Origin of the sequence: Burkholderia sp. Bp9142, assembly GCF_003853415.1 — a bacterium.
GTDB lineage: Bacteria > Pseudomonadota > Gammaproteobacteria > Burkholderiales > Burkholderiaceae > Burkholderia.
The window spans coordinates 1-111,983 of the sequence record NZ_QTPP01000027.1; the positions used below are offsets into that span (position 1 = coordinate 1).

95 protein-coding genes and 3 pseudogenes are annotated in these 111,983 nt (G+C 66.3%); 72 read left to right on the forward strand and 26 right to left on the reverse strand.

From position 1 onward, the window contains the following. Positions 1 to 82: 82 nt before the first annotated feature. Positions 83 to 868 (forward strand): annotated as a pseudogene (locus tag DIE22_RS25635) (ATP-binding cassette domain-containing protein); the annotation flags it as partial. Here the strand turns inward: DIE22_RS25635 and DIE22_RS25640 are convergent. After that, positions 865 to 2,718, reverse strand: coding sequence for an ABC transporter ATP-binding protein (locus tag DIE22_RS25640; RefSeq protein ID WP_124606372.1), 1,854 nt, complete (start codon positions 2,716 to 2,718; stop codon positions 865 to 867). The pseudogene DIE22_RS25635 and the gene DIE22_RS25640 overlap by 4 nt on opposite strands. A 265-nt stretch (positions 2,719 to 2,983) precedes the next feature. On the opposite strand from DIE22_RS25640, the gene DIE22_RS38520 reads away from it, so the two are divergent. The 3 genes from DIE22_RS38520 to DIE22_RS25655 all read left to right on the forward strand — a co-directional run bounded on the left by DIE22_RS38520 (position 2,984) and on the right by DIE22_RS25655 (position 6,269). Continuing rightward, positions 2,984 to 3,172, forward strand: coding sequence for a hypothetical protein (locus DIE22_RS38520; protein ID WP_221623901.1), 189 nt, complete (start codon positions 2,984 to 2,986; stop codon positions 3,170 to 3,172). Positions 3,173 to 3,290: 118 nt separating this feature from the next. Further along, positions 3,291 to 4,529 (forward strand): MalY/PatB family protein, encoded by a 1,239-nt coding sequence (locus tag DIE22_RS25650; protein ID WP_124606423.1) that lies wholly within the window; start codon positions 3,291 to 3,293, stop codon positions 4,527 to 4,529. 306 nt (positions 4,530 to 4,835) lie between these two features. Beyond that, the gene (locus DIE22_RS25655) at positions 4,836 to 6,269 is read left to right on the forward strand and encodes an amino acid permease (protein ID WP_124606373.1); all 1,434 of its coding nucleotides are present in this window, start codon (positions 4,836 to 4,838) and stop codon (positions 6,267 to 6,269) included. 188 nt (positions 6,270 to 6,457) lie between these two features. On the opposite strand, the gene DIE22_RS25660 is transcribed toward DIE22_RS25655, so the two are convergent. Beyond that, positions 6,458 to 7,231: an SDR family NAD(P)-dependent oxidoreductase gene (locus DIE22_RS25660; RefSeq protein ID WP_124606374.1), complete on the reverse strand. Its 774-nt coding sequence runs from the start codon at positions 7,229 to 7,231 to the stop codon at positions 6,458 to 6,460. A gap of 266 nt (positions 7,232 to 7,497) precedes the next feature. Here DIE22_RS25660 and gcvA point away from each other — a divergent pair, with 266 nt between their 5' ends. Then, positions 7,498 to 8,409: a transcriptional regulator GcvA gene (gene gcvA / locus DIE22_RS25665; RefSeq protein WP_124606375.1), complete on the forward strand. Its 912-nt coding sequence runs from the start codon at positions 7,498 to 7,500 to the stop codon at positions 8,407 to 8,409. 24 nt (positions 8,410 to 8,433) lie between these two features. On the opposite strand, the gene DIE22_RS25670 is transcribed toward gcvA, so the two are convergent. After that, positions 8,434 to 9,279 carry a helix-turn-helix domain-containing protein gene (locus DIE22_RS25670; RefSeq protein WP_124606376.1) on the reverse strand — a complete coding sequence of 282 codons (846 nt, stop codon included), beginning with the start codon at positions 9,277 to 9,279 and terminating at the stop codon, positions 8,434 to 8,436. A 167-nt stretch (positions 9,280 to 9,446) separates the two neighbouring features. On the opposite strand from DIE22_RS25670, the gene DIE22_RS25675 reads away from it, so the two are divergent. From DIE22_RS25675 to DIE22_RS25685, 3 genes are all read left to right on the forward strand, one after another. Then, entirely contained in the window at positions 9,447 to 10,769 is a 1,323-nt protein-coding gene (locus DIE22_RS25675; RefSeq protein ID WP_124606377.1) for a tetratricopeptide repeat protein, read from the forward strand. Between the two features lie 201 nt (positions 10,770 to 10,970). Continuing rightward, positions 10,971 to 12,236: an MFS transporter gene (locus DIE22_RS25680; protein ID WP_260426766.1), complete on the forward strand. Its 1,266-nt coding sequence runs from the start codon at positions 10,971 to 10,973 to the stop codon at positions 12,234 to 12,236. Positions 12,237 to 12,267: 31 nt separating this feature from the next. Then, positions 12,268 to 13,176, forward strand: coding sequence for a LysR family transcriptional regulator (locus DIE22_RS25685; RefSeq protein ID WP_124606378.1), 909 nt, complete (start codon positions 12,268 to 12,270; stop codon positions 13,174 to 13,176). A 19-nt stretch (positions 13,177 to 13,195) separates the two neighbouring features. On the opposite strand, the gene DIE22_RS25690 is transcribed toward DIE22_RS25685, so the two are convergent. From DIE22_RS25690 to DIE22_RS25705, 4 genes are all read right to left on the reverse strand, one after another. Beyond that, positions 13,196 to 14,239 (reverse strand): zinc-binding dehydrogenase, encoded by a 1,044-nt coding sequence (locus DIE22_RS25690; protein ID WP_124606379.1) that lies wholly within the window; start codon positions 14,237 to 14,239, stop codon positions 13,196 to 13,198. Continuing rightward, on the reverse strand, positions 14,236 to 15,447 hold the full coding sequence (locus tag DIE22_RS25695) for an FAD-dependent oxidoreductase (protein ID WP_185640684.1): 1,212 nt from the start codon (positions 15,445 to 15,447) through the stop codon (positions 14,236 to 14,238). Before DIE22_RS25695 ends, DIE22_RS25690 begins: the two co-directional genes overlap by 4 nt. A 2-nt stretch (positions 15,448 to 15,449) precedes the next feature. Beyond that, positions 15,450 to 16,121, reverse strand: a complete 672-nt coding sequence (locus DIE22_RS25700; protein ID WP_124606380.1) for a cupin domain-containing protein — start codon at positions 16,119 to 16,121, stop codon at positions 15,450 to 15,452. 78 nt (positions 16,122 to 16,199) lie between these two features. After that, positions 16,200 to 16,481 carry a hypothetical protein gene (locus DIE22_RS25705; RefSeq protein ID WP_124606381.1) on the reverse strand — a complete coding sequence of 94 codons (282 nt, stop codon included), beginning with the start codon at positions 16,479 to 16,481 and terminating at the stop codon, positions 16,200 to 16,202. 390 nt (positions 16,482 to 16,871) lie between these two features. On the opposite strand from DIE22_RS25705, the gene DIE22_RS25710 reads away from it, so the two are divergent. From DIE22_RS25710 to DIE22_RS25720, 3 genes are all read left to right on the forward strand, one after another. Beyond that, positions 16,872 to 17,240, forward strand: a complete 369-nt coding sequence (locus tag DIE22_RS25710; RefSeq protein WP_124497046.1) for a CidA/LrgA family protein — start codon at positions 16,872 to 16,874, stop codon at positions 17,238 to 17,240. Beyond that, positions 17,237 to 17,971 (forward strand): LrgB family protein, encoded by a 735-nt coding sequence (locus DIE22_RS25715; RefSeq protein ID WP_124497045.1) that lies wholly within the window; start codon positions 17,237 to 17,239, stop codon positions 17,969 to 17,971. The genes DIE22_RS25710 and DIE22_RS25715 overlap by 4 nt, the downstream gene beginning before the upstream one ends. A gap of 231 nt (positions 17,972 to 18,202) precedes the next feature. Further along, positions 18,203 to 18,538, forward strand: a complete 336-nt coding sequence (locus DIE22_RS25720) for a hypothetical protein (RefSeq protein ID WP_124606382.1) — start codon at positions 18,203 to 18,205, stop codon at positions 18,536 to 18,538. A gap of 132 nt (positions 18,539 to 18,670) precedes the next feature. Here the strand turns inward: DIE22_RS25720 and wrbA are convergent, their stop codons facing one another. Together wrbA and DIE22_RS25730 are read right to left on the reverse strand one after the other, a co-directional pair. After that, positions 18,671 to 19,273, reverse strand: coding sequence for an NAD(P)H:quinone oxidoreductase (gene wrbA / locus DIE22_RS25725; protein WP_124497043.1), 603 nt, complete (start codon positions 19,271 to 19,273; stop codon positions 18,671 to 18,673). A gap of 61 nt (positions 19,274 to 19,334) precedes the next feature. After that, positions 19,335 to 20,060 (reverse strand): pirin family protein, encoded by a 726-nt coding sequence (locus tag DIE22_RS25730; protein ID WP_124497042.1) that lies wholly within the window; start codon positions 20,058 to 20,060, stop codon positions 19,335 to 19,337. Positions 20,061 to 20,188: 128 nt separating this feature from the next. On the opposite strand from DIE22_RS25730, the gene DIE22_RS25735 reads away from it, so the two are divergent. From DIE22_RS25735 to DIE22_RS25770, 8 genes and pseudogenes are all read left to right on the forward strand, one after another. Then, the gene (locus tag DIE22_RS25735; RefSeq protein ID WP_124606383.1) at positions 20,189 to 21,073 is read left to right on the forward strand and encodes a LysR family transcriptional regulator; all 885 of its coding nucleotides are present in this window, start codon (positions 20,189 to 20,191) and stop codon (positions 21,071 to 21,073) included. A 79-nt stretch (positions 21,074 to 21,152) separates the two neighbouring features. Beyond that, the gene (locus DIE22_RS25740) at positions 21,153 to 21,422 is read left to right on the forward strand and encodes a hypothetical protein (RefSeq protein ID WP_124497040.1); all 270 of its coding nucleotides are present in this window, start codon (positions 21,153 to 21,155) and stop codon (positions 21,420 to 21,422) included. A gap of 36 nt (positions 21,423 to 21,458) precedes the next feature. Then, entirely contained in the window at positions 21,459 to 22,532 is a 1,074-nt protein-coding gene (locus tag DIE22_RS25745; RefSeq protein ID WP_124606384.1) for a lysozyme inhibitor LprI family protein, read from the forward strand. Positions 22,533 to 23,273: 741 nt separating this feature from the next. Then, a complete protein-coding gene (locus DIE22_RS25750) occupies positions 23,274 to 25,418 on the forward strand; it encodes a hydantoinase/oxoprolinase family protein (RefSeq protein WP_124497038.1) in 2,145 nt (714 codons plus the stop codon). 11 nt (positions 25,419 to 25,429) lie between these two features. After that, complete coding sequence (locus tag DIE22_RS25755) at positions 25,430 to 27,754, forward strand: hydantoinase B/oxoprolinase family protein (RefSeq protein WP_124497037.1); 2,325 nt, start codon at positions 25,430 to 25,432, stop codon at positions 27,752 to 27,754. Positions 27,755 to 27,792: 38 nt separating this feature from the next. After that, positions 27,793 to 28,299: an acetone carboxylase subunit gamma gene (locus DIE22_RS25760; RefSeq protein WP_124497036.1), complete on the forward strand. Its 507-nt coding sequence runs from the start codon at positions 27,793 to 27,795 to the stop codon at positions 28,297 to 28,299. A gap of 383 nt (positions 28,300 to 28,682) precedes the next feature. Beyond that, positions 28,683 to 30,701 carry a sigma-54-dependent Fis family transcriptional regulator gene (locus DIE22_RS25765; protein ID WP_260426767.1) on the forward strand — a complete coding sequence of 673 codons (2,019 nt, stop codon included), beginning with the start codon at positions 28,683 to 28,685 and terminating at the stop codon, positions 30,699 to 30,701. Beyond that, positions 30,698 to 30,859: pseudogene (locus DIE22_RS25770) on the forward strand (TetR/AcrR family transcriptional regulator); the annotation flags it as partial. The gene DIE22_RS25765 and the pseudogene DIE22_RS25770, both read left to right, overlap by 4 nt. Before the next feature lie 367 nt (positions 30,860 to 31,226). On the opposite strand, the gene DIE22_RS25780 reads toward DIE22_RS25770, so the two are convergent. Beyond that, positions 31,227 to 32,030, reverse strand: a complete 804-nt coding sequence (locus tag DIE22_RS25780; RefSeq protein WP_124606385.1) for an IclR family transcriptional regulator C-terminal domain-containing protein — start codon at positions 32,028 to 32,030, stop codon at positions 31,227 to 31,229. 293 nt (positions 32,031 to 32,323) lie between these two features. Between DIE22_RS25780 and hisD the strand changes: the two genes are divergently transcribed. The 20 genes from hisD to DIE22_RS25885 all read left to right on the forward strand — a co-directional run bounded on the left by hisD (position 32,324) and on the right by DIE22_RS25885 (position 55,377). Continuing rightward, complete coding sequence (gene hisD, locus DIE22_RS25785; RefSeq protein ID WP_124497034.1) at positions 32,324 to 33,655, forward strand: histidinol dehydrogenase; 1,332 nt, start codon at positions 32,324 to 32,326, stop codon at positions 33,653 to 33,655. A gap of 10 nt (positions 33,656 to 33,665) precedes the next feature. After that, positions 33,666 to 34,433 (forward strand): SDR family NAD(P)-dependent oxidoreductase, encoded by a 768-nt coding sequence (locus DIE22_RS25790; RefSeq protein WP_124497033.1) that lies wholly within the window; start codon positions 33,666 to 33,668, stop codon positions 34,431 to 34,433. A gap of 38 nt (positions 34,434 to 34,471) precedes the next feature. Beyond that, positions 34,472 to 36,319, forward strand: coding sequence for a 3D-(3,5/4)-trihydroxycyclohexane-1,2-dione acylhydrolase (decyclizing) (gene iolD / locus DIE22_RS25795; protein ID WP_124606386.1), 1,848 nt, complete (start codon positions 34,472 to 34,474; stop codon positions 36,317 to 36,319). 8 nt (positions 36,320 to 36,327) lie between these two features. Continuing rightward, entirely contained in the window at positions 36,328 to 37,155 is an 828-nt protein-coding gene (locus DIE22_RS25800; RefSeq protein ID WP_185640686.1) for an NAD(P)-dependent oxidoreductase, read from the forward strand. 26 nt (positions 37,156 to 37,181) lie between these two features. Then, positions 37,182 to 38,165 carry a hydroxyacid dehydrogenase gene (locus tag DIE22_RS25805; protein WP_124497030.1) on the forward strand — a complete coding sequence of 328 codons (984 nt, stop codon included), beginning with the start codon at positions 37,182 to 37,184 and terminating at the stop codon, positions 38,163 to 38,165. Then, positions 38,152 to 38,922 carry an HpcH/HpaI aldolase/citrate lyase family protein gene (locus tag DIE22_RS25810; RefSeq protein WP_124497029.1) on the forward strand — a complete coding sequence of 257 codons (771 nt, stop codon included), beginning with the start codon at positions 38,152 to 38,154 and terminating at the stop codon, positions 38,920 to 38,922. The genes DIE22_RS25805 and DIE22_RS25810 overlap by 14 nt, the downstream gene beginning before the upstream one ends. A 145-nt stretch (positions 38,923 to 39,067) precedes the next feature. Next, positions 39,068 to 40,348: an MFS transporter gene (locus DIE22_RS25815; RefSeq protein ID WP_124606427.1), complete on the forward strand. Its 1,281-nt coding sequence runs from the start codon at positions 39,068 to 39,070 to the stop codon at positions 40,346 to 40,348. Between the two features lie 52 nt (positions 40,349 to 40,400). After that, entirely contained in the window at positions 40,401 to 41,348 is a 948-nt protein-coding gene (locus DIE22_RS25820; RefSeq protein WP_124606387.1) for a substrate-binding domain-containing protein, read from the forward strand. Between the two features lie 12 nt (positions 41,349 to 41,360). Then, the gene (locus DIE22_RS25825; RefSeq protein WP_124606388.1) at positions 41,361 to 42,479 is read left to right on the forward strand and encodes an ABC transporter permease; all 1,119 of its coding nucleotides are present in this window, start codon (positions 41,361 to 41,363) and stop codon (positions 42,477 to 42,479) included. Beyond that, positions 42,480 to 43,292 (forward strand): ATP-binding cassette domain-containing protein, encoded by an 813-nt coding sequence (locus DIE22_RS25830; RefSeq protein WP_124497026.1) that lies wholly within the window; start codon positions 42,480 to 42,482, stop codon positions 43,290 to 43,292. An 80-nt stretch (positions 43,293 to 43,372) separates the two neighbouring features. Next, a complete protein-coding gene (locus DIE22_RS25835) occupies positions 43,373 to 44,506 on the forward strand; it encodes a Gfo/Idh/MocA family protein (RefSeq protein WP_124606389.1) in 1,134 nt (377 codons plus the stop codon). After that, positions 44,506 to 45,426: a TIM barrel protein gene (locus DIE22_RS25840; protein WP_124606390.1), complete on the forward strand. Its 921-nt coding sequence runs from the start codon at positions 44,506 to 44,508 to the stop codon at positions 45,424 to 45,426. The genes DIE22_RS25835 and DIE22_RS25840 overlap by 1 nt, the downstream gene beginning before the upstream one ends. Beyond that, complete coding sequence (locus tag DIE22_RS25845; protein ID WP_185640687.1) at positions 45,423 to 46,289, forward strand: SMP-30/gluconolactonase/LRE family protein; 867 nt, start codon at positions 45,423 to 45,425, stop codon at positions 46,287 to 46,289. The genes DIE22_RS25840 and DIE22_RS25845 overlap by 4 nt, the downstream gene beginning before the upstream one ends. Positions 46,290 to 46,302: 13 nt before the next feature. After that, entirely contained in the window at positions 46,303 to 47,331 is a 1,029-nt protein-coding gene (iolG, locus tag DIE22_RS25850; RefSeq protein WP_124606428.1) for an inositol 2-dehydrogenase, read from the forward strand. 443 nt (positions 47,332 to 47,774) lie between these two features. Then, entirely contained in the window at positions 47,775 to 48,842 is a 1,068-nt protein-coding gene (locus DIE22_RS25855; protein ID WP_124606392.1) for a porin, read from the forward strand. A 1,004-nt stretch (positions 48,843 to 49,846) separates the two neighbouring features. Continuing rightward, entirely contained in the window at positions 49,847 to 50,260 is a 414-nt protein-coding gene (locus DIE22_RS25865; protein ID WP_124606393.1) for a DoxX family protein, read from the forward strand. A 166-nt stretch (positions 50,261 to 50,426) separates the two neighbouring features. After that, positions 50,427 to 51,371 carry a dTDP-4-dehydrorhamnose reductase family protein gene (locus tag DIE22_RS25870; protein ID WP_124606394.1) on the forward strand — a complete coding sequence of 315 codons (945 nt, stop codon included), beginning with the start codon at positions 50,427 to 50,429 and terminating at the stop codon, positions 51,369 to 51,371. A gap of 469 nt (positions 51,372 to 51,840) precedes the next feature. Then, positions 51,841 to 53,190, forward strand: coding sequence for a reverse transcriptase family protein (locus DIE22_RS25875; protein ID WP_124606395.1), 1,350 nt, complete (start codon positions 51,841 to 51,843; stop codon positions 53,188 to 53,190). A gap of 343 nt (positions 53,191 to 53,533) precedes the next feature. Next, the gene (locus DIE22_RS25880; protein WP_124497019.1) at positions 53,534 to 53,863 is read left to right on the forward strand and encodes an H-NS family nucleoid-associated regulatory protein; all 330 of its coding nucleotides are present in this window, start codon (positions 53,534 to 53,536) and stop codon (positions 53,861 to 53,863) included. Positions 53,864 to 54,129: 266 nt separating this feature from the next. Next, positions 54,130 to 55,377: an MFS transporter gene (locus tag DIE22_RS25885; protein ID WP_124606396.1), complete on the forward strand. Its 1,248-nt coding sequence runs from the start codon at positions 54,130 to 54,132 to the stop codon at positions 55,375 to 55,377. A 148-nt stretch (positions 55,378 to 55,525) separates the two neighbouring features. On the opposite strand, the gene DIE22_RS25890 is transcribed toward DIE22_RS25885, so the two are convergent. Next, entirely contained in the window at positions 55,526 to 56,443 is a 918-nt protein-coding gene (locus tag DIE22_RS25890) for an NAD(P)-dependent oxidoreductase (protein ID WP_124606397.1), read from the reverse strand. Between the two features lie 166 nt (positions 56,444 to 56,609). Further along, a complete protein-coding gene (locus DIE22_RS25895) occupies positions 56,610 to 57,863 on the reverse strand; it encodes a LysR family transcriptional regulator (RefSeq protein ID WP_124606398.1) in 1,254 nt (417 codons plus the stop codon). Positions 57,864 to 58,338: 475 nt separating this feature from the next. Between DIE22_RS25895 and DIE22_RS25900 the strand changes: the two genes are divergently transcribed. The 8 genes from DIE22_RS25900 to DIE22_RS25935 all read left to right on the forward strand — a co-directional run bounded on the left by DIE22_RS25900 (position 58,339) and on the right by DIE22_RS25935 (position 67,566). Beyond that, positions 58,339 to 58,881 (forward strand): hypothetical protein, encoded by a 543-nt coding sequence (locus tag DIE22_RS25900; RefSeq protein ID WP_124606399.1) that lies wholly within the window; start codon positions 58,339 to 58,341, stop codon positions 58,879 to 58,881. Positions 58,882 to 58,956: 75 nt separating this feature from the next. Beyond that, positions 58,957 to 60,261: a gallate dioxygenase gene (locus DIE22_RS25905; RefSeq protein ID WP_124606400.1), complete on the forward strand. Its 1,305-nt coding sequence runs from the start codon at positions 58,957 to 58,959 to the stop codon at positions 60,259 to 60,261. 134 nt (positions 60,262 to 60,395) lie between these two features. Then, positions 60,396 to 61,745: an aromatic acid/H+ symport family MFS transporter gene (locus DIE22_RS25910; RefSeq protein ID WP_124497134.1), complete on the forward strand. Its 1,350-nt coding sequence runs from the start codon at positions 60,396 to 60,398 to the stop codon at positions 61,743 to 61,745. 73 nt (positions 61,746 to 61,818) lie between these two features. Further along, positions 61,819 to 62,844: an amidohydrolase family protein gene (locus DIE22_RS25915; protein ID WP_124606401.1), complete on the forward strand. Its 1,026-nt coding sequence runs from the start codon at positions 61,819 to 61,821 to the stop codon at positions 62,842 to 62,844. 2 nt (positions 62,845 to 62,846) lie between these two features. Next, positions 62,847 to 63,530 (forward strand): 4-carboxy-4-hydroxy-2-oxoadipate aldolase/oxaloacetate decarboxylase, encoded by a 684-nt coding sequence (ligK, locus tag DIE22_RS25920; RefSeq protein ID WP_124497012.1) that lies wholly within the window; start codon positions 62,847 to 62,849, stop codon positions 63,528 to 63,530. A gap of 14 nt (positions 63,531 to 63,544) precedes the next feature. Beyond that, positions 63,545 to 64,252 carry a substrate-binding domain-containing protein gene (locus DIE22_RS25925; protein WP_124606402.1) on the forward strand — a complete coding sequence of 236 codons (708 nt, stop codon included), beginning with the start codon at positions 63,545 to 63,547 and terminating at the stop codon, positions 64,250 to 64,252. A 208-nt stretch (positions 64,253 to 64,460) separates the two neighbouring features. Continuing rightward, positions 64,461 to 66,278 (forward strand): tannase/feruloyl esterase family alpha/beta hydrolase, encoded by a 1,818-nt coding sequence (locus DIE22_RS25930; protein ID WP_124606403.1) that lies wholly within the window; start codon positions 64,461 to 64,463, stop codon positions 66,276 to 66,278. A 70-nt stretch (positions 66,279 to 66,348) separates the two neighbouring features. Continuing rightward, on the forward strand, positions 66,349 to 67,566 hold the full coding sequence (locus DIE22_RS25935; protein ID WP_124606404.1) for a porin: 1,218 nt from the start codon (positions 66,349 to 66,351) through the stop codon (positions 67,564 to 67,566). Here DIE22_RS25935 and DIE22_RS25940 read toward each other — a convergent pair. Both DIE22_RS25940 and DIE22_RS25945 read right to left on the reverse strand, forming a co-directional pair. Then, positions 67,554 to 67,766: a pentapeptide repeat-containing protein gene (locus DIE22_RS25940; protein ID WP_409364618.1), complete on the reverse strand. Its 213-nt coding sequence runs from the start codon at positions 67,764 to 67,766 to the stop codon at positions 67,554 to 67,556. The two genes, DIE22_RS25935 and DIE22_RS25940, sit on opposite strands and share 13 nt — an antisense overlap. Positions 67,767 to 68,086: 320 nt before the next feature. Then, positions 68,087 to 69,040 carry an AraC family transcriptional regulator gene (locus DIE22_RS25945; RefSeq protein ID WP_124606405.1) on the reverse strand — a complete coding sequence of 318 codons (954 nt, stop codon included), beginning with the start codon at positions 69,038 to 69,040 and terminating at the stop codon, positions 68,087 to 68,089. A gap of 109 nt (positions 69,041 to 69,149) precedes the next feature. Here DIE22_RS25945 and DIE22_RS25950 point away from each other — a divergent pair, with 109 nt between their 5' ends. The 3 genes and pseudogenes from DIE22_RS25950 to DIE22_RS25960 form a co-directional block, all read left to right on the forward strand. Further along, on the forward strand, positions 69,150 to 69,980 hold the full coding sequence (locus tag DIE22_RS25950; RefSeq protein WP_185640688.1) for an SDR family oxidoreductase: 831 nt from the start codon (positions 69,150 to 69,152) through the stop codon (positions 69,978 to 69,980). Positions 69,981 to 70,260: 280 nt separating this feature from the next. Further along, complete coding sequence (locus tag DIE22_RS25955) at positions 70,261 to 71,517, forward strand: trans-acting enoyl reductase family protein (protein ID WP_124606406.1); 1,257 nt, start codon at positions 70,261 to 70,263, stop codon at positions 71,515 to 71,517. Between the two features lie 171 nt (positions 71,518 to 71,688). Continuing rightward, a pseudogene (locus DIE22_RS25960) lies at positions 71,689 to 71,868 on the forward strand (YncE family protein); the annotation flags it as partial. A gap of 44 nt (positions 71,869 to 71,912) precedes the next feature. On the opposite strand, the gene DIE22_RS38315 reads toward DIE22_RS25960, so the two are convergent. Continuing rightward, complete coding sequence (locus tag DIE22_RS38315; protein ID WP_185640694.1) at positions 71,913 to 72,149, reverse strand: hypothetical protein; 237 nt, start codon at positions 72,147 to 72,149, stop codon at positions 71,913 to 71,915. A gap of 301 nt (positions 72,150 to 72,450) precedes the next feature. Between DIE22_RS38315 and DIE22_RS25970 the strand changes: the two genes are divergently transcribed. The 3 genes from DIE22_RS25970 to ampC all read left to right on the forward strand — a co-directional run bounded on the left by DIE22_RS25970 (position 72,451) and on the right by ampC (position 75,129). Then, positions 72,451 to 72,882 (forward strand): hypothetical protein, encoded by a 432-nt coding sequence (locus tag DIE22_RS25970; protein WP_124606407.1) that lies wholly within the window; start codon positions 72,451 to 72,453, stop codon positions 72,880 to 72,882. A 79-nt stretch (positions 72,883 to 72,961) separates the two neighbouring features. Further along, positions 72,962 to 73,774: an alpha/beta fold hydrolase gene (locus tag DIE22_RS25975; RefSeq protein WP_124606408.1), complete on the forward strand. Its 813-nt coding sequence runs from the start codon at positions 72,962 to 72,964 to the stop codon at positions 73,772 to 73,774. Between the two features lie 185 nt (positions 73,775 to 73,959). After that, positions 73,960 to 75,129, forward strand: coding sequence for a class C beta-lactamase (gene ampC, locus DIE22_RS25980; RefSeq protein WP_124606409.1), 1,170 nt, complete (start codon positions 73,960 to 73,962; stop codon positions 75,127 to 75,129). Positions 75,130 to 75,299: 170 nt separating this feature from the next. Here ampC and shc read toward each other — a convergent pair whose 3' ends face one another. After that, positions 75,300 to 77,348: a squalene--hopene cyclase gene (shc, locus tag DIE22_RS25985; protein WP_124606410.1), complete on the reverse strand. Its 2,049-nt coding sequence runs from the start codon at positions 77,346 to 77,348 to the stop codon at positions 75,300 to 75,302. Between the two features lie 52 nt (positions 77,349 to 77,400). On the opposite strand from shc, the gene DIE22_RS25990 reads away from it, so the two are divergent. Continuing rightward, the gene (locus DIE22_RS25990; RefSeq protein WP_124606411.1) at positions 77,401 to 78,111 is read left to right on the forward strand and encodes a TetR/AcrR family transcriptional regulator; all 711 of its coding nucleotides are present in this window, start codon (positions 77,401 to 77,403) and stop codon (positions 78,109 to 78,111) included. 6 nt (positions 78,112 to 78,117) lie between these two features. Here DIE22_RS25990 and DIE22_RS25995 read toward each other — a convergent pair whose 3' ends face one another. Then, positions 78,118 to 78,273: a helix-turn-helix transcriptional regulator gene (locus tag DIE22_RS25995; protein WP_260426768.1), complete on the reverse strand. Its 156-nt coding sequence runs from the start codon at positions 78,271 to 78,273 to the stop codon at positions 78,118 to 78,120. Positions 78,274 to 78,663: 390 nt separating this feature from the next. Here DIE22_RS25995 and DIE22_RS26000 point away from each other — a divergent pair, with 390 nt between their 5' ends. Next, positions 78,664 to 78,918 carry a hypothetical protein gene (locus DIE22_RS26000; RefSeq protein WP_124496994.1) on the forward strand — a complete coding sequence of 85 codons (255 nt, stop codon included), beginning with the start codon at positions 78,664 to 78,666 and terminating at the stop codon, positions 78,916 to 78,918. 146 nt (positions 78,919 to 79,064) lie between these two features. Beyond that, positions 79,065 to 80,237: a 4-hydroxybenzoate 3-monooxygenase gene (locus DIE22_RS26005; RefSeq protein WP_124496993.1), complete on the forward strand. Its 1,173-nt coding sequence runs from the start codon at positions 79,065 to 79,067 to the stop codon at positions 80,235 to 80,237. Between the two features lie 79 nt (positions 80,238 to 80,316). On the opposite strand, the gene DIE22_RS26010 is transcribed toward DIE22_RS26005, so the two are convergent. Next, positions 80,317 to 81,216, reverse strand: a complete 900-nt coding sequence (locus DIE22_RS26010) for a helix-turn-helix domain-containing protein (RefSeq protein ID WP_124496992.1) — start codon at positions 81,214 to 81,216, stop codon at positions 80,317 to 80,319. 183 nt (positions 81,217 to 81,399) lie between these two features. On the opposite strand from DIE22_RS26010, the gene DIE22_RS26015 reads away from it, so the two are divergent. From DIE22_RS26015 to DIE22_RS26030, 5 genes are all read left to right on the forward strand, one after another. After that, on the forward strand, positions 81,400 to 82,236 hold the full coding sequence (locus DIE22_RS26015; protein WP_185640689.1) for an SDR family oxidoreductase: 837 nt from the start codon (positions 81,400 to 81,402) through the stop codon (positions 82,234 to 82,236). 87 nt (positions 82,237 to 82,323) lie between these two features. After that, entirely contained in the window at positions 82,324 to 84,105 is a 1,782-nt protein-coding gene (locus tag DIE22_RS26020) for an FAD-dependent oxidoreductase (protein ID WP_260426770.1), read from the forward strand. A gap of 14 nt (positions 84,106 to 84,119) precedes the next feature. Then, complete coding sequence (locus DIE22_RS26025) at positions 84,120 to 84,461, forward strand: NIPSNAP family protein (protein ID WP_124496990.1); 342 nt, start codon at positions 84,120 to 84,122, stop codon at positions 84,459 to 84,461. Between the two features lie 37 nt (positions 84,462 to 84,498). Beyond that, positions 84,499 to 84,645, forward strand: coding sequence for a hypothetical protein (locus DIE22_RS38320; RefSeq protein WP_185640690.1), 147 nt, complete (start codon positions 84,499 to 84,501; stop codon positions 84,643 to 84,645). A gap of 108 nt (positions 84,646 to 84,753) precedes the next feature. After that, the gene (locus tag DIE22_RS26030; RefSeq protein ID WP_124496989.1) at positions 84,754 to 86,127 is read left to right on the forward strand and encodes an MFS transporter; all 1,374 of its coding nucleotides are present in this window, start codon (positions 84,754 to 84,756) and stop codon (positions 86,125 to 86,127) included. Between the two features lie 133 nt (positions 86,128 to 86,260). Here DIE22_RS26030 and DIE22_RS26035 read toward each other — a convergent pair whose 3' ends face one another. Beyond that, a complete protein-coding gene (locus DIE22_RS26035) occupies positions 86,261 to 87,202 on the reverse strand; it encodes a dihydrodipicolinate synthase family protein (RefSeq protein WP_012372215.1) in 942 nt (313 codons plus the stop codon). Positions 87,203 to 87,790: 588 nt separating this feature from the next. Here DIE22_RS26035 and abaF point away from each other — a divergent pair. After that, positions 87,791 to 89,170, forward strand: a complete 1,380-nt coding sequence (abaF, locus tag DIE22_RS26040; protein WP_124606413.1) for a fosfomycin efflux MFS transporter AbaF — start codon at positions 87,791 to 87,793, stop codon at positions 89,168 to 89,170. A gap of 351 nt (positions 89,171 to 89,521) precedes the next feature. On the opposite strand, the gene DIE22_RS26045 is transcribed toward abaF, so the two are convergent. Continuing rightward, positions 89,522 to 90,484 carry an amidohydrolase gene (locus DIE22_RS26045; RefSeq protein ID WP_124606414.1) on the reverse strand — a complete coding sequence of 321 codons (963 nt, stop codon included), beginning with the start codon at positions 90,482 to 90,484 and terminating at the stop codon, positions 89,522 to 89,524. Between the two features lie 189 nt (positions 90,485 to 90,673). Between DIE22_RS26045 and DIE22_RS26050 the strand changes: the two genes are divergently transcribed. After that, the gene (locus DIE22_RS26050) at positions 90,674 to 91,570 is read left to right on the forward strand and encodes a LysR family transcriptional regulator (RefSeq protein WP_124496986.1); all 897 of its coding nucleotides are present in this window, start codon (positions 90,674 to 90,676) and stop codon (positions 91,568 to 91,570) included. Positions 91,571 to 91,690: 120 nt separating this feature from the next. On the opposite strand, the gene DIE22_RS26055 is transcribed toward DIE22_RS26050, so the two are convergent. Together DIE22_RS26055 and DIE22_RS26060 are read right to left on the reverse strand one after the other, a co-directional pair. Further along, positions 91,691 to 93,448, reverse strand: coding sequence for an IlvD/Edd family dehydratase (locus DIE22_RS26055; protein WP_124606415.1), 1,758 nt, complete (start codon positions 93,446 to 93,448; stop codon positions 91,691 to 91,693). Between the two features lie 96 nt (positions 93,449 to 93,544). Further along, positions 93,545 to 94,852 carry an MFS transporter gene (locus DIE22_RS26060; RefSeq protein WP_185640691.1) on the reverse strand — a complete coding sequence of 436 codons (1,308 nt, stop codon included), beginning with the start codon at positions 94,850 to 94,852 and terminating at the stop codon, positions 93,545 to 93,547. Positions 94,853 to 95,569: 717 nt separating this feature from the next. Here DIE22_RS26060 and DIE22_RS26065 point away from each other — a divergent pair. The 3 genes from DIE22_RS26065 (at position 95,570) to DIE22_RS26075 (ending at position 98,500) form a co-directional block, all read left to right on the forward strand. Continuing rightward, positions 95,570 to 96,250, forward strand: a complete 681-nt coding sequence (locus DIE22_RS26065) for a GntR family transcriptional regulator (RefSeq protein WP_124496984.1) — start codon at positions 95,570 to 95,572, stop codon at positions 96,248 to 96,250. 683 nt (positions 96,251 to 96,933) lie between these two features. After that, complete coding sequence (locus DIE22_RS26070) at positions 96,934 to 97,248, forward strand: helix-turn-helix domain-containing protein (RefSeq protein WP_409364619.1); 315 nt, start codon at positions 96,934 to 96,936, stop codon at positions 97,246 to 97,248. Next, positions 97,241 to 98,500 (forward strand): type II toxin-antitoxin system HipA family toxin, encoded by a 1,260-nt coding sequence (locus tag DIE22_RS26075; RefSeq protein WP_124606416.1) that lies wholly within the window; start codon positions 97,241 to 97,243, stop codon positions 98,498 to 98,500. Before DIE22_RS26070 ends, DIE22_RS26075 begins: the two co-directional genes overlap by 8 nt. A 34-nt stretch (positions 98,501 to 98,534) precedes the next feature. On the opposite strand, the gene DIE22_RS26080 is transcribed toward DIE22_RS26075, so the two are convergent. After that, a complete protein-coding gene (locus tag DIE22_RS26080) occupies positions 98,535 to 98,729 on the reverse strand; it encodes a hypothetical protein (RefSeq protein WP_124606417.1) in 195 nt (64 codons plus the stop codon). A 175-nt stretch (positions 98,730 to 98,904) separates the two neighbouring features. Then, on the reverse strand, positions 98,905 to 101,064 hold the full coding sequence (locus tag DIE22_RS26085) for a glycoside hydrolase family 28 protein (protein WP_124606418.1): 2,160 nt from the start codon (positions 101,062 to 101,064) through the stop codon (positions 98,905 to 98,907). A 579-nt stretch (positions 101,065 to 101,643) separates the two neighbouring features. On the opposite strand from DIE22_RS26085, the gene DIE22_RS26090 reads away from it, so the two are divergent. The 6 genes from DIE22_RS26090 (at position 101,644) to DIE22_RS26115 (ending at position 108,540) form a co-directional block, all read left to right on the forward strand. After that, positions 101,644 to 102,630: a TRAP transporter substrate-binding protein gene (locus tag DIE22_RS26090; protein WP_124496979.1), complete on the forward strand. Its 987-nt coding sequence runs from the start codon at positions 101,644 to 101,646 to the stop codon at positions 102,628 to 102,630. After that, positions 102,627 to 103,205 carry a TRAP transporter small permease gene (locus DIE22_RS26095; protein ID WP_124606419.1) on the forward strand — a complete coding sequence of 193 codons (579 nt, stop codon included), beginning with the start codon at positions 102,627 to 102,629 and terminating at the stop codon, positions 103,203 to 103,205. The genes DIE22_RS26090 and DIE22_RS26095 overlap by 4 nt, the downstream gene beginning before the upstream one ends. A gap of 4 nt (positions 103,206 to 103,209) precedes the next feature. Next, positions 103,210 to 104,562: a TRAP transporter large permease gene (locus DIE22_RS26100; protein WP_124606420.1), complete on the forward strand. Its 1,353-nt coding sequence runs from the start codon at positions 103,210 to 103,212 to the stop codon at positions 104,560 to 104,562. Between the two features lie 87 nt (positions 104,563 to 104,649). Further along, complete coding sequence (locus tag DIE22_RS26105) at positions 104,650 to 105,741, forward strand: lactonase family protein (RefSeq protein ID WP_124606421.1); 1,092 nt, start codon at positions 104,650 to 104,652, stop codon at positions 105,739 to 105,741. A 173-nt stretch (positions 105,742 to 105,914) separates the two neighbouring features. Beyond that, positions 105,915 to 107,486: a methyl-accepting chemotaxis protein gene (locus DIE22_RS26110; RefSeq protein ID WP_124606422.1), complete on the forward strand. Its 1,572-nt coding sequence runs from the start codon at positions 105,915 to 105,917 to the stop codon at positions 107,484 to 107,486. Between the two features lie 229 nt (positions 107,487 to 107,715). After that, complete coding sequence (locus DIE22_RS26115; protein ID WP_124496974.1) at positions 107,716 to 108,540, forward strand: alpha/beta fold hydrolase; 825 nt, start codon at positions 107,716 to 107,718, stop codon at positions 108,538 to 108,540. A 75-nt stretch (positions 108,541 to 108,615) separates the two neighbouring features. On the opposite strand, the gene proP is transcribed toward DIE22_RS26115, so the two are convergent. Then, positions 108,616 to 110,085: a glycine betaine/L-proline transporter ProP gene (proP, locus tag DIE22_RS26120; protein ID WP_124496973.1), complete on the reverse strand. Its 1,470-nt coding sequence runs from the start codon at positions 110,083 to 110,085 to the stop codon at positions 108,616 to 108,618. Positions 110,086 to 110,597: 512 nt separating this feature from the next. Next, positions 110,598 to 111,665, reverse strand: a complete 1,068-nt coding sequence (locus tag DIE22_RS26125) for a porin (RefSeq protein ID WP_124497131.1) — start codon at positions 111,663 to 111,665, stop codon at positions 110,598 to 110,600. Positions 111,666 to 111,983 lie beyond the last annotated feature (318 nt).

Below are 111,983 nucleotides of genomic sequence, written 5' to 3' on the forward strand. Positions count from 1 at the left end.
GCCGGATATAGAGACGCAGCCCATCCTGTCTGTCAGAAACGCAAGAAAGCTGTTGCAAACGGGACGCGTTCATATAGACGCAATGGCAATGCCTCGCAATCTGCCCGGTCAGGCCGCACAGGACGATGCGGACCGGGAGATCCTGCGCCTGGAGGGGATTCGCAAGCGCTTCCCGGGCGTGCTCGCGCTCGACGGGATTCGTCTCGACCTGCGCCGCGGCGAGGTGCATGCGGTCTGCGGCGAAAACGGCGCCGGCAAATCCACGCTGATGAAGATCATCAGTGATCAGTACCTGCCCGACGAGGGTGTCGTTCATTATCGCGGCGTGCCGGTGCGGTTTCGTTCGGCATCCGAAGCGCAGGCAGCCGGCATCGCGATCATCCACCAGGAACTCAACCTCGTGCCGCATCTGAGCGTGGCGGAGAACCAGTATCTCGCGCGCGAGCCGCGACGCGGGCCGTTCGTCGACACGAAGCGGCTCAATGCGGACGCCGCGCGCTGCGTCGCGCGGATCGGCCTGAACGTCGCGCCGACGACCAAGGTCGGCGTGCTGTCCATCGCGCAGCAGCAGATGATCGAAATCGCGAAGGCGCTGTCGTACGACGCGCGCGTGCTGATCATGGACGAGCCCACGTCGTCGCTGACGGAGTCGGAAACCGTGCAGCTCTTTCGCCTCATCGAGGAGCTGCGCGCCGACGGCGTCGCGATTCTGTACATCTCGCACCGGCTCGATGAAATGGCGCAGATCGTCGATCGCGTGACCGTGCTGCGCGACGGGCGCCACATCTCGACGGATGAGTTCGCCGACGTGAGCATCGACGACATCGTCGCGCGCATGGCTAATGCCCGAAGCCTCGGCGGCCGTTACTGCGCCGTGTCCTCGGCATCCGCCGTCTCGCCGAGGAACCCGCCACTCTGGTGCGCCCACAGCGCCGCATAGATGCCGCCGGCCTGCAGCAGCTGCAGATGCGTGCCTTCCTCGACGATGCGCCCTTCGTCGAGCACGATCAGCCGGTCCATCGCCGCGATCGTCGACAGCCGGTGTGCGATCGCGATCACCGTCTTGCCGCGCATCAGGCCGTCGAGGCTGCGCTGGATTGCGACCTCGACTTCGGAGTCGAGCGCGCTGGTCGCTTCGTCGAGCACGAGGATCGGCGCGTCCTTGAGCATCACGCGCGCGATCGCGACGCGCTGCCGCTGGCCGCCCGACAGCTTCACGCCGCGCTCGCCGACCTCGACGTCGTAGCCGTTGCGCCCGTGCCGGTCGCGCAGCCGGTCGATGAAGTCGGACGCTTCCGCGCGCACGGCCGCATCGTGCATCTCGCGCTCGGTCGCGTCGGGGCGGCCGTACAGGATGTTCTCGCGCATCGTCCGGTGCAGCAGCGACGTGTCCTGCGTGACCATCCCGATCGCCGCGCGCAGGCTGTCCTGCGTGACGTGCGCGATGTCCTGCCCGTCGATCCGGATCGCGCCGCCGTCCACGTCGTAGAAGCGCAGCAGCAGGTTCACGAGCGTCGACTTGCCGGCGCCCGAGCGGCCGATCAGGCCGATCCGCTCGCCCGGCCGGATCGTCAGGTTCAGCCCGTCGAACACCGGCGTGTCGTTGTCGTCGTGCGCGAAGCGCACGTTGTCGAACACGATGCCGCCGCGCTGCACGGTGAGCGCCTTCGCGTCGGGCGCGTCGATCACGCTGCGCACCTTCGTCAGCGTGTTGATGCCGTCCTGGATCGTGCCGACGTTCTCGAACAGCTCGGTCATCTCCCACATGATCCAGTGCGAATAGCTCGACAGGCGCAGCGCCATCGCGATCACGGCCGCAACCACGCCCGCGCTCGCCTCGCCGTGCATCCACAGGTAGAGCGCGAGGCCGGCCGAGCCGACCAGCAGCAGCGTCGACAGCAGGTGGTTGACGATCTCGAACGCGCTGACGAGCCGCATCTGCGCGTCGCCGGTCGCCTTGAACGCCTCCATCGCGCGCCGCGCGTGATCGGCTTCCCGGCGCGTGTGCGAAAACAGCTTCACGGTCGTGATGTTCGAATAGGCGTCGGTGATGCGGCCTGTCATCAGCGCGCGCGCGTCCGCCTGCTGGCTGCCGACGCGCCCGAGGCGCGGCACGAAGAACGCACAGGCGGCGCCATAGCCGAGCGCCCACAGCACGAGCGGAATCATCAGCCGCCAGTCGAAGCTGGCCGCCAGCGCGAGAATGCCGATCAGGTACGCGGCGACGCCGATCACGACGTCGACCGACATGAACAGCGCGTCGCGCACCGCCAGCGCGGTCTGCATGATCTTGGTCGTCACGCGGCCGGCGAACTCGTTCGCGTAGAACGACAGGCTCTGGTCGAGCATCAGCCGGTGAAACAGCCAGCGCAGCCGCATCGGGAAGTTGATCGCGAGCACCTGGTGCTTGACCATCGTATGCAGCGCGATCAGCGGCGCGCTGCCCGCGAGGATCGCCGCGAAGCCGGCGAGCGTGCCGAAATGGCGGCCGCCGAAGTCGGCCGGCGTCGCCGACGACAGCCAGTCGACCACGCGCCCCATCATCGCGAATAGCGCAGCCTCGTAGGCGGCGAGCGCGGCCGATGTCAGCGCGATCAGCAGGATCCAGCTGCGCGCGCCCTTCGTGCAGGCCCAGACGAACGTGAAGAACCCCTTCGGCGGCGTGACGGGATCCTCGAGCGGGAATGTCGGCAAACGCCGTTCAAACCACGAAAACATTGAACCTTCTCCTTGATGCGGCCCGGGCCGTCGGCCCGGCCGGCCAGGCGTGCCCGGTGAACGGCGCGATAGTGCCGGCATGGCTCGTCGATCTCGCGCGGTTCGGCTGCGAGTGTCGCATCGATTCGAATCGGCTGCAGGCCGGTTGTCTGACGCCGGCGGTACGTCGGGCCGCCGCGTTGCCGGCATCGGCTCGCGACGCCTGCGACGCTCGGCGGGAGCGCAGGTGGCACGGCATTGACCTCACGCGTCGGCGCGGTTCTGCATGGCCGAGAAAGGTTTTCTTTGCCCTCGTCAAAGCACCGGCATCGTCGACGCCCTGAAGGCGCTGTTCGGCGAGCAGCAAACCGTGGAGGCGGTGGCGACGGTGGCCGCTACAACATGGTTTCCCGTTTCCTGGTGGCGCTGGCGATCTGAAAGGCATGGCCCGGCGAGGCCGCGCGGCCATCCATGAGCAGCGCTCACTGCACCATGAAAAGATACCATTGTTGCCCGGAAAATCGCGCTGCTACTCTAGTCGCCATACGAAGCCACGCCGTCGGCGTGCCGTCCTATCGCGAGTGAAATTGAGCATGCAGGCACATCTGGAACGGCCCGGTCGTGGTGCAGCGACTGGCAACGCGGCGTCGATCTTCGACGAGGTCGTCGACCGCAGGCACGCCAATTCCCTGAAATGGGCGTTCGGCGAGCGGCTCCTCGCCGCTGACGAACACGCGGCCGATCCGTTGCCGATGTGGGTTGCGGACATGGATTTCCGCGCGCCGCAGCCCGTCATCGATGCGCTGCACGATGCGGTCGAGTACGGCATTTTCGGTTATTCGTGCGGGGCGACCGACAGCTACGTGCGCGCCGTCGTCGACTGGCAGGCAAAGCGCTTCGGATGGCACGTGGACCCGGAATGGGTGCTGCAGTCGAGCGGCGTCATCACGGCGCTGAAGACGGCCATCCAGGCGTTCTCCGCCCCGGGTGAAAGCGTTCTGATCCAGCCGCCCGTCTATGCGCATTTTCACGACGACGTGCTGCTGAACGGGCGCCGGCTGGCGCTCGCGCCGCTCGAGCGTGCCGGGACGGCTTACCGTTTCAACGAGAAGACGTTCGAGGCCGCGATCCGCGACGACACGCGGCTGTTCATCCTGAGCAATCCGCACAACCCGACCGGCAACGTGTGGAGCGAGGGCGAACTGCGCGCGATGGGCGAAATCTGCGCGCGGCGCGGCGTGCTGGTGATCTCGGACGAGATCCACCAGGACTTGATCATCAATCCGTCGAAGCGGCATGTGCCATTCGCATCGCTCGGCGACGCGTTCGCGCGCAACAGCATCACGTGCACGGCGCCGAGCAAGACGTTCAACCTGCCGGGCCTGCAGAGCGCGAACCTGTTCGTGCCGGACCGCCGCGTGCGCGACGCGTTGCGCCGGCAGTTCGACCGCAACATGTATCAGTCGGTGAACACGCTCGGCATGATCGCGGCGGAGGCCGCCTATACGCACGGCGGGCCCTGGCTCGATGCGCTGTTGCCGTACCTTCGCGACAACCATGCCCATTTCCGCAATGCGATCCACGGGATGACGTCGCGGATCGAAGTCCTGCCCGCCGACTCGCTCTACCTGTCCTGGATGGACTGCCGCGGGCTCGGCCTGGACGCCGACGTGCTCAACCGCTTCATGCTGACCAAGGCCCGGATCTGGCTGGACAAGGGACAGAAGTTCGGGCTCGAGGGGCACGGCTACATGCGTGCGAACCTCGGATGCCCGCGCGCCGTGGTCGACGACGCGATCGATCGTCTCGCCAACGCGCTGGCCGCGCTTTGAACCGCGCCGCGCTCGGCGGCACCGACGGGAACATCCCGAGCGGCGGTTGACGGGAAACGATCGGCCCGGCGCGACGTCGCCGGGCATCGGCCCGTGATGACGGCCGGCCGGCGCGGCACACGGGACGATGAACGGGGCGGCTCGCGAGCGAAGCGTTCATTTATATCAGTACTGCGAATGGTCTGGCTGATGGATGCCGCGGCGGCCGGCATGCGCGCCGCGAAACCGGCGCGCCGGCGGCCTGGTCGTGAAGACCATCGGCCAGACCTGAATACACGAATACACGACAACCCCCATGGAGGCGACATGAAGCAAGACGACCAGACCCCGGCATACGAACGGGAGGACCTGAAACGCGATCTGTCGAACCGGCACATCCAGATGATCGCGATCGGCGGCGCCATCGGCACCGGGCTGTTCTACGGTTCGTCGTGGGCGATCCGCACGGCCGGACCGGCCATCCTGCTGGTCTACGCGATCGCGGCGATCGCGATCTACTTCGTGATGCGGGCGCTTGGCGAGATGGCCGTCGAAGAGCCCGTGTCGGGCTCGTACGTGTCGTATTCGAACCGCTACATTCACCGGTTCGCCGGTTTCCTGAACGGCTGGAACGCGTTCATCTTCCTGCTCGCGACGAGTGCGGCGGACCTGAACGCATTGGGGAACTACGTGCACTTCTGGTTCCCGGCGATTCCGATCTGGGTGACGGCCGGTGCGGCGGTCTCGCTGATGTTCTTCGTCAACATCATCGGCGTGAAGATATACGGCGAGGCGGAGTTCTGGTTCGCGCTGGTGAAGGTGGTGGCGATCGTCGCGATGATCCTGTTCGGCGCCGGCATGATCGTGTTCGGCATCGGCAACAACGGGGTGCCGATCGGTTATCACAACCTCGTCGCGCACGGCGGCTTCTTCGCGAAGGGATTGGGCGGCACGTTCCTGGCGATCGTGATGGTCGCGTTCTCGTTCGGCGGTGTCGAGAATCTCGGGCTGGCGGCCGGCGAAGCGAAGGATGTGAAGACGACGATGCCGAAGGCCGTCAATTCGACGTTCTGGCGCCTGCTGATCTTCTATGTCGGCGCGATCGCGGTGCTGCTGACGGTGTTTCCGTGGACGTCGCTGACGACCAGGGGCAGCCCGTTCGTCGACGTGTTCACGAAGATCGGCATTCCGGCGGCGGCGAGCATCATGAACCTGGTCGTGATCATGGCCGTGCTGTCCGCCGTGAACGCGAGCGTGTTCACGAACAGCCGCACGTTCTACAACCTGTCGCTGCAGAAGAATGCGCCTGCGTTCCTCGGCGTGGTCAACCACCGCAAGGTGCCGCATCGCGCGATCCTGATGGTGTTCGCGACGATGTTCGCGGGCGTGCTGCTGAACTACATCATGCCGGAGCAGGCGTTCGAGCTGTTCTCGTCGGTGACGGTGTTCGCGCTGGTGTGTGCGTGGGGCTCCATCGTGATCAGCCATCTGAAGTTCCGCAAGATCCGGATGCTGAACGGCGACGCGGACCAGATCGCGTACCCGATGCCGTTCTATCCGTACAGCAACTACCTGGCGCTGCTGTTCGTCGCGGCGGTCATGATCTGCATCGCGATCCTGCCGGACATGCGGATGTCGCTGATCGTGTCGGCGGCATGGGTCGGCGTGGTGTTCGTCGCATACAAGATCCACACGCGGCGCGAGACCGCACGCGACGGGGCGCACGATGCGGCGCGCGATCCGAAGGACGTGCCGGCCTGACGGATGTCCGGCTGCCCCGTTCGCTGCATGCGCGCGGCCCCGAACCGGATCGGGGCCGCGCGTTTCATCGCGACGGAGCGCGACTCATGCAGTCGGCAGTCGCGCGTGCGCGTCGGGCACGCGCGCCGAGTTGGAATGCCCGGCGGCGTGAACGGCTGCGCGCCCGATTGGGCCGCGCCAGCCGCAGGTCAGTTGCGGCCGGCCATCACGCCGCCGTCCACGTCCCAGATCGCGCCCGTGACCCAGCCCGCCTTGTCCGACAGCAGGAACGCGACGACCTCGGCGACGTCCTCCGGCGTGCCGACGCGGCCGATCGGATGGAAGCCGTTGAAGCCCTGCAGCGCCGCATGCACGTCTGCCTTCGGAATGAAGCCTTCGTAGATCGGCGTCTGCACCACTGCCGGCGACACCGCGTTGACGCGAATGCCCTTCGGCGCCAGCTCCATCGCGAGGTGCTGCGTCAGCGAATGAAGGCCGGCCTTGGCCATCGAATACGCGGACGATGGCGTCGCGGCGATCGCCTGCTTCGCCCACATCGAACCGATATTGACGATCGCGCCGGGGCGGCCCTTCGCCACCAGGTTGGCCGCGACCTTTTGCGTGATGAAGAAGGTCGCCTTGTTCAGCTTCATGTACTGGTCGTAGTCGGCTTCCTGGTGCTCGAGGAACGGCTTCGGGAAGAACACGCCGGCCGCGTTGACCAGCAGGTCGACGTCGGCATGCTCCGCGTCGATGCGTTCGAGCAGTGTGGCCACGCCGGCGTCGTCCGACAGGTCCGCAGTCAGCGCACGGACGTCGCCGAGCGACGCGAGTGCGTGGCGTGCTTCCTCGGTCTTCGCCGGGCGATTGCCGACGATCACCGCGCTGCCGCCCGCGGCGAGAATCGTCCGCGCCGTCTGCAGCCCCATGCCGCTGGTGCCGCCGACGACCAGAAGCTTCCTGCCGTTGAATGCGTTGCTCATGTTGGAAATCTCCGTGTCCGCCCGTCGATCGACAGGCATTGATTGAAGAACGGCAGCGCGCGACGGTGGCGTGCGTCGCGGGTGCCATGCTTGGCGACCGGAGGCAGTCGGCTGACAGAAAAACCATCCATCCCGATGTCACGTTGTCCGTGTGATCCGTGTGCGGAAATCGCGCTGACCTTCGATCCGATGCGGATTTTTCGCTGATTCCGTTCCCGGGACAAACGAGATAAAGTGTTCGACACCGAAAGAAAATCTTTACTTCGATGAAATCGCCGGTTCATCTGAACGCGCTGCGCGCATTCGAGGCGAGTGCGCGCCACCAGAGCTTTTCCGCGGCGGCCGCCGAACTGCACGTGACGCCGGCGGCGGTCGGCCAGCTCGTGCGTACGCTGGAGGAGTGGCTCGGCACGCCGCTGTTCCATCGCGGCACCAGCGGACGGATCCGGCTCGTGCCGACCGAAGCCGCCGAGCGCGCGCTGCCGCACGTCCGGACCGGCTTCGACACCCTCGCGCTGGGGCTGGCGGTGCTCAAGGAGGGTTCGGCGAGCGGCGTGCTGACGGTGGCCGTCAGTCCGGCCTTTGCCGCGAAATGGCTGTTGCCGCGCATCGAAAGCTTCCAGGCCGCGTGGCCCGACACCGACGTGCGGCTCGACACCAATCTGAAGCCGGTGGATTTCGTCGCGCAGCGGATCGACATCGGCGTGCGCTACGGCACCGGGCATTGGCCGGGGCTCGCGGCCGACAAGCTGATGGACGAGGAAGTCTATCCGGTGTGCTCGCCGAAGCTGGCGGGCGAGCGTCGCCGCTTGCGGCGGCCGGCCGACCTCGCGCGGGAAACGCTGATCCACGACCTGTCGATGGACAGCCAGACCGGCTTTCCCGCGTGGGATACGTGGCTGCAGCGCTCGGGCGTCCAGGATGTCGACGTGTCGCGCGGCATGCAGATCAACAATTCGGCGGCCGTGCTGCAGGCGGCGATCGACGGCCACGGCGTCGCGCTCGCGCGCAGCGTGATGGCGCGCGATGACCTCGCGGCGGGGCGCCTCGTGCGGCTGTTTCCGGACATCGGTTTCGCGTCGCCGCTCGCGTACTACGTCGTGTACCGCCCCGAGTGCGCGGGCATGGCGAAGCTCGCGGCGTTTCGAGACTGGCTGCTGGCGCAGGCCGCGGCGTAGCCGCGCGAGCGGGCGGCGAACGTGTCAGCCGTGGCGTGGCGCGTCGGCGTGCTCCGTCGAGAGCAGCGACCCGTGCGCCACTGCTTCGTCCGCGCGGCCGCGCATGTAGGCCTGCGGGCTGCTGCCGAGTTCGCTGCGGAATGCGTAGACGAATGCGGACGTCGAGCCATAGCCAAGCTCCATCGCGGTGCGCGTGACACCGAGGCCGCCGCCCAGCAGCTCGATCGCGCGGAACAGCCGCATGCGCCGGCGCCAGCTGCGCAGGCTCATGCCCGTCTCGGCCACGAAGCGGCGCGCCAGCGTGCGCGCCGACATGCCAAGCATCCGGCCCCATTCCTCGGGCCCGCGCGGGTCGGCAGGATCGGTGTAGAGCGCCTCGCACAGCGTGGCGAGCGCGCCGGCCTGCGGCCACGGCAACGCCGCCGGCAGCGTGCGTGCGCGGCGCAGCTGGTCGAGGATCAGGTGGGTGATGCGGCCCGCATAGCCGTCGCGATCGGGCTGGCCGTCGATCGCGGTTGCCTCGATGACGAGCGCCTTCAGTAGCGGGGAAACCGCGAACACGGCCGGGTGCCCGGTCGGCAGCGCCTGTCCGACCGCCTCCGCGATCCACAGGCTGCGGAATTCGGCGCCGAGCAGCGAGCCGACGCGATGGCGCAGTCCGCTGGGCAGCCACACCGCCTGCTCCGGCGAAATGACGAACGACTTGCCTTCGACGATGACCGTGAGCGCGCCGGAAATCGCATAGACCATCTGGTGCCAGCGATGCGCATGCTCGGGAAAGCGGTGCCGCGGCGGGATGGCCTGCGCACGCACCTTCAGCGGCGCAGGGGGCGCCACGCCTGCCGGCGGCTCGATTGTCTCCCACGTCATGGTCGTCCTCCGATTGGCAGATATTCTATATACGTTGGCAATCAATCGAAATACCGACACCGGGAAAATTGGTCTAATGACCGGGGTGCCTGTCCCGTCGCACGGGATCGGCGACCCCGCACCGCCGCCGCCCGGCGCCCTCGAATTCCACCGGAGTAATCTGCTTCATGGCCCGTCACGACCGCTACAGCCTGCCTCTTTCGACGACTTCCGACCTTGCGGCCGAGCGCTATCGTGCGGGCATCGATCTGCTGCTGTCGCTGTGGCCGGGCGCTGCGCAAACGCTGGACGAGGCGATCGCGGCCGATCCCGACTTCGCGCTCGCGCATGCCGCGCGGGCGCGTCTGCACGCGATTCGTGCGGAAGTCACGGACGCCCGCGCGAAGATCGCCACGGCGCTCGAACTCGTGAACCGCAACGGCACCGAGCGCGAGCGCAGCCATGTCGCGGTGCTGTCGCATGCGATCAACGGCCGGTCGGCGAAGGCGCTCGCCGATGCGCTCGCGCATGCCGACACGTGGCCGCGCGACATCGTGATCCTGTCGCTGCCGCTCGGCGCGTTCGGCCTGTTCGCGTTCTCCGGGATGGCCGACCATGACCAGGCGCGTGTGGATCTGTGCGAACGCCATGCGCGCCACTTCGACGCGGACGACTGGTGGTTTCTCACCTACCGCGGCTGGGCGCATGGCGAGAACGGCGACGTCCGGCTCGGCCGCGCGCTGACCGAACGCGCGCTCGAACTGCGGCGCCACAACGTGAACGCCGCGCATGCGGTCGCGCACGTGCTGTACGAATCCGGCGCGAACGACGACGCGCAGGCGCTGATTGCCGGCTGGCTGCCCGAATACGACCGCAGCGGCGTGCTCCACAGCCACATCGCGTGGCATGCCGCGCTGATTGCGCTGGAGCGCGGCGACACGGAACGCGCGCTCGCGATCTACGACGCGCATGTCGCGCCGTCGGCGTCGCTCGGCGTGCCGATCAACGTGGTCAGCGATACGGCGTCGTTCCTGTGGCGCATGCAGGCATACGGCCACACCGTGCCGGAAGGCATGTGGGACGACGCGGCGCGGTATGCGTCGGGCTATTTCACGCAGGCCGGCTTTGCGTTCGCGGACGTGCACATGGCGCTCATTGCCGCCGCCGTCGGCGACAAGGCGGCGCTCGAGCGGCGCGTGGACGCACTGACGACGCTCATCGATGCCGCGACGCTCCCGGCCGGTTCCGTCGTTCCGGCGATCTGCCGGGCCGCGCTCGCGTTCGCGGAGGACCAGCCCGCGCGCTGCGCGGACCTGCTCGAGCCCGTCGCGCACGACATCGTGCGGATCGGCGGCAGCGGCGCGCAGCGCGAGATCGTTCAGGATACGCTGCTGGTCGCCTGGATGCGAAGCGGCAACGTGGAGAAGGCCCGTGCGCTGCTCGCCGAGCGGCTGCAGCGCCGCCCGTCGCCGCGCGATACACGTTGGCTCGGCCAGCTGGGCGGCGCCTGACGCGACCGCCGGCGATGGCGAGCGCTGCCGGACAGGCCGCGCGCGCCGGCTGACGCCACAACGCGAACGCGGGGTGCCAGGCCGATCGAATTAAATAGTTTTACTTATCAATTTTACGGCGATGCATTCATGCTGAAAGGTACGGCGGGACGGCGAACCCATGCCGCCGTACCTGGCCCGGTGCGCGGTTGAGGAAGTGCAATGAATTCTGATGACGTGATGAAGCGCGCCGCGCTGCGCAGACGGCTCGTCGGCGGGATCGGGCCGGTCGCGGCGATCTCGATCGCGCAGCTGTTCGGCACGGCGCTCTGGTTCAGCGCGAACAGCGCGGCCGCGGACCTGATGCGCGTGTGGCATGCGAGCGCGGCCGATATCGGCTGGCTGACCAACGCGGTGCAGCTCGGTTTCATTCTCGGCACGCTGACGCTCGCGCTGAGCGGGGCGGCCGACCGCTTTCCGGCGAGCCGGATCTTCGTGTGCAGCGCGATCGTGGGCGCGGTGTTCAACGTGTGTTTCGCCTGGCTGTCCGGCGGGCTGGTGTCGGGCGCCGTGTTCAGGTTCGGCGTCGGCGTATGCCTGGCGGGCATCTACCCGATGGGCATGAAGCTGATCGTCGGCTGGGTGCCCGATCGGGCCGGTCCGGCGCTCGCCCAGCTGGTCGCGATGCTCACGCTCGGCACCGCGCTGCCGCACGCGATGCGCGTCGTCGGTACCGGGCTGTCGTGGCAATGGGTGATCACCGCGTCGTCGGTCCTCGCGCTGCTCGGCGCGGGCGTGATCGCCACGCTCGGCGACGGGCCGCATGCGCGCATGCGCCGCCGCATCCCGTCCGGCAACGGACGCGCGGCACCGGATCCGCGGCCATCGGTCGCGCAGGCATTCCGGGTCCGCGCCTTTCGCGCGGCGACGTTCGGGTACTTCGGCCACATGTGGGAGCTCTACACGTTCTGGACCATCGTGCCGCTGCTCGTCGCGCGCACGTCGATCGCGTCGCATGTCGCGCACGCCGGCGTTTCCGGCATCGCGTTCGGCGTGATCGGTGTCGGTGCCCTCGGCTCGCTGATCGGCGGCAGCCTGTCCGCGCGGGTCGGCAGCGCGAAGGTCGCCATCGGCGCGCTGGCCGTGTCCGGCCTCTGCGCGCTCACGTTCGCGACGACGTGGCGTTTTCTTCCGCCCGCGGCCATGGCGATCCTGCTGATCGTGTGGGGCGCGTCGGTCGTCGCGGATTCGCCGCAATTCTCGGCGCTCGCGGCGAATGCGTGCCCGCCGGCGCTGGTCGGCAGCGCACTCGCGATCCAGAACTCGATCGGGTTCGCGGTCACGGTCGTGTCGATCGCCGCGACGACGGCGCTGCTCGAGCACGTCGGGCTCGATGCGACGTGGCTGCTGGTGCCGGGGCCGCTGTTCGGGCTGGCGTCGTTCGCGTGGATGTCGCCCGCCGCGCGCGACACCCGGCGCGCGGCATGACGCCGCCGCGCGCAACGAACGGAGGCCGCGCATGCTAGACCTTCAGTACCTGTCGATCCTGATGGAAGTCGAGCGTCTGGGCAGCGTCACGGCCGCGGCGGAGCGGCTGAACGTGACGCAATCGGCGCTGTCGCACATGGTCCGCAAGTTCGAGGAGCGGCATGGCGTCAAGCTCTGGACGAAGAACGGGCGCGGCCTGCGGTTCACGCAGGCCGGCGAGTACCTGCTGTCGCTGGCCGAACGCGTGCTGCCGCAGATCGAGCATGCCGAACGCACGCTCGTCGATTTCGCGGAAGGGCGCCGCGGCGCGCTGCGCGTCGGGATGGAATGCCATCCGTGCCAGAAATGGCTGACGCGACTGACGTCGCAATATCTCGCTGCTTGGCCGGATGTCGACTACGACGTCCGCACGGCATTCCGCTTCGACGGCGTGGCCGCGCTGCTCGGCTTCGAGGTCGACCTGCTGATCACGCCCGACCCGGTCGACCTGCCGGAGCTCGCGTTCGTGCCGATCATCGACTATGAACTGGTGCTGGTCGTCCACGACGCGCACCCGCTGGCGGCGCGCGAGTTCGCGCTGCCGCGCGACCTGCTCGACGAAGAGCTGATCACGGTGCCGGTCGGCAAGGAGCGGCTCGACATCTATACGCGCTTTCTCGTGCCCGGGCACTGCCGGCCGAAGTTTCACCGGACCGCCGAGCAGACCGACCTGATGCTGCAACTCGTCGCCGCGCGGCGCGGCGTGGCCGTGCTGCCGGACTGGCTGGTGGTCGAGGAGGGCGCGCCATTCCCGGTGCGCACGGTGCGGCTCGGGCCCGACGGCATCCGCAAGCAGATCAATCTCGGGGTCCGGCGTGGCGACGAGGAGATCGCCTACATCGCGGGATTTCTCGCACTGGCCCGCGATGCGGGCATCGGGGCCGGTCAGGACGCCGGATGACGCGGCCCGCGCGAGCCGTTCAACCGGCCGGACGTGCCGTACGCGCCATCGACAGAACCATGCGGAACTTGACGTCGCCCGATCGCATCCGCTGGTAGGCGGCGTTCGCCTGCTCGAGCGGCATCACTTCGATCAGCGGGCGCGCGCCGGACAACACGCTGAACCCGAGCACCTTCTCGCTTTCGTACGGCGTTCCGGTGAGCGAACCCGCGATGCCGCGTTCGCCGCCGACCAGATGCCCCGTCGACACCGAAAGCGGATCCTTGCCCGCGCCCAGCAGCACGAGACGGCCCTGAGGCGCCAGTCCGGCCAGCAGGCCGGAGACGGTGTCGCCATGGGCGACGGTCGACACGATCGCGCGGGCGCCGCCGAGGTGGCGCAGCCGCGCCGCGGCGTCCTCCGCCTGGCTGTCGATATAGACGTGCGCGCCGAGCGCCACCGCATCCACGGCGATGTCGCTGCCGCGACCGATCGCGACGACCTTGAAGCCCATGCGGCGCGCGTACTGGACGGCCATGTGTCCGAGTCCGCCGATACCGAGGATCGCGACGACGTCGCCGGGTTCGGCGCCGCATTTCCGGAGCGCATTGAACGTGGCGATGCCGGCGCAGAGGATCGGCGCCGCTTCCTCGGCGCCCAGTTCGTCGGGAATCGATACGAGGCCGGTGCTGCGCGCGAGCATCATTTCCGCGTAGCCGCCGTCGCAGGTCGAGCCGACGACCGGCTGGTTCTCGCATAGCTGGAAGTTGCCTTGCCGGCATGGGGCGCACGCGTTGCAGTGACCGCCGAGGCGGCCCACGCCGACGCGTTGACCGACCGACCACAGCGGCGGCACGTCCGGGCCGATCGCGGCGATGCGCCCGACCACTTCGTGGCCCGGTACGCGCGACCCGCAAGCAGCGGGGTCGACGTGCTCGATATCGCGTGCATCAGCACCGCAGATGCCGCATGCGTCGACGGCAATCAGCACGTGTCCGGGGCCCGGGATCGGGACGGCCCGTTCGACCCGTTCGAGTACGCCCGGCCGGGCGATCTGCATCGCGCGATAGCTTGTCTGATTCATGATCTTTCGTCCAGGCGGAGTGTGGTGCGCGGAGAAGGTTCGTGGTCCGTATCGATGGCCTGAATGCCGAACGATTCGAGCAACCGGATACCGTGCGCGGCGGCATCGACGGCGCCGGCGACGTAGCCCGGAAACGCGCGCGACCATTCGCTGGCGATGCCGATCAGGCGCCGGTGCCACGGACCGGACGGCGCACCGGGCGATGCGGGCGCCGGGTGGCCCGCGTGGCCGTCGCGATCGTCGGGCGTCGCGGTATGGGCGTCGCGCGACCAGTCCTTGATGAAGTCGGCTTCCGGGAGTGCGGCCGGCGAACCGAACAGGCGCGCCAGTTGCGTGCGGCACTGCGCGCGCAGCACGTCGTCCGGCACACGGGCCCGCACGCCGGCCGGCATGCCGAAGAAACCGAACAGCGCGGCGCCGCCGCCTTCCATCGACGCATCGTGGATCTCGCCGAGCGGGCCGCATGCGCTGCGGGCTTCGCCGGACAGGCCGTGCTCGCGCCAGAACGGCGTGCGATAGCGCGCGACGTACTTCGCGTGCGGCGCCATCCACGTCGCGGTGTGCCGCCACTGCCGCGCGAGCGGCGCGGGCAGCGCCGGCGCGAACCCGATGCGTTCCTCGGCCAGGCGCGGCGGCACGGCCAGCAGCACATGCGCGACGGGCGTCGTCATCGCGTGGCCGGTGGCATCTTCGCTGTCCACGTCGATGCCGGTCTCCGTGCAACGCAGCCGCCGTACCGTTTCGCCGGTGACGAGGCACGCCGGATCGAGCTGGCCGGCCAGCGCATCGACCAGCGCGGACATGCCGCCGACCAGCCGCATCGATGGGGGGTAGGTCGCGTAGCCGCGCGTCCGGACGGGCGGATCGTTGCGCGATCGCTCGACGATCATGTCTCCCGCGGCCGGCTGTGCGAACGTTGCAAGGCCGAGTGCGCGCACGAGCGCGTCGAGCTGCGGCTGAACCTCGGGCCAGAACCAGGTCGCGCCGAGGTCGAATCGGTCGGCGCGGCCGTTCCGGTCTGCCGTGCCGCCAATCGACGGCGCTGGCGCCGGCGCCAGTGCGGGCGATGGGGCGGACGCAATGCGTCCACCCAGCGTCTCCCGTGCCTCGAACAGCACGTAGTCCCGGATGCCGCGCTGCTCGAGCAGGCAGGCGGCATGCAGTCCGCTCAGTCCGCCGCCGACGATGGCAATGCGTGGTGCCGGCATGGTCAGGCTCCTGTTTCGAGGTGGGTCAGATGGCCCGTCTTCAGGTAGACGGTCGCACCGGACTCGCCGGCGACGATGTCCGGTGTCGTGCCGGCCGGGAAGCGCATCCACGCGCCGCGCACATGCGTGCGCCGGTGCGTCGCGAGTGCGCCAGCCAGGACGAACAGCTCGGCGCCGTGCGTGGCGGCGCCGCGGAGCAGCGGTTCGCCGGGCGCGAGGCGGTGCAGCGCGACCGTTTCCACGCCGCTTTCGTGCAGCGGGCAGACCAGTCGATGGTTCGTGCGGTGCCACGACGACGGCGCGCGCGTGTCCACGCGAGTCGGCTCGCTTTCGTCCGGCGCCATCTGGCGCAGCTTGACGAAGATGACGGCGCCGCCGGCGCTCGACGGCTGATGGGACGAGCCGGGCGGATTGCGCAGGTACCAGCCGGCCGGGTAGTGCCGGTCGCCTTCCGAAAAGACGCCGGACAGGACCAGGATCTCCTCGCCGCCCGGATGCGCGTGACGCGGGAAGGACGCGCCGCGCGCATAGCGCACGACGCTCGTCGCGCGCGCCTGCTCTCCGCCGGTGCGGTCCAGCATCACGCGTTCGATACCCGTCTGCGGGGACGCGATCCACCGGTATTCGTCTGCGCGAACGGCGACGCGGCGTGAAAAATCTGCGTTGATCATCATGCTTCGGTCGCACGCCGCGATGGCGGGTCCGGCTGACCGGAACCGGTCACGGCGGCGCGTCGGATGTGCGGCGTCACGTTATGCGACCTGATAGACGCGCACGTCGGGCGCGGCGTCGAGCAGCGGCTTGAGCGCGCCGACCACGTCCGTTTCGAACAGGTCGCTCGACAGGTAGCCGAGCGCGTTGGCCTCGCTGTCGAACCCGTGCAGGACCTGCACGTCCGCGTCGCGCACCAGCAGTTCCTTCGACTGCGCGCCCGCGATCGTGTTGAGGAACGGCGCCTTGTATTCCTGGTAGACGCGGGCGGCCGCCGCGCGGTTTGCCGCTGCGATCCTGAGCGTGATCTGCAGATAGAACATCCGAATCTCCTTGTTCAGTGCACCGGGCCAGCGCTTGCCGGGGTGGCAAGGGGAACGGGTCCGGCGCCGGTTCGTCACGTGCGGCGACGCCGCAACGTGAGTGCCATTTTTGGCACGGCGCTGCGGTCCGACAAGCGAGATAAAGTGTGTGTGAGGTAAAGAAAATGTTTGTCGCGGCGAGCCGGCGCGCGCGGCGGCTCGCGGCCCGGGACCGGCGACGGGATCAATGGATCGCGTACACCTTGCGCACCGGCTCGATGACGTCCCACCGCCCGCCCCGCATCCGTTGTTGGTACGATCGCGCGTATCGTCCACGCCGGCGTCGCACGCCGCCGGCCCATCGGCCGTGCGGCTGCACGGAAGCGCGGCCACGTTCGGGAGAAGCGGTTCATGCTGCAGGCGTTCGCGGTCTTGCTCACCTTCCAGTGTCTCGGGGAAGGGGTGTCCCAGCTGTTCGGCCTGCCGGTGCCGGGCCCCGTGATCGGCATGCTGCTGCTGTTCGGCTTCGTGATGCTGCGCCCGCAGGTGGCCGACGCGATCGAGCCGACCGCGTTCGAGCTGCTGCGCCATCTGTCGCTGCTGTTCGTGCCGGCCGGCGTCGGCATCATGGTGTCGGCCGACCGCGTGCGCGGCGATGCGCTCGCGGTGGTCGTCGCGCTGGCGGTGAGCACGTCGCTCGCGATCGCCGTGACCGCGCTCGTCACGCGCGCATTGCTGCGGCGCCAGCGGCGCGCCGACGGCGCGGAGGGCACGCAATGACGGCCTTCCCGAAACTCGGCGCGATCTGGGTCTATCTCGCCGCGAGCCCGCTGCTCGGCCTGACGATCACGCTGATCGCCTACCTGATTGCACAGGCCGTCTATGCACGCGCGCGCTTCAATCCGCTCGCGAACCCGGTGCTGATCGCGGTCGCGCTGATCGTCGTGCTGCTGACGATCACGCACACGCCGTATCCGACGTATTTCGAGGGCGCGCAGTTCGTCCACTTCCTGCTCGGGCCGGCGACCGTCGCGCTGGCGCTGCCGCTGTACCGCCAGTGGTCGAAGCTGCGGCGCGCGGCGGTGCCGCTGCTCGTCGGGCTGCTGGCGGGCTCGCTGACCGCGATCGTGTCGGCGGTCGGCATCGCCGCGTTGTTCGGCGCGTCGCACCAGACGATCGCGTCGCTCGCGCCGAAATCCGCGACCACGCCGATCGCGATGGCCGTCGCGCAGGCGATCGGCGGGATTCCGTCGCTGACGGCCGTGCTGGTGATCTCGACGGGAATCTTCGGCGCCGTGTGCGCGCGCGGGATCCTGAACGCGCTGCGCATCGAGGAGCCGGCCGTGCGCGGGTTCGCGCTCGGCGTCGCGTCGCACGGGATCGGCACCGCGCGCGCGTTCCAGGTCGGCGAGGAGGCCGGCGCGTTCGCGGGCCTCGGGATGGGGCTGAACGGCGTGCTGACCGCATTCGTCGTGCCGATCCTGCTGCCGGTGCTGTCGCGCTGGATCTGAGCGGTGCCGCGCGCGAGGCTATCGGTTTCCCTGATGGCCGCATGTGCCGCCCGGCCGGCCGGGCGTCCGCCGCGCATGTATCGCCGCCGTTATCGGGAGAATTCAGGAACCGGCACGGACATTTGTGCAGCGATCGGCTAACGTTGCATCGGCGCCGTCGTCGCACGCCGACGTCCGTCGCGTGCGTGCCGGCGTTCGACCCACAACCAACAATCGACAAGGAGATCCGCCATGACGAAGTCTCGCGTGGTTTCGGTGGCAGTGGCAGTGACGGCGTCGTTCGGTCTGCTGTTGACCGCCGCGCCGGCGGCATACGCGCAGGATCCGGCGTCCGCACCGATGCAGAATCCGGCATCGGCACCGACGCAGAAGCAGCTCGACAAGGCGCAGAAGAAGGCCACCCGCAAGGCGGCACGCGCGCGCCATGCGAAGGACCTGAAGGCGATCGGCACGGGCACCGGCTACCGGCTGACCAACGACCAGAGCAACTATCCGCAGAACGCTGTGGAAAAGGCGCCGGCGACGAAGGCGACGCCGGCGCCGGCCGCGCCGGCATCGGGCCAGTAGCGGGCCAGTAGCGGCCGGCGTTCGGGCGATGAAAAACGGCGCCGGGTCGACCGGCGCCGTTCGTTCGTGTGCGTCCCGCGCACGCGGCACGCACCGCGGTCCCGGGCTTCCCGGGACGGGCGGCAACCCGCGTTACGACGCGAGCTTCGCGGCGAGTTCCGCGACGTGCCTGCCCTGGTAGCGCGCGATGTCGAGTTCGTTCGCGCTCGGCTGACGGCTGCCGTCCGCGCCCGCGAGCGTGGTCGCGCCATACGGCGTGCCGCCCGTGATCTCGTTCATGTTGACGAGCCCGCTGCACGCGTAGGGCACGCCCACGATCACCATCCCGTGGTGCAGCAGCGTCGTGTGGAACGACGTGATGGTCGTTTCCTGGCCGCCGTGCTGCGTGCCGGTCGAGGCGAACACGCTGCCGATCTTGCCGACGAGCGCGCCTTTCATCCACAGTCCGCCGGTCTGGTCGAGGAACGTGCGCATCTGGCCGGCCATGTTGCCGAAGCGGGTCGGCGTGCCGAAGATGATCGCGTCGTAGTTCGCGAGCTCGTCCACGGTGGCGACCGGCGCGGCCTGGTCGACCTTGACGCCGATGGCCTTCGCCTGGTCGACGGGGATGGTTTCCGGCACGCGCTTGAGCGTGACCTCGACGCCGGGCACCGATGTCGCGCCTTCCGCGATGTGCTGCGCCATCGTTTCGACGTGCCCGTAGGACGAGTAATAAAGAACGAGTACCTTGGCCATGTTGCGAATCTCCGAATAAGAAGGCCCCGCCTTCAGCGGGGCCCGATGTTCCGAACGGGCGTCATGCCCACTCGGCCGTCACTTCGACCGGGCGCAGGTCGAATACCAGCACCTCGGCATCCTTGCCGTCGGTGAACGTCAGCGCCTGTTCGCCGCGGATACGCGCGCCGTCGCCTTCGCCGAACGTCACGCCGTTGACCGTCACGCTGCCGCGTGCGACGTGCACGTAGGCGAAGCGGTCCGGTGCCAGTTCGAGCGTGGCGCGCTCGTCGCCGTCGAACAGGCCTGCGTAGATCCGCGTGTCCTGCCGGATCTTCAGCGAGCCGCCGTGGCCGTCAGGCGACACGATCGGCGTGAGCTTGCCGCGCTTGTCGGCCGCCGCGACATTCGTCTGCTGATAGCGCGGCTCCGCACCCTTCTCGGCCGGCCCGACCCAGATCTGCAGGAAGTGGACGGGCGTTTCCTGCGAGTGGTTGAACTCGCTGTGACGCACGCCGGTACCCGCGCTCATCAACTGGACGTCGCCCGGCACGATCACCGACCCGGTGCCCATCGAATCCTTGTGCTCCAGCGCGCCTTCGAGCACGTACGACAGGATTTCCATGTCGCGGTGCGGGTGCGTGCCGAAGCCGCGGCCCGGTGCGACGCGGTCGTCGTTGATCACCAGCAGGTCGGAGAAGCCGACTTGCTTCGGATCGTAGTAATTCGCGAAAGAAAACGTGTGACGGGAGCTGAGCCAGCCATGCTCGGCACGGCCACGTTGGTTTGCTGCACGAGTCTCGATCATGATGTTGTCCTGGATGTCCGCCGGACCTCGGAAGTGGGCCCGGCCGTTCGTTGAGATGCATCTTAGGTCAATCGATTTGACAAATAAATGGCTGTAGAGATAATGACTGTCACTTCGGAGTGGACAATATGGAACTCAACGACCTGAAGATCTTCGTCGCGACCGTCGATGCGGGCAGCTTCACGGCGGCGGCCGACCAGCTGATGCTGTCCAAGCAGTTCGTCAGCCGGCGCACGATGGCGCTCGAGGCGTCGCTCGGCGTGCGCCTCCTGCTTCGCAACACCCGCAATCTCGCGGTCACGGAATCGGGGCAGGAGTTCTATGCACGCGCGCAGCGGATCCTCGCCGAGGTCGCCGACGCGGAGCAGGCGATGTCGGTGCGCAGCACCGAGCTGCACGGCTCGCTGAAGATCAGTGCGCCGCTGTCGTTCGGGATCACGCACGTGTCGCCGCTGATCGCGGAATTCCTGTCCGCGCATCCGGCCGTGCGGCTGAACCTCGACCTGACCGACCGGCGCGTCGACCTGATCGGCGAGGGCTTCGACCTCGTGCTGCGGATCGGCGCGCTCGAGGATTCGACGCTGATCGCGCGCCCGCTCGGCGCGTGGAAGATGATCGCGTGCGCGAGCCCCGCTTACCTGAAACGGCAGGGCACGCCCGCGACGCCGGCCGACCTCGCCGCGCATACGTGCCTGCTATACGGGCGCGAGCGGCGCGTCGGCTGGGAATTCCGGATCGACGGCGCGGCGCGCACGTTCGACGTGCAGGGGCCGCTCGTCGCGAACAACGGCGAAGTCGTGCGCGACGCGGCGATCGCGGGGCTCGGCATCGCGCTGCTGCCGCATTTCATCGTCGGCGCGGCGCTTGACCGCGGCGCGCTCGTGCCGGTGCTCGATGCGTACGCGCCGTCGCCGATCACGCTGAACGCGGTGTTTCCGCAGCATCGGGAAGGGTTCGTCACGCTGCGCACGTTCATTGGGTTTCTGGCGGAGCGGCTGGGTGCGCGGGGGTAGAGGCGGGCACGGTATGCGTGTCGCGCGCGGCGGCTTTTTCCAAGGGAACGAAGTGCATGCTTCACGCGCGGCGAAAGTCATGACGGTGTTCACCGGGCCGGACGTCGAGCGGCGCAGTGCGCGTAGCAGCCGAGTTCGCGATGGCCGCCGGCAAGCGGCCGCGCACGGCGGACACGGTGCCGGCTTCGGCACGGGCATGTCGATCCCGCATGGCAGCCGATCCGTTCGCGCGCATCGTCAGGCACCGATTGATCGGCGGCGCGTATTCGCGTTAGGCTTCGGCGGGGCCGACGGTCCGCAGCGCATGCAGGGCCGGGTGTTTTTACCTCAAATCGAATCGCGCACGTAGCTTTTACTCGCTGCGATCCACGACGAGTCCAATGCAATGAAGAACCGATCGAATGCTCGCGCCGGCGAGCGAGGGCAAGCCACGCGTCGCGGCCGGCATGCGCGGCGCGCGAACCTGCGATCCGCGATGATATTGGCAGTACTGATGATATCGCCGTTGGCCGCGCACGCGGCCGGCTTCGACTGCACGAAAGCCGCTTCGCCGACCGAGAAGGCGATCTGCGCGGACGCCGGGCTGTCGTCACTCGACGGCCAGTTGGCCGGGGCGTGGAAGAAGGCGCTCGCGAACGGCGGCGATACGGCCGCGCTGAAGGCCGCGCAGCTGAAATGGCTCAAGCAGCGCGACCGCTGCGGCAACGACGCGTCGTGCCTCGGCGATCGCTATCGCGAGCGGCTCGCGAGCCTGAACGGTGCGCCGCTTGCCGCCGACCGGTGGCAGCAGACGTGGTATCGCGACAGCGACAACCCGTCGTTCGGCGGCGTGCTGACGTTCACCGGCACGGCACCGCGCCTTCACTTCGAGCTGAGCGGCAACAACGGCGCGAATACCGGCGGACTCAGCGGCGATATCGAACTGCACGGCGACCGCGGCACGTTTCGCCAGGACCCGTGCCGGCTCGATTTCAGCCGCAAGGGTGGACGCATGCAGGTCGCGCAGCAGGGCAGCGATGCCGATTGCGGCGCCGGTGCCGGCGTGACGTATTCGGGCGACTACGTGACGGCATCGAAGGCGCAGGCGAGCCCGCCGGCGGATCTCGTGACCCTGAAGGTGCTGTCCGACGCCCGGCAGAACGCGATCGCGCACACGCTGCTCGGCGCCGACTATCAGACGCTCGTCGACATGATCAACTACAGCGCGGACGAGAAGGATCTCGACGACCTGCACGCCAGCGCGAAGTCTTACTGGGTGCGCGGCATTGCGACGACGAACGCCGCAATCGTGATGCGCCGGGACACCGACCTGTGGATCGGGCTGCTCGTATTCGATGCGCATGACAAGGTGCGGATGCGCTACTACACGAACGTGCCGGCGTGGAAAAAGACGGTGCCGAAGACGATTCGCGCGTGGCACGACAATCTCGACAAGACGCTGCCGATCGACGTGATGTGATCCGGTCGGGTGGCAAGCACTGCACGCGCATGGGTGCCTTGCGTTTGCGATTCAATGTTCCGACGAACCACGCTTTGCTTTGCCCATAGAGGGATCAGCGAAGAGGACCGGGCGGTGCTTGATCGCCATATGCCGCACGCGATCTGCTGTCGAGAACGATGCGATCCTCAACACTCGTTCACACCGGGATCGACCGCCAGCGATTGCATCGCACGGGCCGTGTGTGCCGATCGCAATTCGCGATGGAGCGATTGTCGCTCTTGCGTCCCGATGTCGACGACATGTGGTTCGATTCGCTCAACCCGATCCGGCTGGCGTCGGTTACGCGACGCGCTCGGGCCCAGGCGGACCCGGATGGCCGCGTAGCGCGTCACTCGTATATCAGGTTCGATATCTGCCCCGCCGTTGGCGTGCGGGAACACCCCCACCGCCTTGCCGGTGAAGTGCCCGACAACTTCCCGACTCCCGCCTGATGCGGCACAAGCCGGTCGATCGGGCGGCCGATATCCGGTCGACTCGAGTGTCCGGATTCCGTTCGTTGCGTGTTCGAACCGACGTCTTCCGCGCGCCTTCGATCACCGTGCGCGAGACTGCGCTGCCTTGCCGTACCTGGGGTTGCCGGGCGTCCGCCGCGAGATGGCATGCCTGTTGCATCAAGCGCATCGACGTCGTGCCCCGGCGACATGGTCACGCCACGGTCGCCACCGCGCCGTCATGACATCAATCTTTGGAGACGAAAACATGGAAGGGCTTTCGCAAGTCCAGGTGTTGGGCATCGATGCCGGCGGCACGATGACCGATACCTTTTTCGTGCGTGCCGACGGGCGGTTCGTCGTCGGCAAGGCGCAGAGCAATCCGGAGGACGAGTCGCTCGCGATCCTCAATTCGTCGCAGGACGCACTGGCGCACTGGCAGCGCGATGTTGATCAGGTGTACCCGGAACTCGTGACCTGCGTGTATTCCGGTACGGCCATGCTCAATCGTGTCGTGCAGCGCAAGGGGCTCGACGTCGGCCTGCTCGTGAACAAGGGTTTCGAGCACGTGCATTTGATGGGGCGTGCGATCCAGAGCTATCTGGGATATGCACTCGAGGAGCGGATCCATCTGAACACGCACCGCTATGACGAACCCCTCGTTCCGCTTGCCCGCACGCGGGGCGTGACCGAGCGTACGGACGTGCAGGGCGATATCGTGATTCCGCTGCGCGAAGGCGAGGTGCGGCAGGCGACGCGCGAACTCGCCGCCGCCGGCGCGAAGGCGATCGTGATCTGTTTCCTGCAATCGCACAAGAATGCGACCAGCGAACGGCAGGCGCGCGACATCGTGCACGACGAACTGAAGGCGATCGGTGTGGATGTGCCGGTGTTCGCGTCGGTCGACTACTATCCGCAGCGCAAGGAAAGCCACCGGATGAACACGACCGTGCTTGAGGCCTATGCGGCCGAGCCGTCGCGGCAGACGCTCCGAAAGGTGAGCGATCGCTTTCACAAGCACGGTGCGAAGTTCGACTTGCGCGTCATGGCGACGCACGGCGGCACGATCAGCTGGAAGGCGAAAGAACTCGCACGTACGATCGTCTCGGGGCCGATCGGCGGCGTGATCGGCTCGAAGCTGCTCGGCGAGGCACTCGGCTACGACAATATCGCCTGCTCCGACATCGGCGGCACGTCGTTCGACATGGCGCTGATCACGAAGGGCAAGTTCGCGATTGCGTCGGATCCGGACATGGCGCGCCTCGTATTGTCGCTGCCGCTCGTCACGATGGACTCGGTGGGCGCGGGCGCGGGCAGCTTCGTGCGGCTCGATCCGTACAGCGGCTCGATCAAGCTCGGCCCGGACAGTGCCGGCTACCGGGTCGGCACCTGCTGGCCGGAAAGCGGCCTGACGACCGTGTCGGTGTCGGATTGCCACGTCGTGCTCGGCTACCTGAATCCGACCAACTTCCTCGGCGGGCAAATCAAGCTCGACGTCGACCGGGCGCGCGAGCACATCAAGGCGCAGATTGCCGATCCGCTCAACCTCACGGTCGAGGATGCGGCGGCCGGCGTGATCGAACTGCTCGACCTTCAGTTGCGCGAGTACCTGCGATCGAACGTCAGCGCGAAAGGCTACAACCCGACGGAGTTCGTTTGCTTCTCGTACGGCGGGGCTGGCCCGGTCCACACGTACGGCTACACGGAAGGGCTCGGCTTCAGGGATGTCGTGGTGCCGGCCTGGGCCGCGGGTTTTTCCGCGTTCGGGTGCGCCTGCGCGGATTTTGAATACCGCTACGACAAGAGCGTCGATCTCGCGTTGCCGCAGCTCGCGCCCGATGCCGACAAGGTGCAGGCCGCGCAGACGATCCAGAAGGCCTGGGCAGAGCTGGCCGCGAAGGTGATCGACGAGTTCCGCATCAACGGTTTCAGCGAGCGCGACGTGATCCTGCGGCCGGGCTTCCGGATGCAGTACATGGGCCAGCTCAACGACCTCGAGATCGAGTCGCCGGTCGCATGTGCCGCGACCGCGCAGGACTGGGACCTGATCGTCGACGCGTTCGAGGATACCTACGGACGCGTCTATGCGAGTTCAGCGCGTTCTCCGGAGCTCGGCTTTTCCGTCACGGGCGCGATCATGCGCGGCACCGTGCTGACCCAGAAACCGGTGCTGCCGGAAGACGCCACGGGCGGCGCCACGCCGCCCGAAGCTGCGCGCGTCGGCACACGCAAGCTGTACCGCCACAAGCAGTGGCACGACGCCGTCGTCTGGAAGATGGAAGCGCTCAAGCCGGACAACGAAATCGTGGGTCCCGCGATCATCGAATCGGATGCGACCACCTTCGTGGTTCCGAAAGGTTTCGCGACCACGCTCGACAAGCATCGCCTCTTCCATCTCAGAGAAGTCCGATAAGGAGATACGCCATGAACATGATGTCCAGCCAGGAAGTGGGTTTCGCCGATCTCCTCAAGAACGGCCAGACGCTCAAGCAGTTCCGCGACGGGATCCTCGAGCGCACTGCCGAAACGGGGCGCTACAACGGCCTCTTGCGGCTCGATCTGCGCGAAAGCGACCCGATCCGCTACGAGAAGATGTTCTCGAAGTTGCGCGGCGGCCTCGTGCATGCGCGCGAGACCGCGAAGAAGATCGCGGCGAGCCCGATCGTCGAGCAGGAAGGGGAGCTGTGCTTCACGCTCTACAACGCGGCGGGAGACTGCGTGCTGACGTCGACCGGGATCATCATCCACGTCGGCACGATGGGGGCAGCGATCAAGTACATGATCGAGAACAACTGGGAGGCCAATCCGGGCATCCATCCCGGCGACATGTTCACCAACAACGACTGCTCGATCGGCAACGTCCATCCGTGCGACATCGCGACGATCGTGCCGATCTTCGCGCACGGCAAGCTGGTCGGCTGGGTCGGCGGCGTGACGCATGTGATCGACACCGGTGCGGTGACGCCGGGGTCGATGTCGACGGGGCAGGTGCAGCGCTTCGGCGACGGCTACATGATCACGTGTCGCAAGACGGGCGTGAACGATACGCCGCTGCGCGACTGGCTGCATGAAAGCCAACGCTCGGTGCGAACGCCGAAGTACTGGATCCTCGACGAGCGCACCCGCATCGCCGGCTGCCACATGATCCGCGACCTGATCGAGGAAGTGATCGAGGAGGAGGGGCTCGACGCCTATGAGAAATTCGCGTACGAGGTGATCGAGGAAGGGCGCCGCGGCCTGCAGACGCGCATCAAGGCGATGACGCTGCCCGGCAAGTACCGCAAGGTCGCGTTCGTCGACGTGCCGTACAACCATCCCGACGTGCAGACTTCGTCGGCATTCGCGAAGCTCGATTCGATCATGCACTCGCCGGTGGAGATGGAGATCCGCCGCGACGGCACGTGGCGCCTCGACTTCGACGGCGCGAGCCGTTGGGGCTGGCACTCGTACAACGCGCACCAGGTTGCCTTCACGAGCGGCATCTGGGTGATGATGACGCAAACGCTCGTGCCGACGCAGCGGATCAACGACGGTGCGTACTTCGGCACCGAATTCCACTTGCCGAAGGGCGCGTGGATGAACCCGGACGACCGGCGCACCGGGCATGCGTACGCGTGGCACTTCCTGGTGTCCGGCTGGAGCGCACTCTGGCGCGGCCTGTCGCAGGCGTACTTCAGCCGCGGCTACCTCGAGGAGGTCAATGCCGGCAATGCGAACACATCGAACTGGCTGCAGGGCGGGGGCATCAATCAGGACGGCGACATCCACGCGGTGAACAGCTTCGAGGCGTCGTCGTGCGGCACCGGCGCGTGCGCGATCAAGGACGGGCTCAATCATGCGGCGGCGATCTGGAATCCCGAGGGCGACATGGGGGATATCGAGATCTGGGAGATGGCGGAGCCGCTGCTCTATCTGGGCCGTAACGTGAAGGCCAATTCGGGCGGCTATGGCAAGTATCGCGGCGGCTGCGGGTTCGAAACGCTGCGCATGGTCTGGAAAGCCCAGGACTGGACGATGTTCTTCATGGGCAACGGCTACATGAATAGCGACTGGGGGCTCATGGGCGGGTATCCGGCGGCGACCGGTTATCGATTCGAGGCCCACCGCACCGGTCTCGATCAGCGTATCGCGCACGGCGAGAGCCTGCCGCTCGGCGGCGACACCCATCCGGACTTCCCTGACTACGAGAACCACCTGAATGCCGGCGCGCTCGTCAAGCGCGATCAGCAGTGCATGACGACGGAGGACTGTTACGACAATCACGACCTGTACCTGAATTATCTGCGCGGCGGGCCGGGGTTTGGCGATCCGCTTGACCGCGAGGTCGAAGCGATCGAGCGCGACCTGAACAACGCGGCGCTTCTGCCCGAGTATGCGCAAAAGGTGTATGGCGCGATCGCGACAAAAGACGCGAACGGCATATGGCACGTCGATGCGAAGCGGACGGCACTGCTGCGTATCGAAATTCGCAACCAGCGCCTCGCGCGCTCGCAGCCGACGCGCGAGTGGATGAAGGGCGAGCGCGAGCGGATCCTGGTCAAGCATGCGTCGACACAGGTCAAGCACATGTTCGCAACGAGCTTCGGGTTGTCGCCGAAGTTCGAAGCGAAGTTCCGCGCGTTCTGGGAACTCCCCGAATCGTGGACGCTGACCGAGGACGAGCTCGGCGTGCCGACCTACGGCTCGAAGTTCCGGATGGATCTGTCCAAGATGCCCGACGTGAACACCGTCGTGCTGGTCGAGGAATAACGGGCTTGTCGCGCAATCTGTCAATGGAGGGATTCAGGATGTCTACTTACACGAAGGAACAGGTCAGGAACCTGGTCGACGGAACGCTCGATTGGGACACGACGCTGCGCATGTTGTCGATGCCGAAGGACGGCGAGCGCTTCGAGATGTATATCGACGCGCTGCAGCGCAAGCTCGGCTGGAAGGACCGGATCGTGCTGCCGCTTGGCCCGCACCTTTATATCGTCCAGCAGCAGGCAACGAAGCGATGGGTCACGCAATGCGATTGCGGGCATGTGTTCGGCGACTACCGGGAGAACTGGAAGCTGAACGCGAACATCTTCGTGCGGGACTCCGAGGAGGCGATGGACGAGGTTTATCCGCGGCTCATGGCACCGGACACGCAGTGGCAGGTGTACCGCGAGTATTACTGTCCGACATGCGGGGCAATGCACGACGTCGAAGCGCCGACGCCGTGGTATCCCGTTGTCCACGACTTCGAACCGGACATCGAGGGGTTCTACGGGGAATGGCTGAAGCTGCCGATTCCCGAGCGCGCCGATTAGTGTGATGTTTGACCCGGCCGGCGCATTGGCGCCGGTGCGCCCCGCTTCGTCCACGCGAAGCGGGGCGTTTGTTTTTCGAACGTTCGATTTCCGGACGCGCGGCGTGTTTCCGGCCGGATTGCGGATGGCACGGGCGGGTGCATTCGGGCAGGCATCGCGAAGTGCGCCGTGCGGCTCCGTCTGGCGTGTACCTTGCTTGTCCGGTCTCGCAACGGTGGGGCCACGGTGCTGGATCAGAGTACGATGCGAAGAGGCACACTGTCGGCACACCGACGGCACACCGCGGCGCAGGTCGTGGTGGGTGCCGCGGTGCACAACCTACACAAGGAGCCGAAACATACGGCTTCGCGATTCGCGGCCACGCGAATCGCCAGGAGACACGCATGCAACATACCGGTACGCCAATGGACTGGTTTTCCAGCCCGGAGCACGACGGCAGCATCATGTCCGCATGGGAACACCTGGTCGGCGGCGGCGAGCGCCAGTCGAACACGGTGCGCGGCGTTGTGGACGATTCATGGCAGCGCTGTCTCGTCGGCCACGTCGATCCGGCCGGAAACCGCGCGCCGCCGCCGATCGACGAAAACCAGCTCGGACAGGGGCGGGCGGCAAACGAGCGGCTCGTCAGCGCGAGCCTGCCGCTGATGCAGCAGACGCGCGAGTTGCTGTCGCAGACCGGCACCGTCATGCTGCTTGCCGATCCGGAAGGCATGATCCTGCAGCACGAGGGCGACGTGCATATCGTCGATCCGGCAAGGGAGGTCGGGCTGATCCCGGGCTGCAACTGGACCGAACTCAGTTGCGGCACCAACGCGATCGGCACCGCGCTCGCATTGCGCCAGCCGGTTCAGATCCACGGCGCCGAGCACTTTTGTGCCGGCATCAAGCGGTGGACGTGTTCGGCAACCGTTATCCGCGATCCGCTCGACGGTCAGGTACTCGGTGTCATCGATGTGTCCGGTCTTGCCGATACGTACAGCCGTTACAGTCTCGCGCTGGCCGTGTCGCTCGCGGGGCGCATCGAAAGCCGTATCGCGAAGGATGCGATGGAGCGCCGCTTGCGCATGCTGGACCGATGCGCATCTCGCTTTGGTTCCCTGGCATCGGACGGGGTGCTCATCGTCGACGAGCGAGGGCGCCTCGTCAAGGCGAATGCCCAGGTCGGGCCCGCATTGCGGCGTCTCGGATTCGATGTCCGGGTCGATGCCGGCTTCGTGTTGCCGGGGCTGAACGGCATGGCGGGGACGTCGGCTGCCGCGCCGGCATGGCTGCGTTACGCCCACGTCGAGATTCTGCGCGAAGGCGGCACGATACTGGGCTTCATGGTGGTGATACCGGGCGTCGACGTGGCGCGTGAAACGGTTTCGATCCCGCGACGGAAGGACGACGGCGATACGGCCGGTGCGTTCAAGCGTCTCGTCGGCGACAGCGGCGTGTTGCGGGGCGCCGTCGACAAGGCGCGTCAGCTCGCGCGGTCGCGCGTTCCGGTTCTGTTGCTCGGCGAAACGGGCGTGGGCAAGGAGCTTTTTGCGCAGGGTATCCATCAGGGAAGCGAGCGCATGGATGGTCCGTTCATTGCGCTCAATTGTGGTGGCCTGTCGCGCGATCTGCTTGCCAGCGAGCTGTTCGGGTATGCGGAAGGCGCGTTCACGGGCGCGCGCAAGTCGGGGGCGGCCGGCAAGATCGAAGCGGCCAACGGCGGCACGCTGTTTCTCGACGAGATCGGTGAAATGCCGATCGATATCCAACCTCACCTGTTGCGGGTTCTCGAGGAGAACGAAATTTACCGGCTCGGGGAAAACACCCCGCGCAAGGTGAACTTCCGGCTCGTTGCGGCAACGCATCGTGACCTGAAGGAGGCCATTGCCGGCGGCACGTTTCGCATGGATCTGTTCTACCGGATCGCCGTCACGACCATTTCGATTCCGAGCCTGCGTGAGCGAAGCGAGGATTTGCCTGCCCTGATCGCCTATTGGCTCGAGCGTTTATGCCACTCGTATGGCATGCCGGCCAGTTCGTTCGACGACCACGCCTATGGTCTCCTCCTGAATTACGCGTGGCCGGGCAATGTGCGCGAGTTGCGCAACGCGATCGAAGGCTCGCTTTTGCTGGCAGGAGGATCGGTGATCACCGCTGACGAATTGCCCGCCGAAATTCGTGCGGCTGGTGCCATTGCCAACCGGGTTGGGGAACCGGTTGCAAGAGCAGCGCAGATGAGTCCCGAGGAATCGCTCAAAATGGCTGAAGCGGAGACGATTCGCCGTGCGCTCGATCGAAATGCCGGGAACCTTACCCGGACAGCGAATCAGCTGCGCATCGCGAAAAGCACGCTTTACGAAAAGATTCGCCGATACGACCTGAATGCGGAAGTGAGCGACGTGCGCCGGCGCCGGGATGGCTGAACATCGAGATCGTCGAGAAGGGCGGCGCGCATGCGCTCATTGCAGATTTATTTTGCCGCAAAGGCTATACGTCGACGACGATGTCGGAGATCGCGCGTGCCGCGGGGACGACAGTGGCGAACCTGTATGTGTATTTCGACTCGAAGCTGCTGATTCTCTCGACGGGACGGTGCTGTTACCTGACGGTCTCGACTCTGTCGATGCTGCGCCGATGATGTGCGCCGGATACACCACCTGGAGCGGCTTGCGCGATGCCGCGCCGCAGCCGCACGAGAAGGTCGCCGTGCCGGGGATTGGCGGATTAGGGGGCACGTGGCCGTGCAACTGTCCAGTGCGTGCGGTTTCGAGACCGTGGCCATTACACATTCCGCAGACAAGCGCGGTCTTGCGCTCCAGCTGGGCGCGGACCAGGTCGTCGGCCGCGGCGCGGAGTTGCGCGACCAGGGTGGCGCATCTACCGAACGAACTCGATTTGAACGGTCGCCCAGACGGCAGCGCGTTTTGCCCCCGCCCCGCGGCGCGATGCTAGATGATGACCCATCCGCGATCCTGGAAGTCGCGGACGGTTGCTTCCACCCGGTTGGCCGCATCGCGCAGGTCGGGTAGAACGTTAGCTGACAAATCCTCGGGCGTGCGCCTCGACCGGTGAGAGGCAAAGCTCATGGCGGCGATGACCCTGCCTGTCCGTTCCCGCAGCGGGACCGCAAGTGACAGTGTCCCGGGTTCCATTTCATCGATCGCCAGTGCGTAGTCCACCGTCCTGATCTGCTGCAGGGCAATCTTCAACGTTGCAACGTCCGTGATCGACGCCGGGCCTTGCGCCTTCAGCGTCACGCCTTCCAGCCGTCGATCCAGTTCCGCTTCCGGCAGGTTGGCGAGGAGAACCTTGCCGCTCGCCGAGCAATGGGCGGGAAGCCGGTCGCCAATACCGAGCCGTGACGTAAAGATGCGACGTGTCGCGTCGCGGCACACGAACAGAATGTCGAGCCCCTCCAGCACGGAGATCGAGCACGCGTCATCGAGGCGGTCGGCGAATTGAAGAACCTCGGACGCAACCGTACTCCAGAGGCTGCCTTTCGCCAGCATGCCGCGACCCAGGGACAACACCTTGGGCGACGAATTGTATTCGCCGCGGTCTTCGGCAACGTAGCCCAAATGCGTGAGCGTCAGCAGGATGCGGCGTGCCGCCGCGCGGCTCACGCCCATTGCAGTCGCGACTTCGCTGCATCCCAACGGGGCAGACGCATCCGCCAGCACCTCGAGGCATGCAAGGCCTCTCGCGAGCGTTTGGGCGAAGTCCTGCTTCTGTAATTCCTTGGTCGAGTCCATAGCCACCGGTACCGAATGTTATGTCCGATTGTCTCATGTGTGCGATAAACGCGCAATCGTGCGAAATGTTAGGTGTTTTCCCGGAAATGCAGGATCGAACAGGCCCCGGCCAAATTCGTCGAAATCGGCATGGCTCGTTATAGGACGGGCGTCTCGGAGAAGTTTCAGAGGTGCCTGGTGATGGATGTGCGATAAACGCACAAGTGCGCGATATGTTGACACTGCTCGGGGCCGCTCCTACACTGAACTCATCAACCGCATGTAGGCGATGAACTTTTCAGGAGACGAACGAAATGGCACGTTGGCTCAAGCAGGGCATGGACGAAGCAGCGCGGCGCGAGATTGACAGCAAGGTCAGGCAGACCGTCGAGGACGCGATTCGCGACGTCGAGGTCCGCGGAGATGAGGCTGTGCGAGAAATGTCGATCAGGTTCGATGGCCTCGATCGCGAGAGTTACCGGTTGAGCGACCAGGAAATTCAGGCCTGCCTGAGTGAGTTGTCGGAGGGCGAACTTGAGGATATCCGGTTTGCTCAGGCGCAAGTGCGCAACTTTGCGGAAATCCAACGTGCGTCGATGCTCGATGTCGAGCAAGAGACGCTTCCTGGTGTGTTTCTCGGCCACAAGAACATTCCGATGAATTCGGTCGGTTGTTACGTGCCCGGTGGGAAATATCCGCTTCTTGCGTCGGCCCACATGTCGGTGCTCACGGCGAAGGTCGCCGGCGTGAAGCGTGTCGTGACGTGTGCGCCGCCGTTCAAGGGCAAGCCGGCGGCGGCAATCGTTGCTGCGCAGCATCTGGCGGGCGCTGACGAAATTTACGTGCTGGGCGGTATCCAGGCGATCGCGGCGATGGCCGTTGGCACGAAGACGATTCAGCCGGTCGACATGCTGGTCGGGCCGGGCAATGCCTTCGTCGCCGAGGCGAAGCGCCAACTGTTCGGGCGAGTCGGCATCGACCTGTTTGCGGGGCCGACGGAAACCTTGGTCATCGCGGACGACACGGTCGACGGCGAAATTTGCGCGGTCGACCTGCTGGGGCAGGCGGAGCACGGGGCGAATTCGCCGGCAATCCTTCTCACGGTTTCGGAGCAGCTGGCACGCGACACCCAGCGGGAGATCGAGCGCCTGCTCGACCTGATGCCCACGGGGCAGACCGCTCGTGCGGCGTGGAACGACTACGGCCAGATCATCGTTGCGGACGACTATGAAGACGCGCTGCGCGTGGCCGACGGCATTGCATCGGAACATGTGCAGGTCATGACCGATCGTGACGACTGGTTCCTTGAGAACATGACGAACTACGGCGCCCTGTTTCTCGGGCCCCGGACCAACGTTGCGTATGGCGACAAGGTGATCGGCACCAATCACACGCTCCCCACGCTCAAGTCGGCGCGTTATACCGGCGGGTTGTGGGTCGGCAAGTTCCTCAAGACCTGCACCTATCAGTATGTGAAGACCGACGCAGCGACGACCCTGGTCGGCGAGTACTGCTCGCGCCTGTGTGCGCTGGAAGGGTTCGCCGGGCACGGCGAGCAGGCGAATATCCGCCTGCGCCGGTTCGGCGGTCTCGACGTGAAACCCTATACCGCCGCTCCCCGCGCCGCGGTGAACGCGATCGGCTGAGCGAACGATCATGATGCTCCCTGTCACGCCTTCCCTGCGCCTGGACGGCCGTCGTGCGCTGGTCACGGGCGCGGGCCGCGGCCTCGGTCTTGCCGCTGCGTCGGCGCTGGCCGCGGCGGGTGCCGAAGTGGTTCTGGCGGCCCGTTCACCGGACGAGGTGAACGAGGCGGCAGCGGCGATTCGCGAGGCCGGCGGCAAGGCAAGCGGCATCGCACTGGATGTCGTCGACCTGGAGGCGGCGTCGGCCTGGCTCGAACAAGCGGCCACGTTCGACATCCTCGTCAACAACGCCGGGACGAATCGGCCGGCCGCCTTCCTCGACACCGAAGCGAGCGACTACGACTTCGTGTTCGACGTCAATGTGCGCGCCGCGTTCTTCGTTGCGCAGGCGGTGGCCCGAAAGCTGGTGCGCGAAGGCCGGCCGGGCTCGATCATCAACGTGTCGTCCCAGATGGGGCACGTCGGTGCGGCCCGCAGAACCGTCTACTGCGCGACCAAGCATGCGGTGGAAGGCATGACGAAGGCTATCGCGGCTGAACTGGGTGAACACGGGATACGCGTGAACACGATCTGTCCGACGTTCATCGAAACACCGATGACGAAGCCGTTTTTCGCCGACACCGCATTTCGCGATTTCGTGCTCGGCAAGCTGAAGCTCGGCCGCCTCGGCGTACCCGAAGACATCATGGGCGCGGTCGTGTTTCTCGCCTCCGATGCGTCGGCGCTGATGACCGGGTCCGCGTTGATGCTCGACAGCGGCTGGACCACCACGAGCTGACCCGCGCCCCCCAACAAAATCATTTGGAGACAATCAGGATGGAAACGGTTCGTTTGACCCTCGCACAAGCCATCGTCCGGTTTTTGATCGCGCAGAAGATCGATGCCGACGGGGAAGTGCTGCCGCTGTTCTCGGGCGTGCACGCCATCTTCGGGCATGGCAACGTCACGTGCCTCGGCTCGGCACTGGAAGAGGTCCAGGACACGCTGCCGACCTATCGCGGTCAGAACGAGCAATCCATGGCGCTCGCGGCCGTGGCCTACGCTCGAGCACGGCGGCGCAAGCAGATCCATGTCTGCTCGGCGTCGGTGGGCCCGGGGTCGTCGAACATGGTCACCGCCGCGGGCGTTGCATTGTCCGATCGCCTGCCCGTATTGCTCTTGTGCGGGGACAACTTCGCGTCGCGTTTTCCCGACCCGGTCCTGCAGCAGGTCGAGCATTTCCACGACCTGACGATCACCACGAACGATGCGTTCAAGGCGGTGTCGGCATTCTTCGACCGGATCACGCGCCCGGAGCAGATTCTCAGCTCGCTGCCGCAGGCCGTGTCGCTGCTGCTCGATGCGGCCGATTGCGGGCCCGCCACGATTTCGCTTGCCCAAGACGTGCAGGGCGAGGCGTTCGACTACCCGGTCGAGTTCTTCAAGGAGCGTGTGCATCGCATCGAGCGCTATCAGGCGCCCGACATTCAGCTGGACGAAGCCGCCGAGATCATCCGTGCCGCGAAGCGGCCGCTGATCGTTGCCGGCGGCGGCGTTCATTACTCGGGCGCCTGCGAGGAACTTGCCCGATTTTCCGATGCATTCGGCATTCCTGTCGTGGAGACCGTGATGGGCCGCTCGGCGCTTCTGCACGAGCATCGGCTCAACCTGGCTTCGATTGGCGTGATGGGGGGCCATGCCGGCAATCGGATCGCGGCGGAAGCCGACGTCGTCATCAACATCGGCACCCGTCTGGCCGACATGACCACGGGGTCGTGGAGCGTTTTCCGGAATGGCGACGTCCGGTTCGTCTCGCTCAACACCAACCGCTGCGACGCCAACAAGCATCTGGCGCATCCGGTCGTCGGCGACGCGAAGCTCTCGCTGAGTGGATTGACCCGGCGGCTCGAGGGGTGGACCGCGCCGGCGGCGTGGGGCGAGCGTGCCGTCGAGGAAAAGGCTTCGTGGGACGCCATCGTCGAGCGGGATACGGCGTTTCGAGCGCAGCCGGTGCCGAACTACGCGCAGGTCATCGGCGCCGTTCAACGCAATGCCCGGCCGACCGACGTCATCGTTTCGGCAGCCGGCGGCTTGCCCGGGGAACTGTATTGCATGTGGAAGTCGGTCGGCGTGGGTACGTTCGAGTCCGAGTATGGCTTTTCGTGCATGGGCTACGAGATCGCCGGCGCGTATGGGCAGAAGATCGCCAATCCGGACCGCGAGATATTTGCCATGCTCGGTGACGGGTCGTACCTGATCATGAATTCCGACATTTATTCGTCGGTCCTGACCGGGAACAAGTTCATCTGCATCGTGTGCGACAACGGCGGATTTGCAGTCATCAACCGCTTGCAGACGAGCAAGGGGGGCGCCGAGTTCAACAACCTTTTTGCGTCGTCGAAGCGTTCCGGCGACGTGCCGCGAATCGATTTTGCGATGCACGCGCGTTCGATGGGGGCGCTCTCGGAGAACGTCACGACGATCGCGGAGTTCGAAGCGGCGCTCGTGCGCGCGAGAGAAGCCGATCGGACCTACGTCATCGCGATTCGCACGCATCCGTACGAATGGGCAGAAGGCGGCTCCTGGTGGGATGTGGGTATGCCGGAGGTGACGCGTCGCGCATCGATCGAAGAAGCCCGCATCGCGCAGGAATCGCAGCGCTCCCATCAGCGCAAAGGCATCTAGGAGGCGTCATGACTGCGGCTAAGCGCGTTCTGGTGACCGGGTCCACCGGAAACCTCGGAGCGAAGGCGATGGCAGCGTTGAAGACGCTCGACAACCACGAAGTCACGGGTATCGGGCGGAATTCGACGGGCGACCCGAACGTCATCACGGCCGATCTGGAGTGCTACGACCGCTCGTGGGCACAACACTTCGAAGGGGTGGATGCCGTGCTGCATCTGGCGGCCGATCCGAAACCGGTCGGGTCGTGGGATTCGATCACGCGGCTGAACATCGAACTGGCGCTGAACGTGTTTCGTGCGGCCGAGGAGGCGCACGTCAGGCGGTTCGTCTTCGCCAGTTCGAACTGGGTGCTGGGGGGTTATCGCTTCGGCGACGAGCGACTGACGAGCGGGCTCAGCCCGCGGCCTGTCAATCCGTACGGCGCGTCCAAGCTTTTCGTCGAGCGCTACGGACTGGCTGCCGCCGAGCGCACCGGCATGTCGGTCATCTCGCTGCGGATCGGCTACTGCCAGCCCGGTGCGAACGTGCCCGGACCGCATATGGCGTTCGGGCGTTGGGGCCAGGAAATGTGGCTGGGTAACGAAGATTGGGCGCAAGCGGTCATCCGGTCCGTATCGAGTTCGTACGAAGGCGCCGCGGTTCTCAATATCGTGTCCCGCAATCACGGCAGCCGGTGGGACCTGGACGAGGCGAAGGACACGATCGGCTACCTGCCGGTCGAGTCCCACCGGCCGATATTGACTGCAGGAAACTTGATTAAGGACCGCGGCGCCGCGCTACGCGAACGGTTCGTTCCGACGGGCGCGTCGGTGCCGCTTTTCGGTGCCCGCTGGTGAGACCGCTGGTAATACATGAGACAGACATGAAAAAGATACTTTGCATCCAACCGCTCCATCCCGAAGCGCTTCGCCTGCTCGATGCGCGAGCCGACATCACCTATGAGGTCGTGACCGATTTCTCGCGCGAGAACCTGCTGAAGCACGTGAGCGACGCCAATGCGATCACGGTGCGCGACGCGCTGTTGCCCGCCGACGTTCTGGATGCTGCGCCGGGGCTTCAGATCGTATCGCGACATGGCGTCGGCTACGACAACATCCCGGTCGAATACTGTACCGGGCGAGGCATACCGGTGACGGTCGTCGGCGACGTCAATTCGAATTCGGTCGCCGAACACACGCTGTTCCTGATGCTGGCGGTCGCGCGCTCGGGGATCCAGCTGGATGCCGCGGTGCGCGCCGGAGACTTCTCGGCCCGTGCGAAGATTCCGTGCTTCGAATTGCGGGGCCGCAGGCTGCTTGTCATCGGGTATGGGCGAATCGGGCAGGAGGTTGCCGCGCGAGCGCGAGCCTTCGGCATGGACGTCCTCGTTTTCGATCCGTTCGCGAAGCAGGCGAATTTCCCGGGTGTTGCGTTCGCGAACACCCTCGACGAGGGGCTGGCAAGCGCCAACATCGTGACGCTGCACGTGCCGCTCGCACCTGAAACACGCAACCTGATCAGCGCGCGTGAACTCGCGCTGATGCCGGCAGGCGCCGTTCTGATCAACAGCGCACGCGGCGGCATCGTCGACGAGGCGGCGCTCGCCGAGTCGATCAGGAATGGACATCTGCGCGGAGCGGGTATCGATACGTTCGCGGTCGAGCCGCTTTCCGCTGATTCACCGCTTGCCATCGAGAAAAACGTCGTGCTGAGTCCGCACTCGGCGGCGCTCAGCACGGAAGCCCTGATCGGCATGGGCGTGATGGCGGTCAGGAATGCGCTGGCCGGCCTCGACGGGAATCTCGATCCCGCGCTGGTCGTGAATCGCTCGGTTCTCAATGATGAGGTTTCCAATGCGTCCGAATAAGGTGCGAGAGTGCTGGGAGCGCGGCGCCGCCGCGGTATCGGCGTGGCTGTCGATCGGCAATAGCTACAGCGCGGAAATGATCGGGTGGAGCGGCGTCGATTGCGTCACCGTGGATCTTCAGCATGGCATGACCGACGTTCAGACGATGATCGGCATGCTGCAGGCCATTTCCGCCACACCCGCGACGCCGTTCGTACGGGTTCCGGATTGCGACCCCGCGTTGCTGATGAAGGCGCTCGACGCGGGCGCTTACGGCGTCATCTGTCCGATGATCGACAACGCCGCGCAGGCGCGCGCATTTGTCGCCGCGACCCGTTATCCGCCGCACGGAGACCGGAGTTTCGGTCCGTCCCGAGGGTTGCTCTATGGCGGTCCGGATTATTTCGAGCACGCGGACCGGACGATCGTTCGCCTGGCCATGATCGAAACCGTCGCTGGCCTCGATGCCGTGGAGGAGATCGTTTCGGTCGATGGCCTCGACGGCATCTTCATCGGGCCCAACGATCTGGGACTGACATTGGGCAAGGGCACGGCCTCGGACCCGACCGACCCGGTTGTGCTGGCGGCAATCGAACGATGCAGGGAAGCTGCCCGGCGCGCGAACAAGCACCTCGGCATTTTCTGCCCGTCGGGAGCGGTCGCCGCGCGCTGGTCCGCGCAAGGATTCGACTTCGTCGTACCCAATAGCGATGCCAACCATCTCAAGGCTGCGACGGCGGCCGAGGTGCGGGCGGCGCGCGAGCATTGCCGGACATAAGAAATCCGTCACGGCCAGCGCCGTCGACGTTCGGGTGAGCTTGCCGAACTGCGTTGAAGGCGGAAGCCCGATCAAAGTGAGTGGAGGAGACGTGTACGAGACTGTCAATGAAAAGCGACTGATCGATCGATTGACGCTGCATCTGATGCCGCTGTTGGGGTTGCTTTACCTCATGGCGTACATCGACCGGCAGAACGTGAGCTACGCCAAGCTGCAGATGATCGATAGCCTGCACATGAGCGAGGTCAGCTACGGACTCGGTGCGTCGCTTTTCTTTATCGGGTACCTGCTTTTCGAGGTGCCGAGCAACATGGCGCTGTATCGCGTCGGTGCACCGCGCTGGCTCGCGCGAATCATGCTGACGTGGGGTGCGGTGACGCTGATGCTGGCCTTTACCCGCAACGCGCCGATGTTCTACGTTCTGCGCTTTTTGCTCGGTGCTGCGGAAGCAGGCCTGTATCCGGGGATCATCTACTACATGACGTTGTGGTTCCCGGCGCGTCATCGGGCCAGGATCATGGGCTACTTCGTGCTGGGGAGCGCGGTCGGCAACATGTCCGGTGCCGCGATCTGCGGCGCGCTCCTCGACCTGCAAGGACTCTGGGGGCTGCATGGCTGGCAATGGGTATTCATTGCGACCGGTCTCCCGCCCATCGCTCTGGCGTTCGTCACGTGCTTCCTGTTGCCCGCCGGTCCGGCCGCGGCCCGGTTTCTCAGCCACGACGAGCGGGCGTGGCTTGCCCGGGAGTTGAAAAAGGATGCGGCGGGATATCCGGCGCACGGTCCGGTGCTCAAGGTTCTGGTCGATCGCCGCGTGTTGCTGCTGTCCGGCTATTTCATGATGGTGTCGATGTCGATCGCGGCAGTGAGCTATTGGATGCCCACGCTCGTGAAAGGGTTCGGCGTGTCGAATACGGCGAACGGACTGCTCGGCACGATCCCATGGCTGATCGTGACTGCAATCCTGATGTGGCTTCCCAAGCGTATGGGAAGCGGAACGAAGCTGCTCAAGGGAATCGCCATTGCCGCATCCATCGGCGCCGTCGCCTTCGTGTTCAGTGCCTTGTTCCCCGCAAACGCATGGAGATTTGCAGCGCTGTGCGTGGCCGCTCCGTGCATGTACATCATCGTGCCGTGTTTCTGGACGTTGCCTGCCGAATTCCTCTCTGGCGCACGGGCCGCGGCGGGAATCGCGGCCATCAATTCGATCGGGAACATGGGCGGCTTCCTGGCGCAAAACCTCGCGCCGTGGATTCGCAACCAGACCGGCAGCGCCGCGGCGCCGATGCTGATGCCGGCCGTTTGTCTCTTCATCGTTCTGGGCGGGACGCTACTGATGCTGGCCCGGCGCGGACGAGACAGTACGGATGCCATGCCGGCCGGCTCTTCTGCCCCGACTGCTCGAACCGGAGGTATTGCGCATTAACGTGCCCATCAGTTGTCGTAGACCGAAAAACTATCGATATCAGGAGACGAAAATGTTGAATGCATGGAAGAAACTCAAGACCCTCGTGCTGGCCGGTACCCTGGCTGTTGCCGCGGTACATGCAGGCGCCGCGGAATCGGAGAAGATCATTCTGATCACGCACGGCCTGGCGAGCGATCCGTACTGGAATATCGTCAAGCACGGCGCCAACGACGCAGCCAAACAGCTGGGCGTTACCGTCGAGTACCGTTCCCCGCCTACGTTCGACATGGTGCAAATGTCGAATCTCATCAATGCGGCCGTCAATCAGCGACCCGCGGGCATCATCGTCAGCATCCCCGATGCAAACGCGTTGAGCGGTGCAATCAAGAACGCCGTGGCGTCCGGCATCCCGGTGATCTCGGTCGACTCGGGCGCGGATGTGGCAGCGAAGTTCGGCACGCTCCTTCACATTGGACAACCTGAATACCCGGCCGGCAAGGCGGTAGGGGAGCGCCTGAAGTCGTTGGGCCTGAAGAAGGCCATCTGTATCAATCACGAGGTGGGCAACACGGCACTCGACGATCGTTGCCGCGGCGTGAAGGACGGATTCGGCGGCAACGTGACGGTGTTGCCGACGGCCGCCGATTTCCAGCAGGTGAAGGCCAAGGTCGCAGCCGCGCTCGCGCAGGATCCTTCGGTCGACGCGGTCGTCGCGCTGAGCGCGGGCCAGTCCGGCGAACCGGCCGTGGCCGCGGCGCAGGAGTCGAAGCGCGCGAATCTGAAGGTCGTGTCGTTCGATCTCTCGCCGGGCTTTCTGAAAGATGTGGCCGAAGGCAGAGCGCTCTTCGCCGTCGAGCATCAGCCCTATCTGTTCGGTTACCTCGGCACGGTATTGCTGGTCAACGAAATCCGCTATGGCCTGCTCCCGACCAACAAGGTCATCGAGACGGGGCCCAAGTTCATCACCAAAGCCGATGCGCAACGCGTGACGAGTCTGTCCGCGAAGGCCATCCGGTAACAGGAGGAAACCATGCAACACATTCGTGCTTCGAGAGCGCCAGCCATGCCGGATGAGCGGCTCAAGAACGTCTCGCAGCTCCGCCGCCTGATGCGGCGCCCCGAGCTGGGTGCAATGGCGGGCCTCATTCTCGTGGGTCTGTTTTTCTTCGCGACGGCAAGCAGTTCGATGTTTTCCGTCGCCGGGGTCATGAACTTCATGACGCCCGCCTCGCAGCTGGGCATTCTGGCCATCGGCGCGGCGCTGCTCATGATCGGCGGCGAGTTCGATCTCTCGATCGGATCGATGATTGCGTTCGCCGGGCTTGTTTTCGGCACTTGCCTGGTGGTGTTCCACCTGCCTCTCGTCATCGCGATCGGTATCACGTTTCTGGTGGCAGCCGTGTTCGGCGCGATCAACGCGCAGATCGTTCTGCGCACCGGGCTGCCATCCTTCATCGTGACGCTGTCGTTTCTGTTCATGCTGCGCGGGCTTACGCTGGTCGGCCTGAAGAAGGCGACGGGCGGGCTGACCCAGCTTCGCGACATCACCGAAGCAGCGGATTCCTCGTGGCTCGTTCACGTGTTCTCCGGCAATGCCCTGACAGGGCTGTTCAGCTGGCTCGCCCAGCACGACCTGATCGCGACGTTCCCGAATGGCGAGCCGAGCGTGAAAGGCGTGCCTGTTTCGGTGTTGTGGTTTATCGGCCTGACGATCGTCGCGACGGTCATCCTGGTCCGGACCACCTTCGGCAACTGGATCTTCGCGGTCGGCGGCGACACCGCGGCGGCCCGCAATTCGGGCGTGCCGGTCACGCGCGTCAAGCTCATCCTGTTCATGACGACGGCCTGCTGCGCCGCGCTGGTCGCGGTGCTGACGGTGCTGGACGCGGGGTCCACGGATGCGAGTCGCGGGTTCCAGAAGGAGTTCGAAGCCATCATCGCGGCAGTCATCGGCGGGTGCCTGCTCACGGGCGGCTATGGCTCCGTCATCGGCGCGTTTTTCGGTTCGCTCATCTTCGGCATGGTGGTCATCGGTTTGAGTTACACGGGTATCGACCAGGACTGGTACCAGGTGTTCCTGGGCGCCATGCTGCTCGTCGCCGTGCTTTTCAATAATGTCGTGCGCAAGCGCGCGACGGGGGAGCGTTAAATGGAAACCACGCCACTTATCGAAGCTCGCAATCTCGTCAAGCACTTCGGTTCGGTGATCTCGTTGAACGGTGTGTCGCTGACGGTGTACCCGGGCGAGGTGCTATGTCTGCTGGGTGACAACGGGGCGGGCAAGTCGACATTGATCAAGACGCTGTCCGGCGTACACAAGCCGACTTCCGGTGAACTGTTGGTCAGCGGCAAGCCGGTCGAGCTGGACAGTCCGCGGGATGCGCTGGATCAGGGCATTGCGACCGTGTATCAGGATCTCGCGATGATTCCGCTCATGTCGATCGCGCGCAACTTCTTCATGGGGCGCGAACCGAAGAAAGGTTTCGGACCGGTCAAGTTCTTTGACGCGCAGCATGCGCTCAAGGTGACGCGTGAAGAGATGCTCAAGATCGGTATCGACGTGCGCGATCCGGAGCAGGCTGTCGGCACGCTTTCGGGCGGCGAGCGGCAGTGCGTGGCCATTGCACGTGCGGTCTACTTCGGCGCAAAGGTCCTGATTCTGGATGAACCAACCTCGGCCCTCGGCGTGCGTCAGACCGCGATGGTGCTGCGATACATCAATCAGGTCCGGGCAAAGGGCCTGGGCGTGATCTTCATCACGCACAACGTGCGTCACGCGCATACCGTAGGCGATCGGTTTGTCATTCTCAAGCGCGGCACGACGCTCGAGACGCGCAAGCGCGGCGACGTGACCCTCGAAGAACTGTACAACCTGATGGGCGGAGGCGACGAGCTCAACGAAATTGCCAACGATGTCAACGAAAGCAGCATCAGTCGCAGTCGCGATGCGGTATCGCATTGAGTAAGGCCATTCACGTGGGGAGAGGACGTTGCTCGTCCGAAGCCCGCTGTTTCCAAAACCAGATTCAAGGAACGTTTGAAATGTCAGTGATTCGAGTCGGAATGATCGGCGCCGGTTGGATGGGGCGTGCGCATGCGGCAGCGTTCGAGAGTGCGACACGCATTTTCGGTACCGAACCCGCAACACTCAAAATTGTTGCAGTGGCAGACGTGAGCGAGGCAGCAGCCGGCGACTTCGCGCAACGTTTTGGCGTCGACCGCTGGACGACGGATTGGCGCACGGTAGTGAACGATCCCGACATCGACGTGATCGATATCACCACGCCCAATGACGTGCATCCGGAAATCGCGCTGGCTGCGATTGCCGCGGGCAAGCACGTCTATTGCGAGAAGCCGATGGCCAACTCGGCTGCCGAAGCCAAGGCCATGCGGGACGCCGCGGAGGCCGCGGGGGTTGTCACCATGGTCGGCTTCAACTACCTCTGCAGTCCTATTCAAGCGTATGCGCGCCAGCTCGTTCAGTCCGGCGCGCTCGGCGAGATTTTCCATTTCCGCGGCATGTTCGACAACGACTACATGGTCGGGCCCGAGTTCCCCTTTACCTGGCGCACCGATGCCGCGGTGGCCGGCCGGGCCGGCGCGCTGGGCGACATGGCCAGTCATGTGCTGAGTCTTGCGCACTACCTGGTCGGTGACGTCACCGAGGTATGCGGCACCCGTCAGGTTCTGCATGCCGAACGCAAGACGGCTGCGGGCGTGGTGCGCAAAGTCGAGAACGATGATCTGGCGCAGTTCGTCTGTCGCTTCGAGAATGGCGCGTCGGGCTATATCGAGGCCAGCCGCATCGGCACCGGTCGGAAGCTCTATCTTGCGTACGAAATCCAGGGCACGAAGGGTTCGCTGCTGTTCGATCAGGAGCGCATGAACGAACTCTACTTCTACCGCAAGACCGACGATCCCGCCGAACGCGGCTACAAGCGGATTCTGGCGGCGCCCGAGCATCCCGACTATGCAGCCTTCTTCGGCCTGCAGGGGAATCCGCTCGGTTACAACGACCTCAAGATCATCGAAGCGCGTCGCCTCATCGAGTCCGTCGCGCTCGGACAACGCTGGATCGCCGATTTTTCGTTCGGCTATCGCGTGGACCGTGTGGTCGAAGCCGTACTTACTTCAGTCGAACAGAATCGCTGGGCCAGCACCGAGGAGATTGCATAATGTCGTCGAACTACCGTCTTGCCAATGCGCCGTGCTCGTGGGGCGTGGACTTTGCCGACCGACCGGAAAACCCGGCCTGGACCCGCGTGCTCGACGAGGCTGCCGCCTCGGGATTCGCGGCCATCGACCTGGGGCCGGTCGGCTACCTTCCCACCGACCCGGGGCGTCTCGCGCATGAATTGCGTGAACGTGGTCTGGGCTTGTCCGCGGGCGGCCTGTTCGATCCGCTCACCGATGCCGCGGCCTTGCCGAAGGTCCTCGACAAGACCCGCAGGACCTGCGAAATCCTGAAGGCACTCGATGCGCCGCGCCTGGTGATCATCGACTGCGTGTCGACCGAACGCGGCAAGACGGCCGGACAGTCGGCCGCCGCGCCGCGTCTCTCCGATGCGGAGTGGGGAGCGATGATGCAACGGATCATCCAGATCGCGTTGATCGCACGGGACGAGTACGGCGTGAAGTCGTATCTGCATCCGCATGCGGGCTGCTACATCGAGTTCGAGGACGAAGTCGATCGCGCGATGCATGACCTTCCCGAAGACCTCGTGGGTCTCTGTGTCGATACCGGTCACTCGGCGTATGCCGGAATCGATCCGGTGAAACTGATCGAGCGGTACGGTTCGCGAATCGGGCACATGCACTTCAAGAACATCGACCGCGAAGTGCACGCTCAATGCGTCGCGGAGGGTGTCGACTTCTTCAGCGCTATCGCGCGCGGTGTTTTCTGTCCGCTGGGCAAAGGCGTCGTCGATTTCGTGGCCGTGCGCGATGCCTTGAGCCGGATCGGCTACAAGGGGCTGGCGGTGGTCGAGCAGGACGTCGATCCATCGGGCGCCGCGTCGCCTTTCGACAACGCGCGCGAGAGCTACGACTATCTGGAATCGGTCGGCATCGCGCCTGCACGCAGGTCCGTCGCATGAATGCAACCTGCCTCGTCGACGCACGCAATACCCTGGGGGAAGGGTGCGTCTGGGATCCGCGCGACGACAGCCTGTACTGGACAGACATCGAGGAGAGCCGGATCTATCGGCTGTCCTCCACGCAGGAGGTCACCTCGTACGCGCTGCCCGAGCGGGCCGGTTTCATCGTGCCGCGCAAGGACGCCGGATTCATCGTCGGGCTGGCGAGCCGGATCGCCCGGGTCGACGCGGGATTCTCGCGCTTCGACACCGTGACGGAGGTGGAGCCGGCGCTTGCGCAAACCCGCGTGAACGACGCGGCGGTCGACCCGTTCGGCGGCATCGTGTTCGGCACCTTCGACGAGCGCGACAGGCAGCCCGTGGCGAGCCTGTACCGGCTGTCCCCCGAGGGCGAACTGCGACAGCTCCTTCGCGACATCACGATCAGTAACGGGATCGCGTTCTCGCCGGACGGGCAGATCATGTATTTCGCGGACACGCCCGTTGGCGTCATCCGGCGGTTCAAGGTCGGCGCGGCGTTCGCAAGCCTCGACGAGATCGAGCCGCTGGCCGCCGCGCAGGTGGCGCCCGGGTCGCCCGACGGCGCCATCGTGGATCGCGACGGCGGCTACTGGAGCGCACGCGTGTGGGGTGGATGCGTCGTGCGCCTATCCGCCGACGGCGCGGTGACGGATCGGATCGACCTGCCGACGAAAGGCCCCACGTGCGTGGCATTGGGCGGCCCGGCCGGCAATCGTCTTTTCATCACGACGCTGCGCGTGAGGCACACGCAAGAAGAACTGGACAGTGCCCCGCATGCGGGCGGGCTGTTTGTCGCCGATGTCGCCGTGCCTGCGCAGTCGCCACGACTCGCGTTGCTTTAGAGAGAACATCACCATGTCGAAAAAAGTTGGGATTTGCGTCTTCGGTGCGGGCCGCATGGGCGAGCGGCACATTGCGAACGTCGCGGCGAACGAGCGCGCGGAACTCGCGTACGTCGTCGATACGGACCTGTCCCGTGCGACCGCGCTGGCTGGAAAGTACGGTTCCCGGGCGGTCGACCAACCGTCGGTGGCCTTGTCGGACCCGAGCGTCGATGCGGTCATTATTTCGTCCGCGACGAACACCCATGTCGACCTGATCGTTGCGTCGGCCAAGGCGGGGAAGGCGATTCTGTGCGAAAAGCCGATCGACCTCGACATGTCGAGGGTCGATATGTGCGCGAAGGCGATCGAGGGCTGTGACGTCCCCATCATGATCGGCTTCCAGCGCAGGTTCGATGCGACGCACCGCGCCGTGAGCGACGCGGTAACGCGCGGCGAGGTCGGCGACGTCGAGGTCATCTCGATCGTCAGCCGCGATCCGAGCCCGCCGCCGGCTGCCTACATTGCCGTCTCCGGCGGTCAGTTTCACGACCAGATGATTCACGATTTCGACCTGGCGCTGTGGCTGTCGGGTGCGGCGGGACGCGTCGAGGTCTTCGCGATGGCCAGCAATCTGGTCGATCCCGCGATCGGCGAGTTGGGCGATTCCGACACGGCTCAAGTGACGTTGAGATTCGAGAGCGGCGCATTTTGTCGCATCGATTGCAGCCGGCGCGCCGCGTATGGATACGATCAACGGGTCGAGGTGTTCGGGTCGAAGGGCATGGTATGTTCCGCCAATCCCGGCCGCACCGCGATCGAGCGGTATTCGGTGCACGCAACCGCCGCCCGCGACGTGCTCAACCCGGGCTTCATGGAACGCTATTGGCCGACGTACGCGGCGGAACTCGATGCATTCCTGGATGTGGTGTGTGGCGCTGCTCGCGCTGCTCCCGACTTCGAAAGCGGCCGGCGCGCACTGCTGCTGGCCGATGCGGCGCGCGAGTCCAGCAGGGCCGGACGGATCGTCGTGGTTGACATCGGCCCCGGCGAGCGCCTCTGAAGATCCGATCCGATGAGATGGCTTCCTCGTCCGGCACGCTTCGATGCACCGTGCCGGAGAGGGGCATGGCACGCTTTTCGGCGAGCCAGCGCGATGTCGAGCGCCTGGCTGGTGTCCGGGATGCCGGTCGCCGCCCGGGCGGCCCCGCGTGATCGTCCGATCTGGATGTCGGCCATGGCGTGCCTTCATCGTCCGGTTTCATGGCCGAGTGAATAGCCATCCGGCGTCCAGCTGTTGGCTCGAATTGCAGTTGTCGAATTGATTTTTCGTCTAATTAGATAGGATCACTGAGAAAAACTCCTGAGAGAGGAAACGAGGAATTTGCCGGCATAGGTGGCGAATTTTCTCGACGCGTGGGCATGGTGGTGGATTTGAAGTGACTGTAACGGCCCGCTAGAGGCCAGGATGTTGTTAATGGAGATCTTTTCGTTAAGGAAAACGAAATGTACAGGAAATCGATGTGTGGCCTCATTTTGTCCGCCGGATTATGCGGCGCTCACGCGCAGAGCAGCGTGACGCTTTACGGGCGGGTTGCTTCCGGGCTTGATTTCGTTACGAACGTGGCGACGCCAAGCGGTCAGTCGAAGACCAACTATCGTTTCGGAAGCAATCAGTACGGGATCAGCTGGTGGGGATTGACGGGCAAGGAAGATCTTGGCGGCGGGCTGAAAGCGGAATTCAAGCTCGAAAGCATGTTCACCGCCGGAACGGGGCAGTTGCCGGGACAAAGCCTGTTCAACCGGTACGCATACGTGGGTCTCGGCAAGGACGGCTGGGGAAGCGTGTGGGCCGGCCAGGTCATGAGTCTGACCGACGAGACCGGATTTTATCTTGACCCGTTCGGGCAGCAGGCAACGGGCATCGCGAACTTTGCGAAGGGGCGTGCGTGGGGTTCGCGTTCCAATACATTGACCTATAACTCACCGAAGTGGGCGGGCTTCTCCTTCCGTCTTCAGAACGGCTTCGGCAACCAGGCCGGAAATTTTCGCGGGAGCCGGCAGTTCAGTGGAAGCGCGGCCTATTCTCTCGGTGACTTCAACGCATACGGGGTCTACGAGGAGATCCGCGATGCCAACGGGAAATTCTCGGATCCCTACACCGCGTCGCGCGAATACATGATTGGCGGCACTTATCAGTTCGGCGCGCTGAAGGTTTACACGGGGTATCAGGCCCTGGTGTCATCTGGGCGCGATACGGTCGTCAGTTCCGATAATCCGGCGGGCGCCACGCGGAATGAACAGGAATGGCTGGGGGCAACCTATCAGGCCAACCCCGCGCTGGCATTCCAGGCAGGGTGGTACCACGGTAACGCGAATCATGGCGGCGGCAGCGGCAACCTCGGGGTTGTCGGTGCGACGTACAGCCTGTCGAAGCGCACGTTCGTGTATGCGACGTTCGGCGCCATGTTCAATGGCCGGACGTCCAACTTCCCGGTCGAAACGGCAGACTCCTTGCCGTTGCCGGGGCACAACCAGCAAGGCGGGTACGTCGGCATGATGCACTACTTCTGAATATGACGGACGCCGGGAGGGCTGGCGTGTCGGCGTTGGTCCTTCATCGGCGGGCGCCCCGGTTTCGCGGGGCGCTTCGCTTATGCCGGAATCGGGGTGGCGGCGAGCTGCGCTTGTCATTCGACCTCGACGGCACGGCCTCGCGGCAGTCTCCCATGGAGCAAGACAAAACATGAGCAAGCGAATCCTCTTCGAGAGCACACTCGCCCGGTCCGTCACTCACGTTTCCGGCCGATGGGCGTACGCACTCGAGTTCCAGGCCAACTCAGCGCCTGCGATAGCGACTCGGCGAACTGCTGAAGGAGGTCGGTCGACATCGATGGTCACGCTGTACGCGGCCATCGCAGCTGGCGTGGGCCGCGGTAGGGAGGCGCAGCGTATTACGTTCATGATCGGATAATCACGAAGCGGCGGCACGCCTGGCAGAATCGAATTGCAGAGCGGCAGTCTGTCCGGTGCTCGCGTCGGCGTGAAAGGCGGTGAGGCGCTGAGCGGCGGTGGGGCAGCGTTACTTTCACTCGAGAATGGTTTCAATGCAGTGAACGGCCGAGCTAATCAGGGCCGCCGGCCGTTCGGTCCTCGGAGTCATGTTGGCTTGCGCACGGCCGCCGGTCACATGCTGATCGCGGGACGGCTGTACGACCCGTACGTCCATCTCAAGGAAAAGCGAAAACAGGTTTGTTTGCTCCAGTTCGGATTTCGTTTGCGATGCCCAACCGGCCACGCATGACACGTTTGTTACGTGACAATTGTCCACTAATTAGAGACAGCCAATCTTGTTTTGACGGATTGATGATTTCCGGTGAGACAGTAGACTGCACCCGTGCTTCGCCAGAACCGTTCCGCAGCGCGCCATGACGGCGCGACCGGACGGATTCTTCGGCGGCGGGCCGACCGGCTCGCGGTTCGATCGTGCGAGGAGGGTTCGTTGTCGATCCGTAGGTTCGCCGTTGCGGCGGACGTCGGCATCGAATGCGTCAAACCGTCAATTCAAGGTGATTGCTATGCGTTACGTTTCGCTGGAGTCGAAGAAGGACGAGCTGCTGCTGGCGGCTCGCGTGCTGATGATGATCCTGTTCGTGCTGTTCGGCTGGCAGAAGCTGAACGGCTTCTCGGGCACGGTCGCGTACATGGCCTCGACGGGGGCGCCGTCGCCCGAGTTGTCGGCGGTGATCGCGGTGGCGGTCGAGCTGGTCGGCGGCGCGCTGATCGCGGTCGGGTTCTATACGCGTCCGCTCGCGCTGGTGTTCGCGGCCTATACGCTCGCGACCGCGCTGATCGGGCATCGCTACTGGGCGCTGCAGGGCATGGACCAGTATCTCGCGATGATCCATTTCTACAAGAACATCAGCATCATCGGCGGGCTGCTGTTGCTCGCGGTCAGCGGGCCGGGCCGGTATTCGTTCGACCGGAAGTGAGACAGCGCGGCAGTTTCCTGCCGCACGACGGGCCCGGTGCGCGGAAGCAATCGCGCACCGGGCCTTGTTTCATCGCGCGCACGTCGTCGCCGTGGGATCGAAATCGACATCGGTCGCCGGTTCTCGTATAGATTGGGGCCCTCATCCCCTTTCACCGTTGGCTACCGTGTCGCACCCGACCATTCTCCTCATCGGCGCGTCCGGCCTGCTCGGCCGTGCAGTCGCCGCATCGCTGTCCCGCGAATCGTCGCTGACGCTGGTCGCAACCATCCGCAACCCGGACACCGCCGGCGCGCGGCATCTCACGTTGCCGCCTGAAAACATCGCCCGACTCGACGCTCTCGACCAGCCGGCGCTCGAACATCTCCTTGAAACCCACCGGCCGGCCGCCGTGATCATCTGCGCTGCCGAGCGCCGCCCGGACGTCTGCGAACGCGACCCCGCGGCCGCGCGCGCGATCAACGTCGACGCGCCGGCCCGCATCGGCGCGCTCGCCGCGCGCCACGGCGCGTGGACGCTCGGCATCTCCACCGACTACGTATTCGACGGCAAGGCCGCGCCTTACCGCGAAGATGCCACGCCGAACCCGCTGAACATCTATGGCCGCACCAAGCTGGAAGGCGAGGCCGCGTTGCTCGCCGCGTCGCCGCTTGCCTGCGTGCTGCGCCTGCCGTTGCTCTATGGCCCGATCGTCGACTGGCGCGAGTCGGCCGTCACGAGCCTCGTGCCGGCGATCGCCGCGTCCGCGCGACCGGGCGCGGACGCGGCCGGCATGGACGCGTGGGCGATCCGCTATCCGACCTACACGCCCGACGTCGCGGAGGTCATCCGCGACCTGACGCTGCGCCATCTCGCGGGCTCGTCCGTCACCGGCATCCGTCATTGGTCGGGCCGGGAACCGATGACGAAGTACGACATCGCGCAGCGGATCGCGGCCGCGCTCGGCGTCGACGCAGCGCTCGCGCGGATCGACACGCCGGCCGATGCGACGCCGCGCCCGTACGATTGCCATCTGGATGCTGCGAGCCTGCGCGCACTCGGGATCGAGCATGCGACACCGTTCGCGACCGGGCTGCAAGCCGTGTTGCGCGACGCGCCGCCGCTGCCGTAAGCGCGGCGTGCGCCGCGCTGCCGAAACGCGCGGCGGCGGTCATCGTCGCCGCACGGCAAGACGTTGCACTGCGCAACATTCCCGATTGCCGGGAAACGTCGTGGCCGCGTGGCGGCGCGTCCGGCTCGCCGATAGCCTGACGCATACGAACAAATCACGCGCGCACGGGCGGGCCCATGCCGGCACGTCTTCGTGCCGGACCCGATCGCGCGCGACCTGCGCGACGCCGGGCATGAGCGTCGCGCGCCCCGTCATTTGACACCCCGCGCGCCCGGCCATTAAAGTCGCGTCGCGGGGCGGTGGGTCAAGCACACCCCCGGAACAGGCAGCCGATGTTCCAGGACTACGGGGCTACCCCGTGGATGAGACCGACACCCCGATGCGTCGCAAGAGCGCAGGTTGCGCGTTGCGCAACGACTGCTCTCGCAGCACCTGTCACGTTGACTCATCGTCCCGCCCATTCTTCTCCATGCAAGCATCCCGGTTCGATACAGCCCGCGCGATTGCCGAAGCGATGCTGGCCGGCCCGCCCGAACGCGGCGGCATGCTCGAGCGCATCGCGACCGTGCTCGGCGCCGCACCGTCGTGGGGGCACGCGCTCGTGGATCACGCGATCGCGCACTTCGGCACGAACTGGACCGGCGTCGATACCGACCTGCTGGCAAGCGCGCTGGCCGATACGTCGGCGTTCATGATCGCGTGGTACGGCAATCATCGGCCGGTCGTGATGCGCATCGTGCGCCGGCCGCCGGTTCAGCGACCGTTGCCGCCGCGGCTCGCCGGCATCGACGTGCCGCCATGGCCGACGTGCGGCGACCTTGCACGCTGGCTCGGCGTGAGTGCGCCCGAGCTCGACTGGCTGTCCGACCGCTGGCGTGTCGACACGCGCGGCAGCGACTCGCCGCTGCATCACTACACGTACGCGGGCTACGACAAGCGTCGCGGCGGCTGCCGCCTGATCGAGATCCCGAAGGGCCGGCTGCGCGAAGCGCAGCGCCGCATCCTGCACGGGCTGCTCGATCGCATCCCGCCGCACGATGCGGCACACGGCTTTCGCAAGGGGCGGGGGATCGTGTCGTTCGCCGCGCCGCATGCGGATCGCGACGTCGTCGTCCGTTTCGATCTCGCGGATTTCTTCGTGTCGGTGCGCGCGGCGCGGGTCCATGCGCTGTTCACGACGCTGGGCTATCCGGCGGAAGTGGCGCGGACGCTGACCGCGCTGTGCACCAACCGCGTGCCGTCGGCGCGGCTGCTCGCGCCCGACCTGCGCGACCGGTTCGACTGGGCCGGCCGCCAGCGCTACCGCAGCCGCCATCTGCCGCAGGGCGCGCCGACCTCGCCGGCGCTGGCGAACCTGTGCGCGTTCCGCCTCGACATGCGGCTCGCGGCGCTCGCGCGTTCGCTCGACGCGACCTACACGCGCTATGCGGACGATCTCGCGTTCTCGGGCGGCGGCGCGTTCGCGCGCGAGGCGGGGCGGCTGCAGGCGAGGGTCGCCGCGATCGCACTCGAGGAAGGCTTCGCGCTGCAACTGCGCAAGACGCGCGTGATGCGGCGCGGCGTGCGGCAGCAACTGGCCGGCGTGGTCGTCAATCGCCAACCGAACCTGGCGCGCGACGAGTTCGATGTCCTGAAGGCCATCCTGACCAACTGCATCCGCCACGGACCGGTGTCGCAGAATCGCGCCGCGCACGCGGATTTCCGCGCGCACCTGGCCGGACGCGTCGCCCATGCAAGCGCGCTGAACGCCGCGCGCGGCGCGAAGCTGCATGCATTGTTCACACGGATCGCGTGGGACGGGCGCGGCTACGATGCGTAATTCGCCGCGCCGGCGTCGATGCTCGCGGGCCGACGAAGCCGCGCGTGCGCCGGACCGCAAAAGTCTTCAAACACGATGGATGCGCACTGCTATCATTCGCGCCATGCCGCGCCCGTGCAAGGGTGCGACGCCCGGTGGCGACGAGGTCGCCACCGACGGCTCGCCGCGTGTTGCGTATCGATGTCATCCGGCTTTCGACGATCGCGTTGCCTGCGGCACACTGCGAAAGCCTCGCAGGTCCAGGCAAACGATTCACGTATCGCAACACAGATTGGCGGAACTTCGTGATAGGTTCAGCCATCGGAGGTTTTTTGAATAAAACATGCCCAAAGAGGATGAATACATGACCCAGGCCCTGCAGGAACTCGAAGCACAACTTCGGGACCTGAACATCAAGTTGTCGGACGCCAAGCAGAAGGAGAAGCAAGCCGCACTCTCGGCATTCAAGGAGCAGGTCGAGCTGTTGGGCATCTCGCAGCAGGAAGTGCTGAGCGCCCTCGGCTACATCGTCCAGCGAAAACGCAAGGCGCCTGCCAAGTATTACGATCCGACGACCGGCCGCTCATGGTCGGGCCGCGGCCCGCGACCCAAATGGCTCGAAGGCAAGGATCTCGACACGCTGCTCGTCGACCGCGAGGCCAAAACCTGGTGGCCCGGGGACGACCAGGGCTGACCCAGCATCGCACCGGCACCACTCCGGTGCCGTTCGACCCGCGCCGGCGGCGACGCCGGCCACGCAACACCGGTTTCTCCTCCTTCTTTCGGTGTCCCGCCTGATTGCGGGTCCCGGCTTCCGAATCTTTCAAATTCATTACCGCTGCCGCCCGTTTCCGTTCCCGGAAGCGGGCGTGCGGCGCTTTCCGTGCGCGCGCGCTTGCCGGCCCGTCATGCGCGGGAACTGGCTTTAGAATGTCGCCCGGACATTTCCGGCAGGACATCATGGCAGCAAACATCAAATCTTCGACGCTCGGCGATCCGGCGGCGCCGCGCACGGAGCAGGTCGGGTCGTACGCATGGAAGGCGCTGGCCGGCTCGGCGATTGGCTACGCGATGGACGGCTTCGACCTGCTGATTCTCGGCTTCATGCTGCCCGCGATCACGGCTGCGCTGCAGCTGACGCCCGGACAGGGCGGCGCGCTCGTCACGTGGACGCTGATCGGCGCCGTCGCGGGCGGCATTCTGTTCGGTGCCCTGAGCGACCGCTACGGCCGCGTGCGCGTGCTGACCTGGACGATCATGCTGTTCGCTGTCTTCACCGGCCTGTGCGCGTTCGCGCAGGGCTTCCGCGATCTGCTCGTGTATCGGACCATCGCCGGCATCGGCCTCGGCGGCGAGTTCGGGATCGGCATGGCGCTCGCGGCCGAAGCGTGGCCGGCGAGCAAGCGGGCCCGCGTGTCGTGCTACGTCGCGCTCGGCTGGCAGGCCGGCGTGCTGCTGGCCGCGCTGCTGACGCCGCTGCTGCTGCGCCAGGTCGGCTGGCGCGGGATGTTCGTGGTCGGCGTGCTGCCCGCGCTGCTCGCGTGGGTGCTGCGCAACCGGCTGCACGAGCCGGAAGTCTTCGTGCAGCGCGCGACGCAGCCGCGCGCCAACGCGTTCCGGATGCTCGTCGCCGACGCCCGCACCGCGCGCACGAGTCTCGGCATCGTGATCCTGTGCTCGGTCCAGAACTTCGGCTACTACGGGATCATGATCTGGCTGCCGACCTTCCTGTCGAAACAGATGGGCTTCTCGCTGACGAAGTCGGGGCTGTGGACGGCGGCGACCGTCGTCGGGATGATGATCGGCGTCTGGACGTTCGGGCAGCTCGCCGATCGCATCGGCCGCAAGCCGACGTTCCTGCTGTACCAGCTCGGCTCGGTCGTGACGGTCGTTGCGTATGCGCGCCTGTCGGACCCGACGGCGATGCTGTGGGCCGGCGCGCTGATGGGGATGTTCGTCAACGGGATGGTGGGCGGCTACGGGGCGCTGATGTCCGAGGGCTATCCGACCGCCGCGCGCGCGACCGCGCAGAACGTGCTGTGGAATCTCGGCCGCGCGGTCGGCGGCTTCGGGCCGGTGGCGGTCGGCGCGCTGGCCGCGCGCTACTCGTTCCAGACGGCGATCGCGTTGCTCGCGGGCCTTTATGTGCTCGACATGATCGCGACGCTGTTCCTGATCCCCGAGCTCAAGGGCGTCGAGCTCGAATGACGAGGCGCGGCGCCCGGCCGGGTGCCGCGGCCCGGCGTCACGCCGCCATGCAGTTCAACGATTCATCACCGGAATTCACGATGCTCGCCGGACGCGGAACAGGCGCCGCGACAGGGCCGCCACGATAGGGCCGCCGCGCGCGGGTGCGTCAGTCGCCCGCCGTGGGCGCTGACGGCGGCCGTTCGTCCAGCCGGTCGAGCACCTGCTTCCAGTCGAACGGCAGCAGCGCGTCGTAGGCGAGCCCGCGCGCGGCCATCCTGTCGACGAAGCGATCCTGCACGCGGGCGCACGCATCGCTCATCTCCGGCGCCACGCCGCCTTCGCGCAGCGTGTCGCACACTTCGCGCATCTCCGCCGCGCGCCGGCGTCCGTGCTCGGCGACGCGGCTGATCAGGTAGCCGGGCAGGTCGGGCAGCGTCGCGAACGAGCCGAAGGTCTGCCGCAGCGACGCGAGCACCAGCGCATCGGCGTCGTATGCGCGTGCGGCGTCCAGGCATTCGACGGTCAGCGCCTCGATTCCCTTGATCATCACGCTGCGGCACATCTTCGCCGCCGACGCGACGCCGACGCGGGTCGACACGGGCTGCGCGTCGAAGCCGAGCGCGTTCAGCTCGCACGCGACCGCTTCGGCCGCCAGGCCGGCGAGCAGCATCGGCACGGCGAGGCCGTGCGGCGGCACGGGCGCCATCACGGCCGCTTCGACGTAGCGGCCGCCGGCGGCTTCGATCAGCCGTTGGCCGTGCTGCTTCATCGCGGGCGATACCGAGTTGATGTCGATGAAGGTCTGGCCCGGGCGGATGTGCGTGGCGACCGCCGCGGCGACTTCCGCGTCGGACGACGCCGTCACGGCGGACACGATCCAGCGTGCGTCGCGGATCGCGGCGGCGAGCGTCGACGCGGCTTCGACGCGCAGGCGCGCGGCCTTGTCGCGCATCGCGGGCGCCGACCGTGCATCGTCGAGCTGCCGGTCGTACATCGTCACGCGCACGTCGCGGGCGGCCAGCGCGCCGCCGAGCAGGCCGCCGGCTTCGCCGAAACCGATGAAGGCAATCGCCGGGTCGATCATCGTGTCGCTCCTCAGGAAGGTGATGCGCGGGCGGGGCGAGCGGTGTCGCGATGCCTTATGGCAGTGCCGCGCAGCGGCCGGACGCCGAACCGCATATCGACTGCATTGTCGGTCGATTCAAGTACCGGCCGCGATGCGAATCGGGTGCGGCAGCCATGCGCTTTCCTTATCGCGCGGCGGCGGTGGCGTGCGGCGTGCGCGCGACCTCGGTCGCGACGACGCGAATCGCATCGATCAACGCGCGCGCGGCCGGCGATGGCGGGCTGCCGGCGCGTGTCATCAGGCCGATGTCGCGGGTCGTTTCGCGCATCGGGACGTCGAGAACGGCCAGCAGCCCCGCTTCGCATTCGTAGTGCAGCTGCTGCGCGGACAGTACCGCGAGCATGTCGGTGTGCAGCAGCAGGCCGCGAATCACCGCGAGGTCGGCGCTCTCGACGGTCGGCATCGGCGGCTTGAGCTTCATGCGCCGGAACCGCGATTCGAACAGGCCGCGCGCGGGCGAGTGGCTGCGCGGCAGGATCCATTGCGCGCGGGCGAGGCTCGCGAGCCCGAGGTTGCGCACACCGGCGAGCGGGTGATCGTGCCGCGCGAGCACGACGAGATTCTCGGACATCAGCCGTTCGTTCTCGAGGTCGCTCGCCGGATCGCTCGCGCGCAACGCGCCGAGGATGAAGTCGATGTCACCGGCGCGCACGCCGGCGACGAGCGCCTCGTACGCGCTTTCGTCGGTGATCACGCGCACCTTCGGGTAGCGCGTGACGACGCGCGCGACCGCTTCGGGCAGCATCAGCGTGCGGCCGAGCGGCAGCGCGCCGACGGTCACGACACCCTGGATGCTGCCGTGCAGCGCGGCGACGTCGTCGGCGACGTGCCGCAGTTCGTTCAGCGCGCGCCGCACGTGCAGCAGGAACGTCTCGCCGTCGGTCGTCAGCAGCAGGCCGCGCGGATGACGATGGAACAGCGCGAAACCCGCGCCGCTCTCGAGAATCCGGATCGCGCTGCTGACGGCCGGCTGCGTGACGCCGAGCGCACGCGCCGCGCTCGGCATGTGCCGGTGCCGCGCGAGCGTCGAGAACAGCTGGAGCCGCCGCGTGTTGAGCAGGAACGCGGGCAGGCCGCCTTCGGCCGATGCGCGGCGGCGCGACTGGCGCAGCGTGCACCAGTTCGCGAGCGCGCCGAGTTCGGCGAACACGCGTTCGCCGCGCTTCAGCACCGCACGCCCGACCGGCGTCGCGAGCATGCCCGACGGCTTGCGATCGAACAGCGGTTCGCCGAGGGCCGTTTCGAGTTCCTGCACCGCGCGCGTGACGGCCGACTGCGCGCGAAACAGCGTGGCGGCGGCCCGGCTCACGCTGCCCGTTTCGGCAACGCGCTGCACCGCGTACAGGCAGGCGAGGTTCGGGAGTTCGGTGTTGTCCATGGGGCGATCGGGCGGTGTGCGTCGCGGCGGCGAACGCGGGGATGACATGCCTGCATCCGTGCGGCCCGCGCCGGCGGCGGAGCGGGTTGACCGACTTTACCGGAACGGTGGCGGCGGAGCTTGCGTCGTGCTTATCCGCCTATCTGTTTTGTTTATCGATCGTGAATCGTCCGGCGACCGGCCGCGAACGGCGACCCGGCGCGTGTCCAGCCGCGAGCGCCATGTCCGGCGGGCTTCCCGGGCATCGGCGTGGCGGTTCGCATGGTGGCTCAAAGCTTGTCCGACAGGCCGTTTCGTCGAAATACAAGGGTTTACCCTGACTGTCTCGTGTGGCCGCCGAATGCGTAATTTCGATCCCGGGGACCGCAAGCACGCGGTTGCCGGCGCATCGGGCCGCCATCTGATTCATTGTTCGTCCGATCACGAAGGGCGTTGCGCGTCGCGCGGCGCCCGCATACACGAGCGAGGCAGCGCAATGGGACGACAGCACATCATCGGGGCCGGCGGATCGACGGACGCGGCGCGGGGCAGCACGACGTTTGCCGACACGGTACGCGCGGGTATTCGCGGCGGCCTCGCGGGTGCGGTGCTGATCTGGGTGTACGAGGCGCTCGTCTGGGTCGGCGCGCAGCACCTGATGCCGCTCGCCGGCATTCCGCGCAACGCGACGGGGCTCGTGTTCGGCAAGGCCGCGCAGGAGGCGCTGGGCATCGGCGCGTACTTCATCGGCACCGCGATCCACTTCGTTTTCGCACTGTCGTGGGGCATCGTGTTCGCGGCGATCTGGCCGTGGTTTCGCCGGCGCGGCTTCGAGGCGACGTTCGTCGCGCTGTTCTTCGCGATCGTCGCGTGGATCGTGATGCACGCGCTGATCATGATCGCATCGAGCAATCATCCGAACTATTTCGACCCGAACGTGATCATCGGCGGGTTCATGTCGCATTTCGTCTTCACCGTTCCGCTTGCGCTGGTCGTCAAGCGCAGCCTCGCGCCGCAGCCGCACCGCCGCGTCTCGTAAGCGGACGCGCACGCATTCAATCAGTGGCGGACGGCGAGGCCGGACCGCATTCGAGCATCACCAAGGAGCATTGGCATGGCACGGATTATCGGAGGCATCGCAGCCTCCCACACGCCCACGATCGGGTTCGCGTTCGACAAGAACAAGCATGACGATCCCGTCTGGGCGCCGATCTTCGAGAACTTCGCGCCGCTGGGCGCGTGGCTCGCCGACCAGCGCCCCGACGTGCTGCTGTTCATCTACAACGACCACGTGACGTCGTTCTTCTTCGACCACTACTCGGCGTTCTCGCTCGGCGTCGGGCCGCAGTGGGATCCGGCGGACGAAGGCGGCGGCGCGCGCGACCTGCCGCCGATCGCCGGCCACCCGGCGCTGGCCGCGCATATCGGCCAGTCGCTGATGGCCGACGAGTTCGACATGTCGTTCTTCCAGAACAAGCCGCTCGACCACGGCTGCTTCTCGCCGCTGTCGGTGCTGTGTCCGCACCGGCCCGACTGGCCGGTGCGGCTCGTGCCGCTGCAGATGGGCGTGCTGCAGTTGCCGGTGCCGTCCGCGCGCCGGTTTTTCCGGCTCGGGCAGGCGCTGCGCCGCGCGATCGAAAGCTATCCGGAAGACCTGCGCGTCGCGATCGTCGCGACCGGCGGGCTGTCGCACCAGGTGCACGGCGAGCGCTCGGGCTTCAACAATCCCGAATGGGACGCGCGTTTCCTCGACCTGCTCGAGCGCGACCCCGAACGCCTGGCCGGCATGCCGCTCGCCGAATACGCGACGCTCGGCGGCTTTGAAGGCGCCGAGGTCGTGATGTGGCTCACGATGCGCGGTGCGTTGCCGGCCGGCGTCGTGTGCCGTCACCGCAGCTACTACCTGCCGTCGATGACGGGCATCGCGACGGCCGTCTACGAGCCGGCCGACACCGACGTCGACGAAGCGGCCGCCGAACGCCATCGGCAGCGGATCGCGGCGGAGCTCGCCGGCGTCGAGCAACTGCCGGGGACCTATCCGTTCACGATCGAGCGGGCCGTTCGCGCATACCGGATCAACGATTACCTGCACCGGATGATCGAGCCCGCGCATCGCGCGCGGTTCCTGAGCGACCCCGAAGCGAGTTTCGAAGCCGCGGGCCTGAGCACCGACGAGCGCGACCTGATCCGCCAGCGCGACTGGCTCGGCCTGCTGCGCTACGGCGTGATCTTCTTCCTGCTGGAGAAGCTGGGCGCGGTGACGGGCGTATCGAACCTGCACATCTACGCGGCGATGCGCGGCGAATCGCTGGAGGAATTCCAGCGCACGCGCAACGCGCCGGGCGCGCTGTACTCGGTGGCCGGCAAGAGTGCGGGGCCGCTGGGCTGGGACGACGCGGACAAGCCGCGCAACACGTAACGCGTGACGAAGGCGCGAGCGGGAGCGTAGCGCCTTCGTGACCGCAAGTTCGGAAGTGAATCAAGCCATATAAATAGGATGACGAATCGATCGATCTATTGGTCGATCGTCGACAAGGAGACAGGAGAGTCATGATGGCAAGTGGAAAGACAATCGACATCAAGGCGTTCATCGATGAACGGCCGGTGTCGCGGTACCAGTGGCTGCTGGTCGTGCTGTGCTGCCTCGTCGTGATCGCCGACGGGATGGACGTCGCGATCATGGGTTTCGTCGCACCGTCGGTGATTCGCGACTGGGCGATCTCGCGGCCCGAGTTCGGGCTCGTGATGAGCGCGGCACCGATCGGTCTCGTGATCGGCGCGCTGCTGGCCGGCCCGAGCGCCGACCGGTTCGGGCGCAAGCGCGTGCTGATCGCGTCGGTGTTCCTGTTCGGCGTGTTCACGATCGTGACCGCGCAAGCGCATTCGCCGTTCGAGATGGCGATGCTGCGGCTGCTGACCGGCATCGGTCTCGGCGCGGCAATGCCGAACACGACGACGCTGTTGTCGGAGTACGCGCCGCAGCGGATGCGCGCGCTGATGATCACCGTGATGTTCACCGGTTTCAACCTCGGCTCGGCGCTGATCGGCTTCGTCGCCGGCTGGCTGATTCCGCTGCACGGCTGGCGCACGGTGCTGCTGTTCGGTGGCGCGCTGCCGCTGCTGCTGATTCCGCTGCAGCTGTGGCTGCTGCCCGAATCGGCGCGGCTGCTGGCCGTGCGCGGCGCGCCGTCGCAGCGCATCGGCGCGCTGCTGAACCGCGTGTGCGGCGGGCAGTTCAGCGGCAACGAGACGTTCGTGTCGAACGAGCCGCCGCTGCCGACGCGCAAGCCGATCGGCGTGCTGTTCTCGCAAGGCTATGGCCGCGTGACGCTGTCGCTGTGGATCACGTACTTCATGGGGCTGCTGGTGATCTACCTGCTGACCGGCTGGCTGCCGACGCTGATCAAGGACGCCGGCCTGTCCGTCAGCACGGCGGCGAACGTGACCGCGATGTTCCAGATCGGCGGCACGATCGGGGCGATCGGCGTGGGCTGGCTGATGGACCGCGTGCGGCCGGCGCCGGTGATCGGCGCCGCATATCTCGGCGGCGGGCTGTGCGTGGCCGTGATCGCGTGGGCCGGTGCGTTGTCGTCGTCGCTCGCGCTGCTGGTGTTCGCCGCCGGATTCTGCATGAGCGGCGCGCAGACGGGGCTGAACGCGTATGCGCCGGGACGCTATCCGACCGTTGCGCGCGCAACCGGCGTGAGCTGGATGCTGGGGATGGGCCGCTTCGGCAGCATCTTCGGCTCGGCGATCGGCGGCGCGCTGCTCGGCGTCGGCTGGAAGTTCGACGCAATCCTGTCGATGCTCGCGGTGCCGGCCACGCTGGCCGCGATCGCGATCATGACGACGCAGCGCGCGGCCGCGCCCGAACCGCAGGAACTCGAAAACCCGGCGCACTGACGCACGTTGCGGACCGCCGTCCGGCGCGGTTGTCGGCAGGGTGCCGGACACATCATCAAACGCAGGAGCATCAATGATCATCGACATTCACGGCCACTACACCACCGCGCCGAAGGCGCTGGAAGCGTGGCGCAATCGCCAGGTCGCGGCGATCGGCAGTCCGTCGGAACAACCGAAGGTGGCCGAGCTGAACATCAGCGACGACGAACTGCGCGAATCGATCGAACACAACCAGCTGCGGCTGATGCGCGAGCGCGGCCTCGACCTGACGATCTTCAGCCCGCGCGCGAGCTTCATGGCGCATCACATCGGCGACTTCGCGGTGTCGAGCACGTGGGCGGCCGTGTGCAACGAGCTGTGCCATCGCGTCCAGCAGCTCTTTCCCGATCATTTCGTGCAGGCCGCGATGCTGCCGCAGAGCCCGGGCGTCGATGTCGCGACCTGCGTTCCGGAGCTCGTGCGCTGCGTCGAGGAATACGGCAACGTCGCGATCAACCTGAATCCGGACCCGTCCGGCGGCCACTGGACGAGCCCGCCGCTGTCGGACCGCTACTGGTACCCGATCTACGAGAAGATGGTCGAGTACGACATTCCCGCGATGATCCACGTGAGCACGAGCTGCAACGCGTGCTTCCACACGACGGGCGCGCACTACCTGAACGCCGACACCACGGCCTTCATGCAGTGCCTGACCTCCGACCTGTTCCGCGATTTTCCGACGCTGCGTTTCGTGATCCCGCATGGCGGCGGCGCGGTGCCGTATCACTGGGGACGTTTTCGCGGGCTCGCGCAGGAGCTGAAGAAGCCGCTGCTGAAGGACCACCTGCTGAACAACGTGTTCTTCGATACGTGCGTCTATCACCAGCCGGGCATCGACCTGCTGACCGGCGTGATTCCGGTCGACAACATCCTGTTCGCGAGCGAGATGATCGGCGCGGTGCGCGGCATCGATCCCGAAACCGGTCACTACTACGACGACACGAAGCGCTACATCGACGCATCGTCGCTCGATGCAGACGCGCGTCGCAAGATCTACGAAGGCAATGCGCGACGCGTGTATCCGCGCCTGGATGCGCAACTGAAAGCGAAGGGGCTCTGATCATGACTGAACTCGGCGTGGTGTACCGCACGATCCATCGGGCGGACCAGGACGTCGCCGCGCGCCTCGGCGCGCTCGGCTCGGCAACGGTGCACGAGGCGATGGGCCGCACGGGGCTGCTCAAGCCGTACATGCGGCCGATCTATCCGCGTGCGCACGCATCCGGCACCGCCGTCACGGTGCTGCTGCATCCGGGCGACAACTGGATGATGCATGTCGCGGCCGAACAGATCCGGCCGGGCGACGTGGTCGTCGCGGCAGTCACCGCGGATTGCACCGACGGCTATTTCGGCGACCTGCTCGCGACGAGCTTCAAGGCGCGCGGCGCGCACGCGCTGATCATCGATGCCGGCGTGCGCGACGTCGCGGTGCTCGAGACGATGCAGTTCCCGGTCTGGAGCAAGGCGATTTCGGCGAAAGGCACGATCAAGGCGACGCTCGGCTCGGTGAACGTGCCGGTCGTGTGCGCGGGGGCGCTCGTCAATCCCGGCGACGTGATCGTCGCGGACGACGACGGCGTCGTCGTGGTGCCGGCCGCGCGTGCGGCGCAGGTGCTCGAGAAAGCCATCGCGCGCGAGTCGAACGAAGCCGCGAAGCGCGCGAAGCTCGCGTCCGGCGTGCTCGGGCTCGACATGTACGACATGCGCGAGCCGCTGCGTCAGGCCGGCCTGCGCTACATCGACTGATGCAGGCGGCGACGATGGAGCAGACGCGAGGCGCGGCGACGGCCGTCTCGGGCATTTCGTCGATGGCGACGCGGCCGCTGCTGGCGCGGCTCGTCGCCGACCATGCGCGCGACACGGGATGTCGCGTATCGATCACGTCGGTCGGCGGCGTCGATGCCGCGCGGCGCGTGCGGGATGGCGAGCCGTTCGATTTCGTCGTGCTCGCGTCCGATGCGATCGAGCGGCTGGCGGCGGACGGCCATGTCGACGCGGGCAGCCGCGTGGACGTCGCGCGCTCGGGCATCGCGGTCGCGGTGGCGAGCGGCGCGACGCGGCCGGATATCGGCACCGAGGCGGCGTTGCGCGACGCGATCCTGCGCGCCGGCCGGATCGGTTATTCGACGGGGCCGAGCGGCACGCACCTGAATCGTCTGTTCGCGCGCTGGGGCATCGTCGACGCGATCGCACCGCGTATCGTGCAGGCGCCGGCGGGCGTGCCGGTCGGCGCGTTGATCGCATCCGGCGACGTCGAGCTCGGCTTTCAGCAACTGAGCGAGCTGATGCACGTGCCGGGCATCGATGTCGCGGGCGCGCTGCCGGATCCGGTTCAGGCGGTGACGGTGTTCGCCGCCGCGCTATGCAGCACCGCACGCGATCGCGCGGCCGCCGCACGGTTTCTCGCGTATCTCGCGTCGCCGCAAGCCGATCGCGTCAAGCGCGAACACGGGATGGAACCCGCGTGAGTCCGGGCGGCACGAATCGATAAACGGATCAGATGGGATTCGGCATTCTTCGCAACGGGAACGGACGACGAGCTTAGTTATGCTGATGAAGAAGTGACGGGCGATCCGGGCAGACCCGCGTCGCCCGATGCACCGCAAGACCGACACAACGTTGCCGCATCGTCCGTGCGGGCGAGCGGCGTATCCAACAGAAAGACAGGAGACAGGCATGCAGACGAACTGCAGGGCAGGGTGGATGGTGTGCGCGCGGAATCGCGCCGCACGGGTCCGGCGCGATGCGCTGGTCCGGGTGCTGGCAATCGCGGCCGTGTGGCTGTGCGCGGCGCTGGCCGGCTGGCCGGGCGCGGCGAGCGCGGCAAGTTCCGCGAGCACCGGCGGCCTCACGAATCTTCCGGCGGTGATGCCCGCGATGTCGTGCCCGTCGGTCGCGGCGCTCGACCTGAGCGGCGTGACCGACGGCACCGTCACGATCACGTCGGCGGTGCTGCTGCCGGCCGGCACGGTCGTCGGCAACAAGACGCTGCCGGCGCCCGTATGCGACGTGAAGGGCACGATCGGTCCGGGCGCGTCATTGTTCGAACTGCAGCTGCCGACGCAGGGCTGGACGCAGCGCTATCTGCAGACGGGCTGCGGCGGCTTGTGCGGCAACCTGTCGGTCAATGCGCCGATGGCGTCGACCTGCGTGCCGGTGACGAACGGGACGATCGCGATGGCCGCGACCGACATGGGCCACGAGGGCGGCAACGACGGTTCGTGGGCGCTCGACCCGAAGGCGAAGCTCGATTTCGCGTATCGCGCCGAACATGCGACGGCTCAGGTGGCGAAGGCGATCATCGGCAAGTTCTACGCTCGGCCCGCGCGCTACGCGTACTTCGACGGCTGTTCCGACGGCGGCCGCGAGGCGCTGATGGAGGCGCAGCGCTTCCCCGACGACTTCGACGGGATCGCCGCCGGCGCGCCCGCGAACGACCTGATCGTGCAGAACACGTTCCACCATGCATGGCCGAACGCGGTCAACACGGACCCGAAGACGGGCAACGCGATCCTGCTCGCCGGCAAGCTGCCGATGCTGCACGCGGCCGTGCTGACGGCCTGCGACGGGCTGGACGGCGTGGTCGACGGCGTGATCGACAACCCGCGCGCGTGCCGTTTCGATCCCGCGACGATCGTCTGCGCGCAGGGGCAATCCACCGCGACCTGCCTGACGTCGCAGGAAGCCGACGTCGTGCGCCGGATCCACGATGGCGCGACGGCCGCCGACGGTACGCGTCTGGAACCGCTCGTGTCGCGCGAATGGGGCTCGGAGCTGAACTGGAGCCTGTTCGTCCCGGCGACCGCCACCGCACAGAGCGGCACGATCAGCTTCGTGCTGCCGTTCCTGCGCTATCTCGACGACTACAACGCGTCGTATCCGTCCGCGACGATCGGCGACCTGAAGTTCACGCTCGACGGGTTCGCGAAGACGGTGCCGGTGTCGAACTACCTGGCCGCGACCGATCCGGACCTGAGCCGCTTCGCCGGCCGCGGCGGCAAGCTGCTGCTGTGGCACGGTCTGGAAGACCAGCACATCTCGCCGCGCTCGAGCATCGAATACTACGAAGCGATGAAGCACGACATGGGTGATGCGAAGGTCGACCGTTTCGCGCGCTTCTACCTGTTCCCGGGCGTCGCGCACTGCGGCGGCGGGCAGGGGCCGAACGTGTTCGACATCCTCACGCCGCTGATGGCCTGGACCGAAACGGGCGCGACGCCCGGCCGGATCGTCGCGTCGATCGTCGATGCGAACGGCAACACGACGCGCACGCGCCCGGTGTTCCCGTATCCGGCCACCGCGCACTACACGGGCAGCGGCAGCACCGACGATGCGGCGAACTTCGTCGCCGATATGCCGGCGGCCGATCCGTACGTCGACCTGCACTGGGCCGGCGAATGGCTGTATTCGCCGGGTTACGAGGCGCAGTGCCAGGTCCAGGGTTCGCAACTCGTCTGCAAGGGCGGCAACGGCTGGCATGCCTATCGTCCCTGATCCGATGACGGCGGGTCGCCACCACAACGACGCATTACTCAATGAACCAGGCAAGGAAGGAGACTGATCGATGAAGAAACGGGCATTACGCGTGGCGCTGACGTCTGGCGTCGCGATGGCGGCGGTCGCGCCGGCATTCGCGCAGAGCAGCGTCACGCTGTACGGGATCGTCGACAACGGGATCGGCTACCAGAGCAACGCGACGACGCTCGGCTCGACGAGCGGCGGCAAGTCGGTCGTCAGGATGAACCAGGGCGTGTGGGCCGGCAGCCGTTTCGGCCTGAAGGGCGCGGAAGATCTCGGCGGCGGCACGAAGGCGATCTTCACGCTCGAATCGGGCTTCAACTCGGGCACGGGGGCGACGCAGTACACCGATGCGATGTTCGGGCGGCAGGCGTGGGTCGGGCTGACGAATGCGGCTTACGGCACGCTGACCGCGGGGCGGCAATACGCGTCGTACTACCAGACGATGTCACCCTTCAGCCCGACGACCTGGATCACCGGCTACTACGGTGCGCACCCGGGCGACGTCGATGGGCTCGACACGATCTACCGCGCGAACAACACGCTCGAGTACACGTCGCCGAAATGGTACGGTGTGACGCTGAGCGGTTCGTATTCGCTCGGCGGCGTGGCCGGCAGCACGAACGCCGGGTCGACGTGGGCGACCGGCATCCAGTACGCGGCCGGCCCGCTCGGCGTTGGCGTGGCGTTCGAGCGAATCAACAACTCGAATACGGCCGGCGGAACCTGGGGCGCGAACTCGACGACGTCGAACGGCGGCGCGCAGGTCGGCGTGTCGGCGCTCACGAACGGCTACCAGACCGCGAAGGCGCAGCAGCGCTTCGCGGTCGGGCTCAGCTACCGGTTCAGCGACGCGTGGGATGCGTCCGCGACGTATACCAACACCGAATACATCCCGGGCGCGGCGTCGAAGTTCGTCAACACCGCGATCTTCAACACGGCCGGCGCGGTGCTGCACTGGAAGCCGTCGGCGGTCTGGGATTTCGGCGCGGGCTATGCATACACGCGCGCGACCGAGGCGAACGGCATCACCGACAGCGCGCAGTATCACCAGTTCAACCTGTCGCAGTACTACGCGTTGTCGAAGCGCACCGGGCTGTATTTGCTCGAGGCGTATCAGCACGCGAAGGGCAAGACGCTCGGCACGAGCGGCGCGGGCAGCATCGTCGATGCGACCGCGACGCTGGGCGACGGGTTCAATTCCGCTCCGTCGTCGACCGGCAACCAGTTCGCGTTCGGCGCGGGGATCATTCACCGGTTCTGATGGCATTCGTCGAAGCACCACGAGCCGAGCTTGCTGCGTCGCCGGTTCGTGTCGTGGAGATCGCACGACTGAAACCGCGCGTCCTCGAGATCGGCGGAGGCGAAGCTCGTCTGGCGCGCGCGGCAGCGAATCCAGGCCGTTTGCGCGAGCGTCGCGCCGACGAACGACGCTTCCGCGAGCGCGCCGCGCTCGAACCGCACGCCGCGCAAATCGAGCCGCGACAGGTCCGCGCCTTCCAGGTCGAAGTCTTTCTTTCTGGCAGGACGACCGCGTCGCCTGTCGCGCGGTCCGGCGACAAGGAAGGCGTTCGTGTTTCAGGGTTCGTTCAGGGAGAGCGTCATGCGTGCACCGTTGCCGATGACGATCGCATGGCTGGCGGCTTGCGGTATTCGCACGGGATCCGCGTGGGCCGCCGGCGGCAACGGCACCACGCCGCGCCGTGCCGTGCCGTGCCCGCGAACGGATCGGATTGGGTGTTGAGCGCGCCAAAGGAGCGGGGCATGTGCGTCCGGACGAGCACTCAGACCTGCTGGAAACGGTCGGAGGTCAGTTTCTCCAACGCGTCCTGCTTGCGAAATTGGCTTGGAGATTGACCGGTGGATCGCTTGAATACTTTAGAAAAACCGAACGCATCCTGATAACCCACGGCCTGCGCAACTTGCTCCAACGACTGTTGGGTGTCGGAGAGCAACTGCATGGCCTTTTGCATGCGTAGTGTCCGCAAATGGCTTAGCGGGGTGTCGCCCAGTGCATTGCGGAAGCGTTCGGCCAGAGCCGAGCGCGATAGTCCGGTTTGTCGGGCGAGTTCTTCCAGCGTCCAGCCATGGCTGAGGTTGCCGTGCATGAAGGTCAATGCCTCGCGGATAGACCGGTCGGCAATGGCGTGGTGCCAGCCTGGTGCTCCCGAGGGGTGCTCTCGCTCGGCGATCTCGCGCAGAGCGAAGACGAACAGTGCATCCAGCAGGCCATGCGTGGCTGAGGTCGCGCCTAGCGCCCGATCGCCGAGTTCGCGATCAAGCAAACCGATGGTCAGCGGCAGTGCTGAAAGCTGCTGCAGTGTGTTGCCGCGGATGACGAACCATGGCGACAGGCTTCGCAGGAATGGATGCAGTGGCTCGTGCCAAAGTTGATAGGCGGCAGAGATGACCAAGGTGCTACCGTGCACCGGCACGGCGCGGCGCTCAGCCCCTGGGAAGTCCGCGACGGGTATCGCGCTGGTGCACGCGGGCGGCTGACGGTCGAGAGAGAGCAGGTGAACGCTGCCGCGAGCCATTAACACCATATCCCCCGCCAGTAGTGCCAGGGGCTCATCGAGATTGGGCGCGTGCACGAAGGCTTGGCCACGCGTCACGGTATGCAGGCCAAAGCTACGCTCGCATGGAAATCGCAGTGCGTCACCGGGCGACAGGGCGTGCATGTCAAGCAGGCGGCACTGCAGTCCAGCGACATGAAGAATGTCTGAAAGTATGTCCATTTAGAAATTCCGAAGACTCCTAGACATGAAGTCTGGACTTTCATGCATTCTGGTTCTTTTTTCAAGAGGGCACACTCGGGGCTATTCAACACCCTCCAAGGAGTTCTCGATGACCACAACCCTCGTAATCGGCGCCAGCGGTCAAATTGGTTCCGCTCTGTCGTCTCGACTCACGGCTCAAGGTCAGAACGTGCGCCGTGCTACCGGCCGAGCCTTGCGGCCAGGCGAAGTCCTGGTCAATTTGGCGACCGGCGCGGGATTGACGCAGGCGCTCGCTGGTGCCGACCAACTGTTCCTGATGCCACCTCCCGGTTTCGCCAACCATGACGAGTTGTTGATTCCTGCCATCGACGCAGCGAAGTCAGCCGGCGTATGCAAGGTGCTCCTTCTTTCTGCGCTCGGTGTCGACGTCGACGACAACATCCCCCTGCGTCGGGCGGAATTGCATCTGGAGCGGTCGGGTATGGTCTGGAACGCAATCCGGCCGAATTGGTTCATGCAGAACTTCCATACCTTCTGGCTGCATGGAATCCAGACCGAAGGCCAGATCGTCGTGCCCGCGGGAACGGCGAAGGGAAGCTTTGTCGACACGCGCGATGTCGCGGCGGTGGCCGCTCGGTTGTTGAGTGGCGACGACTTCTTGAATACAGCGCACGACCTGACCGGTGCCGAGGCCTTGGACCATGCACAGGTGGCCGCGATTCTCTCGAAGGTGACGGGGCGCACGATCGTCCATACCGATATCGCCGAAGACGAGATGCGTCATGGGCTGCTGAATGCGGGCCTGTCGGCGGACTACACGGAATTGCTGCTGGCCCTCCTGCAGGAGTTCAAAGCTGGTCATGCCGAGCACGTCACTGATGAAGTGCGGCGTATCACCGGAAAGGCGCCGATTCGTTTCGAGCAGTATGCGCGGGAGTTCAAGGCGCACTGGGCCTGAAGCGTGTTCCTTTAAGCGATTGGTTCGATTGAACGTTCTGGTTGAACTGCATGAATGATGGGGCTTCGGCCGTTGTTCAGGCGAGTTCATACGGAAGACGTATGATTCCGCTGACAAATATCGCAGCGCGCTCAGTCGTTTGGCGGCGGTGTCCAGTCCGACCTGGGCGCCGAACTTCTACTCTCTGCCGAAGCCGTTGAAGGTGTTCGACGAACCCGTTCGACGAACCCGTTCGATGAACCCGGCTGCCCGTAGCCAACCCGTTTCAGAGGAAGCATCGATGACCCAGCCGACCCATGATCTCGATCTCGTCGTATTCGGTGCCACCAGCTTCGTCGGGCAAATCCTGACGCGCTACCTGTCCGAGCACCTGTCGGGCAGCGGAGAAGCGCTGCGCTGGGCGATCGCCGGCCGCTCCGAGGCGAAGCTCCGCAAGGTCAGGGACGGGCTGGGTGCCGCGGGGCAGGCGCTGCCGGTCATCGTGGCCGATGCGGCCGACGAAGCGCAATTGCGGACGTTGTGCGCGCGGACGCGCGTCGTCGTGTCGACCGTCGGTCCGTACGCGCTTTATGGCGAGCCGCTGGTCCGGATCTGCGCGCAATCCGGCACGGATTATTGCGACCTCACCGGCGAGACGCAGTGGATCAAGCGGATGATCGAACGGTACGAGCCGGCGGCCCGGCAATCGGGCGCGCGCATCGTGCATTGCTGCGGTTTCGATTCGGTGCCGTCGGACATCGGCGTGCTGTTCCTGCAGCAGCACGCGCGGCGGCAGTGGGGCGTGCCGGCCACGCAGGTGAAGATGCGCGTGAAGACGCTGAAGGGCGGTGCGTCGGGCGGAACGGTCGCGAGCGTGATCAACGTCGTGCGCGAAGCCGCGGCCGATCCCGCAGTGCGCCGTGAACTGCTCGATCCGTATGCGTTATGCCCGAAGGATCACCGCTTCACGGTACGGCAACATGCGGTTCGCTCGGCGGAATTCGATCGCGACGGCGGCACGTGGATCGCGCCGTTCGTGATGGCGGCCGTCAACGAGCGCGTCGTGCATCGCTCCAATGCCCTCGCGGACAACGCGTATGGCGACCGGTTCACCTATGACGAGGCGGTCATCATGGGTACGGGCATGAAGGGCCGCATTGCGGCGCTGACGATGGTGGCCGGCCTCGGCGCGTTCATGGTCGGCGTCCTCGTCAAGCCGGTACGTAGCCTGATGGAGCGCTTCCTGCTGCCGAAGCCCGGTGAGGGGCCGAGTGCCGCGGCGCAACTGGCCGGCCGCTACGATCTGCGCTTCTTCGGGCGCGCCGACGACGGGCGGACCCTGCGCGTGAAAGTCACCGGCGATCGCGATCCCGGTTACGGCTCGACCGGCAAGATGCTGGGCCAGGCCGCGCTCAGCCTCGCGCTGGATTGTGCCCGCGACGGCACGAAGACCGGGCGCGGCGGCGGTTTCTGGACGCCCGCGACGATGTTCGACGAGCGCTTCGTCGAGCGCCTCGTGCGGCATGCCGGGTTGGCTTTCGAACTGCTGGATGCCTGAGCCGGGCGCGCGACGTGCGCATCGCGACTGTCCACGATTCGTGCCGCACGCATCCATGCTTGCGCGGATCATCCGCGGCCGGCTTTCCGGCATCCTGTCGTCAATGCGTCGCGTGCGGGACTGCCGCGGCACGGCGTTTCACGCGTCGTCGTCCGCACCCGCGGGGCTGTGCCGGGCGGCGAAGCCGCGCGGGGCATCGCATTTACCGCGGACAGCCGGCATGTGATCGTGCAGTTCAACGTCGAGCGGCAGCTCGCGCTGTATGCGGTGGAGGGCGGCAAGCTGCGCGATACGGGCGAGCGCATCGCGCTGTCGGGCGGGCCGTCGTCGTTGCGGACATTGCCGCGGTAAAGTGCGGCGCGCGGCGAGGCGTGCCTGCCACGCGCCCGCCGTTGTTACGGACGCAGCAGGTCGAATCCGCCGAACACGACCACGCCGCTGAGCGCAATCATCGCGACCGAATGCTGGCCGAAATAGAGAATCGCGGCCGCGAGCCACGTGGTCAGGCAGAAGGCGCCGATGCGGGCCATCGTGAATTCCTCGAAATGCGTGGTGAAGGGGGGCGCCGAAGGCGTCGCGTCGTCGTGTCGCTGCGCGCGCGACGCGCGCACGGCGACGGCGCCGGACGGCATCGCGCGTTGCGCCCGACCGGGCGGGCGCCGGTGCGGGGAAGCCCGCAAGACTTGCCGAACGCAGCCGGGTGCTGCGGAGGCAGGCCGACCGGCGATTTTACCAGCGTGAACGGCGGGTCATTCTGGCCCCTTCGCGACAATCGACATCCCGCCCACGGCCTTGCGCGCGGCAACCGCCTGGCGGCAGCATCGGCGCTGTGCGCAAGGCGGGACTCAAGTTTGATCCGACGAATACCGTAAACCGGTTGCAAGGCATTCCCTGTTCAAACGACCCGAGTCGCACTCGTTACGGACCGACACGATGCAGATCGATCTTTCTTCCGCCGCGCAGACCTCGCCGGCCACCGGCAACGCCACCGCCAACCCGTCAGGCAACGGTGCCGTGTCGACGGCTAAGGCCGCCGCGTCGTCGCCGACGGGCGGCGCCGCGCCGTCCGACGGCACGGGGCAGACGCCGGGCGCGTCGGGATCCTCCGCCGACGATCCCGCGGTCACGCAGCTGAAACAGCTCATCGAGCGCCTGCAGAAACAGCTCGCGCAACTGCAGCAGCAAATGGCGGCCGCCGCGCAGCGCGCGAAGGACGATCCGGCTGCCGCGGTCGAACAGCAGACGCTGAGCGCGGAAGCGAGCACGATCTCGGCCGCGCTGTCGACGGCGATCGCGCAGCTCGCGCAGGCCATCCAGAAGTCGGGCGGCTCGACGTCCGGCGGCCTGGTGTCGACGCAGGCCTGACGCCCCGGCGCCGCACCGCGGCGTGCCACCCCGCGCATTACAATCGCAAGCTCGTCTCCCTCGAAAGGACGGCAGAACGATGAATGCGGAATTCGCCGACGACGACCTCGTCCGCTTCGACGCGCAAGGCGGTACGCCACTGCCCGCGGCCGATGCCGAAGGATGGCTGGACCACGACGGCGCGCGCATCCGGCACGCGTCGTTCGGCCACGGCCCGCCGGTCGTGCTGCTGCACGGCGGCCTCGGCCACGGCGGCAACTGGGGTAACCAGGTGCCGGCGCTCGTCGCGGCCGGCTACCGCGCGATCGTGATCGACAGCCGCGGCCACGGCCGCAGCACGCGCGACGATCGCCCCTATTCCTACGAACGCATGGCCTCCGACGTGCTCGCGGTACTCGATGCGCTGCGCATCGAGCGCGCGCGCTTCGTCGGCTGGAGCGACGGCGCGTGCGTGTCGCTCGTGCTGGCCGCCCGCGCGCCGCAACGGGCGGCGTGCGTGTTCTTCTTCGCGTGCAACATGGATCCGGGCGGCACGAAGGAGATGGCGCCGAGCCCGCTGATCGACCGCTGCTTCGCGCGGCACCGCAAGGACTACGCGCGGCTGTCCGCGACGCCCGGCCAGTTCGATGCGTTCGTTGCGGCCGTCAGCGAAATGATGCGCACGCAACCGGATTACAGCGCGGCCGACCTCGCGGCGATCGCGGTGCCGGTGGCGATCGTGCAGGGCGAGCACGACGAGTTCATTCGCCCCGAGCATGCGGCGTATCTCGCGCGCACGATTCCGGGCGCGACGCTGACGATCCTGCCCGGCGTGAGCCATTTCGCGCCGCTGCAGCGGCCGGCGCGCTTCAACGCCGCGATGCTGGCGTTTCTCGAGCGGTTGCCGGACTGACGTCCGCATGGCCGGTTCACGCGTCGCATAAGATTTTCTTTAGGCTCGCGCAACATATCATCGATTGTTGACGGGCGGCCGGCAGCGGATAGTCGTGCTTCGACAGGCCGGCCGCCGCGGCCACCGCGCGGCGCGGCCGGACCAGTTGTTCACACAACCATCAGAAAATCGAAGGAACCGCAACCATGCGATTCAACGCGATACGCATCGCCGCGACCCTGTTCGTCGCCGCGTGCGCCGCCGCCACGGCCGGCCGCGCGGCCGCCGCCGCAGCCGACGAGATTCACGACACCGTGACCCGCAACGTCGCGCCGCTGATGAAGCAGTTCGCCATTCCCGGCATGGCGATCGGCATCGTCGCCGATGGCAAGCCTTACGTGTTCGACTACGGTGTGGTGTCGACGCAAACCGGCAAGCCGGTGACCGGCGACACGCTGTTCGAGATCGGCTCCGTCAGCAAGACGCTGACCGCGACGCTCGCCGCCGACGCGCAGGAGGGCGGCGAGCTGTCGCTGTCGGACCCTGCGGCCAAGTACCTGCCCGCGCTGCGGGGCAAGCCGTTCGGCGGCGTGACGCTGCTCGAGCTCGGCACGCACACGCCGGGCGGGATGCCGCTGCAGGTGCCCGACAGCATCCGCGACGACGCGGAGCTGATGCGCTATCTCGACGCATGGCGGCCGGCGTACGCGCCGGGCACGCGCCGCACGTACTCGAACGTCGCGACCGGGATGTTCGGGCAGCTCACCGCGAAGGCGATGAACCGCGACTTCGCGGCGCTGATGGAACAGCGGCTGTTTCCCGCGCTCGGGATGACGCACACCTACATCAACGTGCCCGCCGCGCGGCAGGCCGACTATGCGCAGGGCTATACGCAGGACGGCAAGCCGATCCGGATGACGGGCGGCATGCTGTGGCAGCCGGCATACGGCGTCAGGACGACGGCGGCGGACCTGTTGCGCTTCGTGCAGGCGAACATGGGGCTCGTCGAAACGGCGCCGCGGCTGCAGCGCGCGCTCGAACGCACGCATACCGGCTATTTCCGCGCGGGCCCGCTCACGCAGGACCTGATGTGGGAGCAGTATCCGTATCCCGTCGCGCTGCCGACGCTGCTCGCAGGGAATGCGCCGCCGATGCTTCACGACGCGACGCCCGCGACCGCACTCGAGCCGCCGCTCGCGCCGCGCCCGGACACGTGGATCAACAAGACCGGCTCGACCAACGGCTTCAGCACCTATGTCGCGTTCGTCCCCGCGAAGCGGATCGCGATCGTGATGCTCGCGAACCGCAGCTTTCCGATCGAGGATCGCGTGAAGACCGCGTACCGGATCGTCGAGTCGCTGGACGGCAAGCAGTAGTGTGGTCGCGCGCGTCGTGCCCGCCCGAACGGAAATGTCTGTGACGGGCGGGCAATGCCGGTGAGGGGGCCGCGTGTCACCGGCCGACGGGGGAGAACCGCTCCAGCCATCGTCGGGATGGCATCACGGGCGCCGGCGGACGCGGCAACGCGCGTCCGCTGCGCCGTTGCTCAGGCGAGCGCGGCGTCCGCTGCGTTGGAAGAAGACACGGTGCGCGCGTCGACCGAAGACGCGCCGCCGACCAGACGCCGATAGCGCGCGAGCGCCCACAGCGGAAAGTACGCGGTATAGCCGTGATACTTCAGGTAGAAGATGCGCGGAAAGCCCGGCGCATTGTGCGACCGGTGCCACCAGAAGCCGTCGTCCTGCTGCACCGATTGCAGAAATGCGATGCCGCGCATGACCGATTCCGATTCGCCGTCGCCGAACGCCATTTGCGCGAGGAGTGCCCACGCGGTGCAGTTCGACGTGCTTTCACCCGCATTGGTGCCGGCGAGCGCCGGGTCGATGTAGCTGTCGTTCGTCTCGCCCCAGCCGCCATCCGCGTGCTGACGGGCGCGCAGCCACGCGAGCGCGCGGGCGATGTACGGCTGCGACGGATCCTCGTCCGCGAGCGCGAGCCCGGCCAGCACGCTCCACGTACCGTACAGGTAGTTCGTGCCCCAGCGGCCCCACCAGCTGCCGTCGGGTTGCTGCGTGCGCTTCACGTAGTCGATCGCGCGCGCGAGCGACGCGTGGTCGTCCGCGCGCTGCGTGACGCCGAAGCACAGCAGCACGCGGCCCGACACGTCCTCGGTCGGCGGATCCAGCAGCGCGCCGTGATCGGCGAACGGGATCGCGTTCAGGTACAGGCGGTCGCAGTCGGCGTCGAAGGCCGCGAAGCCGCCGTTGCGCGACTGCAGCCCGCGCATCCAGTCGAGCGCGCGCGCGACGCGCGCCGCATACGGATGCGAGCCGTCCGCGTTGCGATGCGTGCGGCCGCGGCGGTCGAGCATCGCGGTGACGACCGCGGTGTCGTCGATGTCGGGGTAGTACAGGTTCGCGTACTGGAACGCCCAGCCGCCCGGTTGCGTGTCGGCGGGGGCGTTCTCGATCCAGTCGCCGTGCAGGTCGTTCACCTGGCGCTCGGCGAGCCAGTCGTATGCGCGGGCGATGCGTGCGTCGAGTTCATCCGGTGCGCCGGCAGGCTCGGCGGTCTCCGGCACGGCTGCGCCGCGCGCCTGCTCGAGCGCCATCGTGCTCCATGCGGTGTCCCATACCGGCGACAGACACGGCTGACAGTACACGCTGCCGTCGGGCCGCGTGACGAGCAGCTTCTCCAGCGCGTTCTCGCAGTCGCGGCGCAGCGGATGATCGTCCGGGTAGCCGAGCACGTCCATCATCTGGTAGCTGTACACGATCGGCGGAAAGATCCCGCCGAGGCCGTCTTCGCCGTTCATGCGCTCCGCGCACCACGCCTCGGCGTGCCGGATCGCGCGTTGCCGCAGGCGTTTCGGCAGCAGCGGCTCGACATGGCGCACCACGCGGTCGAGCGCGAGGAACGCGCGGCGCATCCCGCGCGCGGGCGGGAAGTACTGGCGTTCCTGGTCGGGCGGCGTGACGAACAGCTCGGGGATCGTGACGTTGCGCGGGTTGCGCGCACGGGCCTTCAGCGAGCACAGCACGAGCAGCGGCACCATCGTCGTGCGCGCCCAGTACGCGACCTTGTACATCGAGATCGGCACCCACTTCGGGAACAGCACGAATTCGATCGGCATGAATGGCGCCGCGCGCCACGGCACCTGGCCGAACGTCGCGAGCAGGATGCGCGTGAACACGTTCGAGCGCGCCGCGCCGCCGAGCTTCAGGATCGCGTCGCGCGCGCGGACCATGTGCGGCGCATGCTCGCTGTCGCCGGCGGCCTTCAGCGCGAAGTATGCCTTCACGCTGCACGACACGTCCGGGTCGCCGTCGACGTACAGGTCCCACCCGCCATGCGTGTCGAGCCGCTGGATCGCACGCAGGTAGCGCGCCATCCGCTCCTGGCGCGCGTCGTCGATCCTGTCCATGAAATGCATCATCAGGATGTATTCCGCGGTGATCGTCGCGTCGGATTCGAGTTCGAAACACCAGCTGCCGTCAGGCTGCTGAAGACGCATCAGCGCGTCGCGTCCACGGGCGATCGCGGTGTCGAGCGCGGACCAGGAGGAAGGGGCGGGTTTGTTCATGCGGCGGATCATACCATCCAGCCGGAATGTTTATCTCGAGACCGCGAGTGCTACCATCGCCCCCATGAAAAAACGCCTCGAATCCACTCCGCGCGACATCTCCATGCCTGCCGACACGGCCGGGCCGGCCGACGCACGGGACGCGCACGGGCCCGCGCCCGTCGCCGGCGTGCGGCGGAAAAAGGCGCCGGAGCAGGTGCGTGCGCAGTTGCTGGACGCCGCGTCGGAGATCGCGATACATCAAGGCGTGGCCGCGTTGACGCTCGACGCGGTCGCCGAGCGCGCGGGCGTGACGAAAGGCGCGCTGCAGTATCACTTCGCGAACAAGCAGGGCTTGCTCGATGCGCTGTTCGGGCAGGCGACCGAGCGCTTCGCGGCGCAGATGGCCGCGCGCCGGGCGGCCGATTCGCACGGCGACGGCGCGGCGGCGCGCGCGTATCTGCATGCGGTGCTCGACACCGCGCAGCCGGCCGCGAGCACCGACGTGCTGCGCGTGCTGGTCGCGTCGATGATTACCGAGCAGGAGACGCGCGCGCGCTGGTCGGTGCCGATGCGCGAGTGGACGCGGCCGGACCCGGTGCCGCTCGAGCAGGCGGCGACGCTGATGATCTGCCGGCTGGCGGCCGACGGGCTCTGGATCTCGGAACTGCTCGACAGCGTGGAGATGTCGGCCGAGCTGCGTGCGGAGATCGTCCGGCAGCTGGACCGGATGAGCGCGGGCGAACCGCCGGCGGGTAGGGGCAAGAGCAAGGGCGCGCGCGGCCGGCGCGGCTGAGCGCGTTCAGTCGCCGAACTGCGCGACGAGCTCGGCGATCCGCCTGACGCCCATCTTCGCGAAGATCGCATTGATCTGGCGGCGCACGGTGTTGATCCGCACGCCGGGGCATGCCGCGTACTCGGCCGGCGTCAGGTGGCCGGCCAGTTCGCGCATCAGCATGGCGCGCGCGATCGAGGCCGTGATAGCGGCTCGCGTACGCGTCGGCCCAGCCCGAGCCGTAGCCGGTGAAATGGTATTGGATGCGGTGCGATCGATTCTGGCAAGCATCCTCAATTTTGATGATGCCGTCGCGACGCGGAGTGTCTACGATCGGCAACGGAGTGAGGCCGCGGACGAGGCGTGCGCTGCACGACGGTGAAATCGCATCGGCTGCGCCGTGCGACATTGATCCGACGATATGAACAAAATCGTCGCGCGTGTCGGCGATTGCCTGACACACGACGCGCGTACCGTGACGGGAAAAGAGGACGACGTGTCGGGCGAAAAATCCATGCGACGACACACCGACGACGACAGGCCGGATGCCGTGTTACGGGGAGTGGCAATCACATGCTGACGAGAGACTATGTGGAGCGCGAGCTCTCTCATATCGAGAGAATGGTCGCGCTGCTGGAAAGCGATGCGGGTACCGGCGCTGCGGCGATGCCGTACGCGATGCGCGTGAGTCGTCCTGGTTACTGGCGCGAACGGATCGAAGCGCTGCTGGCGATCCCCGGCATGCCGCGCCACGTGCCGATACTCGGCAACGCACTGCTCGCGAAGATCGACGGGATGGAGTCGCGGCCGGCGACGACGAAGTCCTGACCGGGCGAATGCGCGCCGCACATGGCCTGACGCGCACGTCCCGCCTTTATCCATTATCGAGATAGTCCATATTCCGGATATCGCGTTGCGGGATAGCACGTGCCGCCGCCACACTTGCGCAAAATCAATTCCACCCGGAGACATTCATGCGTACGCAAGTCGGCATCATCGGCGCGGGGCCCGCGGGCCTGCTGCTTTCCCATCTTCTTCATCTGCGCGGCATCGAGTCGGTCGTCCTCGAGACGCGCGGACGCGAACAGATCGAATCCACCATTCGCGCCGGCGTGCTCGAGCAGGGCACGATGGACGTGCTGGCCGAATCGGGCGTCGGCGACCGGATGAAAGCGGAAGGCGCGCTGCATCACGGCTTCGAGCTGGCGTTCGAAGGCAAGCGCCGCCGCATCGATCTGACCGGGCTGACCGGCAAGGCGATTACCGTCTACGCGCAGCACGAGGTGCTGAAGGATCTCGTGGCCGCGCGCGTCGCGACCGGCGGCGCGCTGTACTTCAACGTGTCCGGGACGACGATCTCCGGCATCGATACCGACGCGCCGTCGATCCGCTTCGTGCACGACGGCGTCGAACAGACGCTCGACTGCGATTTCGTGATCGGCTGCGACGGCTCGCAGGGCGTGTCGCGCACGATGATCCCCGCCGCATTGCGGCAGGACTACGAGCGGGTCTTTCCGTTCGGCTGGTTCGGCATCCTCGTCGAAGCGCCGCCGTCGTCGGACGAGCTGATCTATGCACGCCACGAACGCGGCTTCGCGCTCGTCAGCACGCGCTCGCCGAACGTGCAGCGCATGTATTTCCAGTGCGACCCGAAGGATTCAGTCGACAACTGGTCCGACGATCGCATCTGGGCGGAGATGCATGCGCGCGTCGACTCCGCGGACGGCCAGCAGGTCGTGGAAGGGCGGATCTTCCAGAAGAACATCGTCGGCATGCGCAGCTTCGTGTCGACGACGATGCAGCACGGCCGCCTGTTCCTCGCCGGCGATGCCGCGCATATCGTGCCGCCGACCGGCGCGAAGGGCCTCAACCTGGCCGTGTCGGACGTGCGCATCCTGACGTCCGCATTGCAGGCGTTCTATGACGAAGACAGCACCGACCTGCTCGACGCGTACAGCGAAACCGCGCTGCGCCGGATCTGGCGCGCCGAACACTTCTCGTACTGGATGACGCGCATGATGCACCGCCTCGACGACGCGTCGCCGTTCGAGCAGCGTTTGCAGGTCGCGGAGCTCGAGCATGTGACGACGTCGCGCCCGGCGGCGATGGCGATGGCCGAAAACTACGTCGGCGCAGTCGCGGTCTGACGCGGCGCGACGGAGTCGGCGTTCCCGGTCGCGGCATCCATGCGCCGCGACCGGCTCCGCCGTGCGAAACCGGTCTGGCTTACGACGGGCCCGGCATCAGGTCGCGATGGGCCGATTCCCGGAACTCGCCCGGCGTCAGGCCGGTCTGCTTGCGGAAATAGCGGCTGAAATACGCGCTGTCCGCAAAGCCCATCTCGTGCGCGATCTGCTTCACGCTCAGGTTCGAATAAACGAGATCGCGCTGCGCTTCGCGAATCAGATGCGCATTGACGACGGCCGTCGTCGAGATCCCCAACTCCTCCCGGCAGACGCGCGCAAGCTGCGCGGCCGTCACACCGAGCCGGTCCGCATAGAATTCCACCGGTCGATGCTCGCGAAAATGTGTGTCGATCAACTCGCGAAAACGCCGCAGCAACCTGCCGCGCCGGTCGGTGCCGGCATGCGACGGTGCCGCCGCGAGATCGCTCACGCGCGCGACGTGAACGACCAGCGCCACCAGCAACGCCATCCCGGCTGCGCCGCGGCCGCGTGACGTGCTGCGGAACTCCTGTTCGAGCAACGCGAACAGCGGCATCAGCATCGCCACGCTCGCGTCCGACCCCTTGACCGGAATCACCGCCGCACGTTGCAGGATCGACAGCGCACCCGGTGCGGCCGTCTTGACCAGCGTTTCCAGCGCGCGCTGCACGACCGTGATCACGAGACCGTCGATCTGCGGCGAGAACTCGAACGCATGAACCGTCTGCGCGGGCAGCAGCACGAGGCACGGCGGCGTGAACGTGTGCTTCTCGCTCTCGATCACGACGTGCCCGTGCCCGCCCCGGATGTACAAAATCTGCAATAGCGCATCGTGACGGTGCGCGGCGATATGCCAGTCGTTCGGCCGGCTGCGCTCCGGTATCCATTCGAAGTTGAACGCGTCGTACCAAGGCGGACGAGCCGATTCGCCATACAGATCGTAGTTAGGGATTCTCCTCATGCCGCGCGGCCTCCTGTGTACAAATTGTCCTGTTGCTTGCGGCGTTTGTCCAATTTTCGCGCGATGCGCGCTTCTATACTTTTCTCATCGACGTAGCGCTTGCAATTAACACATCGCGCGACGTTCGGGCAGCGTGTACCGGATCGATCCGGACATTTCCAGCCTATTTCAAAAGGACAACTAATGATATCGCAAGCAGATCATCAGCAGCAGGACTGGCTTCGTCTCGACGGGCAGGTGTGTGTCGTGACGGGGGCGGCGGGCGGCATCGGCACGTCGATCGTGGAAGCGTTCGTGGCCGCCGGTGCGCGGGTCGCCCTGCTCGACCGCGACGCGGACAAGACCATTGCGCTCGCCGAGCGGCTGCGTCCGAGCGGCGGCGACGTCGTCGCAATCGGGTGCGATATCGGCGACGCCGCCAGCGTGACCCAGGCCGCCGAACGCGTGGAACGCGATCTCGGCCCGGCCGACGTGCTCGTGAACAACGCGGGCCTGTTGCGTGCGGGCGGCATCGAGACCATCGGCCTCGACGCATGGAACGCGATGCTGCAGGTCAATCTCACCGGCTACATGCTGTGCTCGCAAGCGTTCGGGCGCGCGATGCTCGCGCGCGGCTCGGGCTCGCTGGTGCATGTCGCGTCCATTGCGGCCCGCTACCCGCAGACGCATAGCGGCGCGTACAGCGCGAGCAAGGCGGCGGTCGCGATGCTCGCGCGGCAACTGGCGGCGGAGTGGGGGCCGCGCGGCATCCGCAGCAATACCGTGTGCCCCGGGATGATCCGCACGCCGCTGTCCGAGTCGTTCTATGCGAGCGGCGACATCGAGGCGCGCCGCAGCGCGATGACCGCGAGCCGCCGCATCGGCCGGCCCGACGACATCGCGAACGTCGTCGCCTTTCTGGCCAGTCCGCGTGCCGCGTATGTGAACGGCGCGGAACTGGTGGTCGACGGCGGACTCGACGCGATGCTGATGGATCTCGTGCCGCGGCCGGGCTTCGAGGCCGGTGCCGGCGCCAGCTGATTCAACGACGGTGCCGCGCTGCATGCAGGCTCGCCGTGTCAGGCGACGCGGCCGCGCGGTGATTCCGTATGGATGGAGGAAGACATGATGAACGATCAGCAGCGCTCGAAGCACGTCACGTGCGACCTGCTCGTGATCGGATCGGGAGCGGGCGGCCTGTCCACCGCCATTGCCGCGCGCAAGGCCGGCCTCGACGTGATCGTCGTCGAGAAGGAGGCGTGCTTCGGCGGCACGACCGCGTTTTCCGGCGGCGTGCTGTGGATACCCGGCAATCGCCATGCAAGCGCAAACGGCGTACGGGATACGCGCGATGCGGCGCGCACGTATTTGCGCGGTGAAACGGGCGCATGTCACGACGATGCCGCGATCGAGGCGTTCCTCGAGCACGGCCCGCGCATGCTCGACTTCTTCGAGCGGGAAACCGACGTGAAATTCGTCCCGACGCTGTATCCCGACTATCACCCGAACGTGCCGGGCGGGGTCGACATCGGCCGCTCGGTCGTCGCCGCGCCGTACGATGCGCGGCGGCTCGGGCGCAATCTCGAGCACCTGCGTCCGCCGTTGAAGACGATCACGTTCATCGGGATGATGTTCAATTCGTCGAATGCGGACCTGAAGCACTTCTTCAACGCGACGCGCTCGCTCAAGTCGGCGTGGTACGTGACGAAGCGGCTTGCCGCGCATCTGAAGGATCTCGCGCTGTACCGGCGCGGCGTGCAGGTCACGAGCGGCAACGCGCTCGCCGCACGGCTCGTGAAGTCCGCGCTGGACCTCGGGATCCCGATCCTGACCAACACGCCCGCACGCGAGCTCGTCGCGGAAGGCGCACGCATCGTCGGCGCGACGGTCGGGGCGGACGGTGCGACGTATCGCATTACCGCGCACCGTGCGGTCGTGCTGGCGAGCGGCGGCTTCTCGCACGACGTCGCGCGAATCGCGCGTGCATACCCGCACGTTGCGCGCGGCGGCGAGCATGTGTCGCCCGTCCCGACCGGCAACACCGGCGACGGCGCGACATTCGCCGAGCGGGCCGGCGGCCGCGTGGAGATGCGCTATCCGCAACCGGCCGCATGGATGCCCGTTTCGCGCGTGCCGCTCGGCGACGGCCGCTTCGGTGTGTTCCCGCATCTGCTCGATCGCTACAAGCCGGGTGTCATCGGCGTGACGCGTCGCGGCGTGCGCTTCACGAACGAATCGAATTCATATCACGACGTCGGCGCCGCGATGATCGAGGCATGCCGCGACGACACCGAGACGGCGATGTGGCTGGTGTGCGACCACGCGACGATCCGCAAGTACGGGCTCGGCTTTGCGAAGCCCGCACCTGTGCCGCTCGGGCCGCTGCTGCGCAACGGCTATCTCGTGAAGGGCCGCACGCTGGCGGAACTCGCGCAGCGGGCCGGCATCGATGCGGCGAATCTGGAGGCGACCGTGCGGCGCTACAACCACGACGCCGCGCGCGGCGAGGATCCCGAGTTCGGCCGCGGCACGACGTCGTTCAACCGCTATCTCGGCGACGCCGACCATCGTCCGAATCCGTGCGTGGCGCCGCTCGGCGACGGGCCGTATTACGCGCTGAAGGTCGTGATGGGCGATCTCGGCACCTTCGACGGAATCCGGACCAACGCGGTCGGGCAGGTGCTGGCCGCCGACGACCGGCCGGTCGCCGGCCTGTATGCGGTCGGCAACGATCGCGCCAGCATCATGGGCGGCAACTACCCGGGCGCCGGGATCACGCTCGGTCCGATCATGACGTTCGGCTACCTGAGCGCGCGCCATATCGCGGGTCTTGTCGACCAGACCGGCCTCCCCGAACCGACGCCGCGCGCTGCCGCGGCGCATCGCGTCGACACGCGCGCGACCGCCTGAACCCGGAGCAGACCATGACACCCTCGAAAGCATTCATCGACCATCGCATCTATACGATCCGCCCGCGCGGCATGGCGGAGTTCATCGAGATCTTCGACCGGCTCGCGATGCCGATCCAGGTGAAGTATCTCGGTGCGCCCGTCGGCTTCTACATGAGCGACATCGGCGCACTGAACCAGGTCGTGCATCTGTGGGGCTACGACAGCATCGCCGACTACGACGCGCGGCGCACGGCGCGCGATGCCGATCCGGACTGGCCCGCGTATCTGCAGGCGTCCGGCCATCTGATCGTCGCGCAGGAGAGCCGCATCATCCGCCGCGTCGCGTTCCCGAGCCTTGCGTACCTGACGCGCTGAGCATGACGATGACCACTCGATCGCCGGCCAGGGCGGCATGCCGACGCGCAATGCGTACGGTGCGGCGAAGGCCGCGATCGTGTTCCTCGCATCGGACGCGGCGAGCTGCGTCACCGGCACCGTGCTGAACGTCGACGGCGGCTGGGTGGCCTATGGCGCGGCGGATTCACCGCCCGGCGGCTGACCTGCGCCGCGCATCCGAAACCGCTTCACAACGAAACATGACCATGGAGATGTCCGCGCGCATGCGGCGCATCAGCGCTGCCGTGCGCCCGGACCGAAGGAGACACAGATGAAAACCCAACCGCGTACGCTCGACGTGCAGTCGTTCATCGACGCCGAGCGCTTTTCCCCTTGCCAGTGGCTGATCCTGATCCTGTGCTTTCTGGTCGTGGCCGCCGACGGCTACGACACGGCCGCGATCGGCTTCATCGCGCCCGCGCTGACGCACGACTGGGGCATCGCGCGCAGCGCGCTCGGCCCGGTGATGAGCGCGGCGCTGGCCGGGCTCGGTATCGGCGCGCTCGCCGCCGGCCCCTGCGCGGACCGGCTCGGCCGCAAGACGGTGCTCGTGCTGTCGGTTGCCTGCTTCGGCGCGTGGAGCATGGTGTCCGCGCATGCGCAGTCGATCGAGGCGTTGACCGCATTGCGCTTCCTGACCGGGCTCGGTCTCGGCGCGGCGATGCCGAACGCCGTCACGCTGATGTCGGAATATGCGCCCGCCCGGATCCGCGGCGTGGCCGTCAACGCGATGTTCTGCGGCTTCTCGTGCGGGCTCGCGACGGGCGGCGTCACGTCGGCATGGCTGATTCCGCATTTCGGCTGGCAAAGCGTGCTGACCGCCGGCGGCATCGGGCCGATCGTGCTGGCGGCGGCGCTCGTGATGCTGCTGCCCGAGTCCGCTCAGTATCTCGCGGCACGCCCGGGCACGCATGCGCGCATCGCACGAATCCTCGCGCGGATCGCGCCGGGCGGGCGCTTCGACGACTGCACGTTCGCGGCCGCCGGCGCGCGCCCGCAAGCGGGCGGGGCGTCCGCGCTCGCGCAGGTGCTGTCCGCGCAGTTTCGCTCGCGCACGCTGATGCTGTGGGCGGCCTACTTCATGGGGCTGCTGATCTATTACCTGCTGACCAACTGGATGCCGACGCTGTTTCGCGACGCGGGCTTCAGCGCCGAGGGCGGCGCACTGATGACGTCGCTGTTCCCGCTGGGCGGCGTGCTCGGCAACCTCGGCGTCGGTTGGCTGATGGATCGCTTCAATCCGAACCGGACGATCGTGTGTGCGTACGTCGTCGCAGCGCTGCTGGTGCTCGTGGTGAGCCGCACGATCGGACATGCCGCGTGGCTCGGCACGCTGATCTTCCTGTGCGGCACCGTGGTGACGAGCGCGGTGACGTCGATGTCGGCGTATGCGGCGAGCCTGTATCCGACGCGTTGCCGTGCGACGGGCGTGGCCTGGATGCTCGGCATCGGACGGATCGGCGGCGTGGCCGGCGCGTTCGCCGGCGCGATGCTGATGGGGCTCGGCTGGCGCTTCGGCGATGTGTTCAGCCTGCTTGCGGTGCCGGCGCTCGCCGCGGCCGGTGCGTTGTATGCAATCGGCCATTGCGGAACGGAGATCACTGAGCAGGAGCGCGCGAGCGGGGCGGCCATGCAGCAACACTGATGCGACAGGTGCCTGTCGAGTGTGCGCCGGCCCGCTGTTGCAGCGCGGGGCGCGGATAAACGAAAAGCCACGGAGCAATCCGTGGCTTTTCCTTTCCATCAGGCAGCCGATTCACGGCCGCCTATCGCACAGCTTAGGCGATCGTCTTCGACCAGTTCGCGTACCAGTTGCGGAACAGCGTGTACTGCGCTTCCGCGTAGTTGCGCTGCGCGTCGCTCAGTGCATCGGTTTCGTTGAAGTGCAGCGTGTATTCCTTGTCGCCGTTCAGCACCATCAGGTGCTTGTAGAACAGGACCAGGTCGCAGCCTTCGTCGAACGATGACAGCACGGCCAGCGCCGCTTCGAGTTCCTTCGCACGCACGCGCGCCACGGCATCGCCTTGCGCGGCCTTCTTGCACAGGTCGACCAGTTGCAGCACTTCACGCGGCAGCGCGTTGCCGATGCCGGTGATCGCGCCGGCGGCGCCGCAGTTCACGAAGCCATGGAACACTTGCGTGTCGACGCCGGCCATCAGCGTCACGCTGTCGTCCTGCGACGTGATGTTCTCGGCTGCGTAGCGCATGTCGGCGGCGCCGCCGAATTCCTTGAAGCCGATCAGGTTCGGGTGCTGGCGGCGCAGTTCGAAGAACAGGTCCGCGCGGGTCGCGAAGCCGTAGTACGGGCTGTTGTAGATCACGGCCGGCAGGTTCGGCGCCGCGTTCAGGATCGCGGCGAAGTGGGCCTTCTGTGCGGCCGGCGACGCGCCGCGCGACAGCACGCGCGGGATCACCATCAGGCCGTGCGCGCCGACCTTCGCCGCATGCGCGGCGTGCGATACGGCTTCCTTCGAGTTCACCGCGCCGGTACCGACGATGGTCGGCACGCCGGCTTCGACCAGGCGCGCGACGCCTTCCTGGCGCTGCGCTTCGGTCAGCAGCGGCCAGTCGCCCATCGAGCCGCAGTACACCACCGCGCGCATGCCGAGTGCCACCAGCTCCTTGCCCTTTTTCACCAGCGCGTCGAAATCCGGCTGACGATCAGCGGTGCACGGAGTCATCAGGGCCGGAATGGTGCCGGTAAAAATGTTGTCGCTCATCTCGTTTCCTCACATTCAGATAGGGTCAACTGCCATTGCTGGCAACCTGGGCTGTACGCGCGCTCGCCGTCTCGCCGGTGCTTCATGTGATCCGGACGGCGGCTGGCCACCTCTTGTTTGCCTCGGTGCCGAAACGTGCCTCCGGTTTCGCCCGAGAGTCAGCCATCGACGAGTGCATTCTAGCCAGTCCGCATATTTTATACAATATAAAATAAAAAGGGCGTGACGCAGGTCGTCGTTCCGGGGTGCCGGGGAGGGCGGCGAACCGCGCCGCAGCGGCCTCCGGCGGGGATCGCAGACGATTCCCGCGCAGCCGGTCGATGCGCGTCCCGGCTCCGCCCGGCGGCCATCTGCGCCCGACCTGTCGCCCTCAAGCCCGTTCCCGCGGCACTTTCTTCTGACCAGAATCGCTCGCCCCGCAGGCTCCCGGCCCGGTCGGCAAACACCGCCCGGCGTATCGCATTTCCGCCGAAGGCATTTTTGAGATTGCGTGGATTGTGTATTGGATATTGTATAAAATCTTTCGGCGCGCTTGCTCGCGAACCGGCCCGTCAAGGGAAATGGAAGGCAACGAGAGGAGATACGGAGATGACAAGTCAGGTCGGCGAGGCAGTCTCGCCTGGTGGTGCGGCAGCCGTGCAGGACACGGCATCGAAACGGGAATTGAAGCGGGTCGTCGCGGCGTCGATGGTCGGGTCGGTGGCGGAGTGGTACGAGTTCTTCCTGTATGGAACGGCATCGGCGCTGGTGTTCGGCACGCACTTCTTCAAGAAGACGGGCAACCCGATCGACGGCCTGCTCGCCGCGTTCGCGCTGTATGCGGTGGGGTTCGCCGCGCGCCCGATTGGCGGGCTGGTGTTCGGCTACTACGGCGACAAGTTCGGCCGCAAGTATCTGCTGCAGGTCAGCCTGATCGTGGTCGGCATCACGACCTTCCTGATGGGCTGCCTGCCGACCTTCGATGCGATCGGCTACTGGGCGCCGGTGCTGCTGGTGTCGCTGCGCCTGATCCAGGGCTTCGCGTTCGGCGGCGAGTGGGGCGGCGCGATCCTGCTGGTCAGCGAGCATAGCCCGGACAACCGCCGCGGCTACTGGGCCAGCTGGCCGCAAGCCGGCGTGCCGGCCGGCAACCTGGTCGCGACCATCATCCTGCTGGTGCTGTCGAGCTCGCTGTCCGAGGCCGACTTCCTGTCATGGGGCTGGCGCGCGGCGTTCTGGTTCTCGGCGGTGGTCGTGCTGATCGGCTTCTGGATTCGCCGCAAGGTCGACGATGCGCCGATCTTCAAGGAGGCGCAGGCGCGCCGCGAGCAGAAGCAGGAGAAGCAGCTCGGCGTGGCCCACGTGCTGAAGCATCACTGGCGGCAGGTGCTGATCGGCATCGGCGCGCGTTTCGCCGAGAACATCCTGTACTACGTGGTCGTCACGTTCTCGCTGACGTACCTGAAGCTCGTCGTCGGTTTCGACACCACGCGGATCCTGAAGCTGATGTTCGCGGCCAACGCGATCCACTTCCTCTTCATCCCGCTGATGGGGCTGATGTCGGACCTCGTCGGCCGCAAGCCCGTGTACCTGACGGGGGCGGTGCTGACCGCCGGCTGGGGCTTCGTCGCGTTCCCGATGATGGACACCGGCAACGACTGGATCATCATGGCCGCGATCGTGCTCGGCCTGTTCATTGAATCGATGACCTACTCGCCGTATTCGGCGCTGATGACCGAGATGTTCCCGACCAACGTGCGCTACACCGCGCTGTCGCTGTGCTACCAGGTCGCGCCGCTGATGGCGGGCTCGCTCGCGCCGCTGATCGGGCTGTCGCTGCTCGAGCGGTATCACTCGTCGACGCCGATCGCGCTGTATCTGGTCGCCGCGGCTGTGATCTCGATCGTGTGCGTCGGGCTTGCGAAGGAGACGCGCGGCAAGTCGCTGCGTGAGGTCGATGCGGAGGCAAGCCGCCGGACGCACGCGTGATGCGGGCGTGATCGCAAAGGGGAAGCCACTCGAGAGGGTGGCTTTTTTGTGGTTCGTCGCCGGTTTTCGCGGAGCGCGGGGGAAGGCCGTCGGCGTTCGGCAAATAGTTGCCGTTCGCGAGGCGGACTTCGCTGTCATTTCAACGGCCGGTTGCCTTCGGAACCGGCCGAACGCGCGCCGGAAACGATGGGGCAGCAATTGCCTGAATCTCCATAGCCTGTCGGGTGCCCATCACCCATGGCACGAAACAAGCGCACCCGCTTAAAGGAGCGAGGCGGCGGTTGGTCTGCGGTCGTTACATACGACTCCGATTGTGATTTAAGCAGGCATCGAAAGGACGCAAGCGCAAGCCTACGCGAATTGGTAGAGCGTAGCCGGGTTATCGACCCATACCTTGTTCCTCATCGTTTCGTCCGGGATGACGATCTTCAACAGATCAGCCAACAGCGCATCGTCCGGAATCCGGTGACGGGCCTGCTCGGTCGGGTGTGGCCAGTCGCTGCCCCACAATACGCGATCAGGGGCGATCGCTGCATAGGCCGATGCAACCTTGACGCTGTCTGCATAGGCGGGTGGCCCGACGCGCGTATCCATGTAAAAGCCGGTCAACTTGACATAGGCTTTGCCGTTCGTCAGGAGATTCGCCACCATTTCGAATGCGGGGTGATGCAGCGGATCCGGCTCGGGTACATGGGCAAGGTGATCGAAGACCACCGGACATGGCAGATCGAACCATATATCTTTGGCATCCAGAAGATAATCCGCCGGTGCGTTCACCTGAATATGCCAGCCCATCGGTCCCACTCGTTTCGCGAGAGGCTTGACCATATCCAGCGTTGTGGTCCCCGGTGGCGCGAGGTTGAAGCGGATTCCGCGAACGCCACCTTGATGAAGTTCGTCCAGCTGTGCGTCGGTCACACTCGTGTTGACGACCGCCACACCGCGCGCGCGACCGTTGAATCGTGCAATCGAGGCGAGCAACAGGCGGTTGTCGATGCCGTAGCTGGACGGCTGTATGACGACGTTGCGGCTTGTGCCGATGCGCTGCTGCAGCAGTCGATAATCGTCGACCGTTGCGCTTCCGGGCTTCAAGGTTGCCTCGGGTGCCCATGGATAGCCATGGTCATAAATGTGATGGTGGCAATCGGTTGCGTCGGCTGGCATTCTGATCCGGGTGCGTGTTGCCCCCGTTGACCACGGGACGTTCGCGGGAAGCGACTGTGCGCATCCGGCGATGCCCAATCCGCCACTCGAGGTAGCCAATGCGCCCAATGCAATGAGCGTCGTTCGCCGCTTCCTGTCAAACTCCGTCATGCCCGTCTCCTCTGCGATTCTGTTCGACCATCACCTGCCGGTGAGGCTTCAAGGTCAGGAAAAGTATCGCAAGGAGAACACGGACTGAACCAACAGGAAGTCACCTTCACACCCAAAAGTTATTTGTGTCAGGTCGGCACGCGCGAGTGTCAGCTTTTGGATATCGTGCGTCACATCGTAGAATGGGTCATGGACATTCGTTACGTGCAAAGTTTCGTCGCGGTGGTCGAAAGCGGGTCGATTGCAGAAGCCGCGCGACGCCTTGGACTGACCGCAACGGCAGTAGCGGCTCGCCTCCGGTCGCTGGAAGAGACCCTGGGCACGTCGCTCATCCAGCGTTCCGGCCGATATGTCAGACCGACAGCGGAAGGCATGAAGGTTCTCGACAGCGCGCAGGCGCTGCTGCGTGCCATGCGCGACATGCAGGCGATCGCGCAGGATGGTCAAACGCAGATTGGGGAGTTGAGGGTTGGGGTGTTCGTGTCGGCAATGGTGAGCGTTTTGCCGCTGGTGCTGCAGCGCGTCTATGCCCGTCATCCCGATGTCAAACTCTTCGTGGAACCCGGTAGCTCGGTCGAACTTTGCCGGAAGGTGGCTGCCAGCGAACTGGACGTTGCAATCGTAGTGGAGCCTCAGTTCGCGATCCCGAAGACCTGCGAGTGGCAACCGCTCACCGAGGAGCCTCTTGTCGTTGTGGCCCACAAGTCGATGGCTGGGCGCGATGCCCACGAGGTGCTGCAAAATGAACCGTTCATTCGCTACGCGCGCTCGGTGCTCGGCGGGCAACTCGCGGACAGATATCTTCGCGATCACCATATACATACGCGATCTCGACTGGAAATCGACGGCTTGCTTGCCATCGCAACGCTCGTCGACAAGGGGCTCGGCGTCTCTCTATTGCCGGATTGGCCGTCGATGTGGACGAGCGGGCTGGAGATCACGCGCATACCGCTGCCTGAACGCGCGCCGGTTCGGCGCATTGGGCTGATCATGGCGCGCCATACGCCCCGGTTTGCGCTGGTGGAGGTGTTTGCTCGCGAGGCGCTTGGTTTGTTTAATCGTCCTCAAGGCGACCTGCAGCCGTGACCGTCCTGGTCACGCCGCGGACCGGATGTGTAGTCCGCGTCAAAGCATTGACAAGCTAAAAAGGCCCCGCCTGGACGGGGCCACGATGCGGCAGGGAGAGGCGATACCTGTATTGCATTCCTATTCGGGCTTCGACACCGGCTCTTTCTGCAGGCTTGCTGCGCGCAAGAAATCGAAGTCGACACCCTCGTCGGCTTGCGTGACCGTTTGCAGGAAAAGCTTGCGATACCCGCGGTCGGCGGTTGGCCGCATGACCGGCGCCGCCGCCGCGCGCTTCTGCATCTCTTCGTCGGAAACGAACAACGAGATCTCGCGACGAGACACGCTCAGGCGAATGCGGTCGCCGTTGCGCACATAGGCAAACGGTCCTCCGATCGCGGCTTCGGGCGTCACGTGCAGGACGATCGTCCCGAAAGCCGTTCCGCTCATGCGTCCATCCGAAATCCTCACCATGTCCTTCACGCCGGCCCGCGCAAGTTTGCGGGGGATCGGGATATAGCCGGCTTCCGGCATGCCGGGCGCGCCCACCGGGCCGATGTTCTTCAGGACGAGGACATCGTCCGGCTTGACGTCGAGCGCTTCATCGTCGATCCGGTTGATCAGGTCCTCGACGTCTTCGAACACGACGGCCCGGCCCTCGTGTTCCATGAGCGCAGGATCGGCGGCCGACTGCTTGATGATCGCTCCTGCGGGCGCGAGGTTGCCACGGAGCACGGCAAGTCCGCCCTGCGGATAGATCGGGTGGGACAGCGAACGCACGACATCCTGGCTGAACCCTGCGCCCCCGGCTTCAATCTCTTCTCCGAGGGTGCGTCCCGTCACGGTAAGCGCATCCAGATGCAGCAGGGGCTTCAACTCGCGCAGCAAGGTGACCACGCCCCCAGCCTTGTGGAAGTCTTCCATGTAGTGCTGTCCGGTCGGCTTGAGGTCCAGCAGCACCGGCGTCTCCTTGCCCATCCGATCAAGCATGTCCAGGTCGATCTTGTGGCCCAGTCGACCCGCAACGGCAGCCAGGTGGACAATGGCATTCGTCGATCCGCCAATCGAAAGCAGCACGCGCATCGCGTTCTCGAAGGCCTTCGGCGTGAGGATCCTGTCGATGGTCAGGCGTTCGCTCGCCATCCTGACGGCAACCGTGCCGGTTTGTTCGGCAACCCGGATACGGTCCGACGTCACGGCAGGCGGGGTCGCCCCGCCGGGCACGGTCATGCCCAGCGCTTCGGCGATGCAGGCCATGGTGCTGGCGGTGCCCATCACCGAGCAGGTTCCGACACTCGCGACGAGCTGGTTGTTGACGTCGGCGATCTCGTCCTGGTCGATTTCACTCGCGCGGAACTTTCCCCAGTAACGCCGGCAGTCAGTGCACGCACCGACCCGTTCACCGCGATGCGATCCGGTAAGCATCGAACCGGTGACCAGCTGGATCGCCGGAATCCCGGCGGATGCCGCACCCATCAGTTGCGCCGGGACTGTCTTGTCGCATCCGCCGATCAACACGACGGCGTCCATCGGTTGCGCGCGAATCATCTCTTCGGTATCCATCGACATCAGATTGCGGAGATACATCGACGTCGGCGATGAAAAGCTTTCGTGGATCGAGATGGTGGGGAAGTCGACCGGCAAGCCGCCCGCGAGCATGACGCCACGCTTTACTGCTTCGACCAGTTGCGGCATGTTGCCGTGGCATGCGTTGAAACCGCTGCCGGTGTTGACGATGCCGATGACGGGACGATCGAGCGCCTGGTCCGTATATCCGGCGCCCTTGATGAACGCCTTGCGGAGGAAAAGCGAGAATCCCTGATCGCCGTAAGACGTCAGTCCACGCTTCATGCCCGTAGCTTCCACGGGTGCCTGGGCGGCAGTTTTCTTGTCAGCCATGACTTTCTCCAGATAAACATCGAATGCAGTGCGCCCGATCGCACGGGCCGTGTCGGCTTGGTCGGCGCTTGCGGCGCGCTCGACGGGCCGGGAATCTCAACGATTGACGACGCGAGCGGGAAGAAAAACCAGAATCAGAATCGCGGAAAGCGCGAGACTGCCTGCGACCAGGTAAAGGCCTGACGTCAGCGAATGCGTCTCGGTCTTGAGCCATCCCATCACCGACGGACTGACGAAGCCTGCGAGGTTGCCCGTCGAGTTGATCAATGCGATGCCGGCTGCGGCGCCAGTTCCGCCGAGGAACGAGGTCGGAAGCGCCCAGAACATGGGTAACGCGGAGATGATGCCTGCTGCCGCCAGGGACAAGCCGATCATTGAAGGAATCAGCTGATTGCCGCTGAGCGCGCACAGAAGGAATCCAAGGGCTGCAACGAGAGCTGGCGCGCTCACATGCCACCTGCGTTCCCGCGTTTGATCCGCGTGGCGGCCAACCAGAATCATGGAAACAAGCGCGCAGGTGTAGGGAATCACCGTGAGCAGACCGACCGTCAACGGATCGTTGACACCCGCGCTTTTGATGATCGTCGGCTGCCAGAATCCGAGCGCATACGATCCCATGATGATGCCGAACAGGATGACGCACAGTAACCAGACCCACCTGGACGTGAAGGCATCCTTGAGCGATCCATGCGAGCGTTTTGCAGCGTCCTCACCAATCTCGCGCGCGATATGCGATTTTTCCTGCCCGGTTAGCCACTTCGCGTCCTGCACACGGTCGTCGAGAAAGAAATAGACGACGACCCCGAGCATGATCGCCGGCGCGGCCTCGATGATGAAAAGCCATTGCCATCCTGCATAGCCGGCGGTTCCGGCGAACGTGTGCATGATGTATCCGGAGAGCGGTCCGCCAATCATGCCCGACACGGGATTGCCGGCCGTGAGCACGGCCATCATCTTCCCGCGGCGGTGTGACGGAAACCAGTAAGTCAGGTAAAGAATCATGCCGGGGTAGAACCCAGCTTCCGCGACACCGAGGAGGAAGCGCACGACGTAGAACATCACAGGCGTCGTCACCCAGGCCGTCATGAGCGAGAGGAGTGCCCATGTCACCATGATGCGCGCGATCCAGCGCCGGGCGCCTACGCGATGCAGCAGCAGATTGCTCGGAATCTCGAAGAAAAAGTAGCCAACGAAGAAGAGGCCGGCGCCGAGTCCGTAGATTGCGTCGCTGAAGTGCAGATCGTTGAGCATCTGCAGTTTGGCAAATCCGACGTTCACGCGGTCAAGGTATGCGACCACGTAGCAGACGAACAGCAACGGCATGAAGTGCCACGCTGCCCGCCGGAAGGTTGCATCGGCGGTCGCTCGTTCGGCGTCCACCGGCATGGCGGGGTGTGAGGACATGGGGTGTCTCCTTTCATTTTTCCGTTCATGCCAGCGGGCATGGGACGATTGCGTGCTGCCGTTCATTCATGACGGCGCTTCGCTGGAACGGCCGGGGCACATTCACTGGGCGATTCAGCACCGTGCTCGGTGTTTACGTGGCGAATAGTGCAAGAACCGGGAACGGGGAAAAAGACGGGAGCGAAAGGTTGAGAACAAAAAAGTTTTTCGGTTTCGCCTTCGTACAGGGCGATCCCCCGTTTGATGCCCGCGGGCCTTGATGGGGGCCTTTGTGTCGGGGCCTTGCTGTCGCCCGGACAGGTGTCAAGCGGCAAGGCCGGTCGGCCAACGTGATTGTTGCAGTCCAGTCGCGTTTCCGAATCGTTGGCGAACGCACGATTTCGCGCATTCTCGGCGAGGTTCGACCCTCGTGGCGCCGATCGGCGAACGTATGCAAAGGACATTTTGCTATCGCCGACATGCCGATACGCTCGCGCGGACGACCGGACCAATCGGTTGGCGGCCCTCGAATGCCCTACTACGCGACCGGCGGCAACGCGTCGACAAGCGACATCCGCGGAGAACTTTTTGTTGGCTGAACGAAGGGCGCAGTGGCCTGACGATATGCTGCCGTCGGCGCTCGGCCGCCAAGGCGCTCTGCTAATATTGTAGAAAATATGCAATATCCATCGCCGCGTCGGCGCTTGCCTTTCCGCCTTCCCCAGTCCGAACCGCAACATGAACGAGAAACGCCCTGCTCTTGTCTACGCCACGCGCGCCGAAGCCGCAGCGAACGAATTGCGCCGCCGTATCCTGACAGGGGAGTATGTCGACGGCTACCAGCTTCGCCAGGATGCGCTGGCGACCGAGCTCGGCATCAGCCGCATCCCGCTGCGCGAGGCGCTCGTGCAGCTCGAGAGTGAAGGGCTGGTGAAGATCCTGCCCCACAAGGGGGCGATCGTCTCGGAGTTGTCGCCGGAGGACATCACCGAACTGTTCGAGTTGCGCGCGCTGCTGGAACCCGTGCTGCTGAAAAAGTCGGTTCCGAAACTGACCTCCGAGGATTTCGCGCGGCTCGATGCGATCCTTGATGAATACAGCGCGGTGCTGCATGCGAGCCAGTCCGGACGCTGGGGCGAACTGAACACCGAACTGCATCATCTGCTGCTGTCGCGCGCCGACCAGCCGAAGACGGCGGCGATCGTCGCGTCGCTGCTGCAGCAGACCGACCGCTACACGCGCGTGCAACTGTCATTGTCCGAGGCCGCGCGCGACGTGGCCGAATCCGAACACGCCGAGCTGGTCACGCTGTGCCGCAAGGGCGATGCGCGCGCGGCGGCATCGCTGCTCAAGCGTCATATCGAGCATGCGGGCGGCGAGTTGAATGCGTTTCTGCGGGATCGGCGTCTGGGTCGTTGAGGGCGTTTACGCACGCGATCTGGCGGATACTCCAGCGTTTCGCGCGGCACGCTTCCGGCGGATGGATCTTGTCCGTCGGGTCCTCTGGTCGATTGTCCTGCCTGATTCGTCGAACCGGCCTGTGCGTGCCGCGTGATTTTCAGGATTCCTGTTTGATCGGGCCGAATGAATGACAGGTCGATGTCCGGCCATGTATCGCCATCCGAATCCGGCGCTGCTGACCCCGCCATGACAATCGTTTGACTGTGACGCCTTCGAACAAACCTCCCGACGCAGCGACCGTTCGCAGGCGACGGGCGAAGAAGCACTCGTGGAACTTGCTGAACGCTGGGCGCGCGGCTGAATGTAGCCGTTCAGGATGTTCACGTAACGGGTCCAGTGCATGCCGCCGAACGCTGAAAGCGCTGACGCCAGTTCATCAGTGGTCTCTCCCGGGCGATACGCAGGCCCACCGGATCGTCCTGACGAAGCGGGAATGACGGAGCAAGCATTCGATGGCCGCACAGGCGTTAATTTTGGGGATCGATCCGGTTCAGGCGGTTAATTCCGTCTTGCTGTGGAATTGTTCCGTACTTTCAAGGTTAAACCACAATAATATGGAATTATTCAACTTTGAGGCGGGCGACAGATAATTCTATAATGTTGTGAGTTATGAGGCCTATCAGGCAGGAAGACCCATTATGTTGGAGTTGAGCTTCAGTAAGCCTGGTGAAGTCGTCACACTGCTTTGCGGGCGACTTCGCACGGAGCGGCTGGCATTGCGGATGACACAGGCTGATGTGGCAGCACGCGCCGGCGTCGCAGCCAATACGGTGTCCAACCTGGAAGCGGGACGCAATGTGAGTCTCGAGAGTGTGGTCCGTGTGGCCATGGTTCTTGGCCGCAGCAAGGAACTCGAAGGGCTGTTCTTGCCGAAGCTGGACAGTCTCGACGACATTCTCCGGTACGAAGAAACAGCTAAACGTCAGCGTTCGAGGAAGGCAACCAGAAATGATTGAGCGAGTAGACGTCTACTACGATGGCTGGAGGGAACATTGGCGGTGGGGATCGATGGTTTCCACGACAGCCATCACGGGGCGCCCGCTGGTTGTGTTCGAGTATAGCGACGAGGCGAGGAAGAGAGGGCTGGAGCTTTCTTCCCATGCGCTCCCGTTGAACGGGCCCAGGCTACGGAGAGACTTCCCGTCCCACCAGTTGGGACTGCCCGGGCCGGTCTACGACGCGCTGCCCGACGGCTGGGGCATGTTGCTGATGGATCGTCTGTTCAAACGCCGAGGCTTGAACGTGGCGCGCGTCGGGCCGCTGGAGCGACTGGCTTACATTGGCAACAATGCGATGGGGGCCATGTCGTTCGAGCCCGTGGCGCCCGAGGCTCGGGAGGCGCAGATTCACATTCCCCTCGATCAGCTTGCGGTGGAGGTGCAGGACGTCATCAATGGTGAAGGCGGAGCCTTCCTGCAGCAGTTACTGCGGATAGGCGGCCCTCCGCAAGGTGCCCGACCAAAAGCACTGGTCTATCGTGATCCGCGCTCCGGAACCTTGACCACGGTCGCAGAGCCGGACTTTGAAGCCTGGCTCGTCAAATTCCCGGCGCAACAGGAACACCCCGAGGTGTGTGCGATCGAGATGGTCTATGCCGAATGCTTGCGCATGTGCGGTATCGAGACCCCGGACACGTTGTATTTCGATTTACCCGATCGGATGGCGGCATTCGCGTCGAAACGGTTTGACCGACAGGACGGCCTGCGCGTGCCCATGCAAAGTCTTGCCGCATTTACCGGTGCCGATTACAGAAACCCGGGTTCCCTGGACTATGTGAACTTCCTGCGCGCGATCCACCTATGCACCAATGATGTACGGCAGAAGGGGCTGGCGTTTGAGCGAGCCGTCTTCAATGTCGCGTTCAACAATCGGGACGATCATCCCAAGAACTTCGCCTGCATCATGTTGCGATCCGGCGAGTGGAAGCTGGCACCGGCCTACGACGTCACATTTTGCGAGGGGCCGGGTGGGTACCACCAGATGGACGTCATGGGGGAGGCCCTGCGGATCCGCAGAGAGGGGATGCTCCGCCTCGCGGAGGAAGCTGAAATTCAAGCGGCGGCGGCCGGCGGCATCATCGACCGCTTTTGCAACGTGGCCAGCCAGTTTGCGGCCCTGGCGAGGAAGCTGTATCCACACGTGATCACCGAGCAGACGTTGCACACGATTCAAAGCCGAATCGATGAGAACATCGCTCTGCTACGGTAAAGCCGCACGGCCCCGATTCCGGAATTCACCCGGACTACCCGCCACCGATTCCCTGCAGCACCTTGCCGGTCCCGCCGCACACCACGCACGGCTGTCCTTCGACCATGCCGGTGCCGCGGCACACGCCGCACGGATCCTCGCCGACGCCCGGCGCATCGGGAGGTCCTTCGTCGCCCGGGTTCAACGGCGTGTCCTGACGCTGCCCCGCCGACCTTCTGGTCGTCTGCATCGCACACCTCCTTGCGCGTTGCCGATGTCGAGGCAGGCACGCATCGCGCGTGCCCGCTGCGACGACACGCGCGCCATGTCCGGCCCGCGTGCGGGAAGTGCAGACGACAGGCGCGCCGGCAGCGACGACGCGATGCCCGGCATGACGGCGGGGCATCGACGTCATCGCGTCGTCATTACAACGACGGCGCCCACGTCGAGCCGAACGGGTTCGACTGGTCGATACCGGGGAAGTCGACGAATGCCTTGCTGCAGTCGAGCACGTCGGCCGGCCGCGCGTTGCGCGTGGCCGCGCCGTTTACGACGACGCGGTTCGCGGTCGACGCGAACACCGGGAGATTCACGTTGTGCAGCGTGAGGTTCGCATCCGACGCGATCGTCGAGATCCCGTCGGGCGTGTCGGCCACCACGTCGGTCAACGACATCACGAGCGGGAACGCCGGCTCGCCGTAGCCGCCGGTATTCGCTTCGAACCCCTGCAGCTTCACGCCGGCCGTGCCCATGATCACGACGTTGGCGAGCGAGATGTCGTGGAAGTTCGGATACAGCGGCCCGCTCGCCGGCACGGCCTTGGTGCTGTAGTACGGCGTGAACAGCAGCGCGTTCTTCGCATCCTGGATGCAGATGTTCGAATAGTGGATGTTGCTCACTTCGCCGCCGCGCGCGTAGTCGGACTTGATCCGCAAGCCTTCCTCCGAATCCCGGAACGAATTGTCGTACACCTGAACGTTCGTCACGCCGCCGTTGGTCTCGCTGCCAACCGAGATCCCGTGCCCCCAGTAGATGTGGTTGTGCGCGATCACGACGCCCCATTTGCGATCCGAGCGCACGTCGCGGTTGCCGTCGATGCCGAACAGCCCCGAGCCGGCGGGCGACGGGTTGTTGCTGCCCTTGAGCGCAATGTCGTCGTCGCCGGTGCTCACGTAGTTGTACGCGAACACGAAGTTCTTCAGGTAGCCGTCGAACGAGATCGCACCGGTGGAGGCGGTCGCGCTGCCGGTCGACAGCGTCGTCGAGGTCGGCTTCGACGCGGAGCCCGGGTCGAACGCGTCGGTGTTCTTCACGTTGTCCGCGTTGAACGTCTGCCCGTTGTACAGCGGGTTGCCGTTGCCGGCCGGGTTCGCGAACGCGGCGAGCGTCGGCGTCTGCACCTTCACGTTCCAGATCGTCAGCCCGTCGATGCCGCTCGGCACCACGTGGAAATTCGGGCTGTTGTTCAGCGTGATGCGGTACAGCGTCAGGTTCTTCGCGTAGTTGAACACCATCAGCCGGAAGTTCGACTGCGAGCCGAAGCCGGTCGTGCCGTTCTGCACCATGTTGCCGAGATACGCGAGATCCCACCACGTCATGTTGCGCACGGTCGACTTCGAATCGACGACGGTGCCGCCGTCATCGCACGCGGTGCCGTCCGGCGCGATGGTGCCGCTCTTGTACGCCGCGTAGGTATTCGAGCAGGTCAGGTCGACCTTCATCAGCGGGTATTTCGCGTCGGACGTCACGAGTTCGGCGTAGCCGCGCCCGTCGATCCGGCCGTCGCCGACCACCGCCGAATTCACGAGGTTCGTGCCGGTGATCAGCGCGAGGCAGTTCGACGAGCTGCCGGCCTTCGTCGCGCTGACTGCCGTGTTGCCGCAATACGGCCCGGCGACGTTCGGCGCATACGCCTTCGCGTCGCGCGACGCGTACAGCGTGACGCCCTTGTCGAGCCAAAGCGTCACACCCGACGGCAGCGTCAGCGGCCCGCTGATGAAGCCGTTGCCGGGCCCCGTCTGGTTGACGACGAGCCGCACCGCGAACTTGCTCGCGCGGTACGTCGGCCTGGCCAGCTCCTCGCCGGACGCGCCGGCGATGTTCACGTTCGGCACGGCCGCCGTCTTCTGCGCGGCGGTGGCCAATGCGTCGGCTGCCGCGATCGTCGCGCCGACCTCGGCGTCGACGGCCGCGCCGCACGCGTCGAGCGCGGCCTGGATGCGCGCCTGGTCGGGGTTCGCCGTCGCGGTCGGCACCGCCTTGCCGACGCCCGCGATCGACGGATCGGCCTCCGGCGGCAGCGAGCCGTCGGGGCGGCTCACGAGCGTATTGGCGGCTTCCAGCGTGCTGCACACCTGCGTATCGGCGGGCAGCGCCGGCTCGGCCGGCAATGCCGGGTCGACGGTGGTCGTGCCGACCTGGAACACGGCGGCGGCGGGCGGCGTGGTCGCGGCCGTGCTGCTGGCAGCGCTCGAATCGTCGCCGCCGCACGCGCTCAGCGCGGCCGCGGTCGCGGTCGCGACGAGCGCCGCGAACAGGCCGAGCACGCGCGGGCGGGCGGTCGACCCGGAAAGTCGGGATGTCATGACGGATGTCTCCTGGTAAGGCGGCGTCCGCGGACGCCGCCGGGTGGGTATCGGGTCAGTCGGGCGGGGCACGGCCGCACGGCGCGCAGGCGCCGCGTGCCGGTCCAGCCGGCAAGCGATGAAACGGCGGCGACGGGCTTCCGGCGACGGGCCTCCGGCGCAGGTCGTCGTGGAGGGCGCCGCGCAGGCGGTCCGGCCGGCGCGGGCTCGTGGCGTCGCGGGGCCGTGGCTGCATTGTGGTCAGTCATCCTATAACGAAGGAAATGGAAGCGAAAGACGGTGCGCGGCGTCGGGAAAACGACACAGCACCGTGCCGATTCAAATGCAGAGCCGTTTCCGGAAAACGTTTCGCTGATCACCCGCCAGGCGGAGAAGGCTTTTCCCCTTGTCTCGCCGCAAAGCCGCTACAGAGGCGCTTATAGGGGTATGCACCAAGTGAGTTAAACGATTAACCGACGTACATTCGCTCCGACACGTCATACAACGTATGACTGCGATTCAGCGGAAGCCGTACCACGACGGTTGCGGATGCCGCCGGGATCGCCGCCAAACAACGAGCAACCAGCAAGGAGACTGACGATGAAGCACCGATTCACCCGCTCCCGTACCGCACTGGCCGTCGCGCTGATGGCCGGCTTCGCGGTGTCCGCGCAGGCCCGTGTGTTCCGCTCGGCGGACGTGCATGGCGACAGCTTCCCGACCAACATGGCGGTCAAGTACATGGGCGACACGTTGTCGAAGCTGACGGGCGGCAAGGACTCGATCAAGGTGTTCGGCAACAGCGCGCTCGGTTCCGAAAAGGACACGGTCGACCAGGTGCGGATCGGCGCGATCGACATGGCGCGCGTGAACGGCGCGTCGTTCAACGAGATCGTGCCGGAGTCGCTGATCCCGTCGTTCCCGTTCCTGTTCCGCGACGTCGACCATTTCCGCAAGGCGATGTACGGCCCGGCCGGCCAGAAGATCCTCGACGCGTTCGCGGCGAAGGGGATGATCGCGCTGACGTTCTACGAGAGCGGCGCGCGCTCGATCTACGCGAAGCGCCCGGTGCGCACGCCGGCCGACATGAAGGGGCTGAAGGTGCGCGTGCAACCGTCGGACCTGATGGTCGACGAGATCAGGGCGATGGGCGGCACGCCGACGCCGATGCCGTTCGCCGAGGTCTACACGGGCCTGAAGACGGGCCTCGTCGACGCGGCGGAAAACAACCTGCCGTCGTACGAGGAAACCAAGCACTTCGAGGTGGCGCCCGACTACTCGGAGACGCAGCACGCGATGACGCCGGAGGTGCTGGTGTTCTCGAAGAAGATCTGGGACACGCTGTCGCCGCAGGAACAGGCCGCGATCAGGAAGGCCGCGGCCGATTCGGTGCCGTACTACCAGAAGCTGTGGACCGCGCGCGAGGCATCGGCGCAGCAGACGGTGACGAAGGGCGGCGCGAAGATCCTGCCGGCCGCGCAGATCGACCGCGCGGCATTCGTGAAGGCGATGCAGCCGCTGTGGGCGAAGTATGAAAAGACGCCGCAGATGAAGCAGATCGTCGACGAGATCGAGGCAACCAAGTGACCCGTCGGACTTCCCTGAATGGCGCCGCGGCCGTGGGCTCGCCGGACGCGGCCGCCGCGGACGGCGCGGCGCCGTGCCGGCCGCGCGCGGCGGTGCCGCTTCTGCGCTGCGCGAACGACCTGCTGTTCCGCGCGCTGGCCGTGATCGCGTCGCTGTGTCTCGCGGCGCTCACGGTGCTGGTGTTCTACGCGGTCGTGATGCGCTACGTGTTCGAGAACGCGCCCGACTTCGTCGAGCCGATCGCGCTGCTGCTGGTGATCGTGATCGCGATGTTCGGCGCGGCGATGAAGGTGCGCGACGGCGGCCACATCGGCCTCGACTCGCTCGTGCGGCGCCTGTCGCCGGGCGCGCGCACCGTGGTGATCGCGATCCAGCACCTGAGCCTGATCGCGTTCGCGATCGCGATCATGGCCGGCTGCGGCAGCATGGCCGCCGAGACGATGGGCGACCGCATTCCGATCATCGGGCTGCCCGAAGGCGTGCGCTACCTGATCACGATTCCCGCGGCGATCGCCATCATCCTCTTCTCGCTCGAGCACCTGCTCGCGCTTCGTCGTTCTTCGTCGGGACAATAACGCCATGGAACTCGCGATCCTGTCCGTCAGTTTTCTGATTTTCCTCGTGCTTGGCGTGCCCGTGTCGTTCGCGCTCGGCATTTCGTGCGTGCTGACCTACATGGTCGAAGGGCTGCCGATCGCGACCGCGATGCAGTCGATGATCTCGGGGATGAACGCGTTCTCGTTCCTCGCGGTGCCGTTCTTCATCTTCTCCGGCGAGCTGATGCTGCACGGCGGCATCGCGGACCGGATCCTGCGCTTCGCGCAGGCGACCGTCGGCCACTTCCGCGGCGGCCTCGGGATGGCCAACGTCGTCGCGTGCACGCTGTTCGGCGGCGTGTCGGGTTCGCCGACCGCCGATACGTCGGCGATGGGCGGCGTCGTGATTCCGCTGATGAAGCGCGAAGGCTACAGCGCGGCTTACGCGGTCAACGTGACGACCCACGCATCGCTCGCCGGCGCGCTGATGCCGACGTCGACCAACATGATCATCTACGCGTTCGCCGCGCAGGGGATCACGGGGATGCTGCACGGCCAGCAGGTGAGCGGCGTGTCGATCGGCGACCTGCTGTTCTCCGGCCTCCTGCCGGTGCTGTGGGTGATGGGCTTCGTGCTCGCCGCCGCGTACTGGCAGGCCGTGCGTCACGGCTATCCGCGCCGCGAAGACGGTTCGTCCGCGCTGCCGTCGTTCCCGGGCTGGTATGCGGTGCTGCGCAGCTTCGTCGGCGCGGTGCCGGGCCTGATGGTGATCGCGATCATCCTCGTGTGCGTCGCGAAGGGGATCGCGACCGCGACCGAGGCGGCCGCGATCGCCGTCGTGTATTCGCTCGTGCTGACCGCGATCGTGTACCGCACGCTGACCGTCGAGAAGCTGCGCCGCGCGCTGTCGCATGCGGCGCGCACGACGGGCGTCGTGCTGCTGCTGATCGCCGTGTCCAACATGCTGCGCTTCCAGATGTCGTACCTGGAGATTCCGGATGCGATCGAAGGGCTGCTGAAGCAGTCGACCGCCGCGCCGTGGCTGATGCTGCTGTACATCAACATCATCCAGGTGTTCCTCGGCACGTTCGTCGACATGGCCGCGCACATCCTGATCACGACGCCGCTGTTCCTGCCGATCGCGATGGCGTGCGGCGTCGGGCCGGTGCAGTTCGGGATCATGCTGCTCTTGAACTGCTCGCTCGGCCTCGTGCATCCGCCGATCGGCTCGGTGCAGTTCGTCGGCTGCGCGATCGGCAACGTGTCGATCGGCGAGACGACGAAGATGGCGTGGCCGTATTACCTTGCGATCTTCAGTGCGATCAACATCGTCACGTACATGCCGTTCTTCTCGACCTGGCTGCCGAGCCTGATCAGCGGCCACGCGGTGTTCTGACCGCCGGTCTTGCCCGTCGCGGCGCCGGATGACCGAGGTTGTCCGGCGCTGCAATCACGTCAACGGTTGCCTCACGCACATATCCACATGAACAAGAAGACTGCATGGCGCGCCGTCGCGGCCGCCGCATTCGCGCTGGCCGCATCGCTCGCGCACGCCGCGACGTATGCGTACGTTTCGAACGGCGACAGCCGCGACATCTCGGTGTTCGGCGTCGACACGTCGACCGGCGCGCTGCGCGCGATCGAAACCGTGCCGGTCGACGGCACCGTGATGCCGATGGCGTTGTCGCCCGATCATCACCGGCTGTACGCGGCGCTGCGCTCGACGCCGTATCGCGTCGTCAGCTTCGCGATCAATCCGCTCGACGGGCGGCTGATCGAGCTGGGCCGCGCGCCGCTCGCGGACAGCATGGCGTATGTGTCGACCGATGCGTCGGGCCGCTACCTGTTCTCCGCGTCGTACGGCGGCAACCTGCTCGCGGTCAACCGGATCGGCGAGAACGGCGTGGCCGGCGACGTGCAGCAGACGGTCAGGACCGGCCCGATGGCGCATGCGATCCGCCAGTCGCCGGACGGCCGTTACGCGTTCGCGTCGGTGCTCGGCGCGGATGCCTGGCTGCGCTTGCCGTTCGATGCGTCGACCGGCAAGCTGACCGACGCGGCCGAGCCCGCGTACCGCCTGCCGGAGAAGTCGGGGCCGCGTCATTTCGTGTTTTCGTCGAACGGGCGGTTCGCGTACCTGATCGACGAGCTCGACGGCAAGCTGCACGTGCTTGCGATGTCGCATGGCGGTGCCGATGCGAGGCCGATCCAGACCGTGTCGATCCTGCCGCCGGATTTTCATGGCGACAAGCCGTGGGGCGCGGACCTGCACCTGACGCCGGACGGAACGTTCCTCTACGCGTCGGAGCGCACGTCGAGCACGCTGGCGGCGTACCGTGTCGACGCGGCGTCGGGCAAGCTCGCGCGGATCGGCACGTTCGCGACCGAGCAGCAGCCGCGCGGCTTCGCGATCGATCCGTCGGGCACGTACCTGCTCGCGGCCGGGCAACGGTCGCCGACGCTCGCGGTGTACCGGATCGACCGGCACAGCGGCCACCTCGACGCGATCGGCAAGTATCCTGTCGGCAAGGGCGCGAACTGGGTCGAGATCGTCACGTACGACGGGACGAACTGATTCGCTTGCGCCGGAACGGGCGGCATCGCTCGCGTGCCGCGGCGTGCCGCTCGTTGCGCGGCTTGCACCCGCATGCGATGCAGGGTCGTGCGTCGAAATTGCGCTCGATCGACTCAAGTTGGACAAGCCGCTGTCGTTAACCGACAAAGGACAACTTCGAGAGTCGATTCACCATGCGCGATCTGAAGGTAAAGAACAGTCTGCTCGCGGTGCTGGCCGCGTTTGCAGCGATGATCATCGTCGGCGGCATCGTCGGGGTCGTTGCGCTCGGCAGCGCGAACACGAACGCAAAACGCCTGCACGCCATCGCAACGCAGACGTTGCTCGTCAACGATGCGTACAAGGACAGCACCCGCACCCGCTCGGCGCTCGTGCGCGCGTATTCGGCGCTGAAGGAGCGCAACGACCCGGCGCAGCGCGACTCGGCGCTGCAAAGCGCGCAGCGCACATTCGACCTGTCCGCGAAGGAAACGCTGGCGTTCAAGGATGCCGCGCCGATCGGCAGCCTCGGTGCGGACCTGAAGCAGGCGCTGGTCGAATCGTCGACGCATCTCGCGAGCGTCCTCGCACGCGCGACCGACGCACTGCGCAACGGCGATACCGCCGCGTATGCCGAGATCAACGACAAGGAAATCACGCTCGCCGGCCAGGTGTATTCGGCGAACGTCGAGAAATTCCAGCGCACGGCCAATCAGCTGGCGGAAGACACGATCGACGACGACAACGCCGCGTACACGCGCATCATCGCGATGGTCGGCATCGGTGTCGCGCTGGCACTGGCGCTGATCGCCGCGACGCACTTCGCGCTGCGCGCGATCGTGTCGCGGCCGCTCGCGAACGCGGCCGCGCTGCTCGACCGCATTGCATCGAACGACCTGACCGTGAAGGTGCCCGACGGCGGCCGCAACGAGATCGGCCAGTTGTTCGCGGCGATGAAGCGGATGCAGGCAGGGCTCGCCGCGACCGTCACCGGCATGCGCGACAGCAGCGACGCGATCCACACGGCCGCGCGCGAAATCGCCGCGGGCAACCTCGACCTGTCGAGCCGCACCGAGCAGCAGTCCGCGTCGCTCGAGGAAACGGCCGCGAGCATGGAGCAGCTGACGTCGACGGTACGCCAGAACGCGGACAACGCGCAGCAGGCGAGCACGCTCGCCGCGAGCGCGGCGGACCTCGCGCAGCACGGCGGCGAACTGGTCGGCCGGGCCGTCGACATGATGGGCGTGATCAACACGAGCTCGCAGAAGATCGCGGAGATCACCGGGATGATCGACGGCATCGCGTTCCAGACCAACATCCTCGCGCTCAACGCAGCGGTCGAATCGGCGCGGGCGGGCGAGCACGGGCGCGGCTTCGCGGTCGTCGCGGGCGAGGTGCGCACGCTGGCCCAGCGCAGCGCGGGCGCCGCGCGCGAGATCCGGCAGCTGATCGGCGCGTCGATCGACGACGTGCGCGACGGCAATGCGCTCGTGACGCAGGCGGGACAGGCGATGGACGAGATCGTGTCGTCGGTGCGGCGCGTGGCGACGATCATGACCGAGATCACGACGGCCACCGTCGAGCAGAGCGCGGGCATCGACCAGGTCGGCCAGGCGGTCACGCAGATGGACCGGATGACGCAGCAGAACGCGGCGCTCGTCGAACAGGCCAGTGCCGCCGCGACCGCGCTCGAGCAGCAGGCCAGCTCGATGCAGTCCGCGATGTCGGTCTTCCGGATTGAGCGCGCGGGCCGAATCCCGGCCTGAGTCGGCCTTGTGCAGATCGCCACGTGACCGGGCACGTCGATGAAATCGGGAAGTATCCATGCGGCCGCGACGCGAACGGATGTGCTGCCACGCGAACCGGGCGGCGATCCGTCGTCCGCATCGTCACCGACCTGTGCGATGATGCGCGGCGCCGCGTTTCCTGCAACGCGCCGCTGACCCAGCGCCCGCTTGCGGGCAACTGCCGATCGTCGTCATACCCGGAGGCCCGATGCCCACTCGAATCGTTCACGGCAATACCCTGCATTACCAGGATCACGGCACCGGCTTTCCGGTGCTGCTCGGGCACAGCTATCTGTGGGACGCGGCGATGTGGGCGCCGCAGATCGACGCGTTGTCGAGCCGCTATCGCGTGATCGTGCCGGACCTGTGGGGGCATGGCGCGTCGGGCCCGCTGCCCGAGGGCTCGCACACGCTCGACGATCTCGCCGCGCACGCGAGCGCGTTGCTCGATGCGCTGGAGATCGAGCAGTGCGCGGTCGTCGGGCTCAGCGTCGGCGGGATGTGGGGCGCGCGGCTCGCGCTGCGCGAACCGCGGCGCGTGCGCTCGCTCGTGCTGATGGATGCGTCGCTCGAGGCCGAACCCGACGCGACACGTGGGCGCTACTTCGGGATGCTCGACGCGATCGCCGCCGCCGGCTGCATCGCGCCGCCGCTGCTCGATGCGATCGTGCCGCTGTTCTTCCGGCCGGGCGTGAATCTCGCGGACCCGGTGCCGAGCGCCTTTCGCACCGCGCTCGCGAGCCTGCCGGCCGACCGGCTGCGGGAATCGATCGTCCCGCTCGGCCGGCTGATCTTCGGGCGGCCGGATACGCTCGCCGCGCTCGCCGGACTGGACGCCGAACGCACGCTGCTGATGTGCGGTTCAGGCGACATGGCACGCCCGCCGTCGGAGACGGTGAAGATGGCGAACGTGATCGGCTGCCGCCATGCGCTGGTGCCCGACGCCGGCCATATCTCGAACCTGGAGAACCCCGCGTTCGTCACGCGGATGCTGCTCGACTGGTTCGACGAACAGCAGCTCGCGGCGGGCTGACCGCCGCGCGTGACGCCGGCCGGCGGCGGGCGCCGCGCGGTGTCGCGTTGCCACGCAACGGCTTGCGATACGGCGTTATGCGCGTTCGCCGACCGGCGTGAACTTGCGGTCGCGCACGCGGCCCTCGTCGGCGCCGCGGCGAATCAGGTCCTGCGCCTCCGCCCGGCTCGCGACGCACGGCGCGGAGCCGGGCAGCGGCCGCCGTGCCGTTTCGCGCAGCGCGAGCACCGACACGATGCCGATGAACGACGCGCCCATCAGGTAGTAGGCCGGCATCATCAGGTCGCCGGTGCGATCGACGAGCCACGCGGTGACGAGCGGCGTCGTGCCGCCGAACAGCGATACCGACACGTTGAAGCCAATCGCGAGCGCGCCGTAGCGGATCCGCGTCGGGAACAGCGCCGGCAGCGCCGACGGCATCACGCCGGTGAAGGTCGACAGCAGCGTGCCGTAGATCATCATCCCGCCGAACACCGACAGCATCCCGCCGTTGCGGATCAGCAGCAGCGCGGGCACCGACAGCACGAGCAGGCCGACGCAGCCGAACATCATCACCGGCTTGCGGCCGAGCCGGTCCGACAGATGCCCCGCGTAGAGCGTCATCGGCATCATCAGCACCATCACGAGCAGCACCATGAAGAGGCCGTGCGTTTCGTTGAAGTGCAGCGTCGCCGACAGGTAGTTCGGCAGGTACGACAGCGCCATGTAGTCGGTCACGTTGAAGATCAGCACGAGGCCGACGCACTGGAGCAGCGGCTTCCATTGTTCGACGAGCAGCGTGCCGAACGACTGCTTCGGGCGGGACCGTTCGTCCGCTTCGCGCGCCTCGGCTTCCTTCTTGAACGCGGGCGTTTCCTCGAGCTTGAGCCGCACGTACAGGCCCACGAGGCCGAGCGGGCCGGCGATGAAGAACGGCACGCGCCAGCCCCACGACAGCAGCGCTTCCTGCGACAGCGTCGCCGTCAGTATCGCGACGGTGGCCGCGCCGAGCGTGTAGCCGATCAGGGTGCCGAACTCGAGGAAGCTGCCCATGAAGCCGCGGCGCCTGTCGGTCGAGAACTCGGCGATGAAGGTCGCGGCGCCGCCGTATTCGCCGCCGGTCGAGAAGCCCTGCACGAGGCGGGCGATGAGCAGCAGCACGGGCGCCATGATGCCGATGGACGCGTAGCTGGGGATCAGGCCGATCGCGAAGGTGCCGACGGCCATCATGATCATGGTGGCGGCGAGCACGCGCTGGCGGCCGATGCGGTCGCCGAGCGGGCCGAACACCATGCCGCCGAGCGGACGCACGAGGAACGCGGCCGCGAACGTGCCGAAGGTCGCGAGCAGCTGTGCGGACGGGTTGCTCGACGGGAAGAACACCTTGCCGAGCGTGACGGCGATGTAGCTGTAGACGCCGAAGTCGAACCATTCCATCGCATTGCCGAACGCCATGGCCCCGACGGCACGCTTCAGGACGGCAGGGTCGACGATCGTGATGTCGTCCGGCTTGAGGGCCTTGCGCGAAGACCGGGCTTTCGCGGGGTGCGCTTGCGATGAACTCAATGAACGCTCCTGGAAGGAGCCTTCGCGACCGGCCGAACGGGTGCGCGGCGGGGCGGGCGCGGGACCGTCGGGGACGAAGGCGGTTGTCTCGGGGACGCCGTGACGTCGGTGGCGCGGCGCGCGGCACACGACACCCGGCAGGTGTGTTGGTGTGAAGCAGTGTAGAGAAACGGGGAGAGCGGACTATCGGTCATGCGCCCGGAAACCGGTCGTAAACGACACGGATGGCGCAGACGGGCAACGCGTCAGGCCGGCGCTCGGCCAGCGCCTGGCGGTCCGGACTGCGCCGATAGCAGTCTATACCGGGCGCGCGACGCGCAGGGCCGCGGCACGTCGCGGATCGTGCGGGCATGACGCGGACAAAGCGTCGCGCACGGTTGCGCACGGTTGCGCACGCGAGGGAGGTCGCACCGAATCCGGACGCGCCGTCGCGTGCCGAATCCGGCGCGAGATGGTTCGGAGTGCGAATGCATGGCGGCGGCGATGCGATGCCGAAACCGCCGCCCCGCGCATCAGAACATGTGGCGGATCCCGACGTTCGCGCCGACGGTCGTACCGGTGACCGCGTAAAGCGCGTTGGTGATCCCGAGCCCCGTATTCATCGCGCCGTGGTTGTTGACCATCGCGACCTGTGCGTACAGCGCGGTCGCCTTCGACAGGCTGTAGGTCGTGCCGACGGCCGCGAGCAGCGAGTGATTCGCCGTGTCGTTGCGGTCACTGGTGAACCAGACGCCGCCGTTCAGGTCGACGGCCGGCGTCGCCTGGTAGTCGAGGCCGCCGCCGTACACGTTGTTGCTGAACGATCCGCCGACCTTGTAGCTCGCGAACGACGCCTTCGCGGTGACCGGGCCGAACCGGTACGCGGCGCCGATCGTGCGTCCGACGAACGCGACGGTGCTGGGCGTCGGCGTCGGGTTGGTGCCGTCGTTGCCGTCGTAGAACGCGGCATCGATCATGAAGCCATCATGCTCGTACTTGAGGCTCGCCGAATACTGGCGTCCGGCCTGGAAGTCGCCGGCCTTGCCGCCGAACGCGAACATCGCGCTGCCGGTGAGGCCGGCGATCGTGGGGCTGGTATACGACACGGCGTTCGGGTTGAACAGGCCCGTCACGAGCACGTTGTCGACGTAGTTGATCAGCCCGCTGCCGAAGTGCGAGAAGCTGCGCGGATCCGAATCGAAGATCGCGAGCAGGAACGGCGAGTACTGCACGCCGGCCTTGACCGTGCCGAAGCCGCCGTCGAGCCCGACCCACGCCTGGCGGCCGAAGAAGTTGCCATTCGAATGGGCGAACGCGCCGTTGGTGACGGCAAAGCCGCTTTCGAGCTGGAATTTCGCCTTGAGGCCGCCGCCGAGGTCCTCCGTGCCGGTCATCCCGAACGTCGTCGGCGTCATGCCGGTGTCGGTCATCGCGAACTGACGGCCTGCGTTCGCGCCGGTGGCGGCGTCGCGCGTCTTGCTCGTGTAAAGCAACGCGGCGTCGAGGTTGCCGTACAGCGTCACGCTGCTTTGCGCGAAGCCGCTCGAACTGGCCATCGCGCCTGCCAGCGCGGCGCAACCGATCACGATTCTGCTTTTCATTGGGTGTCTCCAGTGTTGTTGTACGTCCATGCATCGAACAGGGGATGCGACGGACGCCCGCATGGCGGTGTCCGTCGCGCGGGCCGCGCACGCAGGGTGGGGCGCGGCGGGACGCACGCGCGCGGCGGGGTGTCGGCCGCGTGCGACGCATTCAGGGCGGGGATGGGCGCCCGAACGCGGTGCGTCGAGGATGTCGGGTGGGGCCGTCGATGCCGGCCGCGTCATTCAGAGCGACTGGCCAAGCTGGTCGAGGATCGCCGGGTTCTCGAGCGTGGACGTGTCCTGCGTGATCGCCTCGCCCTTGGCGAGCGAGCGCAG

Excerpts from the sequence above, each read along its gene's own strand:
- DIE22_RS25640 (WP_124606372.1), bottom strand. The coding sequence starts at position 2,718 with ATGTTTTCGTGGTTTGAACGGCGTTTGCCGACATTCCCGCTCGAGGAT.
- DIE22_RS38520 (WP_221623901.1), top strand. The coding sequence starts at position 2,984 with ATGGCCGAGAAAGGTTTTCTTTGCCCTCGTCAAAGCACCGGCATCGTC.
- DIE22_RS25650 (WP_124606423.1), top strand. The coding sequence starts at position 3,291 with ATGCAGGCACATCTGGAACGGCCCGGTCGTGGTGCAGCGACTGGCAAC.
- DIE22_RS25655 (WP_124606373.1), top strand. The coding sequence starts at position 4,836 with ATGAAGCAAGACGACCAGACCCCGGCATACGAACGGGAGGACCTGAAA.
- DIE22_RS25660 (WP_124606374.1), bottom strand. The coding sequence starts at position 7,231 with ATGAGCAACGCATTCAACGGCAGGAAGCTTCTGGTCGTCGGCGGCACC.
- gcvA (WP_124606375.1), top strand. The coding sequence starts at position 7,498 with ATGAAATCGCCGGTTCATCTGAACGCGCTGCGCGCATTCGAGGCGAGT.
- DIE22_RS25670 (WP_124606376.1), bottom strand. The coding sequence starts at position 9,279 with ATGACGTGGGAGACAATCGAGCCGCCGGCAGGCGTGGCGCCCCCTGCG.
- DIE22_RS25675 (WP_124606377.1), top strand. The coding sequence starts at position 9,447 with ATGGCCCGTCACGACCGCTACAGCCTGCCTCTTTCGACGACTTCCGAC.
- DIE22_RS25680 (WP_260426766.1), top strand. The coding sequence starts at position 10,971 with ATGAATTCTGATGACGTGATGAAGCGCGCCGCGCTGCGCAGACGGCTC.
- DIE22_RS25685 (WP_124606378.1), top strand. The coding sequence starts at position 12,268 with ATGCTAGACCTTCAGTACCTGTCGATCCTGATGGAAGTCGAGCGTCTG.
- DIE22_RS25690 (WP_124606379.1), bottom strand. The coding sequence starts at position 14,239 with ATGAATCAGACAAGCTATCGCGCGATGCAGATCGCCCGGCCGGGCGTA.
- DIE22_RS25695 (WP_185640684.1), bottom strand. The coding sequence starts at position 15,447 with ATGCCGGCACCACGCATTGCCATCGTCGGCGGCGGACTGAGCGGACTG.
- DIE22_RS25700 (WP_124606380.1), bottom strand. The coding sequence starts at position 16,121 with ATGATGATCAACGCAGATTTTTCACGCCGCGTCGCCGTTCGCGCAGAC.
- DIE22_RS25705 (WP_124606381.1), bottom strand. The coding sequence starts at position 16,481 with ATGTTCTATCTGCAGATCACGCTCAGGATCGCAGCGGCAAACCGCGCG.
- DIE22_RS25710 (WP_124497046.1), top strand. The coding sequence starts at position 16,872 with ATGCTGCAGGCGTTCGCGGTCTTGCTCACCTTCCAGTGTCTCGGGGAA.
- DIE22_RS25715 (WP_124497045.1), top strand. The coding sequence starts at position 17,237 with ATGACGGCCTTCCCGAAACTCGGCGCGATCTGGGTCTATCTCGCCGCG.
- DIE22_RS25720 (WP_124606382.1), top strand. The coding sequence starts at position 18,203 with ATGACGAAGTCTCGCGTGGTTTCGGTGGCAGTGGCAGTGACGGCGTCG.
- wrbA (WP_124497043.1), bottom strand. The coding sequence starts at position 19,273 with ATGGCCAAGGTACTCGTTCTTTATTACTCGTCCTACGGGCACGTCGAA.
- DIE22_RS25730 (WP_124497042.1), bottom strand. The coding sequence starts at position 20,060 with ATGATCGAGACTCGTGCAGCAAACCAACGTGGCCGTGCCGAGCATGGC.
- DIE22_RS25735 (WP_124606383.1), top strand. The coding sequence starts at position 20,189 with ATGGAACTCAACGACCTGAAGATCTTCGTCGCGACCGTCGATGCGGGC.
- DIE22_RS25740 (WP_124497040.1), top strand. The coding sequence starts at position 21,153 with ATGACGGTGTTCACCGGGCCGGACGTCGAGCGGCGCAGTGCGCGTAGC.
- DIE22_RS25745 (WP_124606384.1), top strand. The coding sequence starts at position 21,459 with ATGAAGAACCGATCGAATGCTCGCGCCGGCGAGCGAGGGCAAGCCACG.
- DIE22_RS25750 (WP_124497038.1), top strand. The coding sequence starts at position 23,274 with ATGGAAGGGCTTTCGCAAGTCCAGGTGTTGGGCATCGATGCCGGCGGC.
- DIE22_RS25755 (WP_124497037.1), top strand. The coding sequence starts at position 25,430 with ATGAACATGATGTCCAGCCAGGAAGTGGGTTTCGCCGATCTCCTCAAG.
- DIE22_RS25760 (WP_124497036.1), top strand. The coding sequence starts at position 27,793 with ATGTCTACTTACACGAAGGAACAGGTCAGGAACCTGGTCGACGGAACG.
- DIE22_RS25765 (WP_260426767.1), top strand. The coding sequence starts at position 28,683 with ATGCAACATACCGGTACGCCAATGGACTGGTTTTCCAGCCCGGAGCAC.
- DIE22_RS25780 (WP_124606385.1), bottom strand. The coding sequence starts at position 32,030 with ATGGACTCGACCAAGGAATTACAGAAGCAGGACTTCGCCCAAACGCTC.
- hisD (WP_124497034.1), top strand. The coding sequence starts at position 32,324 with ATGGCACGTTGGCTCAAGCAGGGCATGGACGAAGCAGCGCGGCGCGAG.
- DIE22_RS25790 (WP_124497033.1), top strand. The coding sequence starts at position 33,666 with ATGATGCTCCCTGTCACGCCTTCCCTGCGCCTGGACGGCCGTCGTGCG.
- iolD (WP_124606386.1), top strand. The coding sequence starts at position 34,472 with ATGGAAACGGTTCGTTTGACCCTCGCACAAGCCATCGTCCGGTTTTTG.
- DIE22_RS25800 (WP_185640686.1), top strand. The coding sequence starts at position 36,328 with ATGACTGCGGCTAAGCGCGTTCTGGTGACCGGGTCCACCGGAAACCTC.
- DIE22_RS25805 (WP_124497030.1), top strand. The coding sequence starts at position 37,182 with ATGAAAAAGATACTTTGCATCCAACCGCTCCATCCCGAAGCGCTTCGC.
- DIE22_RS25810 (WP_124497029.1), top strand. The coding sequence starts at position 38,152 with ATGCGTCCGAATAAGGTGCGAGAGTGCTGGGAGCGCGGCGCCGCCGCG.
- DIE22_RS25815 (WP_124606427.1), top strand. The coding sequence starts at position 39,068 with ATGCCGCTGTTGGGGTTGCTTTACCTCATGGCGTACATCGACCGGCAG.
- DIE22_RS25820 (WP_124606387.1), top strand. The coding sequence starts at position 40,401 with ATGTTGAATGCATGGAAGAAACTCAAGACCCTCGTGCTGGCCGGTACC.
- DIE22_RS25825 (WP_124606388.1), top strand. The coding sequence starts at position 41,361 with ATGCAACACATTCGTGCTTCGAGAGCGCCAGCCATGCCGGATGAGCGG.
- DIE22_RS25830 (WP_124497026.1), top strand. The coding sequence starts at position 42,480 with ATGGAAACCACGCCACTTATCGAAGCTCGCAATCTCGTCAAGCACTTC.
- DIE22_RS25835 (WP_124606389.1), top strand. The coding sequence starts at position 43,373 with ATGTCAGTGATTCGAGTCGGAATGATCGGCGCCGGTTGGATGGGGCGT.
- DIE22_RS25840 (WP_124606390.1), top strand. The coding sequence starts at position 44,506 with ATGTCGTCGAACTACCGTCTTGCCAATGCGCCGTGCTCGTGGGGCGTG.
- DIE22_RS25845 (WP_185640687.1), top strand. The coding sequence starts at position 45,423 with ATGAATGCAACCTGCCTCGTCGACGCACGCAATACCCTGGGGGAAGGG.
- iolG (WP_124606428.1), top strand. The coding sequence starts at position 46,303 with ATGTCGAAAAAAGTTGGGATTTGCGTCTTCGGTGCGGGCCGCATGGGC.
- DIE22_RS25855 (WP_124606392.1), top strand. The coding sequence starts at position 47,775 with ATGTACAGGAAATCGATGTGTGGCCTCATTTTGTCCGCCGGATTATGC.
- DIE22_RS25865 (WP_124606393.1), top strand. The coding sequence starts at position 49,847 with ATGCGTTACGTTTCGCTGGAGTCGAAGAAGGACGAGCTGCTGCTGGCG.
- DIE22_RS25875 (WP_124606395.1), top strand. The coding sequence starts at position 51,841 with ATGCAAGCATCCCGGTTCGATACAGCCCGCGCGATTGCCGAAGCGATG.
- DIE22_RS25880 (WP_124497019.1), top strand. The coding sequence starts at position 53,534 with ATGACCCAGGCCCTGCAGGAACTCGAAGCACAACTTCGGGACCTGAAC.
- DIE22_RS25885 (WP_124606396.1), top strand. The coding sequence starts at position 54,130 with ATGGCAGCAAACATCAAATCTTCGACGCTCGGCGATCCGGCGGCGCCG.
- DIE22_RS25890 (WP_124606397.1), bottom strand. The coding sequence starts at position 56,443 with ATGATCGACCCGGCGATTGCCTTCATCGGTTTCGGCGAAGCCGGCGGC.
- DIE22_RS25895 (WP_124606398.1), bottom strand. The coding sequence starts at position 57,863 with ATGGACAACACCGAACTCCCGAACCTCGCCTGCCTGTACGCGGTGCAG.
- DIE22_RS25900 (WP_124606399.1), top strand. The coding sequence starts at position 58,339 with ATGGGACGACAGCACATCATCGGGGCCGGCGGATCGACGGACGCGGCG.
- DIE22_RS25905 (WP_124606400.1), top strand. The coding sequence starts at position 58,957 with ATGGCACGGATTATCGGAGGCATCGCAGCCTCCCACACGCCCACGATC.
- DIE22_RS25910 (WP_124497134.1), top strand. The coding sequence starts at position 60,396 with ATGGCAAGTGGAAAGACAATCGACATCAAGGCGTTCATCGATGAACGG.
- DIE22_RS25915 (WP_124606401.1), top strand. The coding sequence starts at position 61,819 with ATGATCATCGACATTCACGGCCACTACACCACCGCGCCGAAGGCGCTG.
- ligK (WP_124497012.1), top strand. The coding sequence starts at position 62,847 with ATGACTGAACTCGGCGTGGTGTACCGCACGATCCATCGGGCGGACCAG.
- DIE22_RS25925 (WP_124606402.1), top strand. The coding sequence starts at position 63,545 with ATGGAGCAGACGCGAGGCGCGGCGACGGCCGTCTCGGGCATTTCGTCG.
- DIE22_RS25930 (WP_124606403.1), top strand. The coding sequence starts at position 64,461 with ATGCAGACGAACTGCAGGGCAGGGTGGATGGTGTGCGCGCGGAATCGC.
- DIE22_RS25935 (WP_124606404.1), top strand. The coding sequence starts at position 66,349 with ATGAAGAAACGGGCATTACGCGTGGCGCTGACGTCTGGCGTCGCGATG.
- DIE22_RS25945 (WP_124606405.1), bottom strand. The coding sequence starts at position 69,040 with ATGGACATACTTTCAGACATTCTTCATGTCGCTGGACTGCAGTGCCGC.
- DIE22_RS25950 (WP_185640688.1), top strand. The coding sequence starts at position 69,150 with ATGACCACAACCCTCGTAATCGGCGCCAGCGGTCAAATTGGTTCCGCT.
- DIE22_RS25955 (WP_124606406.1), top strand. The coding sequence starts at position 70,261 with ATGACCCAGCCGACCCATGATCTCGATCTCGTCGTATTCGGTGCCACC.
- DIE22_RS38315 (WP_185640694.1), bottom strand. The coding sequence starts at position 72,149 with ATGCCGTCCGGCGCCGTCGCCGTGCGCGCGTCGCGCGCGCAGCGACAC.
- DIE22_RS25970 (WP_124606407.1), top strand. The coding sequence starts at position 72,451 with ATGCAGATCGATCTTTCTTCCGCCGCGCAGACCTCGCCGGCCACCGGC.
- DIE22_RS25975 (WP_124606408.1), top strand. The coding sequence starts at position 72,962 with ATGAATGCGGAATTCGCCGACGACGACCTCGTCCGCTTCGACGCGCAA.
- ampC (WP_124606409.1), top strand. The coding sequence starts at position 73,960 with ATGCGATTCAACGCGATACGCATCGCCGCGACCCTGTTCGTCGCCGCG.
- shc (WP_124606410.1), bottom strand. The coding sequence starts at position 77,348 with ATGATCCGCCGCATGAACAAACCCGCCCCTTCCTCCTGGTCCGCGCTC.
- DIE22_RS25990 (WP_124606411.1), top strand. The coding sequence starts at position 77,401 with ATGAAAAAACGCCTCGAATCCACTCCGCGCGACATCTCCATGCCTGCC.
- DIE22_RS25995 (WP_260426768.1), bottom strand. The coding sequence starts at position 78,273 with ATGCTGATGCGCGAACTGGCCGGCCACCTGACGCCGGCCGAGTACGCG.
- DIE22_RS26000 (WP_124496994.1), top strand. The coding sequence starts at position 78,664 with ATGCTGACGAGAGACTATGTGGAGCGCGAGCTCTCTCATATCGAGAGA.
- DIE22_RS26005 (WP_124496993.1), top strand. The coding sequence starts at position 79,065 with ATGCGTACGCAAGTCGGCATCATCGGCGCGGGGCCCGCGGGCCTGCTG.
- DIE22_RS26010 (WP_124496992.1), bottom strand. The coding sequence starts at position 81,216 with ATGAGGAGAATCCCTAACTACGATCTGTATGGCGAATCGGCTCGTCCG.
- DIE22_RS26015 (WP_185640689.1), top strand. The coding sequence starts at position 81,400 with ATGATATCGCAAGCAGATCATCAGCAGCAGGACTGGCTTCGTCTCGAC.
- DIE22_RS26020 (WP_260426770.1), top strand. The coding sequence starts at position 82,324 with ATGAACGATCAGCAGCGCTCGAAGCACGTCACGTGCGACCTGCTCGTG.
- DIE22_RS26025 (WP_124496990.1), top strand. The coding sequence starts at position 84,120 with ATGACACCCTCGAAAGCATTCATCGACCATCGCATCTATACGATCCGC.
- DIE22_RS38320 (WP_185640690.1), top strand. The coding sequence starts at position 84,499 with ATGCCGACGCGCAATGCGTACGGTGCGGCGAAGGCCGCGATCGTGTTC.
- DIE22_RS26030 (WP_124496989.1), top strand. The coding sequence starts at position 84,754 with ATGAAAACCCAACCGCGTACGCTCGACGTGCAGTCGTTCATCGACGCC.
- DIE22_RS26035 (WP_012372215.1), bottom strand. The coding sequence starts at position 87,202 with ATGAGCGACAACATTTTTACCGGCACCATTCCGGCCCTGATGACTCCG.
- abaF (WP_124606413.1), top strand. The coding sequence starts at position 87,791 with ATGACAAGTCAGGTCGGCGAGGCAGTCTCGCCTGGTGGTGCGGCAGCC.
- DIE22_RS26045 (WP_124606414.1), bottom strand. The coding sequence starts at position 90,484 with ATGACGGAGTTTGACAGGAAGCGGCGAACGACGCTCATTGCATTGGGC.
- DIE22_RS26050 (WP_124496986.1), top strand. The coding sequence starts at position 90,674 with ATGGACATTCGTTACGTGCAAAGTTTCGTCGCGGTGGTCGAAAGCGGG.
- DIE22_RS26055 (WP_124606415.1), bottom strand. The coding sequence starts at position 93,448 with ATGGCTGACAAGAAAACTGCCGCCCAGGCACCCGTGGAAGCTACGGGC.
- DIE22_RS26060 (WP_185640691.1), bottom strand. The coding sequence starts at position 94,852 with ATGTCCTCACACCCCGCCATGCCGGTGGACGCCGAACGAGCGACCGCC.
- DIE22_RS26065 (WP_124496984.1), top strand. The coding sequence starts at position 95,570 with ATGAACGAGAAACGCCCTGCTCTTGTCTACGCCACGCGCGCCGAAGCC.
- DIE22_RS26075 (WP_124606416.1), top strand. The coding sequence starts at position 97,241 with ATGATTGAGCGAGTAGACGTCTACTACGATGGCTGGAGGGAACATTGG.
- DIE22_RS26080 (WP_124606417.1), bottom strand. The coding sequence starts at position 98,729 with ATGCAGACGACCAGAAGGTCGGCGGGGCAGCGTCAGGACACGCCGTTG.
- DIE22_RS26085 (WP_124606418.1), bottom strand. The coding sequence starts at position 101,064 with ATGACATCCCGACTTTCCGGGTCGACCGCCCGCCCGCGCGTGCTCGGC.
- DIE22_RS26090 (WP_124496979.1), top strand. The coding sequence starts at position 101,644 with ATGAAGCACCGATTCACCCGCTCCCGTACCGCACTGGCCGTCGCGCTG.
- DIE22_RS26100 (WP_124606420.1), top strand. The coding sequence starts at position 103,210 with ATGGAACTCGCGATCCTGTCCGTCAGTTTTCTGATTTTCCTCGTGCTT.
- DIE22_RS26105 (WP_124606421.1), top strand. The coding sequence starts at position 104,650 with ATGAACAAGAAGACTGCATGGCGCGCCGTCGCGGCCGCCGCATTCGCG.
- DIE22_RS26110 (WP_124606422.1), top strand. The coding sequence starts at position 105,915 with ATGCGCGATCTGAAGGTAAAGAACAGTCTGCTCGCGGTGCTGGCCGCG.
- DIE22_RS26115 (WP_124496974.1), top strand. The coding sequence starts at position 107,716 with ATGCCCACTCGAATCGTTCACGGCAATACCCTGCATTACCAGGATCAC.
- DIE22_RS26125 (WP_124497131.1), bottom strand. The coding sequence starts at position 111,665 with ATGAAAAGCAGAATCGTGATCGGTTGCGCCGCGCTGGCAGGCGCGATG.